This is a genomic window from Streptomyces sp. NPDC047453 (assembly GCF_040643155.1).
In the GTDB taxonomy this organism is placed as follows: Bacteria; Actinomycetota; Actinomycetes; order Streptomycetales; family Streptomycetaceae; genus Streptomyces.
On record NZ_JBEYTS010000003.1, the window covers coordinates 175,568 to 280,566 of the forward strand.

Genomic DNA, 104,999 nt, shown 5'->3' on the forward strand with positions numbered 1-104,999 from the left:
ACCCGCAGAAGGGTGTGGCCCACGCCGTCTACGAGGAGGCGCGCGCGCTGCTGGACTGGGGATTCGGCGCCGCCGGGCACGTCGATCCGGTGGGCTCGCTCGACGCCCTGCGGCCCGTCTCGCACGGCATGTCGACCGGAGCGAAGCCCGGGACGAAGCCGGGAGCGGCCGTCGTGGCATCCGCGGGGGCGCCCCGGCCGGCCGAGTCGGACTGGCCGGAAGCGGGTACCATCGCGGGCGCCGTCGGTCTGGGCGCGGGGGTCCTTCTTCTCGGCCTGCGGTTCAGGCACAAGCGGGCCTCACGCGTCTGACCGGCCGACGATCCGGGCACGGTCCGCACTTACGTCGTCGCAGGCGCCCCTCAGAACACCGACAGGCCGGTGAGGGTCGTGAAGCGGTCCAGGGCCGCCACGCCGGCCACCGAGTTGCCCCGCTCGTCCAGTCCGGGGCTCCACACGCACAGCGCGCACCGGCCCGGTACGACGGCGATGATGCCGCCGCCCACACCGCTCTTGCCGGGCAGGCCCACGCGGTAGGCGAAGTCGCCGGCCGCGTCGTACGTCCCGCAGGTCAGCATGACCGCGTTGACCTGCTTGGCCTGGCTGCTGGCGAGCAGCCGGGTGCCGTCCGCCCTTATGCCGTGCCGGGCGAGGAACGTGGTGGCCAGCGCCAGGTCGGCGCAGGAGGCCGCGATCGAGCACTGGCGGAAGTACTGGTCCAGCAGGACCGGCACCGGGTTGTCGACGTTGCCGTAGGACGCCATGAAGTGGGCGAGGGCGGCGTTGCGGTCGCCGTGCGCGGTCTCGGACGCGGCGACGTCCTCGTCGAAGTCCAGCTCGGGGTTGCCGCTCTCGGTGCGCAGGAAGCCGAGCAGCTCGCCCGCCGCGTCGCCGGTACGGGTCTGGAGCCGGTCGGTGACCACCAGGGCGCCGGCGTTGATGAACGGGTTGCGCGGGATGCCGTTCTCGTACTCCAGCTGCACCAGGGAGTTGAAGGGGTTGCCGGAGGGCTCGCGGCCCACGTGCTCCCACAGTTCGTCGCCCTCGCGCGACAGGTCGAGGGCGAGGGTGAACACCTTGGTGATGGACTGCGCGGAGAACGGCTCCTGCCAGTCCCCCACCCCGTACACCGTGCCGTCCAGCTCGGCGACGGCCATGCCGAAGGCGCGGGCGTCACGGGCCGCGAGCGCCGGGATGTAGTCGGCGGGGCGCCCGCGGCCGGGCGTGTGCTCGATCTCCTCGGCGATGCGCTCCAGGACCGGCAGGTAGGTCGGGGACGACGTCATGATCGCCATTCTGCCTTCCGGCTGGTGCCGGTACGTCACGTCGGTGGGTCGGGCGGCGGGCGCGTCAGGGCGGCGGGCCTCGCCCGCCACCCGGTGCTCAGCTGCTGAGGACACCCGTGCCGAGCAGGCCGAACAGCAGCAGGCCGATCAGGATCCGGTAGACGACGAACGCGTTGAAGGAGTGCTTGGCGACGAACTTCAGCAGCCAGGCGATGGAGGCGTAGGCGACCACGAAGGACACGACGGTGCCGACGGCCAGCGGGACGGCGCCCACGCTGGCGCCGAGTGCGTCCTTGAGCTCGTAGATGCCGGCGCCGGTCAGGGCCGGGAGGCCGAGGAAGAAGGACAGGCGGGTGGCGGCGACGCGGTCCAGGTCCAGGATGAGCGCGGTGGACATGGTGGCGCCGGAGCGGGAGAAGCCGGGGAAGAGCAGGGCCAGGATCTGCGAGCTGCCGACCAGCATCGCGTCCTTGAAGGAGGTGTCGTCCTCACCGCGCTTGTGCCGGCCCATCTGGTCCGCGCACCACATCACGACGCTGCCCGCGATCAGCGAGCCGGCGACCACCCACAGGGAGCCGAGCGGCCCTTCGATGAAGGGCTTGGCGGCCAGGCCCACCACGACGATCGGGATGGTCGCGAAGATGACCCACCAGGCGAACTTGTAGTCGTGGTGGTAGCGCTCCTCGCGGTTGGCCAGCCCGCGGAACCAGGCGGACATGATCCGCACGATGTCCTTGAAGAAGTACACCAGCACGGCGGCGATGGCACCGACCTGGATGACGGCGGAGAACGCGACGACCGACTTGTCGTCGACGGGGATGCCCATGAGCCCCTCGGTGATCTTCAGATGGCCGGTGGAGGACACGGGGAGGAACTCGGTCACCCCCTCGACGACTCCGAGGACGACGGCCTGACCGACGGAGATGGCGCTCATGGGATCCAGTTCTGGGGACGTTGGTCGACAGTGGTGTAGACACTCTTACGGTGCTGAGGTGACGGCCAGGTGACCGGCGTCGGAATCCGCGGCGACTGTCAGAGGCTTCCGGCGATCCACACTCCGGCGAAAGCCGCGCCGAGGCCCGCCGCGACACTGGCGACGACGTTGGCGAGGGCGTAGGAGCCCGCACCGGTCTCGGTGAGCCGCAGCGTCTCGTAGGAGAAGGTCGAGTACGTGGTCAGGGCACCGCACAGACCGGTGCCCAGGAGCAGTTGCAGGTGCGGTCCGGCGACGCCCGCGGCCGCCGCGCCGGTCAGCAGGCCGAGGATCAGGCAGCCGGTGACGTTCACCACGAAGGTGCCCCAGGGGAACACCGAGTCGTGCCGGGACTGCACCGCTCGGTCGGTGAGGTAGCGCAGGGGCGCCCCGACCGCGGCCCCGAGGACCACCAGCAGCCAGTTCACGAGGGCTTCCCGCCCTTCGCGCCCGCGCCGCCGGAGCCGGCCGCGCGGCCGACGTACCGGATCACCTCGCAGTCGTCGAGTATCACCAGCCCCTCGGCGACCAGTTCGTCCAGCTGCGGAAGGAACGCCCGCACCCGCTCCTCGGTGTCCACGATCACCACCGCCACCGGCAGGTCCTCGCTCATCGACAGCAGCCGCGAGGTGTGGATCAGGGAGGTCGCGCCGAACCCCTCGATACCGCGGAAGACGCTGGCGCCGGCGAGGCCCGCCGCATGGGCCCGGTGGACGATCTCGGAGTACAGGGGCCGGTGGTGCCAGGTGTCGTTCTCTCCGACGAAGACGGTCACGCGCAGCGCGCTGCCGGTGAGCCTGGTCATCGCTGCCTCCACTTCAGAACGCGGCGGGCCGCCGTCATGGCCAGCCACACCGCCGCGAGGGCCGCGCACGGGGTCGCGGCGAGGTACGCCAGCCCGGTGCGGGCGTGGCCGGAGTCCACCAGCCGCTGGATGTCGACGGCGTAGGTGGAGAAGGTGGTGAAGCCGCCGAGCACGCCGGTGCCGAAGAACGGGCGGACCAGGCGGTGGGCGCCCCACACGTCGGTGATGACCACCATGAAGACGCCGATCACCGCGCAGCCGAAGGCGTTGACCCAGAAGATCGCCCAGGGAAAGCCCCCGGCCGGCGTCGGCAGCCACTGCGAGACGGCGTACCGGGCGGTGGCCCCGAGCGCTCCGCCGAGTGCCACCACCGCGACCACCGGCGCCTGCGTCCGCCAGGCACGCCGCCGCGCGGGACTGCTCCGCACCCGAAGGCTGTCGGTTTCGGGGACTGTCATGCTCGTACGTCTCCTGCTCGCCCGCGCCCGGACATGCCGGAGCGCTCCTGTGATGCGAGTAGGGACCGTTGGCGGCAGCACTGCCACGGTTAGGTACGGCGGGCCCCACCGCCGCGCCGCGAACCCGTCGTGGCCGGGCTACAGGCTAACCCCACCGGATCCGCACCGCACGCGACGACGAGGGTGTGTACGGCGAGGCGGGTGACACTTCCCGGCAACCGGTCAGGATCGGAGAAGCCGCACGGCGCCTCCCCGACCTAGCGTGGAACCACCGACGCACACGTCGGCCCTTCCCACCGCGGAACGCGAAGCCGCATACCGCCGAATACCGAGGAGTACGCCATGGCCATGACTGCCGGCCTGCAGACGATCATCTACCCCGTCAAGGACCTCGACCGGGCGAAGGCCCTGTTCAGCGCGCTGCTGGAGGTCGAGCCGTACGCCGACGCGCCCTACTACGTCGGCTTCAAGGCCGCCGGGCAGGACGTCGGCCTCGACCCGAACGGGCACGCCAAGGGGATGACCGGACCGGTCCCGTACTGGCACGTCGACGACATCAGGGCCCGGCTGGCGGCGCTGGTGGCCGTGGGAGCCGAGGTGCTTCAGGACGTGCAGGACGTCGGCGGCGGCCGGCTGATCGCCTCCGCGAAGGACGCCGACGGCAACCTCATCGGCCTTCTCCAGGACGCCTGAGCCGACCGCCGCCGTGGTGCCGCCGACCGGCGGCCGGCCCGGCTGTTCCTCGCGGCGCCGCTCAGCCCTGCGGCCGGGCCAGCAGGTTGCGCACCCCCTCCGAGGTGAGCGTCAGACCGTGCGGCGAGCTGGCGTCTATGGTCAGCGACAGGTCGTCGGCCGGCCACTGGGAGGCGAGCGCACCGAGCGGCACGAGGCGGTAGCGGGAGACGAAGGGCAGCAGGTCGGACATCTCCAGTTCGGAGGTGAACACGGGCACCACCGGCTCGCCGCCCGGTTGTTCGAGGACGGGCAGAGCCACCGCCGTGGGGTTGGTGGCGTCCTCCTCGCTCGCGTCGTCGGGCACCGGGACCAGCACGTCGCTGCTCGCGAGCGTGTCCAGTGCCACCGTGTCCTCGGCGTTCTCGGCAAGCACGTCCAGCGCTTGCTGGGCGGGCGTCGGGGTGTTGTCGTTCGCTGGTGTCTGCATGGCGGTTTCCCTGGTCGCGGCAGTCGAGCGGCCCGCCCGGGAGGTGACCGGCCGGGCACGGGCCCTGCACGCGTACCCGATCGCACTCGGCGCAATCGCGAGGCGCCCGGGGATTCCACGAGCCGTCCGGCCGACCGCCGTGGCCGAGGACCGACGACGCACCGCGCGGTGTCACTGAACGAGGGGCCCTAAAAAGGGCCGCGGCGGATCGCGACGGCCGCGGCGTCGTCGCCCAGGTGGCCGCGGGTGTAGGCGACGAGGTCGTCGTGCAGTCGGCGCAGGACCAGCTCCGGCGGTTCGGCGACCCAGGCGGCGGCCCGGTCGGCGAGGGGGTAGAAGTCACCCCGCGCGTTGCGCGCCTCCAGGACGCCGTCCGTGTGCAGGAGCAGTGTGTCGCCGGGCAGGAACGGGAACGAGGCGACCATGTAGTCCAAGGCTTCGGACAGTTCGCCCAGGCCCAGCGGTGGTGCGACGACCTGCGCGGTCAGGGGGTCGGCGGTTTCCGCGCCGATGAGCAGCGGGGACGGGTGGCCGCAGTTGAGGAGGTGCAGCACGTGCTCGCTGTCGGGGATGTCCACGAGCAGGGCGGTGGCGAAGGACTCGTCGGTGTCGAGCATCTGCGCGGTCTGCCACTGCCGGAACTCCCAGCGCATGGCGCCGTCCAGGTGCACGGCCAGACGCGGCAGCGAGGGCCGGCGGTGCGCGGCCGCGCGGAAGGCGCCGAGCAGCAGTGCCGCATGGCTGATCGCGGGCAGTCCCTTGCCCCGCACGTCGGCGATGAGCAGCCGGGTGCTGTGTCCGGTGCGGGCGGCGGCGTAGAGGTCCCCGCCCATGGTGGCCTCGTCCTGGGCGGCGAGGTACAGGCAGGCGATCCGCAGCGGGCCGCTGCGCTCGGGCAGGGGCGGGAAGAGCACGTCCTGGACGGCCTGTGCCACGACCCGGCTCTGCTTCAGCTGGTGCTCGCGCCGGTCCCGGAACAGGCAGAACACCACGATCAGACTCGAGACGATGATCAGCGACGCGACCTGGGCCTGGAGGTTCTGGGTGCCGAGCGTGCCCTGGACGCCCCCGATGAAGAGTTCGGTCCCGGCCGCCAGCGCACCGATCAGGGCGGTGAGCCAGGGCCCGGAGAACGCGGCGGTGAACGCGGGAGCCGCGACCAGCAGCGGGCCGAGGTGCACGTCCGGCGGGGTCAGGGCGTCGACGACGCCCACCACAGCGATCAGTACCAGGGGGATGAAGACCAGTACCCGTCCCGATGGTGAACGCCGTAGGTCCATGAGCGACACACGTCATGTTCTCACCCCTGGCCCGGACCGGCGAGGGCGCTGCTTTCCGCGGGCCGGGGCTCGGGACGGTCGCCGCGGTGGACGGCGCCGGGGCGCGGGCCCTCCGCGACGCGCGAGGCGCGGAGGACCCCGAGGGGCTCACTTCCGAACCCCGGTGTCCGGGTAACCAGCCGCCCGGGGGCGATTCGCCGGGTCCGCCCCGCCGGTGGAACCCGCTCGGCCGCCGCGCCACCCGGGCTCCCGGATCCGCGCGGCCGGTTCCGGCCCAGGTCCGACGGGGCGCCCCCGGAGTGCCCGTCAGCCGGTTCCGGCGGGTGGTGCGGTCGTGCCGCGCACCTCCAGGACCGGGCTGGTCAGGTCCACCGTGCGGGGCAGGTCCGGGTCGTCGATGCGGTCGAGCAGCCGCTGGGCGGCGCGCCGGCCCACGTCGTGGCTGGCGTTGTCCACGGTGGTCAGCCACACGTGACGCAGGCGCGACAGGTAGGTGTTGTCGTAGCCGGCCAGGGAGAGGTCCCGCGGGACCCGGAGGCCGCTCTCCTCGGCGGCGGACAGCGCGCCGACGCAGGCCATGTCGTTGACCGCGAACACGGCGGTGGGCCGCGGGGTACGGCTGAGCAGCCGTACGGTCGCCCGGTAGCCACCCTCCTCGGTGAGGTCGCCCTGCTCGACGACCGCCGTACCGGCCCGCCCCTGTGCGCGCATGGCGGCCTCGAAGCCGCGGCGGCGCAAGTCGCCGACCGCGCCCCGGCCGGCGATGTGGGCGATGTGCCGGTGGCCGAGGGCGATGAGGTGCTCGGTGGCCAGCCGGGCGCCCTGCTCGTCGTCGCCCGCGACGACGTCCACCGCGGCCAGTTCGGGTTCGCGGGCACCGGCGACGACGGTGGGCACCCGGCCCGCAGCGACGCGCAACGCCCCCGGATCCCGCAGGGTGCCGACGGCGACCAGGCCGTCGACGCGCAGTTCGGTGAAGGTGCGGGTGAGGTCCTCCCCCAGGCGTCGGTTGAGGTGGCCGTCGGCGAGCAGCATGTGCAGACCGGAGTCGTAGAGGCGGGAGTTCAGCCCGTCGAGGAGTTCCACGAACCAGGGGTTGCGCATGTCGTTCAGCAGCACGCCGACGGTGCGGGTGCGGCGCTCGCTGAGGCTGCGGGCGGCGGCGTTGGGCCGGTAGCCGAGTTCCTCGACGGCGGCGAGCACCGCCTGCCGCTTCTCGGGGCGCACGCTGCCGGAGCCGCGCAGCACCAGCGAGACCAGGGACTTGGACACACCGGCGCGCGCGGCGACGTCACGGATGGTGGGCGGTCGCACGCTGTGGACCGTTCCATGAGGGAAGGCCCCTTGTAAAGAGGCCGGAAGGCGGTCCTGTGGTGCTCTCATCCGGTGGCTTGACACCTGACGGGAGGCGGCCTCATCGTGAGCCACCAGGTTTTGGATCGGTCCAAACGAGGGGCTTTCATGGTGCCTACGCTCGGCGTCGCCGTCGTCGGATTCGGCTGGATGGGACGGGTGCACACCCAGGCGTACGCCCGCGTGCCCCACCACTTCCCGGGGCTCGCGGTACGTCCGCACCTGGTCGCCGTCGCCGACGAGGTGCCCGGCCGGGCCGAGGAGGCGGCCGGGCGGTACGGCTTCGACTCCGCCACCCGCGACTGGCGGGAGATCGCCGCCGACCCCCGGGTGCGGGCGGTCAGCATCACCGCCCCGAACTTCCTGCACCGCGAGATCGGTCTCGCCATGGCCGAGGCGGGCAAGCACATCTGGATCGAGAAGCCGGTGGGCCTGAGCGCCGACGACGCCCGCGCGGTCGCCGACGCCGCCGACGGGGCCGGTGTGCGGGGCACGGTGGGCTTCAACTACCGCAACGCCCCCGCCGTCGCCGCCGCCCGCGAGATGATCGCGGCCGGTGAGATCGGCAGGGTCACCCATGTCCGCATCCGGCTGTTCAGCGACTACGCGGCCCACCCGGAGGGTGCCCTGACCTGGCGCTACGAGCGTGAACGCGGCGGCAGCGGGGTGCTGGGCGACCTGGCTTCGCACGGAATCGACCTGGCCCGCCATCTGCTCGGCGAGATCGAGTCGCTGGCCGCCGACACCGCCGTGTTCGTACCCGAGCGGGCCCGGCCCGCCGGCGCCACCGCCGGTCACACCCGGGCGGCGGGCGGTGAACTCGGTCCGGTCGAGAACGACGACTACGTCAGCTGCCTGCTGCGTTTCGCCTCCGGCGCGCGCGGCGTCCTGGAGGCGTGCCGGGTCTCGGTGGGCGAGCAGAACAACTACGGCTTCGAGATCCACGGCACCAGGGGCGCGCTCTGGTGGGACTTCCGGCGGATGGGCGAACTCGGCGTCAGCCGCGGCACCGCGTACCAGGACCAGCCCGTCAGCACGGTCTACGTGGGCCCCGGCCACGGCGAGTACGAGGCCTTCCAGCCGGGTGCGGCCAACGCCATGGGCTACGACGACCTCAAGGTCATCGAGGCGTACCACTTCCTGCGCTCGGTCACGGAGGGCGGGGTCCACGGCGCCACCCTCGACGACGCCGTGGCCGCCGCGGTGGCCCTGGACGCGATGGCCCGCTCCGCCGAGGAGCACGGGTGGGTGAGCCTCGACTGACCCGTGCCGCCTCACCCCGGCGTCAGGTCCGTGCGCGGGGTGATCGCCCAGTGGTTGGTGCGCAGCACCCGGCCGGCGAACACCACCTCGCGCTCGGCGACGAACCGGAAGCCGAGCGAGCGGCAGATGCCGTTCGAGGCCGCGTTGGTGGTGGCCGGGAAGGCGTGCACCACTCCCCAGCGGTCCTCCTCCCGCGCCCGTTCGAGCAGCGCGCGGGCAGCGCGCCCGCCGAGACCGCGGCCCTGGTACGGCGGCAGCACCATCCAGCCGATCTCCGACATCGGGCCGCCGTCGCCGTCGTGGGTCCAGATGGTCACCGTCCCGGCCACCTCCTCGGGGGTGCCCGGGTCAGGGACGATCATCTTGATCCAGGCGACGCCGGCCGCCGCCTGCCGGGCGTCCCGGCGTACCTTGTCCGCCATGCCGCCGTCCGGCAGGGGCCCGCCGAGCTCGGCCATCATGACCGGGTCGCAGCGCATCCGGACGTACGCGTCCACGTCGCCGGGGGTGACGTCACGCAAGAGCACGGGGCCTCCTGACGGCAGGTGGGTGTACGTGCCAAGTATGGGCTGGGTCATGATGGGGCTGCCCGGCCGATCTGGCGCGAGAGACCCGTGCCTGCTCGGCTTTCCTGTGAACAGCCCGAGGAAAAGCACCCGTTGAACATCGGCGCCCCGGTTCCCGACAGCTACTACGAGCGCATGGACGAGCACCGCTTCAAGCCCACCGCACACGCCGGTGGTGCCTGGGACGTACGCGAGCAGCACTTCAGCCCGCTGGGCGGGCTGGTCGTCCACGCGGTCGAGGACCACTTGGCCGCGCGTGGGGGCAGCGCCCTGATACCGGTCCGGATCAGCTACGACATCCTGGGCCGCCCGGCCCTCGACGAGTGCGAGATCGAGGTGGAGACCCTCCGCCCCGGCCGCACCATCGAACTCCTGGAGGCCGTCGTGCGCATCGCCGGCCGCCCGGTGGTCAGGGCCCGCGTCTGGCTGCTGTCGGCGCAGGACACCGCGGCCGTCGCCGGGGGTGCCGGCGACCGGCTCACCCCACCCGACCGGCTCGCACCCTGGGCGATGAGCGAGTCCTGGCCGGGCGGTTTCATCGCGTCCCTGGACGTGCGTCCGCTCGCCCCGCCGAGCCCCGGCCGCACCACCGCCTGGGTCTCCACCCCGCTCACCCTGGTCGCCGGCGAGCCCAGCAGCCCGCTCGCCTCCTACCTCTCCCTCGTCGACACGGCGAACGGCATCGCCGTACGCCAGTCGCCCACCGCGTGGATGTTTCCCAACGTCGACCTGACCGTGCACCTGCACCGCCGCCCGGAGGGCCCCTGGACCGGTCTGGACACCACCGTGGCCTTCGGCCCGACCGGCGTGGGCCTGACCAGCACCGTCCTGCACGATCTGCACGGCCCGGTCGGCCACGCCCAGCAGATCCTGACCGTGCGCCCCATGCCGGGCGGCTGACCGTGGCCGGGCCCTTCGCGGGCCCGGCGCCCGTCCCGTACCGCGCGCGCGATCGGCGCGGAGCTGATGTCCTGGTTGTGGGGGCCGTCGTACCCGCTTCCGGGAGAGACAGATGAGTACCTACACAGTCGCGCAGGTGATCACCGCCGGCGGTCCGTTCGAGATCGTCGAGCGTGAGGCGGCGGAGCCGGGCCGCGGTCAGGTCGCGATCACCGTGGAGGCGTGCGGAGTCTGCCACAGCGACAGCTTCTTCGTGGACGCCTTGGTGCCCGGGGTCACTTTCCCGGTCGTTGCCGGGCACGAGATCGCCGGGCGGATCGAGCAGCTCGGCGAGGGGACGCAGGACCAGGGCTGGCAGGTGGGCGACCGGGTGACGGTGGGCTGGTTCGGCGGCAGCTGCCACCACTGCACCCCGTGCCGGCAGGGCGACTTCATCGTGTGCCCGAATCTGAAGGTCCCCGGCTGGTCCTACGACGGCGGCTTCGCCGAGCGGGTGATCGCGCCGGTCGACGCGCTGGCCCGGATCCCCGACGCGCTGGCGGCGACCGACGCCGGGCCGATGGCGTGCGCGGGCGTGACCACGTTCAACGGACTGCGGCGCAGCTCCGCGCAGCCGGGTGATCTGGTGGCCGTGCTCGGCATCGGAGGGCTGGGGCATCTGGGGGTGCAGTACGCGGTGGCCATGGGCTTCGAGACGGTGGCGATCGCGCGCGGGGCCGACAAGGCCGACTTCGCCAAGCAGCTCGGCGCGCACCACTACGTCGACAGCACGACGGACACCCCAGTCGCCGACGCGTTGCAATCGCTGGGCGGCGCCAAGGTCGTGCTGGCCACGGCCGGCAGCTCCGAGGCGATCGCGGCGACCGCCGACGGACTGTCGCACCGCGGTGAGCTGGTGGTGATCGGGGCGGCGCCCGAGCCGCTGGGGATCAGCCCCCTCCAGCTGATCACGGGTGCCCGGATCATCCGCGGGCACCCGTCGGGCACCGCGCAGGACGTCCAGGACACGATGGCGTTCAGCGCCCTGCACGGGATCCGTCCGACGACCGAGGCGGTGCCGCTGGACCAGGCCGGCGAGGCGTACCGGAAGATGCTCGCCGGCGCCGCCCGGTTCCGCATGGTGCTCACGACCGGATGACCAACCGGCGCGGCACCACGGCCGGTTGTCCCGCACCGGGTGGAGCGCTCAGGCCTTCCGAGCCAGAAGGCAGGCGTGCTGCCGCGTCAGCCGCCCGGCGGGCTCCTGCACCAGGCGGGCCGTGACGACCAGCCCGGCCCGCTCCAGGAGTTCGGATACCCGCTCGACGGGGAGGAGGTACCACTCGTAGGACACGGGATGGCCGTATCCCCGGGCAGGCCGCCGGTGTTCGTCGCCGACATGGCATCCCCACAGCAGGAGTCCTCCCGGCGCGAGTGTGCGGTGGAACTCGGCGAAGACATCGGGCAGCAGCGCGGGGGGCGTGTGGTGCGTGGAGTACCAGGCGAGGATGCCGCCGAGCACGTCGTCGGCCAGGCCCAGCGCGGTCATCGAACTCTGGGCGAACGCCAGGTCCGGGTGGGCGTGCCGGGCCTGCCGCACCATGCCGGCCGACAGGTCGACGCCGATCGCGCGCACTCCCGACTCGCGCAGGTGGGCGGTGACATGGCCGGGCCCGCAGCCCAGATCCGCGACCGGTCCCAGTCCGGCGTGCCGCACCTGCTCGGCGAACGCCGCCAGCATCCCGCGCGACAGCGGGTCCAACTCGGCCGGTTTCGGGACTTGTTCGGCGTAGGCGGCGGCGACGGTGTCGTACGACTCGCGGATCGCCCTGAGCGTGAGGCTGGTGGGTTCGGTCACACGGGCAGACGCTAGCGAAAGGGCCGGCCCGTCGGGGCCCGGAGCGCCGGAGAGCACGTCAACCGCGACATGGAGAGAGGTTCATGTGTCGAGGAGACACGGTGATCTTCACATCCCCTCCACCTCTCCGTCACTCTGTTCTTACTTCTTGTGTATGCTCCTGAGGCTCCATTGGCACCACTGAGGGGGGAACCTCGTGCGTATACGCTCCGCGCTGGCCGTGGCCGCCACGGCCGGGACGGTCGCCGTCATCGCCGCCGCACCGGCGCAGGCCGCCGAATACTCGTCCGCGCTGAAGGTCAAGGGCGTCCAGTACGACGCGCCCGGACGGGACTCCAACAACTGCCGTACCGGCAACACCAAGGACGAGTACCTGACGATCAAGAACTACTCGCGCACCGCGACCGTCAACCTCAAGGGCTATGTGGTCAAGGACGCCTCCGGCAACCGGTTCACGTTCCGCGCCAACCACACACTCGAGCCCGGCGACTACGTGAAGCTGCGCGGGGGCAAGGGCACGGACTCCGACGCCAAGAACGTCGTCTACCGCCAGAACTGCAACTTCATCTGGAACAACGACAAGGACACCATTTACCTGCTCAAGCCCTCCGGTGCCCGCGCCGACGTCCACTCCTACACCAAGGCCCAGGACGACCGCGACGGCGACGGCTACATCAGCTACCACGGCTGAGCCCGCGCCGATCCGGCCGGCCGCCGGGAAGCTCACGGCGGCCGGGCCCTCGTACCGGACCCAGGGGGACCATGAACCAGTACCACCAGCCGCGACGACCGCGCGGCAGATCCGGCATCCGGCCGCCGCACCGGCGCGGACTCGTACGGGCGGTGGGCATCGCCCTGCTCGCGATGGGAGCCTTCGGCTGCGGCCAGTCCGCCGACGGCGCCGCGAAGCCGCAGCCCAGCGTGACCGTCACGGCCACGGCCACAGTCACGGCCACGGCGACCGAGACCGTCACACCCGAGCCAACCACGACGGTCACCGCGACCAAAACAGTCAAGACGCCCGGTCCGACGGTCACCGTCACCAAGGCGGCGGCCGCCGCCGGAACCGGCACCAGCCGCAGTGGTGGCGGCAGCGGCGGCAGCAACAGTGCGAGCGGCACATGCTCGATCGTCTCCAACGCGGGCAACTGCTACCAGGCGGGGCAGTTCTGCCGCAACAGCGACCACGGAGCCCGGACCACCACCGCGGGCGGCACGCCGATCACGTGTTCGTTCCGCTCCAACTCCTGGCGTTGGACGTACTCCTGACGGTATGTCAGCAGCGAGCCCGCCGCCGGGCGGCGGGCTTGCGCACTCGTCCGGCGACGGCGGCGGCTAGGGTCTTGGCATGATCCAAAACGAGAAGTCCTAGGTGTCGCTCTCCTCGGTCGGGCGGGTGCGTCCGGGCTCCGGGAGCTGGCCCTCCTGGGCCCGGATGTGCAGTACGTCGCCGACGAACAGGTCGTACACCAGGACGCCGACGACCCCGCCGACGAGCGGTCCGACGATCGGGATCCACCAGTAATGGCTGAACGACCCGGCCAGGCTGCCGGGCAGAGCCAGGTCTCCCCACCCGGCGAAGAACGTGAACAGGCGCGGACCGAAGTCACGGGCCGGGTTGATGGCGTACCCGGCGTTCGCTCCGTAGGAGATGCCGATGGCGGCCACCACGAAGCCGATGACCAGCGGCCCGAGGTTGGCCTTCACGGCGGTGTTGCGCAGGTCGAGCACCGCCACGATCAGCATGACCAGGAACGCGGTGCCGACGATCTGGTCCACGAGCGGCCCCCAGTAACCGCCGTGGAAGTAGGGCGCCGGGAAGGTGGCGAAGATCGAGAACGAGGCGACGGTGTGCCCGTGCGTCTTCGGTCCCTTCATCGCCTGGTCGAAGGTGTTGATCGCGTCGTGATAGACCGCGTACACCACCGCGGCGCCGACGAAGGCGCCCGCCACCTGTGAGATCCAGTACGGAACCACCTTCACCCGGGGGAACTTGCGGCGCACCGCGAACGCCAGCGTCACCGCCGGGTTGATGTGCGCCCCGCTGACGCCTCCGGCGACGTACACGCCGAAGGCCACCGCGAAGGCCCAGCCCCAGCCGACCAGCAGCCAGTCACCGGCGCTGATGAAGAACGTCGTGGGCCCCTCGGTGCGTCCCGAGCCGGGCAGCGCCGCCACCGCCATGGCCACCGAGCCGCATCCGAAGGCGATGAGGACCAGCGTCCCCAGGAACTCCGCCATGCATTCGCCCAAGAGCCCGCCACGGCGCCTGAGCCGTGAGGGACTCAGCAGGGGCGGGATTTCCACGGCCATATCGGCCCCCTCAACGAACGGTCCGGCGAACGGCCGGCACAGCCCTGAACAGGACGGCCTCGCGTTGCCGCCCAGCCCCGGGCGGCCCCGCCTCACTGCACAGTCTGCGCGCGGGGCCGGACCGAGGCCACTCGGCCCGGCCCGGGACACCGCCGGCCCACCGCCACGCGGTGCCGTTCCTTCCCCCCGTACCCGTGCGAACGCGCGTTCCACGCCCCGTCGGCCACCGCGCCGACACGCCCCCGCGGCGTGCCGGGGCCCTCCAGAAGGTGAACCCCCATACGGGTGAGATTACTCAGGCCGTCGCCGCGAAGAACCGAGGAATAGAGGCGCGTCGAACGTTCCGGTTCCCTCGGCGCGAGCGGATCCGAGTGGCATCCGAGCGACGACCGAACAAGACTGATCAGTGGTTTCGTGATCAGGCGAAAACGCACGGTCCCGGAGACCGGGCACCGTTGACCGATGGTTTTCGACCTTTCCTTCAGGGAGCTCGCATGGTGGAGAAGTCTGCCGACATCTTGATGCCCGGACCGGACGAACCCGTGATCGCCGGGCATGCAGGCACCCTCCCGACGGCGGCGGATACCGAGAGGGAGTTCGCCGGAATCCTGGCGGATGTCGTACACGCCGAACACGTTCCGCCCGAAAGTCATTTCTTCGACGACCTGGGTGCCAACTCCCTGGTCATGGCGCAATTCTGTGCGCGGGTCCGGAAGAGATCCGACCTGCCGCCGGTGTCCATGAAGGACATCTACCGCAACCCCACGGTCCGCAGCCTGGCGGAAGCCCTCGCGAGCCTCGCTCCACCACCCGCCGCCGCACCCGCGCCGGCGGCCCCGGCGGCACCCGCGGGCGGGACGCCGGCACCGGCCGGGGCGGCACCGAGCACGGCTCGCTACGTGCTGTGCGGAGCCGCCCAGTTGCTCATCTTCCTCGGATATTCGTTCGTCGCCGGAATGGCCACCGCACGGGCCTACGAGTGGATCGGCTCGGCCTCGGGCGTCGTCGACGTCTATCTCCGGTCCCTGGTGTTCGGGACCGGCGGTTTTCTCCTGCTGTGCGCCTTCCCGGTCGCGGCGAAGTGGATTCTCGTCGGCCGCTGGAAGCCGGGCGAGTTCCCGGTGTGGGGTGCGGCCTATCTCCGCTTCTGGATCGTCAAGGTGCTCCTGCACGCGAATCCGATGATCCTCTTCATCGGAAATCCTGTGTACGTGATGTATCTGCGGGCCCTGGGCGCGCGGATCGGCAAGGACGTCACGATCCTCTCCCACTCCGTGCCGGTCTGCACCGACCTGCTCACCATCGGCGCGGGCACGGTGATCCGCAAGGACGCGTTCTTCCAGTGCTACCGGGCGCACGCCGGGCACATCCAGACCGGCCGGATCGACATCGGCCGGGACGCCTTCGTCGGCGAGAAGTCGGTGCTCGACATCGACACCTCGATGGGCGACGGCTCTCAGCTCGGCCACGCCTCCGCCCTGTACCGGGGCCAGCACGTGCCGGCCGGCGAACGCCGGCACGGCTCCCCGGCACAGCCCACTTCGGTCGACCACATCAGGGTCGAGCCGACCCGGTGCGGCACGCTGCGGCGGGCCGTCTTCGGGGTGTCCTCCCTGCTCCAGCTCTTCCTGCTGTACCTGCCGCTCGCCGTCGGCGGCATCTACATGCTGTTCGCGGAGGTCCCGGCGCTGCGCGGCCGGCTGGACGCGGGGACGACCCTGTCCACGGTGCCGGAGTTCCTCACCGACACCCTGGCCGTGTCCGCCGTGCTGTTCTTCGGCGGGCTCGTCGTGGGCCTGGCCCTGATGTTCGCGGTGCCCCGGCTGCTGAGCCTGGCCGTCAAGCCCGACCGGGTCTACCCGCTCTACGGCTTCCAGTACGCGATGCACCGGGCCGTGGCCGGCCTGACGAACATCAAGTTCTTCCCCTGGCTCGTCGGCGACAGCTCCTACATCGTCCCCTATCTGCGCCGGCTCGGATACGACCTGTCCCAGGTGGAGCAGACCGGCTCGAACTTCGGCACCGAGGTGCAGCACGAGACGCCGTTCCTGGTGTCCGTCGGCAGCGGGACGATGGTGGCCGACGGGCTCTCCGTCATCAACGCCGACTACTCCAGCACCTCCTTCAAGGTGAGCCGGGCGACGATCGGCGCGCGCAACTTCCTCGGCAACAACATCGCCTATCCGGCGGGAGCCAGAACGGGCGACAACTGCCTGCTCGCGACGAAGGTGATGGTCCCCCTCGACGGCGAACTGCGCGAAGGGGTCGGGCTGCTCGGCTCACCGTGCTTCGAGATCCCCCGTTCGGTGGAGCGCGACACCCGCTTCGACCACCTCAGGACGGGCGACGCCCTGCGCCGCAACCTCGCCGCGAAGAATCGCTACAACCTGCGTTCCATGGCGCTCCACCTGCTGCTGCGCTGGGTGCTCGCCGCCGTGCTCACGGGAATCGCTCTGGCCTGCGTCGACCTGTACGGCACGCTGGGCCACGTGGTGATCGCCGGCTATCTGGCCCTCACCCTCGCCATCACGGCCGGCTACTTCATCCTGGTGGAGCGGGCCATCGCCGCCTTCCGCGCCCTGCGCCCCCGCCTGTGCTCCATCTACGACCCGTACTTCTGGTGGCACGAGCGGCTGTGGAAGGTGCCCGACGAATGGCTCGAGGTGTTCAACGGGACCCCGTTCAAGAGCCTGGTCTGGCGCCTGATGGGCGTACGCATCGGCCGCAGGGTCTTCGACGACGGCTGCTACATCACGGAGCGGACGCTCACCGTCATCGGGGACGACTGCACGCTGAACGCGGGCAGCAAGATCCAGTGCCACTCGCAGGAGGACGGCACCTTCAAGTCGGACCACACCACGCTCGGCTCCGACTGCACGCTCGGGGTCGGCGCGCACGTGCACTACGGCGTGACGGTGGGCGACGGGGCCGTACTGGCGCCCGATTCCTTCCTCATGAAGGGCGAGGAAGTCCCCGCGAAGGCGGAATGGGGCGGAAATCCCGCCGCGCCGACGGCGAAGTGAGGAAGGGCCATTCAATGGGAGCGCGCGTGGCAGCGGACAGGGAGTTCTGGAGCGAGGTGCTCACCGCCGGCGGCTTCACCGCCGTTCCGCGGTGGGCACCCGAGCCGGTGGCCGGTGACGCCGAGCACGAGGAGACCGTGCCGGCCGGGACGGCGCGGGCGGTACGCGCCCTCGCGGCGGAGCTGGGGGTGCCGTCCAGCGCGGTCCTGCTGGCCGCGCACGCCAAGGTGCTGGCCGCGCTGTCCGGTGAGCAGGACGTGGTGACGGGCTGGGACACGGGCCCCGACGCCGGCCCACTGCCCTGCCGGCCTGCCGTCGCGCCGGGGTCCTGGCGCCGGCTGGTGCTCGACGCCCACCGTGTCGCGGCGGACCTGATCGCGCACCGGGACTTCCCCGTGGACGAGCTGCGCCGGGAGCTGAAACTCCCGGAACCGTTGTTCGAGGCCGTCTTCGACCCGGCGGACACCGGGAGCGGCGCTCTGCCCGCCGATGCGGTGCTGCGGATGGCCTTCGGCGAGCGGGACGGGCTGCTGACGGCACGCTTGCGGTACCGCACGGACGCGCTGGACGCCGAGGCCGCGGCCCGGGTCTGCGGCTACCACCTGACCGCGCTGCGGCTGATGACCGCCGACGTGGACGCCGAGCACACCGGGCAGAGCCTGCTGTCGCCCGAGGAGACGCGCGACCAGCTGGAGGGGCTGGCCGGACCCCACCGGGAGCTGCCGTCCGCGCGGGCGCACGAACTCTTCGAGCAGCGGGTACGGGCCCACCCCGAGGCGGTGGCCGCGGTGCACGGCGACCGCTCGTGGACGTACGGGGAGCTGAACGCGCGGGCCAACCGGCTGGCCCGCGCGCTGCTGGCGCGCGGTCTGGGCCGGGAGGACGTGGTGGCCGTGGTCACCGAGCGCAACCTCGACTGGCTGGCGGCGGTGCTGGCGGTGTTCAAGGCCGGCGGTGCCTATCTGCCGATCGAGCCGCACTTCCCGGCCGAGCGCATCGGGGCGATGCTCGCCCGGGCCGGCTGCCGGCTGGTGCTGACCGAGCCGGGCAGCACCGCCACCCTGGACGAGGCGCCGGCCGCACTGCCGCCGGGGACCGAGAAGCTGCTGATCGAAACGGCGTACGCGGAGGAGCAGGCGGACGACGACCTCCGGGTGGAGGTCTCCCCGGGCCAGTTGGCGTACATCTACTTCACCTCCGGCTCCACCGGCGAGCCCAAGGGAGCGATGTGCGAGCACGCCGGCATGCTCAACCACCTGTACGCCAAGATCGACGATCTGGGGATCGGTCCCGGGCGGGTGGTGGCGCAGACGGCTCCGCAGTGCTTCGACATCTCGCTGTGGCAGCTGCTGGCCGCGCTGCTGGTGGGCGGGCGGACCCTGCTGGTCGAGCAGGAAGCCGTCGTGGACGTGGAGCGTTTCGTCGACACGCTGGTGCGCGGCCGGGTCGCCGTGGCGCAGGTCGTGCCCTCCTATCTGGAGGTGGTGGCCTCGTACCTGGAGCGGCACCCCCGCGAACTGCCCGACCTGGCCTGCGTGTCGGTGACCGGCGAGGCGCTGAAGCGGGAACTCGTCCAGCGCTGGTTCGCCCTCCAGCCCGGCATCAAGCTGGTCAACGCCTACGGGCTGACGGAGACTTCGGACGACACCAACCACGAGGTCATGGACGCGGTTCCGGAACGGGTGCTGCTGGGGCGCCCGGTCGGCAACGTGCGCGTCTACGTGGTCGACGAGCACCTTTCCCCGGTGCCGCTCGGCGCCCCCGGGCTGATCGCCTTCTCCGGCGTGTGCGTGGGACGCGGATACGTCAACGACCCCGAGCGGACCCGTGAGGCCTACCGCGAGGACCCGCACCGGCCGGGCGAGCGGCTGTATCTGGCGGGCGACTGGGGCCGCTGGCACCCCGGCGGGAAGCTGGAGTTCCTCGGCCGCCGGGACAGTCAGGTCAAGATCCGCGGGTTCCGCATCGAGATCGGGGAGATCGAGAACACCCTGCTGCGCGTTCCCGGGGTCCGGGACGGCGCGGTGGTCGTCGCCGAACTCGCGGGCCGCAGCACGCATCTGATCGCCTTCCACACCGGTCGGCGACTCGAACCCGAGGAGTTGCGCGACGCGCTCGGTGCGGTGCTCCCCGCGTACATGGTCCCGTCGGCCTTCCACTGGCAGGACGGGCTGCCGCTGACCGCCAACGGCAAGATCGACCGCAAGGCGCTGACCGCGCTGGCCGAACGCGGCACGCCGGCGGCGGACGAAGCCGGTTCCGGTGAGTCCCACGACGCCCCGCGCACCCCGGCCGAGCGGAGGCTGGCGGCCGCCTGGGCGGAACTGCTGGGCCTGCCCGGGCAGACGATCGGCCGGCGGGACCACTTCTTCGACCTCGGCGCGACCTCCCTGTCGGCGGTGAAGCTCACCATCGCCCTGAACCGCGCGGTGTCCCTCAAGGACATCACCCGGCACCCGGTACTCGCCGACCTCGCGGCGTGCCTCGACGGCACGGCCCGGCAGCGACCGGAGCTGCTCCAGCCGTTGTCGGCGGACGAGGATTCCTCCGAGTGCGCGCTGGTGTGCTTCCCGCACGCGGGCGGCAACGCGGTCAACTTCCAGCCGCTGGCGAGCGCCCTGGCCGGCAGCGGCGTCGTCGTCCACGCGGTGGACCTGCCCGGCCACGACCTGGCCGCCGGGGAGGAGCCGTTCGCGCCGTTGGAACAGGTGGTGGAGCGGGTCGCCGCGGAGATCGCCGGGCGCGGCCTGAAGCGGGTCATGCTCTGGGGCCACTCCTCCGGCACCGCGCCCGCTCTGCTGACTGCCCGGAGGCTCTCCGCGCTCGGAGTGGAGGTGACTCGGGTGTTCCTCGGCGCGCAGTTGCCCGGCACGGCCGCCGAACGGCGCGCCGCCGCCGCCGAGTTGACCGAGCGCAGCGATGCCGAGATCGCCGCTCGGCTCGGTGCGGACGGCGGCCACCTGGAGCTCGGCGAGCTGAACGCGGAGCACGCCGAGCGCGTCGGGGCCGCCTACCGGCACGACTGCGTGGCGGCGCACCGCTGCTTCGCCGACGCCCTCGACAGCCCGCCGGCGGTGAGACTGGCCGCGCCGGTCACCGTGATCGTCGCCGCCGACGACCCGAGCACCGCGGGCTTCCAGGACCACTGGCGGGACTGGGAGTTCCTCGCCGAACAGGTGGACCTGCGTGAACTGACAGACGGCGGCCACTACTTCCCACGCACCCGCCCGGCCGCGGTGGCGGCGGCCGTACTGGACGCCGCCGACCTGCTGGCCTCCTCCTGAACACCGCTGAGGCCCGCCCCGGCCTCGTTGGTGACGAACGAAAGGAAACCGAGATGTCGTTCTCGTCCCCGGCTTCGGTACTGGAGGTGGAGCTGCGACCGGGCAGACCGCCCGTCCTGCGTGTCGAGACCCCTGCGGACGCGACCGGATGGGCGGCCGAGCACCGCAAGGCACTGCGGGCCCGGGTCGCCGAGCACGGAGCCGTGCTCGTACGCGGCCTGGGGCTGCGGGAGCCCGAGCAGATCTCCGCCGTCTTCACGGAACTGGGCGGCCCGCTGATGCCGGAACGGGAGGCCTTCGCCCCCCGCGAGGCCTACGGCCGCGGTCTGTACTCCTCCACCGCCTGGCCCGCCAACCAGCCCATGTGCATGCACCACGAGCTGAGTTACGCGCTGAAGGTGCCCGGTCTGATGCTGTTCGCGTGCCCGACCGCGCCCACCGAGGGCGGGGCGACCGCGGTCGCCGACGCGGAGGAGGTGCTGAACGCGCTGCCCGCAGGGCTGACCGAGCGTTTCGAGCGCGAGGGCTGGCTGCTCACCCGCAGCTACAACGACGAGATCGGGGCGTCCCTGGCGGAGTCGTTCGGCACCGACGACCACGAGACCGTCGAGAACTACTGCCGCGCCCACGCCATCGAGTTCGCCTGGCAGCCCGACGGCGGCCTGCGCACCCGGCAGCGGCGCTGCGCCGTGGTGCGGCACCCGGACACCGGCCGGCGCTGCTGGTTCAACCAGATCGCCTTCCTCAACGAGTGGACGCTGGCCCCGGAGGTGCGCGAGTACCTGGTGGACGAGTACGGCGAGGACGGGCTGCCGTTCAACACCCGCTTCGGCGACGGCACACCGATCGGCGAGGAGGTCGTGCAGCTGCTCAACGAGACGTACGAGGCGCACACCCGACGCGAGCCCTGGCAGTCCGGCGACCTGATGCTGGTCGACAACATCCGCACGGCGCACAGCAGGGAGACCTTCACCGGTGACCGGCAGGTGCTCGTCGCCATGGCCGAGCCCCAGCGCCTTGCCGAGTACGGCCCGACCCCGAAGGGAAGCCGGCGATGACCTCGACCTCCCCCGCCACCGACCCGACCACCTCCCGGCCCGCCCCGGTGCCGACCTTCGCCGTGATCTCCGGCGCCCAGGTCCGGCAAGCGCTCGAAGGGCGCGAGAAGCAGCTCACGGAGCTGGTCGAGGCGACGTACCGGCTGCACGGCTCGGGCAGCACGGTGAACCCGCCGTCGTACTTCCTGCGCTTCCCCGACCGTCCCACGGCACGGATCATCGCGCTGCCGGCCTCCGTCGGCGGGTCGGTGGGCGTGGACGGACTGAAGTGGATCTCCAGCTTCCCGGCCAACGTCGGCGCCGGCCTGCCCCGGGCCTCGGCGGTCCTGGTCCTCAACGACCACGACACCGGCTACCCGTTCGCCTGCATGGAGAGCTCCATCATCAGCGCCACCAGGACCGCCGCGTCCGCGGCGCTGGCCGCCGACTGGCTCACCCGCAACCGGCCCCGCCCCACCCGGGTCGGCTTCTTCGGCACCGGCCTGATCGCACGCTACATCCACACCTTCCTGACCGGCACCGGCTTCGGCTTCGACAGCGTCGGCGTCTACGACGTGTCCGCCGACAGCTCCGCCGGGTTCTGCGGCTACCTGCGCCAGAGCGGTGCCGCCGGGCACGCCCCGGAGGTCACCGTCCATGAGAGCGCCGAGGACCTGATCCGCTCCAGCGACCTGGTGGTCTTCGCGACGATCGCCGGCGAGCCGCACGTCACCGACCCGGCCTGGTTCACCCACCATCCGGTCGTCCTGCACGTGTCGCTGCGCGACCTCGCCCCCCAGGTGCTGCTCTCCGCCGCCAACTTCGTCGACGACGTCGAGCACTGCCTGAAGGCCGGCACCTCGCCGCACCTGACCGAGCAGCTCACCGGCGGCCGGGACTTCCTGCACGGCACCCTCGACGACGTCATGACCGGGCGGGTGGATCCGCCAGCCGACCGGCCGGTGATCTTCTCGCCGTTCGGCCTGGGGGTCCTCGACCTCGCCGTCGGCAAGTACGTCTACGACGAGGTGGCCCGCGCCAAAAACCTGCACGTCATCGACGACTTCTTCCATGAGCTGCGCCGGTACGGCTGAACGTTCCTATCCTCGGCCCAGGCATCAGGAGGCCAGCGTGCCCGTCATCTCAGCCCCCCACGCCTTCAACGAAGGCCAACTCTATGTTGATCTCCGGCCGATATTCGGGCGCTCGCTCTACCTGAAGTGCGAGGGCTTCAACTTCGCCGGCTCGATCAAGATGAAGGCCGCGACGGAGATGGTGGAGGCCGCGGAACGGGACGGCCTCCTGACGCCCCGCTCGATCCTCATCGAGTCCTCGTCGGGCAACCTCGGTGTGGCGCTCAGTATGATCGCCGCCAGCAAGGGCTACCGGTTCCTCTGCGTGACGGACTCCCGCTGCAACCTGTCCGCCCGGCTGCTGATGGAGGCGCTGGGCAGCGAGGTGCACGTCATCGCCGACCTGGACGCCAACGGCGGCTTCCTCGGCGCGCGGATCGACTACGTCCGCGCGCTGTGCGCCTCCGACGAGCGGTACGTCTGGCTCAGCCAGTACACCAACCCGAACAACTGGGGGGCCCACTACCGCAGGACCGCACCGGAGATCGCCCGCCAGTTCCCCCGTCTCGACGTGCTGTTCGTCGGCTCGGGCACCACGGGCACGCTGATGGGCTGCGCCCGCTTCTTCCGCGAGTGGCACCGGCCGGTGCGGATCGTCGCGGTGGACACCGTCGGCTCGGTGGCCTTCGGCGGCAAGCCGGGCCGGCGGATGATCCCCGGACTGGGCATGAGCATGCGCCCGCCGCTGCTCGACGAGTCCTTCGTCGACGAGGTGGTCCGGGTCGAGGAGGCGGACACCATCCGCGCCTGCCATCGGCTGGCCCGGCGCGGCTTCCTGTTCGGCGGCTCCACCGGGACGGTGGTCAGCGGCGCGATGGACTGGCTGTCGCGCAACGACGCCCGCGACCTGACCGCCGTGGCCATCGCCCCGGACCTCGGGGAGCGCTACCTCGACACGATCTACCAGTCCTCCTGGCTCGAGGACCTGTACGGCGACGTGTTCCGCGGCGACCGGCACGGTCGGCAGGAACTCGGCCCCGAGGAAGTCACCGCGGGCTCCCTGGCCGTCGACCCCCGCTCGCACACGCGGCGCGCGCCCCGCGACCGGTAGCGCCCGCCGCACGGACGGGGACCGCGGGGCGAACGGCCGCCCCGCGGTCCCCGTCCGGGGATCGGACGCCGGTCAGCCCGCCGCGCCCCGGAGTTCGGACAACGTGGCCGCGGTCAGCGGCCGCGGCTCGCTGTCGGGGTCGACCAGGACCACGGTGCAGGTGGCGGTGTGGGTCAGGGCCGCGGTGAAACTGCCGTCGGCGAACTGGGCGAGCGGGCCACGCGGCGAACGGCCGACCGCCACGGCACGCGCGCCCACCTCGGCGGCGTGCCGGGCCAGGGCGCGGCCGGCCGCCGCGTGGTCGCCGACGCTGCCGAGGATCTGGCCCCGCGCGACGACGCCATGGGCGGCGAGGCGGTCGAGGTGGGCGGTGACGGTGGCGCGGGCCTGCGCGAAGTCCTCTGCGTCGGCCGCCTGTTCCTCGACGACGGCGGTGTGCTGGACGTGCACGACCTCCAGGGGGCTGCCGGTGTCCCGGGCGAGCCGTGCCGCGGCGTCGACGATCACGGCGGCACCATCGTGGGCGCCGACGGCGACGACCACGGGCGGCGTGCCGGTGGACGCCGCGGTGCCGACGGGCGTGAACGTCGGTGTGACGGGCTCCCCTTCACCGGTGCGCGTCTCGGCCTCCCGCAGCAGCCGGTGGCCGCAGGCCAGCACCGGAATGGCGAGGAGGAAGGTGGCGGCGCCCAGGTAGAAGGGGACGCTGAGGTCGGTGGCGTCGGCGAGCTTGCCGGCGAAGTAGGGTGCCAGGCCGCCGCCGATGAACCGCAGGAAGCCGTACGCGGAGGAGGCGACGGGCCGCTCGGCCGGGGAGACGAGCATGACGGCCTGGGTGGTCAGGGTGTTGTTGATGCCGATGAAGGCGCCGCTGGCGACGACCGCCACGATGACCACGGTGGGCGTGGCGACGCCGGCCGCGATGACGGCCATCACGATGCTCAGGCCGAGCAGGTTGGCGTAGAGCACGGGGGCGGTGCCGTAGCGGGCCTGAAGGCGCGGGGCGAAGAAGACGCTGAAGGCGGCCACGAGCAGGCCCCAGCCGGTGAAGACCAGCCCGAGCTGGTGGGCGCTGAGCTCCATCGGGTACGGCGCGTAGCCGAGCATGGTGAAGAAGCCCCAGTTGTACAGCAGGGCCATGATGCCCATGGTCAGCAGGCCGCGGTGGCGCAGGGCCCTGAGGGGGGCGAGGGGCGAGGTGCGGCGTTCGGGTTTCGGCAGGGTCGGGACGAAGGCCAGGGTGGCTATGAGGGCGACGGCCATGAGGACGGCGACGCCGAAGAAGGGGCCGCGCCAGCTGATCGCGCCCAGTTCGCCGCCGAGCAGCGGGCCGACGGCGATGCCGAGGCCGAGCGCGGTCTCGTAGAGGATGATCGCGCCGCCGAAGCCGCCGCTGGCCGAGGCGACGATGACGGCCAGCGAGGTGGCGATGAACAGGGCGTTGCCCAGCCCCCAGCCGGCGCGGAAGCCGACGATGCCGTTGATGGAGCCCGACGAGCCGGCCAGGGCGGCGAAGACGACGATGACGGCCAGGCCGGTGACGAGGGTGCGCTTGGCCCCGAAACGGCTGGAGAACCAGCCGACGATCAGCATCGCGACCGCGGTGACGATCAGGTAACTGCTGAACAGCAGGGAGACCTGGCTGGGCGTGGCGTGCAGGCTCTCGGCCAGGGCGGGCAGGATCGGGTCGACCAGGCCGATGCCCATGAACGAGATGACGCAGGCGAACGCGACGGCCCAGACGGCCTTGGGCTGCTTGAAAGGGCTGGCGGCCTTTCCGTGACCGGCGGTCTTTCCGTGCGGTGCACTCATGTGCGCCTCTCCTGTGAGGTGGGCTGAGGTGAGCGGTGGCGGCGCGGCGGATCAGGAGCGCGCCTGGCGGTCCTCGATGACGCGGGCCAGGGCCGGCAGCGCCACCCGCACCGCGCACTGCTCGGCCTCCGGCAGTTCCTCCACGAGCTGCTGAAGGGCCCGGGCGCGTTCGGCGCGGCGTCGCCGGAAGAGCTCGAGACCGGCGTCGGTGGCCTCCACCAGCACGCCCCGGCCGTCGCTGTGGTCGGCGGTGCGCCGTACCAGGCCCGCCCGCTCCAGCCGGGTCACGAGCTGGGTCATGTTGGGCTGGGACACGCTTTCCGCCCGCGCCAACTCGGTCAGCCGGTAGGGGCCCTCGCGGCCCAGCCGGGACAGTGCCGAGGAGGCGGCTGTGCTCAGTCCGCCGGCGGTGGCGCTGCGGCGTACGTAGCGGACCATCTGCTCGACGGCGATCATCAGGTCCTCGGGCGACGCCTCGGGGCCCACTGGGTCCATAACCCGCTTATGCATAAGCGCATTATGCACTTAGGTGTAGGACGAAACAAGATTCCGGGACACAGGGAGGCGGGAACACCTCGAGGCCGGCCGGAGCGGGCCGGCCGGCCTCGATGCCATGATCAGCCGTTGTCAGGCGTGATCAGCTGTGTTCGGTTGTGGTCATGCGCGATCAGGCGAGATCGAACCGGTCGAGGTTCATGACCTTGACCCACGCCGCGACGAAGTCCTCGACGAACTTCTCCTTCGCGTCGTCGCTCGCGTAGACCTCCGCGAGCGCGCGCAGCTCGGAGTTGGACCCGAAGACGAGGTCGGCACGGCTGCCCGTCCACTTGACCTCACCGGTAGCGGCGTCGCGGCCCTCGAAGGCAGCGGCGTCCTCGGACGTCGCCTTCCACGTCGTGCCCAGGTCGAGCAGGTTGACGAAGAAGTCGTTGGTCAGCACGCCGGGCGTCGCGGTGAGGACGCCGAGCTGCGAACCCTTGTACGTGGCGCCCAGGGCGCGCAGACCACCGACGAGGACCGTCATCTCGGGGGCGCTCAGGGTCAGCAGATTCGCCCGGTCGAGCAGCAGGTACTCGGCCGGCAGCCGGTTGCCCTTCCCGTAGTAGTTGCGGAACCCGTCGGCGGTGGGCTCCAGGGCGGCGAAGGACTCCGCGTCGGTCTGCTCCTGCGAGGCGTCCACGCGGCCCGGGGTGAAGGGCACCTCGACGTCGACGCCGGCCTCCTTGGCGGCCCGCTCGACGGCCGCACCACCGGCGAGCACGATCAGGTCGGCCAGCGAGACCCGCTTGCCGCCGCTCTGGGCGGCGTTGAAGGACTCCTGGACCTGCTCCAGGGTGCGCAGCACCGTCGCCAGCTCGTCGGGGTCGTTGACCTCCCAGCCGCTCTGCGGCTGAAGCCGGATGCGGGCGCCGTTGGCACCGCCCCGCTTGTCGCTGCCGCGGAAGGTAGAGGCCGACGCCCACGCGGTGGACACCAGCTGCGGCACGGACAGACCCGAGCCGAGGATCCTGGTCTTGAGCTCGGCGGCGTCCCCGGCGTCGATCTGCTCGTACTCCGCCTCGGGTAGCGGGTCCTGCCACAGCAGCGTCTCCGTCGGTACCTCCGGGCCGAGGTAGCGCACAACCGGGCCCATGTCGCGGTGGGTCAGCTTGAACCACGCGCGCGCGAAGGCGTCCGCGAACTCCTCCGGGTTCTCCATGAAGCGGCGCGAGATCGGCTCGTAGGCCGGGTCGACGCGCAGCGAGAGGTCCGTCGTCAGCATCGTGGGCGCGTGCCGCCTGGACGGGTCGTGGGCGTCGGGGACGGTGTCCGCGCCCGCGCCGTCCTTCGGCCGCCACTGGTAGGCGCCGGCCGGGCTCTTGAACAGCTCCCACTCGTAACCGAACAGGATCTGGAAGAAGCTGTTGTCCCAGGTGGTCGGCGTGTCCGTCCAGATGCCCTCCAGGCCGCTGGTGATCGCGTCGCCGCCCTTGCCGGTGCCGTAGGTGCTCCGCCAGCCCAGGCCCTGCTCCTCCATCGAGGCGCCCTCGGGGGCGGGGCCGACGTGGTCGGCGGGGCCCGCGCCGTGGGTCTTGCCGAAGGTGTGACCGCCCGCGATCAGGGCGACCGTCTCCTCGTCGTTCATCGCCATCCGGCGGAACGTCTCACGGACGTCGCGAGCCGCGGCGATCGGGTCCGGGTTGCCGTTCGGGCCCTCGGGATTGACGTAGATCAGACCCATCTGGACCGCGCCGAGCGGGTTCTCCAGCTCGCGGTCGCCGGTGTAGCGCTCGTCGCCGAGCCAGGTGGTCTCGGGACCCCAGTAGACGTCCTCCTCGGGCTCCCACACGTCCTCACGGCCGCCGGCGTACCCGAAGGTCTTGAAGCCCATCGACTCCAGGGCGACGTTGCCGGCGAGGATCATGAGGTCGGCCCACGAGAGGTTCCGGCCGTACTTCTTCTTCACCGGCCACAGCAGGCGGCGGGCCTTGTCCAGGTTCCCGTTGTCCGGCCAGCTGTTGAGCGGTGCGAAGCGCTGCTGGCCGGCGCCGGCGCCGCCCCGGCCGTCGCTGATCCGGTAGGTGCCGGCACTGTGCCACGCCATCCGGATGATGAAGGGACCGTAGTGGCCGAAGTCGGCGGGCCACCAGTCCTGCGAGGTGGTCAGCACCTCGGCGACGTCCCGCTTGACGGACGGGAGGTCAAGGCTCTTGAACGCCTCGGCGTAGTCGAAGTCCCCGCCGAGGGGGTTGGCCACCGCGGGGTTCTTGGCGAGGATCTTCAGGTTGAGGCGCTCCGGCCACCACTGGCGGTTTCCACCGCCCTGGGTGGGGTGCGCCGCACGACCGTGCGCGACCGGGCAGCCGCCTGTGCCCTCCGTCTTCGCGTCGGTCACGATTGCATCGGGGTTCTCGGACATTGTCTTCCTTCCGGACTGGGCGGATCGCGAGCTCAGGTACTGCCGGAGGTGGAACAGGCGGGGCACAGGCCCCAGTAGTTGACCTCGGCCTCGTGGATCGAGAAGCCGTGGTCCTCGGACGCGGCCAGACAGGGAGCGTCGCCGACGGCGCAGTCGACGTCGGCGAGGGCACCGCACGAGCGGCACACGACGTGGTGGTGGTTGTCCCCGACGCGCCCCTCGAACCGGGCCGGACTGCCGGCCGGTTCGATACGGCGCACGAGCCCCGCCGCGGTGAGCGCGCGCAGCGCCTCGTAGACGGCTTGCAGGGAGACGTGACCGACGCGTTCGCGCGCGCCGGAGGCGATCGCCTCGACATCGAGGTGATCACCTGCCCGTACGGTCTCGAGCAGCGCCACCCGCACGGCGGTCACGCGCAGGCCGGCGTCACGAAGCTCCCCGGCTGTGGACTCGGTCCGAGGTCCGGTCATGCGCCGAACCTACGCCGCAAACACGAACGACTCAAGAAAAGGAAGGGTGAAAGTCCGGTGTGTCGCCGCGCCCCGCGCATCACGCGGGACGCGCCCCTCCCCTCGCACGGGACCCGGCGACACAACACGTGGAACATGGTCACGAAACCGTGATTCCGTGACATCCATCACCTCATTCCCGTAACTAAGCGGGTGGCTTAGTAGATGCCGCCCTGGCGACATATGGGATTTGTCCGTCTTCGTGCGGGAGCGTGTCGCAGCGAGCTCGGCGGCGCCCCCCTCCCTCGTCACCTTCGCTCGTCCCGTGCGGCCGGGGCCTCCTGACGGTGCGCCAGGAATCCGGAGGCCGCGCCGGCCGAGGGCAGCACGCCCGCGTTCGCTTTCGCAAGGGTCTCGCGAACCTACGAGGTCAGGTAGTACTGAGGGCCTTTGCGCCCTTTGCGGAGCCGTCCAGAGAATGACGACCCCCCACCCCGAGCGAGGTCACGCAATGGGCACGCACCGCAAGAAGCAGCACTACCGGCGCATAGTCGTCGCCGCCGTCGCCACGGGCGCCGTCGCCATACCCACCACCGCGCTGGCCTGCAACGGCCGGCCGGCCGCCCCCGGAGAGCGTCCCTCCCACGGCGCCGGGAACCAGCAGGGCAACCCCGGCTGGCACCCGCAGGGCAACCCGGGCTGGAGCTGGCGGAAGGGCAACCCCGTCTCCCCGATCAACCCGCCGCAGGGGGCCCCGGCCGAGTCGGCCGCCCCCAGCCAACCGAGCGCGCCGGACGCCGGTGCGCCCGCCGAGCCGAGCGCGTCCAAGGACACCGGCACATCGTCCGGGCCCACGGCTCGCGTCGTGGAACTCGTCAACGCCGAGCGGTCCAAGGCCGGTTGCTCGGCGCTGACCGTGAACGCGAAGCTGACCAAGGCCGCCCAGGCGCACAGCGAGGACATGGCGGCCCACCGGAACATGTCGCACACCGGGTCCGACGGGTCCAACCCGGGCGACCGCATCACGCGTGCCGGCTACAGCTGGCAGAGCTACGGCGAGAACGTCGCCTACGGTTACGCCACTCCGGAGCAGGTCATGGCGGGCTGGATGTCCAGCTCCGGGCACAAGGCGAACATCCTCAACTGCTCCTTCAAGGAGATCGGCGTCGGTCTCGCCCAGCCCGGCAACTACTGGACCCAGGAGTTCGGAGCCGCCCGGTGACCTGCGGCGAGACGGCGCAAGCCGCGCTTCCGGCCGCCGCGGCCGGTCGGCGTTAGGCGCTGCCCTTCCGCCCCCTCGGTGGCCACGTCGGCCGGTGCGGTCCGGTACTCACGCCGGACCGCACCGACCGACCGCGTCGGGGGTGGTGCCGTCACCGCCCGCCGTGTGTGCGGGGGCGGCTCCTGCGGTCACGGTGGCTGGGCAGGAACTCCTGCACCTTGGACTTGAATCCCTGGCGGACCACGGCGGCACGGTCGCTGTCGCCCTTGAGCACGGAGGCCGCGGCGGCCTCGATCTGGTCGAGGGTGGCGTGCGGAGGAATGGGCGGCACGGCCGGATCGGTCACGAAGTCCAGCACGCAGGGCCGGTCCGCCGCGAGGGCGTGCTCCCAGGCGCCCGTCACCTCGCCGGGCTTCTCGATCCGCTTGCCGTCCAGGCCGAGCAAGCGCGCGAAGTCGGCGTAGGCGACGTCGGGGATCGACTGCGACGGCAGGAACTGCGGAGCGCCCTCCATGGCGCGCATCTCCCAGGTCACCTGGTTGAGGTCCTGGTTGTTGAAGACGGCGACGACCAGGCGCGGGTCGGCCCAGTCCTGCCAGTACTTGGCGATGGTGATCAGCTCGGCCATGCCGTTCATCTGCATCGCCCCGTCGCCCACGAGGGCGATCGCCGGCCGGTCGCCGTGCGCGAACTTCGCACCGATGGCGTACGGCACGCCGGGTCCCATGGTGGCGAGGGTGCCCGAGAGCGAGCCGCGCATGCCACCGCGCAGTTTGAGGTGGCGGGCGTACCAGTTGGCGGCGGAGCCGGAGTCCGCGGCCAGGACGGCGTTCTCGGGGAGCAGGTCGTTTAGTGCGTGGGCGACGTGCTCGGGGTTGACGGGGTCGGCCTCGACCGCGGCGCGCCGCCGCATGACCTCCCACCAGGCCGCGGTGTCCTGTTCGATCTTCCGGCGCCAGCCCTGCTCCGTGGCCACCTTGAGCGAAGGCAGGAGCCGGCGCAGCGTCAGGGCGGCGTCACCGACCAGGTTGACCTCGAAGGGGTAGCGCAGGCCGATCATGCGGGGATCGATGTCGATCTGCACGGCCCGCGCCTGGCCGAACTCGGGCAGGAACTGTGTGTACGGGAAGCTGGAGCCGACGACCAGGAGGGTGTCGCAGTCCCGCATCATCTCGTACGAGGGGCGGGTCCCCAGCAGTCCGATCGCGCCGGTGACGTAGGGCAGGTCGTCGTCGAGGGCGTCCTTGCCCAGCAGTGCCTTGGCCACGCCGGCGCCGAGGTGGTCGGCGACCCACATGACCTCCTGCCGTGCGCCGCGGGCGCCCTGGCCGACGAGGATCGCGGGTTTCCTCCCGGCGTTGAGGACCTCCGCGGCCCGGGCGAGATCTTCCTCGGAGGGCACCGGCGCGTAGTGGGGCATGCCCAGGCTGGAGGGCACCATCTTGAAGGCGTGCTCCGGCGGCGAGTAGTCGAGTTCCTGCACGTCGGCGGGGACGATGACGGCCGTCACCGAACGCCGGGCCATGGCGGTGCGCAGGGCGCGGTCGAGAACGTTGGGCAGTTGCTCGGGGACGGTGACCATCTCGCAGAAGTCGGAGGCGACGTCCTTGTAGAGGGTCAGCAGGTCGACCTCCTGCTGGTAGGAGCCGCCCATGGCGCTGCGGTTGGTCTGGCCGACGACGGCGACCACGGGCACGTGGTCCAGTTTGGCGTCGTACAGGCCGTTGAGCAGGTGGATGGCTCCGGGGCCCGAAGTGGCCGCGCACACGCCGACTTTGCTGGAGAACTTGGCGTAGCCGACGGCTTCGAAGGCGGCCATCTCCTCGTGGCGGGCCTGGATGAACCTCGGCTGGTTGTCGGCCCGGCCCCAGGCGGCGAGCAGGCCGTTGATGCCGTCGCCGGGGTAGGCGAAGACGTGCTCCACCTCCCACTCGCGCAGGCGCTGGAGGAGGTGGTCGGAGACCTTGATGGACATGCGGGGAGCCTTTCCGGTGGAGCGGAGAGGGTGCGGGGGCTAGGGGGTGCGGTACAGGCGGCGCACCGCGGCGCGGCCGGCCGCTGTCGCGGCGGTGGCCGCGAGGGCGCCGACGACGGCTGTGGCCGCCCGGCCGCCGGCCTGTGACGGCTTCGCGGGACGCTGCGCGAGGCGTTCGGGCAGGTGGCTGGGGAGTGGCCCGTCGAGTCCCAGGGCCAGTGCCTCGGCCAGATGCAGGGCCTCGCGGCCGGTGTCGGCCTGTTCGATCTGGGTGCGGCAGCTGAAGCCGTCCGCGAGGAGCAGGCTGGACGGGGGCGCCGCGCGGACGGCCGGAAGGACGCCCTGTTCGGCGACGGCCATGGACACCTCGTGGTGGCCGCGTTCGAAACCGAAGTTGCCGGCCAGGCCGCAGCAGCCCTCGTCGAGGACGTCGGCGTCGATGTGGGCGCGGCGCATCAGTTCGCGGTCGGCGTCGTCGTGCAGGATGGCGTGCTGGTGGCAGTGGGTCTGCACGGTGGCCTGCCGGGACAGGGCAGGCGGCTGCCAGTTGCCGGGCGCGTGGTGGACGAGGTGCTCGGCGAAGGTGCGGAACCGGCCGGCGAGGCGCCGCATGTCCTGGTCGTCGGGGAGGAGTTCGGGTCCGTCCGCCCGGAACACCGCCGTGCAGGAGGGTTCGAGGCCGATGACGGGAGTGCCTGCCTCGATCCAGGGGCGCAGGACGTCGAGCGAGTGCCGCAACACCTTCCCGGCCGTGCGCAGTTGCCCGGTGGAGATCCAGGTCAGTCCGCAGCACACGGGCCGGCCGGGGACGGCGACACGGAATCCGGCGTCCTCCAGGACCCGGACGGCCGACTGGGCGATCGCGGGGTGGAAGTAGGTGCTGAAGGTGTCGGGCCACAGCACCACGGCCCGGGGATCGCCGGGTTCCGGTTCCTCGCCGCCCCGGGCCCGCCACCACTGGAGGAATGGCTCCGGCGCGAACACCGGGGCCCGGCGTGCGCCGTCGACGCCGGCGAGCCGCTTGCCGGCGCCGGACAGGACGGGCGCGTGCAGCGCGGTGTTGGCCAGGGAGGGGGCGAGGCGGGAGAGGCGGGCCCAGAGCGGCAGCCAGCCCATCGAGTAGTGGGCGGCCGGGCGCGGCTTGCCCGCGTAGTGGTGGGCGAGGAACTCGGCCTTGTACGTGGCCATGTCGACGCCCACCGGGCAGTCCGACCGGCAGCCCTTGCAGGCCAGGCAGAGGTCCAGGGCGTCACGGACCTCGGTGGAGCGCCAGCCGTCCTGGACGGCGGAGTCCGCGTGGCCGTCGAGCATCTCGAACAGCAGCCGCGCACGGCCCCGAGTGGAGTGCTCCTCCTCCTTGGTGGCCCGGTAGGAAGGGCACATCACGCCGCCGTGGTGGCTGCGGCAGTTGCCGATGCCGACACAGCGCATCACGGCGCGGGTGAAGGAGTGCTCGTCCTCGGGGTAGCCGAAGTGGTGCCCTACGGTGGCGGGCCGCCAGGCGGGGCCCAGCCGCAGTTGTCCGTCGACCGGGTTCGGCTCGGCGACCTTCCCCGGATTCATACGGTTGCCGGGGTCGAAGAGGGCCTTCAACTCGCCGAGGGCGGCGACGAGGCGCTCGCCGAACATTCGGGTCAGCAGTTCGCCGCGCGCCTGTCCGTCCCCGTGCTCTCCGGAGAGGGATCCGCCGTAGGACGCCACGAGGTCGGCGGCGTGCTCCAGGAAGCGGCGGAATTCGGCCACGCCCTCGGCGGTCTTCAAGGCGAACGGGATACGGGTGTGCACACAGCCCTGCCCGAAGTGGCCGTAGAGCGACGGATGGTCATAGCCGAACTCGTCGAACAGCCCCTTCAGGTCGCGCAGATAGTCCCCCAGTCGGTCGGGCGGGACGGCGGAGTCCTCCCAGCCTTCCCAGGTCTCCCGGCCGTCCGGGGGACGGGCCGTCACCCCCAGCCCCGCCTCGCGGGCCTTGAGCATCTCCTGTTCGCGCTCCGGGTCGTCGGAGAAGGCCACGGCCGAGTCCTTCTCACCGCGGCCCACCGCCCGCAGCAGCGCCCGCGCCTGATCGTCCACGGCCTCTTGGCTGTCGCCGCCGAACTGCACCAGCAGCCAGCTGTTCCCCTCCGGCAGGGCGCGGAGGGAGTCGAGATAGGCGTGCTCCTCCCGCATCAACTGCGCCATCCGGTCGTCCAGGGCCTCCAGTTGACCGGGCTCGCTGTGCTCGAGGAGGCGCGGGACGTCGTCGGCGGCGGAGCAGATGTCGTCGTATCCGAGGACCAGCAGCGACTGGAACGGCGGCACGGGTACGAGGTCCAGCTCGGCGCGCAACACGGTCACGAGGGTGCCCTCGCTGCCCACCAGGGCCTTGGCGACGTCGAAGCCCTTCTCCGGCAGCAGGGAGTCCAGGTTGTAGCCGGAGACGCGGCGCGGGATGTCCGGGTAGCCGTGCCGCACGTCCGCGAGGTACTCGGTGACGATGCGGTCGAGACCGGCGTAGATCTCGGCCCCGCGGCCGCCTTCCGCCGCGATCCGCGTCCGCTCGGCCTTCGAGGTGGGCCCCACCCACATCCGTGCGCCGTCGTAGGTGAGGATCTCCAGTCGGCGTACGTTGTCCACGGTCTTGCCGTACGCCTGCGCGGACGCCCCGCAGGAGTTGTTGCCGATCATGCCGCCCAGCGCGCAGTGGGTGTGCGTCGACGGTTTGGGACCGAACTGGAGGCGATGGCCGGCCAGTTGCCGGTTGAGCTCGTCCAGGACGATCCCCGGCTCGGCGACGCAGGTGCGGCTGCCGGGGTCGACCGACAGCAGTGCGTGGCAGTACTTCGTCCAGTCGACGATCACGGCCGTGTTGGTCGCCTGACCGGCCAGGCTGGTCCCGCCGCCGCGGGACAGGACCGGAGCGCCGAACCGCGCGCACACCTCGACGGCCCGGGCACCGGCCTCGACGTCGCGCGGGACGACGACCCCGATCGGGACCTGCCGGTAGTTGGACCCGTCGGTGGCGTACGCGCCCTTGCTGCCCGCGTCGAAGCGGACCTCGGCGTCGGCCTCGGCGAGCAGGGCTGCTTCCAGGCCGGCCACGTTCAACTCGGCGGAGTGGGGCACAGGTGTGGGAGTCACTGGAGGGCGAGGGGACGTCGGCGGGCGAGCCGGCTGCGCGGGGTGCCGGTGACCTTGCCGGTCTCGGTGTCGCTCGTCATCACGCCCTCCTCCCGCCGCCGGAATCCGTGGGGCCGCCGGTTCCGTCAGTGATCGGTCACGGTTTCGTGGCGCGGTCGCTGGTCGCGGCCGTCCGCCCCTCGTATGACGAGGCCCGAGTGCCCAAGGCAGGCGAGGGGTATGCCACCCCCGGCCGCCCGCGGCGGCCTTCCGCGCGCCACCCGGACCCGTGCGATTCGCACCCACGGGTGAGGGGAACCCGCCCCGACATGATCGGGAGCATCGTGCGGGGTGGCGCGGCCGGTGCCGCCGGAACGACCGTGCTGAACGCCGTGACCTACGCCGACATGACGTGGCGGGGAAGGCCGGCCGGCGAGGCCCCCGCCCAGGTGGTGGACGAGATCGCGCGGGACCTGGGGCATCCGGTCCCCGGAACGGGAGGCAGCCGGGACAACCGGCTCTCCGGTCTCGGTGCGCTGGCCGGCATCGCCGTGGGCTGCGGTACGGGAGCGGCCGTCGCCCTGGCCCGCAGTGCGGGTGTCCGGATGCCCTGGTGGCTGGGAGGGGTGGTGACCGGCGCCCTGGCCATGGCCGCCGCGGACCTGCCCATGGCACGGCTGGGAGTGAGTGACCCGGCGAGTTGGTCGGCCAAGGACTGGGCGTCGGACGTGGTGCCGCACCTGCTGTACGGACTCGTCACCCACGGCCTGCTGAGTGCCGCGGAAGACCGGCCGTGAGCAGACGGCCCCGCGTCAGACTCGGGGTGGTGAACGCCGGCGGTGACGGAACGTGCTCGAGCAGGTGCAGGACGCCGCGCTCGTGCCGCGGTACGGCCGATATCCGGTGGTGGGACGGGCCGCCAGTGAAGAGGTCGCCGCCGACTGGGAGCGCGACCACGACACGGAGGGTGCTCGGGAACGCGTGCCCGGCGTGAGGCGCGGCGTCGCCGGTCTGGTCGCGGTGTCGACGATGCCTGTTCGGCGTACGATGGATGCCCGCGACGGCGATCCGCCGGGCACCTGCGGAACGCGCCGAGCGCGTCGGTGATGGGGCTCACCGGAACCGCGGCATGATGCCGCTGACGGTCCCTGGTCCAACGGATGTGACCAGGAGGAACGATGCCCACGCCGACCGACCCTCGCTCCCGGCCACGGCCCGGTCCGCCCATGCCCGCCCGGCACGTACGGCCGCACGCCCTGGTGCCGCACGGCGAGACGGCTTCCGCCACCAGGAGGACACCATGGAGTTCGACGTGATCGTGGAAATCCCCCAGGGGTCCCGGAACAAGTACGAGATGGATCACGAACTGCACCGCATCCGGCTGGACCGGATGCTGTTCACCTCCACCCAGTATCCGGCGGACTACGGCTACATCGACGGCACCCTGGGCCGCGACGGCGACCCGTTGGACGCGCTCGTGCTGACCGGCGAGCCGACGTTCCCCGGCTGCACCATCGAGTGCCGGGCGGTGGGCATGTTCGCCATGAAGGACGAACGCGGCCCCGACGAGAAGATCCTCTGCGTCCCCGCGCACGATCCGCGGTACGCGGACGTGCAGGACATCGACGACATCCCCCTCTTCGACCGGCTGGAGATCACCCACTTCTTCGAGGTGTACAAGGACCTGGAACCCGGCAAGTCCGTCGAGGGCTCGCACTGGGAGGGCCGCGAGCAGGCCTACGCGGAGATCGACGCCTCCCGCACCCGTGCCACCGGCGAGCAGGCGCCTGCCCGGGGTCCCACATAGGCTTTCGTACGGGCTCGGCACGCGTCACTGCCGGGCGGTGACCATGTCGTCCGGTTCCGTGTCCGGGTCGTACTCGTAGATCCAGCCGTTGGCGACGAGCGCGTCCTCCTGGGCGCAGGCCGTGTCGCGGGCACGCTGCTCGGCGCCGTCCGGGAGGTGACCGGCCGGGTGGGCCTACGGGCACTGCCCGGCAGGGACTTCCCGACTGGGCGGTGCGGCACGAGGTCGACAGGGCCTTCCGGGCGGCGTCCCTGGAACGCACCGTCACGTTCGAGGTGAACGACCTGCTCGCGGCCGCCGATCTCGTCCGGCACGGCCTCGGTGTGTGCGTCATGCCCCCGTCGCTCGCGGCCCGGTTCCCGGAACTCCCGGTCCGTCCCTTCGCCGCGCACGCGCCGGGCTGGACCGTCGGAGTCGTCCATCCGCGCGGCGACCTGTGTCCCGCGGTCGCCGCGTTCCTGCGCCACGTCAGACCGCGCCGTGCACCCGATGGGTGAGGTGGAGACCGGTGTGCGGCGCGGGTGCGCGCCGGATGGCGAGGATGGCGGCGTCGTCGCCGAGAGCCCCGTCGGTGTGGGCGAGAAGATCCTGTTCCACGCGCTGCACCAGTGTCCTCGGACCGCACTTGGCCCACTGGACGACCCGTTCCCGCAGCGGGTAGAAGATCTGGCTGCGGTCGCGGGCCTCCACCACACCGTCGGTGTAGAGGAGCAGCGTGTCACCGGGGTGGAACGAGAAGGCATGCGTGTCGTAGGCGTCCGGCCGCAGTCCCGCCATGCCCAGCGGAGGCGCCGGGCGTGTGCTCGTCACGGAGACGACGTGACCCTGCCGGATCAGGAAGGGCGGCGGGTGCCCGCAGTGGACGACACGGGCCACCGGGCTGTGCTCGGGGATCTCCAGCAGCAGTGCGGTGATGAAGTGCTCCTGGGCCTCCCCGTCCGCTTCCGGGAATTCGGCGAGGTAGCGGCAGACGCTGCGGTCCAGGGCCTCCGCGAGGGCGGGCAGCGTGGCGTGGTGGTGTGCGGCCTCCCGGAACGAGCCGAGCAACGTGGCCGCCTCCCCGATCGCGGCGAGTCCCTTGCCCCGCACATCGCCGACGATCACCCGTGTACGGTCCCCGGTGCGCGTCACCGCGTACAGGTCGCCGCCGATGCACGCCTCCTTCTCCGCCGCCAGGTACGAGGAGGCGATGTGCAGGTCGCCGAGGTGCTCGGGCAGCGGGCGCAGCAGGGCTCTCTGGGCGGCCTCGGAGACGGACCGCACCTGGGCCAGTTCCGCCTTGCTCCGGTCCCGGACGAAACACACGACCATGCAGAAGACCGAGAGGATCGCGAGCGCGCTGAGCTGCGAGATGTGGTTGGGGGCGCTCAGTCCGCCGTGGAGCACGGCGATGATCACCTGCGCTCCCAGTGCCAGGGCCCCGATCAGTCCGGTCAGCAGGTATCCGCCGAAGGAGGTGGTGATGGCGGGGGCCACCACGAGCAGTGGGCCGAGGTGGACGGATTCCGGCGTGTGGAGGTCCGCCAGGGTGATCGCGACGATCAGCACCAGCGGAATCGCCACCAGTGCGTGCCGCGACTGCCACGGCTGCCGCAGCCGGTGGAGGCGCTGCCGGATGTGCATGGTTCCAATGTGCCCCAGCCACGCGAAACCTGGCCCGGCGATCTCCCGTTCAGCGGGCGGGCCCGAGGCGTGACGGCGCGTTCACCCGTGGCGCCCGGCCGCGCCGACCATGGCGGCCGGGTCGACGACGCGGTCGAATTCCTCGGCGGTGACGTAGCCGGAGGCCAGTGCGGCCTCGCGCAGGGTGGTGCCCTCGTCGTCGGCTCTGTGGGCGATGGCCGAGGCCTTGTCGTAGCCGATGACCGGTGAGAGCGCGGTGACAAGCATCAGTGACCGGTCGACGTACCTGTCGATCTGGTCGCGGTTGAGGCGCGTGCCCTCGATGCAGTACTGGCGCAGCTTGGTGCAGGCGTCGGCGAGGATGGTGGCCGCGTGCAGGAAGTTGTTGATGATGACCGGGCGCATGGCGTTGAGCTCGAAGTTGCCCTGCGAGCCGGCGAAGGCGACGGCGGTGTCCTCGGCCAGCACCTGGATGCAGACCATGACCATCGCCTCGCACTGGGTCGGATTGACCTTGCCCGGCATGATCGAGGAGCCCGGCTCGTTCGCCGGGAGGCTCAGTTCGGCCAGGCCGCAGCGGGGTCCGGAGGCCAGCCAGCGGATATCGTTGGCGATCTTCATCAGCGGCACGGCCAGCGCCCTCAGCCCGGCCGAGGCGCCGACCATGGCGTCCAGGCCGCCCTGGGCCGCGAACTTGTTCTCGGCGGTGGTGAACGGGAGGCCGGTCGCGGAGGCGATCTCGGCGGCGACCCGCTCGCCGAATCCGGGCGGGGCGTTGAGCCCGGTCCCGACCGCGGTGCCGCCCATGGCCAGCTCGTACAGTCCCTCCGCGGATCCGGTGACCCGGCGGGCCGCCTGCTCGAGCTGGTGGGCGTAGCCGGACCACTCCTGTCCGGCGGTGAGCGGCACGGCGTCCTCCAGATGGGTGCGGCCGGTCTTGACCACGTCCTGCCACTGCTCCGCCTTGGCCTCGATCGCCCGCTGGAGTTCCCGCACGCTGGGCAGCAGGCGCTCGCGGACGACCTCGACCGCGGCGATGTGCATGGCGGTGGGGAAGGTGTCGTTGGAGGACTGCCCCATGTTGACGTGGTCGTTGGGGTGGACGGGTGTCTTGCTGCCCAGTTCGCCGCCGACGAGCTGGATGGCGCGGTTGCTGATCACCTCGTTGGTGTTCATGTTGGACTGCGTCCCGGACCCGGTCTGCCACACGTACAGCGGGAAGTGGTCGTCGAGTTCGCCGGCGATGACCTCGTCCGCCACCTTCTCGATCAGGCCCGCCTTCCAGGCCGGCAGTCGTCCGGCCCGCCCGTTGACGATCGCGGCGGCCTTCTTGACGTGGCCGTAGGCGTGGTAGACGGCCTTGGGCATCCGGTCGTCCCCGATGGAGAAGTGGATCAGCGAGCGCTGGGTCTGCGCGCCCCAGTACCGGTCGGCCGGGACGTCGACGGCGCCCATCGAGTCGGTCTCGCGCCGCGTGCCGGTCGCGTGCAGTCCGACGGGTAGATCGCGGATCTTCGGGACGCGGTCGTCCCGGGCATCGCCGTCCGGGGTCGCGCCGGGGCCGGGCGGCATCATGAATCCGCTCCGCCCGCGTAGACGGGCTGCCACATGGCCTGGCGGACCGCCCGGTCGGGATCGGCGGGTTCGCGGGCGGCGACGCCTTCGCCGACGGCCGCGCGGACCACGGCTGCCGCGGTGAGCGCCGACGACTCGCGCAGGTTCTCCACGGGCGGGAGCAGCGAGGCTCCCGGCGTGGAGACGTCGACCTGGTCGGCCACCGCCTGCGCGGCCGCGAGCAGCATGCCGGCGGTCACGTGCGAAGCGCGGGAGACGATCGTGCCCAGACCCAGGCCGGGATACAGCAGCGCGTTGTTGGCCTGGGCGATCCGGTAGGTCACTCCCCCGTGGTCCACGGGCGCGGTGGGGATGCCGACGGCGACCAGGGCCTTGCCGTTGGACCAGGCGATGACGTCGGCGGGCATGGCCTCGATGCGCGACGTGGGGTTGGAGATCGGGAAGATGATCGGCCGCTCGGTGCCTGCGGCCATGGCCTCGACGACCTCGCGGGTGAACGCCCCGTGCACGGTGGAGGTGCCCAGCAGGATGGTCGGTTCGACCCGGCGCACGGTCTCCACCAGGGAGATCGCGCCGCCGTCACCCGCCCAGCCGACGACCTCCGCAGGATCGCGCGCGTACGGCTGCTGGTAGTCGCGCAGATCGGCCATGTCACGGGTGAGCAGGCCCTGCTTGTCGATCAGCCACACCTGTGCGGTGGCCTGCTCGCGGCTCGCGCCGTCACGGATCATGGCGTCGCGCAACTGGTCGGCGATACCGACACCGGCGGTGCCGGCGCCGAAGACCACGAGCCTCTGCTCACGCATCGGCACACCGCTGACCTTGACGGCCGACAGCGCCGCGGCCAGGGTGATCGCCCCGGTGCCCTGCATGTCGTCGTTGAAGATCCGGTAGGTGCCGCCGTAGGTCTCCAGGATCCGCCGGGCGTTGCTGGGGCCGAAGTCCTCGAAGTGCAGCAGCGCGCCGGGGAACATCGACGACGCGATCCGCAGGTACCTCTCGATGAACGCGTCGTAGCCGGCGCCGCGCACCCGGTGGTGCCGGTTGCCCAGGTACAGCGGGTCCTCCAGCAGGGACGCGCGGTCCGTGCCCACGTCCAGCGACACGGGGATGACGCGGCGCGGGTCGATGCCGGCGGCCGCCGTGTACACGGCCAGCTTGCCGACCGAGATCTGGATCCCGCCCACACCCCAGTCGCCGATGCCCAGGATCTCCTCGGCGTCCGTGCACACGATCAGGTCCACGTCCTCGGGCCCGAGCCGAAGCGTGGCGAAGGCCTTCTCGATGTCCTCCGGGCGGTCGACGGACAGGAAGACACCCCGGGGGCGGCGGTACTCGTGGGAGTACTTCTCGATCGCCTCGCCGACCGTGGGGTCGTACACGATCGGCAACAGATCCACCAGGTGATCGGTGAGCACCCGGTAGTACAGGGTCTCGTTGCGGTCGTGGAGCTGCTCGAGGAACACGTTCTTGGCCAGGTCGCCGCCCTGGGCCTGCAATTGGTCGTAGGCGCGCCGCGACTGCTGCTCGAGTGTCAGCACCCCCGACGGCAGCCGCCCGGTCAGGCCCAGCTCGTCCCGCTCCGCCTCCGTGAACGCCACCCCGTGGTTCAGCAGCGGATCCGCCAGGGCGCTCGGAGGGCCGGAGGTCCGCACGGTGCTCTTGGTCATGATGCTTTCCCCATGTGCGTAACGATGCGCGCGCGAGGGACCCCGCACCAGGACAGCCGCCCGCCGCTTACCTCCACCGTGCGCACACGGCTGCCACCGGCGCTCGTCGATCTTGAGCGGGTCTCCCCTGCGGATGCCCGTTGGACACGCCAAGTCGGCTGCGCAGCGGACGAGTTCACGCGCCGGCCGGGCTCGGAGTCCGCTCGTTCTCCTGCTCCTCGGCGGCGGGGGTCCTCTTCGCCGTCACCGTCCGGGGGATGGCCAGGGCACACAGTGCGCCGACGAGCACCACGGCGACGCCGATCCAGATCGCCGGGCGCATGCCGTCGACGAAGTCCTGGGGGCCGCGGGGGCTGCCGTAGTGGACGAAGACGCTGCTCAGTACCGCGGTGCCGAGGGCGCCCCCGATCTCGCGGACGGTGTTGTTGGCGCCGGAGGCCTTGCCCCGGTGGTGCGCGTCCACCGAGCCGAGTACGACCGCCGCGGTCGGCGCGAAGACCAGGCCCATCCCCGTGCCCGCGATGATCATGGCGCCGACCACGTGCGAGTAGGGGGTGTCGGCGGTGGCGACCAGGTCGATCCAGGCCAGTCCGACGCCCTGGAGGAGCAGACCGAGGGCCATGAGCCGGCCGCCGCCCACCTTGTCGGTCAGGGCGCCCGCCACCGGTGCGACGAACATCGGCATCAGAGTCCAGGCCAGGGCCAGTACCCCGGCCTCCAGCGGGGTGCGCACGGGTGCGATCTCGAAGAACTGGGCGAGCAGGAAGATCGAGCCGAAGACGCCGAAGTACATGGCCGCGGAGACGATGTTGGAGAACACGAAGGCGCGGTCGCGGTAGAAGGACAGCGGCAGCAGCGGGTGTTCGGCGCGCCGCTCCCACAGCACGAACAGGGCCAGGAGCACCGCGCCGCCGATGAAGGCCGACAGAATCGTGGCCGAACTCCACCCCTCCGTATCGCCGTTGACGATCCCCCAGACGATCGCGACCAGTCCGGCGGTGGCGAGCAGCATGCCGAGCAGGTCCAGCCGGGTTCGGGGCAGGGAGCTCTCGCCCGCACTGCTCGCCATGGGCCGCCTCGCCCAGGAGGACAAGTCCGGGCGCCTGTTCCGGGCGGCCGCGGCCGGCCAGGAGGAGCACTCGGGGCCGGAACAGGGCGATCGGAAGAAGACGGCTCCGGAGGAGAAGAAGGGCGGCGCGGAGTCCGACTGACGGGCGTCGGCCGAGTCCGCTCAGGAGTTGGACTCTGCCCGGCCTGCGGACGAGGCGACCCTTGCCGATGGGACGGCGAAGAAGACCAGCGCCGCGAGGACCGCCACGGTCGCCGCGAGCGCCACAGCGCCGGGGAGGGACCAGTGCGCGGCCGGTCCGGCAACCGCCGCCCCCACGGCGAATCCGGTGATCTTGAAGCTGGCGCCGGTGGTGAAGATCTGGCCGCGGAGACGCTCTGGGGCCTCCCGGTGGCGGACCGCGAACAAGGCGGCCAGTTGGGGTCCTTCACCAGCCCCGAGGATGAGGACGGCCACGATGAGCACGGCCGGTCGACCCGACGTGCACAGGGCCAACCCGGCGGCCTGGACAAGGGCACTGGCCCAGATGACGGTGTCGGGGGCGACCGAGCGCGGAAACCGGGCGAGGACCGCGTTGGCCACCAGGGCGGAGATCGCAGCGCAGGAGAGCAGCACCGCGCCCCGGCCGGCCCCGCCCAGGGCACGTTCGCCCAGGAGCGGGACGCAGGCCGTCAGCATCCCCTGGGCGACACAGGTGACGATCGAGGTGAGGGTCGCTCGGGCCAGCGGCGGCCTTCCGGCGATGACCCGCGTTCCGGCGGCGAGGTCGCCGATCACCGAGGTGGCCCGAGCGTCCCGCGCCCGACCGTGGCGGGCGGGCAGCAGCCACGCTGCGGGCAGTGCCGAGACGATGAGCGCCGCGGAGACCACCACCGCCGACGGGGCTCCCAGCGCCTCCGCCCCGACGCCGGCGAGTGCCGGACCTGCCAGGCTCGCCGCGCTGAACGTCATGGCGTCGAGCGCGTTCGCCCGGGGCAGGCGGCCGCCCGGCACCACCCGAGGAAGTTGGGCCGTCCAACCGCCCGACAGGGCCGGCCCGAGCAGCCCCGTCACCACGGCGATCAGGACGGTGACGGCGAATGGCAACCGGCCGAGCCCCACGAGGATCAGGCCCAGGCCCGCCGCGTAAAGGACGAGGGCTCCGGCCACCAGGCGGCCCGGCCGTACGGCCCTGTCGAGGAGCACCCCGAGCACCGGCCCTCCTGCCGCGGCGGAGATCGTGACGCCCGCGAGCAGCGACGACGCGTCGGTGGTCGACCCGGCGAGGGCGAATCCCGCCAGCATCAGCGCCGGTCCCGACATCTCGTCCCCGGCACGGGCCGCCACCGCTCCGGCGAGATAGGAACCCATCGAGTAACGCTTCTTCACCGACATGACGTTACGGAGGTAACTCAAAACTTGGCAATATGCGTTACATTGCGCGGGTGTCCCCCACTCTCGACGCCCCCTGCACGCCCGACACCCCCGACGACTGGTCCACCCGGCACTCCGTTCTGACCACGGCTCGTCGAACCGCCGCCCTGATCAACGCTCTCGCCGACGACTCCCCCGACCCGGCCGACGTCGCCGACGTGCTCCGCGCATACGGTGAGGCGGAGCCCGTCGACCTCACCGCCGGGGATGTCAGCGGGATGCGCGTGGCTGCCGACCTGCTGCGGGAGGTCTTCGCCGCCGAGCACGCCGACGGCGCCGCCGCCGTCCTCAACCGCCTCCTGCGGGAACACACCGGACCGCTCCGCCTGACCTCGCACGGCGGCAGCACCCCCTGGCACCCCCACCTCGACCACGACGACAACGCACCCTGGGACGAGTGGCTCCTTGCCTCTTCCTGCATGGCCCTGGCCGTCCTGCTCTGGGACCGTCAGCGCCCGCCCGGCAGGGTCTGCGCCTCCCCCAGCTGCCGGAACGTCTTCATCACCCAGGGCAGCGGCCCCGAACGCCGCTACTGCTCCCGGCGGTGCGCGACCCGCGAACGGGTCGCGGCCCACCGACGCTCCCGCTCCGTGGAGCGGCCGCGCGACTGAGCGGGGCCTGCCGCGGCGCGTCCGTCGCCGGGACCGTCGTGAACGGCAGCACGAGCCGGGAGGAGCGCGCGGTGTCGCGGTGGGCCTTGTGGGTGACGGGGCGGCCCACCGGCAGGTGGAAGGTGTCCGGCGGCAGCAGCGCGTCGCGCGCGTCGGCCATGGTGGCCGGCCACATGTGCGCGACTGGGTGCCGGCCAGTTCCGCCCTGGTCAGCGGCCTGATGGCGAGGAATCCGGCGGACGGGAAGATCATCTGGTGGAGCCCGCAGGCGCGGCGGCTGTTCGCTCAGCGCAGCTGATCTCCCAGTCCCCGATCGGGCTGGCGGTCCTGGACACCGACCTGCGGTACATCGTGGTCAATCCGGCCCTGGAGCGCATACCCGCCCGGGACCATGTCGGCCGGACCGTCCGTCCGGTCCTCACCTTCCTGAACGTGGACCCCGTCGAGTCCGCCATGCGGCAGGTTCTGACCACTCCTTGAATCCAGCCTCTTCGCTTTCCTCGCCACCGACTTGAGGCCTCCGGCCGTCCCGTTGCACGGGGGACGGCCGGAGGCCTTTCGTGCCGTGCGCGCCTTCATTCGAGCCGCACGGCCGTCTCGGCTGTCGTAGTCCATCGTCAGGCAGGAGCTCGGGAGCCGGTGTCCTGCCGCCGGTAGGCGCCCGGACTGACGCCGAACTCGCGCTTGAAGGCACGGTTGAAGGCGAACTCGGAGCGGTACCCCACTCGTTCGGCGACGGTTTGGAGCGGCGCGTCGTCGTCGCGGAGGATCCGTCCGGCCGTGGTCATCCGCCACCAGGTCAGGTACGTCATCGGCGGGCGCCCGACGAGTTCGGTGAAGCGCCGGGAGAACGCGGCCCGGGACATGCCGGCCCGCCGGCTCAGCCGATCGACGGTCCAGGCCGTCGCGGGCTCGACATGCATGTGCTGGAGCGCGGAACCGACGGCCGGGTCGGCGAGTGCCGCGGCCCAGCCGCCGGAGCTGCGCGGGGCGTGGTCCTGGTACCAGGTCCGCAGGATGTAGAGCAGCATGGCGTCGAGCAGCGCGGGAATCGCCGCGTCGGTGCCGGGTCTGCGCTGATCGAGCTCGTCCCCGAGCAGGTCGACGACGGCGTTGAGCGCCTCGCGCCGCCCCACCCTCCGCGGAAGGTGGATGACGGCGGGGAGCTCGGCGAGCAACGGATGGGCGCCGGCCCGGTCGAGCTGGTACGAGCCGCACATCAGGACGGTGAGCTCGTCGGCGGCACCGACGGGGTCGGACGCCGGCATCCAGGAGTCGTCCATCTCCCGTGCCACGTCGACGAGTTCGCTGTCGGGCGAGTCGGCGATGGCGATCTCCTGGCCGTGCGGAACCAGTACGACGTCCCCCGCACCCAGCGGCACCGGATCGCGGCCCGCGAACATCAGCCAGCACCGCCCCTGCAGGACTACGTGGAAGCCGGTCCCGCGGGCGGCCGGGAACCGCAGCCCCCAGGGCGCCGTCCGGCGGGTGCGGGCCGCGTGCGGCCGCCCGGTACGGATGGTGGCGATCGCATCGCTGACTACATCCACGAACCGATCGTACACAGCTCCCTCACCATGAAGACGAACGGACAAATTCCAGGCTCTCTCAGTCATAGGCCGTCCACCATGATCTTCATAGGCTGCAAGCAGGCAAGGCCCAGTCCGACCGGCACGAAGGAAACCCATGTCAGCCGAAACGGCGGCAGCAAGCCCACCGTCTGCCCCATCGAGACCAACAGCAACACGAGCAGGAGAACAGATATGACAACCGCCGCGACCGCTCGCCCGATCATCCAGCGCTACTTCGAGCTCGCCCCCTCGCGGGACACCGAGGAGTACTTCGCCCTGTTCGCGGACGACGCCCTCGTCGAGGACGAAGGCAAGGAGTACAGGGGCATCGAGTCCATTCGAGCGTGGCGCACCGAGGTCCCCCTCGTCGTGTACACGATCACCAGCATCGAACCAGTCGGCGAAAACGTGATCGTGACCTGCACGGTCACCGGGGATTTCCCGGGCAGCCCCTTCGCCGGCCTGAAGTTCCACTTCGAACAGTTCGATGCGGACCAGGTGAAGGTTCTGCGGATCCGGACCTGACATGACAGACCGCGGTGACGACCCCCACCCGGCCCGCTGCACGCCGTGGTGGAGCGCACCGTCAGCGTTAGGGAGGACAGTCCTGTCGTGGCAGGTCCAGAGCGGGGAAGACGTATGGCATGGGCAAGGGCGAGGACGACAAAGCGCGGCTGGGCCGTCTGACGTTGCTGGCGGACGCCGAGGCGGCACTGGCCAGCACGCTGGACCTGCTGGACGGACTGCGGCGAGCATGCCGCGTGCTGACCGGGCGGCTGGGCGACTGGTGCGTGGTCGACCTGCTCGACGAATGCGGTCGGCTGGAGCGGGCCGTCGTCGTCCACCGCACGCCCGAGGCCCTGATTCCGGGTGGCTACGAAGGACTGCTTCCGCCGGTGCCCGAGGATGCGGAGGGGCCGCTGCCGCGGGTGCTGCGCGGGGCGGGTCCGCTGCTGATCGCCGACATGTGCCCGCCGAGCCGGGCGGTGAACCCGCTGCACGCGCGGCAGCTGGAACTGTTCGAGCAGCTGGGCGCGCACAGCGCCGTCATCACCCCGCTACGGGCGCGGCGGGAGGTCCTCGGCGCCCTGACCGTGTCGCGCACCGACCCCGACCACCCGTTCACCGAGGACGATCTCCCCCTCATCGAGGACCTGGTCCGCGGCCTGGCGGTGCAAGTGGACAACGCGCGGCTGTACCAGCAGACCCAGCGCATCGCCGAGCGGTTCCAGCGCGCCCTGCTGCCCGAGCTGCCGCAGGTCCGCAACCTACAGATCGCCGCCCGCTACGCCTCCGCGCAGGCCGTCGCGCAGGTCGGCGGTGACTGGTACGACGCCTTCGTCCTGCCGCAGGGAAGCACCGCCCTGGTCATCGGCGACGTCACCGGCCACGACCTGCAAGCGGCCATCGACATGAGCGCCCTGCGCAACATGCTGCGCGGTATCGCCGTGGACCGCCAAGAGCCCCCCGGCGACGTCCTGCGCCGCCTGGACATCGCCAGCCACACACTGCAGCACGAGACGACCGCCACGTGCATCTACGCCCTCGTCAGGGACCCCCCTGAGATGAGCGGCCCCTGGGGCCTGCATCACTCCTGCGCCGGGCACCTGCCACCGCTGCTGACCACCGCCGAGGGCGACACCCGCTATCTGGAGACGGGCGCGGGACTGCTGATCGGCCTCGACCCCGGGCACCAGCGCCCGACCGCCATCGACGAGCTGCCGCCGTACTCGACCGTGCTGCTCTACACCGACGGGCTGATCGAGCGCCGCGCCGAATCCCTCGACCGCGGGTTCGCCCGGCTGCGCCAGCACACCGCCGCACTGGCCCGCGAACCCCTGGACGTCTTCTGCGACGAGCTGCTCGGCGGACTGGCCGCCGACTGCACCGACGACGCCGCCCTGCTCGCCGTGCGCCCCGCCCCGGCCCACACCTGACCGAGACGACGCCCCGGACCGGACCGGCATCCCGGGCGTGCCACATCCAGCGCGGGCACGCCTCGCCGCGAAGGCCGACGCCTGGCCGCGGGCCATCAGTTCAGTCGGCAGAGGCTCCTACGGGACGCTCGGCCCGGACGTCGCGGACGCCGAGACGCAGGTCGTCGTACAGGGCGTCACCGACGTCCGTGCCGCTCTGCTCCCGCAGTACAAGGTGGGCACGGTACGGGAGACGGAACAGGCCGGCCGGAAGGTGCTGATGGTCGGCGACGGCGTCAACGACGCCGCGACCTGCGCCGAGCACTCCACGAGACAGCGACCGCGCATGGCGGTGCGTCAGGCGGTCTCGTCGCCCTTGGCCCTTTCGCGCCCCCATTTCCAGGCGACTCGCTGCCGCATGGGTGAGCGGGCGTCAGAGATCACCTCGAAGGCCTAGTCGATCACCGACCCGCCGAGCATCCAACGAGGATTGACGCGCCGTCAGCATCCGGAAAGCCGGACGTGCGGGCGCCCGGGGTCCCCCGTTCGGCTCCACAGCACCACCCCCTCCCAATGGCCCGAAATGACAGCCCGTGAGGCTTTCATTACGTTCATTCACATGCCGACTGCCAAAGCCGGCCACTTTGAGACAGGAGCAGAAGCGACATGATCAAGACCCGTTCCAGCGCCGTCACCGCGGCCGTCGCCGCCGCAGCAGCGCTCGTCGCGACCGGCATCACCTACGCCACGGCCGCCCCCGCACCCGAGGCGGCCCCGGCCGTCGTCCAGCAGGCGCCCGCTCCGGCCCAGGCGCCGATGGGCGGCGAGGGCGGACAGGGCAAGGGCAACGAGGGCGGCGGCCGCGGTGGCGAAGGCGGCGAAGGCGGCGAAGGCGGCGAGCGCGGCGAGGGCTTCAAGGGCAAGCGCCACCACGAGATCGGCCGGATCTTCATCAACGAGCGGTCGTTCTCCGCCCACCCCGACGGCTGCATCACCGTGGTGAGCGGCCTGGGCTCCAAGAGCTTCAACATCCGCAACGACAGCAAGCGGACCGTCGAGTTCTTCCGCGGGGCGACCTGCGACAACGGCGCCCCCGTCGCCACCGTCGGCCCTCACAGCGAAGCCAACGGCGTCAAGGTGCACCACACCAGGGGCGTCCACGTCAAGGACGGAGTGGTGGGCAGCTTCCGGGTGGTCAAGCGCCACCACGGTGAAGACTTCGACTTCTAAACCCAACCGCACCATGCGAACCCCGTAGAACCCCGGCCCGCCGTAATCGGGCCGGGGTTCCGGTCTCGGACCACCACGAAATCCGGGGTGGCCGCTGGAACATCCCTGCCGGCGCTGCCCGCCGGCACGCAAGCCGGACCCCGCGTCCGCGGCATGATCCGCCGGGCAGGCCTGGTCTCACCCGTGCCGAAGCTCCGCCAGCAACCGGCGCGTCGCTGAGGAAGGGCTCGCGCTGACCTCCTCCAGCGCGCGTCCGCATCGCCGGTAGTGGGTGATGACCTCGTCATACTGCCCGAGCGCCCCCGCGATCCGCATGAGCAGCCGCCACATCGACTCCCGGTAGGGATCGCCCTCCAGGGCCTGCTCGGCCAGGGCGAGCGCTGTCTGCGGTGTGTCGAGCCGCCAGGCGAGTTCCGCCGCGTCGGTGGTGACGTCGAGGACGAGCCGGGCCAGTTCCGCCCGCCGTTTCTCCGCCCACGCCGACGTGGCACGCGGCAGGTACGGTCCGTGCGCGGCCATGGCCAGCGCGGACGTGAGACGGGTCAGGCGCTGCTCGCCCCCGGTTTCGGCCGCGGTGGCGACCCAGCCGGTGAACTCCTCGGTGTACGTGGTGACCTGGGCCGCACCGGCCAGCGAGATCATGCCGTCCTCCAGCCGCAGCGCGTCCTCGTCGGGCAGGACGAGACGCAGATGGTGGACGGCCTGGCGGAGGTAGGCGCGCGCGGAGTTGTCGGACCGGCTGTCGAAGAGTGCGTCGAGCGCGGCCGTCCGGGTCACTGTGCGCTCGGGCGCGGCAAGCAGCAGGCCCATCAGCTCGTACGACTTGGCGATACGCGGTCGGCGCAGCTCGCCGTCGACGAGGAGGCGGGTGGGCCCGAGGTCGTGGAACTCCACCACGGCGGACGTCCGCTCGGCAGTTGGCAGCGGCTCCCGTACCTTCGCGAGCTGGGGTCGTGCGGACGTGGACAGGAGGGGGCGGCCGAGACTGTGCCAGGAGGAGTCGGTGTCGGTGAGCCCGTCCAGGCGGCGGGAGAGCACGCCGGGGAACGCGCGAAGCGCGCCGAGCAGGGCGTGCCGGGTGCCCAGACGGTAGGCCGTGGCGAGCGCCAGGTCGGCGGCGCGGTCGGCCGCGTCGGGATCGCCCGCCCGCCACTCGGCCTCCGCCAGGTACACCGCGGCGGCGCACAGCTCCAGGATCCGGTCGGCCTCGTGCATCGAGGCGACCGCCCGGCGCAGCCGGAGGAGGGCCTCCGCGTCGTCGGCGGGCGTGCCGCAACCGAGCAGGGCGAAACCGTAGAGTGCGTCGAGTTGTTCACCGGTGGACTGGTAGCTGCGCGCGTAGGGAAGGGCCTCCAGGTCGTCCAGGACCCGGCGGGCCCGGTGTGGGTTGCGGCACAGCCGTAGTTCGAGCTTCGCCTCGGCGAGCATCGAGAACATGTCCCATACCAGGCTGCCGTTGCGCCGGGCGATTTCGCGGCCCTCGGTGAGGAAGGCGCGGGCCCGCTCCTCCTGGCCCAGTTCGGCGGACAGCTCGACGCCGACGACCGCGCTCAGCCCGGCCGTCACCACACCGCGTTCGACGGCGGCGCGCAGCAGCCGGTCGGCCTCGTCGAGACGGCCCAGCGCCCGCAGTGCGGCGATCCGCCAGGGGCCGGACACCACGCCCGCCCAGCGGCTGTCGGTGCTGGCCAGGACGTCGTTCAGGCGGCCGCGCCAGTAGTGGGCGCGGGCGATCAGGCCCTCGGCGGGCACACCGACCGCGCTCGGCGGGGTCCGGCCGCGGTCCCGGGAGTCCACCAGGCTCGCGAGGTAGTGCACGGCCTCGATGTCGTCGCCGGGCGGGGCGAGCCGCAACAACCGTTCCAGGTCGTCGACGCGGCACGCGTGGTAGTACGACCACGCCATCATCGCGGCGGCCCGGGTGGACCGGGAGGCGATCGCGTCGCGCTCGCCGAGCTGGTGCAGCTGGTCGGCGATGCGCACCCCGCGCCGGTAGTCCTCGCGGCCCACGGCCAGCATCAGTTCGGCTGTGGTCAGCGGGGAGCTGCTCGCGGAGTCCGCGTAGGCGAGCTGATCCAGCCAGCGCTCGGCGACCTCGTGGTCGCCGCGCTCGATGACGTCCTCGATCGCCTCGACGGCGTGCGGCAACGCCGCCGCGGTGTCGCCGAGGCTGATGAAGGCCTCGGCGGCCTCCTCGTGCCGGCCTTCCGCGCCGAGGAGTTCGGCCGCGGTGAGCCGGGCGGTACGGGCGCGGACGGCGCCGTACTCGTCGAGCTGCTGCACCAGGCAGTCGCGGAAGCACAGGTGCAGCCGCATCGCGGCCGGGCGGGCCTCCCAGACGGCGGGCAGTTGGTGGGCGCGCAGGGCGGTGAGGGTGCGGGCCGCGTCGGGGAAGCCCAGGGCCTCGGCGCGCGGCACGGTCACCACGTCCAGCACCGATGTGCCGATGAGGAAATCCCGCTGATCCTCCGTCAACCCCCCCAGGAGCTGTTGCGATATGTACGCGGACAGCGGCTCCGTGTCGTGTGACGGCCAGGCGTCGTCGTCCGCAGCCGGCGTCTCGGCGAGGAAGCACACGCCCGTCACCCAGCCTCGGGTCACCCGCAGCAGCTGCTCCACATCGCGGGACGGGCCCGGCAGCCCCGCGATGACCTGGTCGGCCTCGGCGCGGGTGAGGGCGAGGTCGGCCTCGCCGATCACGGCGAGCGGCGCGCCCGGCCCCGTACGCGGTACCGGTGCCTGACCGAGGCGCACAGCACGCCGGCTGACCAGGAGGAACCGCAGACCCTCGGGTGCGTACCGGATCAGGCCGTCGAGGACGGCGAGGGCGGCGGGCGAGCCGCCGAGCCGCTCCACCTCGTCGAGGACGAGCACCAGTTCGACATCGGCGGCGCCGTTCGCAACGGAGTCGGTGGCGCCGTTTTCGGTACCGTTCTGCCAGGAGTCCGGGGTTCCCTTCACCAAGGCCGCCTGGTCCGTCGCCTCGGCCAGCAGCCCCGCGGTCTCCGCGTGCGGAATGCCCGCCGCCAGGGCCGAGGCGACCGTCCCCGCGACCTCCGGAACGGCCGAGGCCAGCGCCGCCTCCAGATACGTCAGCAGGCGGCCGGACGCGCAATCGGTGTCGTCGAGGGACAGCCAGGCGACGCGCCGGCCGGTCGCCGCGAGGTACTGGCGCACAGCCGTCGTCTTTCCGGAACCCGCCGTTCCGAGGATCTGCACCGTCTGGTGCCGGTGCAGCGCGTCGTCGAGCAGGGCGGTGAGACGGGGGCGGGCGACTGCGCGGTCGGGAAGGGGAGGCAATTGGATCTTGCGCCGGATGAGATGGACGTTCTCCCGGGTCATCCGTACCGCCTTCGCCTTGTCGTGCCGTCCGCTCCGACGGCTCAGTGCGGTCCGGCGTGGCGGAAATACAGGTGCTGAATGACGCAATCTACGTGGTCAGTGGCCGAAATGGCATCCCCCTCCGAGGACGGGCACCTGTCCCGGGCGCGGGGAAACGGGGTCCCCCGTGCTGGTTTCGCCGCCGTTAACGGGCTGCGCGGCAGCCTGTGGGGCGTGACGAGAGCGATGACGCAAGCCGGTCTCCAAGGCCGTGCGGACAGCAGGCGGCTGCCGGTACGTGAAGTACGGCGGCTGGCCGCGCTGTTGACGCGGGCCATGGAGTCGGGTGAGCCGATGGCCCCGCTCCACCTCGCCTTCCCGGAGGTGGACGGCGCCGAGGCCGAACGCATCCGTGCGGCCCTGCTGGACCGCACCGCCGACGACGGCCCGTGCTGGGCCGTCATCGCCGACCCCGCACCCGACGGTGAGCGCTCGCTCGCCTATGTCACGGCGGGCATGGTGCACCCCGGTGGCCGTGTCCTCGTCGAGCGACCGGACGCCGTGGTGCTGCGGGCGCGGCTGCTGCTGCGCGTCGCACCCGGCTCCCCCGGCCTGCTGCCGCCGCTCGCTCTGTGCTGGGAGCTGCGCCGCCAGGTCTACGGGGAGGGACCCGGCCCCGCCGACCTGGTCGCCGTCAACGCCGGCGTGCTGCTGGTCGTCCCCGGCGACATGCCCGCCGAGGCGGCAGGGGGCCGGGAGCCCGGCACGGTGTCGTGGAGCGTGAGCGCGGCCGGCGATCCCGCCGCGAGCGGTGTCATCACCGCCGACGACGTCCGCGATGACCTCGCGTGGGCGGCGGGACTCGCCGGCGACCCCTTCGGGTACGTGCTGTCCCGGCCGCTCGGCCCGCCGCTCGGCCCGGGCGTCACCTCGGCGACGCTGACCGCCGAGGCGGCCGGGCTCACCCGCTCGGTGACCGTGGCGCTGGAGGCGCCACCCGTCACCGGGTCCCGGACGGACCCGGGCCCGACCGGTCCGCGTCCGTCCGGGACCGCCCAGGGGCCGCGGTCCGAAGCCACTGACGCCGGACCGCGCCCCGGCCGGTGACGCCCGCGGGCCCGCGATACCCGTTCTCGCCCAAGTGCCCCGCACGGCCCTCCGCGCCCCACCCCGCACGGCTTCTCGCGCCGTACTCGTACGGCCCGCCGACCCGTACGGCCCCTTCGACCCTCCGCCCCAGTGCCCTCCTCGCCCCTGCGACAGGCCTTCATCCGCCCGAGGTGGTAGCGATGCAAACCGACGCCCCGAAGACCCCGTCCCCGCACGCGGAAGCGACCCCCAGCTGTAAGGAAGCCCAGACCCGGGCCGGTTCGACGGCGACCGTCGCCCCGCCGGGCCGCACGAAGAGCGCTGAGGACCGGCGCGCGTCCGGCGGCGCCGTGGACCTCTTCCAACGGTACGCGGTCCTGCTGGTCCTCGTGGCCCTGGTGGCCGTCTACTCGGTGCTCGCCCCCGACACGTTCCCCACCATGGACACGTTCCGCGTGATCACCTCCACGCAGGCGGTGCTGATCGTGGCCGTGCTGGGTCTCACCCTGCCCTTCGCCGCCGGCGAGTTCGACCTGTCCTTCGGCGCCGTCATCGTCTGGGCGTCGACGCTCACCGCCGTCCTGACGAAGCAGCAGGAGTGGCCGCTCGCGGCCGCCGTACCGGTGGTGCTGGTCAGCTGTCTGCTGTGGGGAGCGCTCAACGCGCTGTTCGTGGTCGGCTTCGGCATCAGCTCGATGGTGACCACGCTCGGCTCCAGCACCGTGATCATCGGTCTGACGCTCGCGGTCAGCCAGTCCCAGGTCATCGCGGGCCCGCCCGAACTGCTCGCCAACCTGACAACCGGGAAACTCCTCGGTCTGCCCTACCCGGTGTGGTTCAGCTTCGTCGTCGCCGTCGTGGTCTGGCTGGTCCTCGAGCACACCCCGCTCGGCCGCTACCTGTACTTCACCGGTGAGGGCCGCGAGGTGGCCCGTCTCAGCGGCCTTCCCGTGGACCGGCTGCGCACCGGCGCGCTCATCGCCAGCGCCCTGTTCTGCGGTGTCGCCGGGATGATCAGCTTCGGCCGGCTGGGCAGCGCCGACCCCAACCTCGGCTCGTCGTTCCTGCTGCCGGGTGCCGCCGCCGTGTTCCTCGGCGCCACCGTCGTCCGCCCCGGCCGGTTCAACGCCTGGGGCACCGTCATCGCCGTGTACCTGCTGGTCACCGGCGTTACCGGACTCCAGCTCCTCGGCGGGGCGGGCTGGCTGGAGAACGTCTTCAACGGCGGCGCGCTCGTACTCGCCGTCACCTTCGCCCACGTCGTCGCCCGCCGCCGCACCCGCGTCTGAGGCAGCGCGCACGCCGTCCCCGGCATGTCCCTCACTGGAGGGAACGCCACGTACGCCCCCGGCACCACCTGGCACTTCCCCCGGCCGGAACGGCCCCGCACCGCCCGTGCGCAGGCGAAGCGCACGCCCACGACTCCACCCGAACGCCGAAAGGAACCCCCGTGCGAATCCACAGCCTCCCCCGGAGCAGAGCCGCAGGTGCCGCACTCCTCGCCGCCGCGCTGATCGTGCCGCTCTCCGCGTGCAGCACCGCCCAGGGCACCACCGAGAAGGCCGCTGACAGCAAGACCGTCGCCGCCGCCCGGAAAAGCGCGCAGGCCCTGGTCGACAAGGCCTCCGGCCCCACCGTGTTCAGCAAGCCCGGCGACGCCTTCGACATCACCGCGGCCCGCGGCAAGACGATCTGGGTGGTCACCCTCGACAACAGCATCCCGTACGTCCGCGCCGTCCTGAACGGGATGACGGAGGCCGGCCGCCAGGCCGGAGTGAAGGTCCGCGTCTTCGACTCCAAGGGCTCCACCAGCACCGCGGGCAAGGGTGTCGAGCAGGCGCTCGCGACCGACCCCGCGGCCGTGGTCGCCTTCGGCATCAACCTCAGCGAGGTCAGCGGCGCCGTCCGCGCCGCGCAGCAGGCCAAGGTACCGGTGGTCTCCGCGTTCAACGTGGACGCCAACGCGCCGCTGGAGGAGGGCGCCGCCGGTGCCGTGAGCGTCGACTTCTACGACTCCGGCCGGATCCTCGCCGCCCACGCGGTCACCGCGACCGACGGCCCGGTGCACGCCTCGTACCAGCACCTGCCCTCGGTCGCGACGTTCACGGCGCTGAAGAAGGGCCTCCAGGACGGGTTCAAGGAGTTCTGCCGCAGTGGCTGCAGCCTCTCCGTCGACGATCTCAACCAGGCCGACTTCAAGCAGGGCGCCGAACGGGTCACCTCCTCGACGCTGATGCGCAACCGCAAGCTGAACTGGGTGTTCCCGGCGATCGACGGCATCGCCCAGTTCACCGTGCCCGCGATCGAGGCCGCGAACCGGCCCGAGGTGCACGCCTCCAGCATCAACGCGGTCACCGCCAACCTGGAGTTCGTCCGCAATGGGCGCGTCCAGAGCGCCGACGTCGGCAACAACAACTCCTGGCTGGGCTGGGCGATGATGGACCGCAGCCTGCGCGCGATCGCCGGGCAGAAGGCGGCCACGACCGTCGTCCCGCTGAAGCTGTTCGTCAAGGACAACCTGAAGGGCAAGGACCTCACCGACGAGGACGCCCTGTTCGACGGCGCCGACTACCGCGGCGGCTTCACCGCCCTGTGGAAGACGCGATGACCGCGCCCGGCACCCTCACGGAACAGGGCGACGAGCGGCCCGAGGACGTCGGGTCAGGTGCGCAGCACCGGGGCATCCGGCTGGAGAGCATCAGCAAGACCTTCGGTCCGACCCGCGTCCTGCACTCGGTCTCCCTCGACTTCCCGGCCGGTCGCACCACCGCGGTCCTCGGCGAGAACGGGGCCGGCAAGTCCACCCTGTTCAAGATCCTCTCGGGCTTCCACGTCCCCGACGCCGGTGGCCGTCTCATCGTCGACGGCACCGAGCACCGGCTGCCGCTCACCCCGACCTCCTCCGCCGACCTGGGCTTCGCCTTCGTCCACCAGGACCTGGCCCTCGCCCAGACCCTCAGCGTCGCCGAGAACGTGTGCGTCGGCGCCCTCGTCACCTCCCGCGCCGGACTCGTGCGCTGGCGGGAACAGGCGAGGCAGGTCAAGGAGTTGCTGGACGGCCTCGGCATGGATATCGACCCCGCGGCCCCCGTGCACCGGCTGCCGCAGGGCGAGCGGGCGGTCCTCGCCATCGCCCGTGCCCTGTACGCGCGCGGCCGACGCCACTCCAGTCTGCTGGTCCTCGACGAGCCGACGGCCAACCTCACCGAACGCGAGCGCACCAGCCTGTTCGACGCGATCCGCCGGGTCACCGCCCGCGGCACCGCCGTCGCCTTCTGCACCCACCGCCTCGAAGAGGTCGGCATGATCGCGGACCGCGTGGTCGTGCTGCGCGACGGGCACCTGGTGTCCGAGCACGAGGCGGGCGACATCGCAGGACCCGGTGAACTCGCCGCCGCCATCATCGGATCCGCGCCCCAGGCGGCAGCCGCCCGGACCGCGCGCACCGAACCCGGCGCGCCCGTCCTGCGCGCCGAGGGACTTCGTGGCCGCACCGGCAGCCCCATCGACCTGACCGTGCGCGCGGGCGAGATCGTCGGGGTCACCGGGCGCGCGGGCGCCGGGCACGACTCCCTGCCCACGCTGCTCCTCGGCTCCGACCGCACCGCGGGCACCCTCACCGTCGGCGAGCGCACCCTGCGGGCCTGGCGCCCCTCGGCCGCGCTCGCCGCGGGACTCGCCGTCCTGCCCGCCGACCGCAAACAGCACAGCGGAGTGCAGAGCTTCGGCATCCGCGAGAACCTCACCCTGGTCAGCCTGCGTCGCCACACCCGCCGCGGCTTCGTCGACCGAACCACCGAGCGCCGCACCGTCCAGGACGCGATGGAGCGCTACGACGTACGGCCCCGCACCGAACCCGACCGGCCGCTCGGCACCCTGAGCGGCGGCAACCAGCAGAAGGTGCTCCTCGCGAAGTGGCTCCAGCGGCCCGGGCTGCGCTGCCTGGTGCTGCACGAGCCGACGCAGGGCGTCGACGTGGGCGCCCGCCGTGCCCTGCTCGACACCGTCACCGCGCTCACCGAGGAGGGCCTCGGCGTCCTCGTCGTCGGCTCCGACCACGAGGAGCTGGCCCAGATCTGCGACCGCGTCCTCGTGATGTCCCGCGGCGCCGTCGTCGGCGAACTCGACCGCCCGGCCGCGGACGAGATCTCGGCGGCGTGCCTGGGCGCGACGACGCCCGCGGCAGCATCGGCGGCGACGGGAGCGGCACCGTGACGGCGTACGAGGGTTCCGGGAGCGCGGGTCCGGTCGCCGTGACGGCCGGCGCGCGCCCCGGCGTCACGGCGACGACGGCCCCTGCCCACGGCACCCGGCGCTCCGTCCTCGTCCTCAACCCCAACAGCTCCGCCGTGGCCACTGGCCGCATCCGCTCCGGCGCCGAACTCTGGGCAGGTCCGGGCATCGACGTCGACGTGCGGTCGCTGACGGACGGTCCGGCGGGGGTCGACACCGGCGAGGACATCGCACTCGCCGCCGCGCTGACCCTCCGGGAGGCACCTCGGCTCGCGGTCGGGCGGGACGCGGTGGTCATCGCCTGCGGCCACGACCCCGGCCTCGCCGAGGTCCGCGGGCTGCTGCCGGTGCCCGTCGTCGGCATCGCCGAGGCCGCCATGCTCCAGGCCTGCCTGTACGGCGGCCGGTTCGCCGTACCGGTGTTCTCACCGCACTCCGTGCCACTGGTGCGGGGCCTCGTGCACCGGTACGGGCTCGACGCGCGGCTCGCATCGATCGTGCCGATGGCGACGGACACCGCCGCCGCCGTACGCGACCCGGAGGCGCTGCTCGACCAGTACGTGCGGGCCGGGCGCACCGCACGGGACCGGGACGCCGCCGACAGCCTCGTCCTGATCGGCTCCGTCGTCGGCGCCCTCGCCCCAGCCCTCGAAGCCGAACTCGGCGTCCCGGTGGTCGCCGGACTGCCGGCCGCGCTCGCCCTCACCGGCGCTCTGCTCACCCACCGCACACCCCAGGAGTCGATCCGATGAGCACCACCACCCTCGTCCACGGCGGTCCCGTCCTCGATGTGCGCCGCGGCACCTGGCGCGAGGGCGCCGCCGTTGTCGTCGAGGACGGGCGCGTCACCGAGGTCGTCGGCCGTGACGCCGTACCGCACGAGACGGGCGCCGAGATCGTCGACACCGACGGAGGGCACATCCTGCCCGGCCTCATCGACGCGCACGCCCACCTGATGAGCCGGTCCGGCGTCGAGGCGGACGCCGACCTCATCACGCGCAGCGTCGTCGACGGCGTCATCACCGCCCGCCGGTTCATCGAGTCCGGCATCACCACCGTCCGCGACCCCGGCTGCAAGCACCGCGGCATCCACGCGCTGCGCGCCGAGCTCGCCGCGGGTCGGGTGCTGGGCCCCCGTGCCTTCACGGCCGGTCCGAACGTCGTCGGCAGCGGCGCTCCCGTCGACTGGCGCAACGTCTTCGCCGACGGTCCGGACGCCGTACGCCGCGCTGTCCGGTTGGAGCGACTGGCCGGCGCCGACTTCATCAAGCTCGTCCTCAGCCACACCACCGCCGACTCCGACTGGGCGCTGTGCCTGCGGTACCTCAACGACGAGGAGATCGCGACGGCCGTCAGCGAGGCCCATCTCCTCGGGGCCCGTGTCGGCTGTCACTGCGAGGGCATCGACGCAGCCCGCGGCGCCGTCGCCGCCGGTGTCGACGTCATCGACCACGGCCTGACGATCGACGCGCCCCTCGCCGCCCGGATGGCCGCGCAGGGCACCGTCTACGTGCCCACCCTGTGGGCGTTCCGCACCGAGACCCACCTCAATGTCGGCAAGACGATCACCGAGGACCAGGCGGCCGTGTACGAGGAGCGGATCGGCGCCGTCCACGAGCAGTCGGTCGGCTACGCCGTCGAGGCCGGCGTCACGATCGCAGCGGGCAGCGACCCGATCCACTGGATCCCCGCCCGCGACGTCCTGATCTGCGAGCTGGAGGCGCTGACGGAGGCCGGACTGAGCGCCGCGGACGCGCTGCGCGCCGCGACCCTCGGCAGCGCCACCGCGCTCGGCGAGCAGGACAACCTCGGCAGCCTGGAGCCCGGCTACCGCGCCGACGTCCTCGTCGTCGACGGCGACCCGCTCGCTGATCTGCGCGCCCTCGGCCGACCCCGGCTCGTGATGAAGGACGGCCGCGTCCTCGTCGACCTGCGCGACGACAAGGCGGCGGCCGAGACCCTGTGGGCCGACATCGCCACCGGAGAGCCCGCTTCCGAGCGCCAGCCGGAGATCTGGCTGCGCCGCGACTGAGCCGGCCCGGCCCGGAACCGAGCCGGGCCTTCCGCACCACCCCACGACCCCGAAGACCCTTCGCAAGAGGAGCACCCCATGACCGTCACCGCCCAGGAATGGCACGAGCGGGCCGAGCAACTGCGCTGGGAGAAGCGCGCGTTCATCGACGGCGCCCACACCCACGCGGCTTCCGGCGAACGCCTCGACACCGTCTCGCCCGTCGACGGCCGCACCGTCGCCTCCAGCCCCGCCATGGGCCCGGCGGACGTCGACCGGGCCGTCGCCGCCGCTCGCCGCGCCTTCGAGTCCGGCGTCTGGTCGCGGATGGCACCGATCGCCCGCCGCGCGGTGCTGCTGCGGTTCGCCGAGCTGATCCGCCGCGACCGCGAGCACCTCGCGCTGGTCATGACCCTCGACAGCGGCAAGCCGATCGGCTCCACGCTCGGCGAGGCCGACCATGCGGCCGACGTGCTGCGCTGGTTCGCCGAGGCCATCGACAAGGTCTACGGCGACGTCGCGCCGACCGCGGACAGCGCGCTCGCCCTCGTCACCCGCGAACCCCTCGGCGTCGTCGCCGCCGTCGTGCCGTGGAACTTCCCGATCGGCATGCCGATGTGGAAGATCGCCCCCGCCCTCGCCACCGGCAACTCCCTCGTCGTGAAGCCCGCCGAGCAGGCCCCGCACGTCGTCCTCGCGCTCGCCGCACTGGCGGCGGAGGCGGGCGTCCCCGAGGGTGTGTTCAACGTCGTCACCGGTCTCGGCGAATCCGTCGGCCGCGCCCTCGGTCTGCACCCGGACGTCGACAAGGTCGCCTTCACCGGCTCCACCCAGGTCGGCAAGTTCTTCCTGGAGTACGCGGCCCGGTCGAACATGAAGAGCGTGTCGCTGGAGTGCGGCGGCAAGTCCCCCAACATCGTCCTGGAGGACGCGCCCGACCTCGCCGCCGCGGCCGAGGGTGCCGCGCTCGGCGCGTTCGTCAACCAGGGCGAGATGTGCAGCGCCGGCTCCCGCGTCATCGTGCAGGAGTCCGTGCGCGAGGAGTTCACCGAGCGGCTCGTCGAGGCCGCGGGCGCCTGGCGGCCCGGCGACCCCCTCGACCCGGCGGTGAGGATGGGCGCGCTCGTCGACGAGACCCAGCTCTCCCGCGTCCTCGGCTACGTCGGCATCGGCCGTGAGGAAGGCGCACGCGTCGCCACCGGCGGCGAGCGCGGACGCCGGGACTCCGGCGGCTGCTACATGGAGCCCACCGTCCTCGCCGACGTCACCAACGACATGCGCGTCGCCCAGGAGGAGATCTTCGGACCCGTGCTGTCCCTGATCACCGCGAAGGACGCCGACGACGCCGTACGGATCGCCAACGATTCCCAGTACGGGCTCGCCGCCGCCGTCTGGACCCGTGACGTCACCACCGCGCACCGGGTCTCCCGCGCACTGCGCGCCGGCACGGTGTGGGTGAACTGCTACAACCACTCCGACGTGACCGTCCCCTTCGGCGGCTTCCGGCAGTCGGGCACCGGCCGTGACAAGTCCCTGCACGCGATGGAGCAGTACACGCTGCCGAAGACGGTCTGGGTGAACCTCGGTGTCTGAGTCCACCCGGGGGACGGCACCGCACTACGCCGCGTCCGGTGCGCCGACGCCCCCGGCCGCCGGCCGGGTACTGGTCTCCGGCGGCACCGTCATCGGCCCCGACACCACCGAGCCGGCGGACGTCCTCGTCGAGAACGGGGTCATCACGGCAGTCGCGAGCCCGGGAGTGCTGCATCACGCCGACGCGGACGAGACGATCGACGCGGGCGGCTGCTGGGTGCTGCCCGGCGGCATCGACCCGCACACCCACCTGGACACCCTGATCCGCGGTCACCGCACCTGCGACGACTTCCACCGGGGAACCGCCGCCGCGCTCGCCGGGGGCACCACGTCGGTCGTCGACTTCTGCTACCCGGAGCCCGGCGAGTCACCGCTCGCCGCGCTGCACGCCTGGCGGGCCCGGATGCTCGCCCAGCGGCCCGCGGCGGACGTCGGCGTCCACATGGTGCTCGTCCAGCCCGGCGAGGACGAACTTGCCGAGCTGCCCCGCCTGGTCGCCGAGGGCGTCACCAGCATCAAGGTGTACATGGCCTACCGGGGCCGCCGGATGACGGACGACCGCGGGCTGCTGCGGATCCTGCAGTGCGCGGCCCCGCTCGGCATCACCGTGCTGGTGCATGCGGAGAACGGCGACGCGATCGACCTGCTCACCGCGCAGGCGATCGACCGCGGCGAGACCGCGCCGCACCACCACTCGCACACCCGCCCCGACCTGCTGGAGGCCGAGGCCGTCAACCGGATCGCGCACCTGGCCCGGGTCGCAGGCGCCCGCGTCTACATCGTCCACGTATCCGGCGCCACCGCACTCGACCCGATCCGCAGGGCCCGCGCGGCGGGCTGGGACGTGCACGGCGAGACCTGCCCGCACTACCTGGTCCTCGACGAGCATGCCCTGGAGGGCGACCTCACCACCGCGGCACAGGCCGTGTGCTCACCGCCGCTGCGCCGGGCCGCCGACCAGGATGCCCTGTGGCAGGCACTCGCCGACGGCAGCCTCGCCACGGTCTCCAGCGACCACTGCGCGTTCCGGATCGCCGACCAGAAGATCATGGAGCCGCGGTTCGACTGCATCCTCAACGGGCTGCCCGGCATCGAGCAGCGCATCATGCTGCTCCACCACTTCGGGGTCCGCACCGGTCGCATCACCCCGCGCCGCTGGGCCGACGCCGTGTCCACGGCCCCGGCCCGCATGTTCGGGCTGCTGCCTCGCAAGGGCCTGATCGCCCCCGGCGCCGACGCCGATCTGCTCGTCTTCGACCCGGAGCGCCGGCACACCCTCACGGTCGCCGACCACCACTCGGCCGTCGACCACCTGCCGTACGAGGGCATCGAGGTCATCGGCGCGCCCCGCGCTGTCCTCGCCGGCGGACGGATCGCCGTGCGCGACGGGTGCCCCGTACCGGGCCTCGCGGGCGGCGGCCGCTTCCTCGCCCGCACGCCCGGCGTCCCGCACGCACAGGAGCCGCGGCCCGCGGCCCCGGTCCTCCAGACCACCTGACCGCACCCACCTCAGCCCACGACAGCCAGGAGAGAGCACATGACCACCACCCCCGACCGTCCCTACGCCCCGCCGACCACGGTGTCCGTCTCCCGTGGGCGCCGCACCGACGCGTACCACCTGCTCACTCCCGCCAACCAGTTCCCGAGCCGGCTGCCCGGCTTCGACGGAGTGATCGTGAAGAAGCTGGCCACGCCGCGGCTGCACCGCGCCCGGTTCGGCTGGTACCTGCTGGAGATCGAGCCCGGCGGCGGCACCTCGGCCGTCACCGGCGCCGAGCACGAGCACTTCCTGCTCGGCCTCGACGGCACGCCGCACGTCCTGGCCGGCGGCGCCAAGCACGACCTCGCCGACCAGGGGTTCGCATTCCTGCCCACCGGCACCGGCTTCCAGCTGCGCAACGACGCCGCGACCCCGGCCCGGCTGCTGTGGATCAAGCAGGAGCACCAGCCCTGGCCCGGCGTACCCGCCCCGCAGCCGGTCAGCGGACGGATCGGCGACGCCGAGTACCGGCCCGGCTCGGTCGCCGGGATCAGCCGCGCCGAACTGCTGCCCGTCGACGCGCCCTACGACTTCTCGATGAGCGTGCTGTCCTTCGAGCCGGGCGCCGTCTTCCCGAAGGTCGAGGTCCACGACGAGGAGCACGGCCTGTGGATGCTGAAGGGCTCCGGGCTGTACCACCTCGACGGCGACATCATGGAGGTGGAGACCGAGGACTTCATCTACATGGCCCCGTACTGCCCCCAGTACTTCTACCCGACGGGCCCCGGCACCGCCGCCTACCTGCTCTACAAGGACATCAACCGTGACGGCTTCTGAGCACACCACCGACGCGACAGGCCCGGTACCCACGGGGACCGCGCTGCGCGACGCGCTGTGGGCGAGGATCGACGAACGCGCCGACGAATTCCTGTGCTGGCTCGTCGAACTCGCCGCACAGCCCAGCGTCAGCGTCACCGGTGAGGGCGTACGCGAATGCGCGGCGCTCCTCACCGACATCCTCAAGCGGATCGGCGTCGACTCCGAGACTCTGGAGACCGGCGGCAACCCCATCGTCTGGGCGACCCTCGGCGAGCACAACGCCGAGGACACCCCCCACCTGCTGATCTACGGCCACTACGACGTCGTGCCCGCCGGCGACCCCGCCGACTGGCCGTTCCCGCCGTTCGAGCCCACCGTCCACGACGGGGCCCTGTGGGGCAGGGGGGTGGGCGACAGCAAGGGCCAGCTCCTCGCCCATCTGTGCGCCCTCGCCGTCTGGACCGACGTCACCGGCGCCGCGCCACCGTTGCGGCTCGACCTGATGCTCGACGGCGAGGACGAGACGGGCTCCCTGAACACCCGCCGCTTCATCGCCGAACACCCGGAACGGTTCACCGCCGACGCCCTCTACACCTCCGACGCCTCCACGCTGGGCCTGTGGCAGCCGGCACTCTTCCTCGGCGTACGGGGCGCGCTCTACCTGGAGTTCACCTGCGAGGGCAGCCCCCAGGAGTGGCACTCGGCGAGCTACGGCGGCATCCTGCCGAACCCGGCGGACCGCCTCACCCGGGCGCTCGCGTCCCTGACCGACGCGGACGGACGCATCCTCGTCGACGGCTTCCACGACGGCATCGAACCGGTCCCGGAGTCGGTCCGGACCGCCGCGGCAGCCCTCCCCGGCACCTTCCTCCCCCCGGCCCAGGACCTGGGCGTCCGCGCCTACACCACGTCCGACCCGGTGGACGCGATGTTCTTCTCGCCGCGCATCTGCGTCTGCGGCATCGAGGCCGGGTACACCGGCGAGGGCCTGAAGATGGCGGTGCCGACCCGGGCGACCGCCAAGGTCGACATCGCCCTCATGCCCGGCCAGAGCCCGGCGCGCATTGCCCAACTGATCCGCCGTCACCTGGACGACCACGGCTGGGACGACATCACCTTCACCGTCCTCGCCGACTGCCCGCCCTCGTCGATCCCCGACACCCACCCGCTCGTCACCACGGCCCGCGCCGCGCTCGGCGCCGTGTGGGGCCAGGAAGCGGCGGTGATCCCGTCGATCGGCGGAGGAGGCGTCTTCGGCGCGTTCGTCGAGCACGCCGGACTGCCCTGCCTCCTCGTCCCGTACGGCCAGCCCGACCTCCAGGAGCACTCCTCGCAGGAGCACTTCTCCCTGGAGTGGTTCAGGAACGGCATCAAGACCAGCGCGGAAGTGTTGCGCCGCCTGGCCGAGGGTGAGGCCGCGGGGTGGACGCGCCGCGTCCCGTCGAAGGGGGCCAGATGACCGTCGTCGACGTCCACGCCCACATGCTGCCCTCCCAGGTGCTGGCCGGCGACTGGCCGCCGGCGCTCGCGGCGGGCCTGCGCACCACTGAGGACGGCCGCCTGCTCTCCCCCACCGGCGAACGCCTGCCAGCCCACTACCCGGAACTCACCGACCCGGCCGCGGCCCTCGCCCGTATGGACCGGCAGGGCGTGGACCGCGCCGTGGTCTCCCTGACCCCCCACGCGTACGCCCTCGGTACGGGACCGGAAGCGACGCGGTACGCCCGCGCGGCGAACGACGCGCTCGCCGCGTACGTGGGCAGCGCGGCGGCGGCCGGCCGGCTGACCGGACTCGCGACCCTGCCCGTGGGCCGCCCCGAGGACGCGGCGGCCGAACTGGAGCGGGCGGTCACCCGCCTCGGTCTCGCGGGCGCGCAGATCACCACGGGCCCGGTCGCGGGCCGCCCGCTCGACCGCGCGGACCTCGACGCGCTGTTCACGATGTGCGAGACCCTGGACGTCCCGCTGTCCCTGCACCCGTCCTACTGCGGTCCCCTGCACGACCCGGACCTGTTCCTGCACAACTCGGTCGGAGCCCCCCTGGACACGGCCCTCGCCTACGCTCGCCTTGCCGCCTCCGGCACCCTGGACCGCCATCCACGCCTGCGCCTGGTACTGGCCCACGGCGGAGGCGTCCTCGCCCAGCTCCTGCCCCGCCTGGACAACAACTGGCACTACCGCGCCGACCTGCGCACCCGCGCCCACCACCCCCCGAGCGCCTATCTGGACCGAGTCTGGTGCGACACGGTGGTCCACACCGCCCCCGCCCTCCGCTACCTCGAAGAAACCTTCGGCGAAGCCCACCTCCTCCTGGGCACGGACGCCCCGTACGGCACGGGAGTGGCGGACCCGGTCCCAGCCCTGGAACAGGCAGGCCTGCACCCCCACGCACTGGGCGAGAACGCCGAACGCCTTTTCCGCACGGTCCAGTCCGGGCCGACCGCGACGGACGAAGCATCGGCCTTGGTGGATCTCCGCGAGGAGATCATCCGCCTCGAGTCTTCGCTCCTCAGTGCCGAGGCGCGCAATGACGTCGGCCGCCTCGAACAGCTGATCCATCATGACTTCTACGAGATCGGGCGCACCGGAAGGTATTGGGAGCGCGAGGAGGTGATCCGCGTCCTCAACACCATCCCGGACCAGGTGCAGGGCGTGACCTTCGACCGGGTCGTGGAGCTCGCCCCGGGCGTCGTGCACATTCGGTTCCGCACCGAGGACGCCGTCGGCGTGGTTCACCGCAGCTCCATCTGGATGCGCGAGGACGGTCGCTGGCAGCAGCGATACCACCAAGGCACGCCAGACACCCAGGCCGGCTGACCGAGGCAACCGCGCGGCCGGCAGTCGGCGACGCCTGCGTGACGGGAACGACGCACGAGTCACGCAGCTCATCCCCTGGTCCAGGCCCTCCCACCCGTACGCGGCCGGCGAGGCGGCCCCGGCAGCGACCCTGCTGAAGCCACCGGAAAGGGTGCCGGCACCCGCGTCGATGAAGGAGTCCTGGTGCAGCGACCCGGGCAGCACGAATCGGGGGTGGACACTCAAGTCGCTTGCCACTCGGATCCGCGTTCTTGAGTACTCCTTCCGCTTCTGCGACATAGGGTCCAGGGGTGGAGACAACGGCCCCGACACCCCGCGTCCTCGTCATCGGGCTGGATCCGTATCGGATTCCCGGGCCTTGGGACCCCAAGCCGGTAGCCGACGCGATCGAGGTGGGGATCGCTCGATTCGCCGAGCACGGCGTCGGCGTCGAGACTTGTCTGTTCGGCCTCGACGGCAGCGACAACGTGGAGGCGGTCGTCGGTGCTGCCTTGGCTGCCCGACCTTGGGAGTGCGTAGTCGTCGGCGGCGGTGTGCGGAAGCTCGAAGACCAAGTCGAGTTGTTCGAGCAGGTAATCAATCTGATTCGACGGCACGCTCCCGACGCGGCGATCGCGTTCAACAGCACCCCGGCGGACACCTTCGACGCGGCCGCCCGCTGGATTGACATTCCGGGAAGACCGACCAGCACCGGTTAGGACATTCGGCGGACCACACCGCACCCGCAGTGCCGGGGCAGGTCGGTCAGCAGCCGGATCAGTCCGTCGCGCAGCAACGTCAAGTCCTCGGCGACTAGACATGCGCCAACGATGGCGCGGCCGGGGTGCCGGTGTGCACCCCGGCGTCCCGGCCGCGCGCACAGTGCGTGTGGACCGTCAGAACAGCGAGTACAGCAGCTTGTTCGGTGACCCGGTGCGCGGGTTCTGTACCTTGCCGCTGGTCGCACCGTTCACCAGGGCGTCCCGCACCTGTTGCGGTGTCGCGGTCGGGTGGGTCGCCAGATACAGGGCCGTGACCCCCACGGTGTGCGGGGTCGCCATCGACGTACCGCTGATGGTGTTGGTCGCGGTGTCGCTCGTGCTCCACGACGAGGTGATGCTCACGCCCGGGGCGAAGAGGTCAAGGCAGGTGCCGTAGTTGGACCAGGAAGCCCGAGTGTCGGTGCTGTCGGTCGCGCCGACCGTGATGGCCTCGGGGACCCGGGCCGGCGAGGTGGTGCAGGCGTCCTGCGGCATGCCGAGGATGTTGCCGTTGCCCGCGGCGATCGAGTAGGCCACGCCCGAGGCGATGGACCTCTTCACCGCGTTGTCGAGCGTGGTGTCCGCGCCGCCGCCCAGGCTCATGTTCGCCACGGCGGGCTTCACGGCGTGCGCCGTGACCCAGTCGACGCCCGCTACGACACCGGCGGTCGTGCCGGAGCCCTTGCAGTCGAGCACCCGCACGGCGACCAGCGAGACGCCCTTGGCGACCCCGTAGCTCTTGCCGCCGACCGTGCCCGCGACATGGGTGCCGTGGCCGTTGCAGTCCTGCCCGTTCTGGCCGCCGCCGACGGTGTCCGTCCCCACACTGGCGCGCCCGCCGAACTCGCTGTGCGAGGTGCGGATGCCGGTGTCGATGATGTACGCGGTGACGTTCGACGCGGTCGTGTTGTACGTGTACGTCTGGTTCAGCGGCAGGTCACGCTGGTCGGTCCGGTCGAGACCCCAGGTCGCGTTCTGCTGGGTGTCGGTGATCCGGAGAGTCTGGTTCTGCTGGACGTACGCGACCCTCGGATCCCGGGCGAGCGAGGCGGCCTCGGAGCGCGACAGTTTCGCGGAGAAGCCCTTCAGGGCGCTGCGGTAGACGTGCCCGAGAGTCCCGTGGTGCTCCCGTGTGAGAGAACGGGCCGTGTCGGCGGGCTGGTTGGTGGCGCCGTCCTTCAGGACGACGATCCAGCTGTCGGAGATCGCGGTGGACTGCGGGGCGAGTCGCAGATCGGGTTGGGGGGAGCCGTGGGCCGGGGTACCGCCCAGTTGGAACCCGACCACGAGCAATGCGGCGGGTAGGAGGGCGCCTAGACGGCGGACGGTGGCGCGCATATGCGGTGCACCTGACCTTTCACTGTCCGGATCGCGGGCAATTGCGGGTTGCGCGGTGCGCGTGGGCACTCATGCGAGGCCCGTCCTATTCATGGCATGTTCAAGTCAACGTCAAACATGTGTGAAGGAAGCTGTCGCCTCAGGAGAGTTGAAGCAGGTCGGCTCGCGCAGGCCGAGGGCAGGGCGCGCCCCTTTTCGCGAGATGCCAGAGCGCCGAGGCGGTGCAGATGCGCGCTCCGGGCGGCGGCGACGGTGAGCGGGCCGATGCAGAATCCCTCGCCGACCGGTTGCGGGCGGAGCACGCCGTCCCGGCGGACGTTCTCGTCCAGGGCCTTCGCGAACACGGGAGCGCGCACTGCCTGGTCCGCGACGCCCTACAGGACGTCAGATCAGCGCGCTGCACAGCCGTTCCAGCCGGAAATGCGCAGCCGCAGCAAGAACCCGGCACGACGGCATGAACACGCAAGCAGGGTCGGCGGCCGCCAGGTGCAGTCCGCCGATTCCTGAGGCCTGCGGCCCCTGACGCCACGAGGGGCTCGGTCAGCCAGGCGCTCCTCCACCATGTGCACGGGCCCCTGGCTGCGGCGCCGGGTGGTCCTGCCGACGGGCATCGCTGAGACGGGGAGGGGCCGGCCCCGCGGGCACCCTTGCCTCGCCTGTGCCTGCCTCGCCTCGATGAGCGGACGTCAGCTGTCGAAGCCGAGGCCCAGCCGGTCGAGGGTCTTGAGCCAGAGGTTGCGCCGTCCGGCGTTCTCGTCCGCGCGGGCGAGGGACCGACTGGTGGCCTGGATTCCCGCCCAGCGGATCGGTTCCGGCGGGAACGGAAGGGGCTTGCGCCGCACCATCTCCAGTTCGGTCCGCTCCGTTCGCTCGCCGGCCAGCAGGTCGAGCATCACCTCGGCCGCGAAGCGGGTCGCACCCACGCCCAGGCCGGTGAATCCGGCCGTATGGGCGACCCGGCCCCGGTGAGTGGTGTCGAAGAACGCGCAGAAGCGGGTGCAGGTGTCGATCGCGCCGCCCCACGCGTGGGTGAAGCTCAGCCCCTCCAACTGCGGGAAGGTCCGGAAGAAGTGCCGAGCCAGGGTGGCGAAGGTTTCCGGCCGCTGGTCGTGCTCGGCGCGCACTCGGCCCCCGTAGTGGTACACGGCGTCGTAGCCGCCCCACAGGATGCGGTTGTCGGCGGAGAGCCGCACGTAGTGGAACCGGTTGGCGGCGTCGGAGAATCCCTGCCGGTTGTGCCAGCCGACGGCGGCGAGCTGTTCGTCCGTCAATGGCTCGGTCATCAGCGCGTAGTCGTACACGGGGACGGTGTAGAGGCGGTGCCGCTTGAGCATGGAGGGGAAGGCGTTGGTCGCAAAGGCGACCCGGTTCGCAAGGACGCGGCCGTAGGGGGTCCGCACCGCGATCCCCGGGCCGGCCTCCGCGACGGCTGTGGCCGAGGTGTGCTCGTGAATGCGTACGCCGAGGTCCAGACAAGCCTGCTTGAGGCCCCACGCGAGGTGCGCGGGGTTGACATCGCAGTGCCGTCCTTGTCCCAGAGCGCGCCCAGGAAGGTCGGTGAGTTGATCTCGGCGCGAACCTGGTCGGCGTCCAGTACGGTCTGCTCGCAGCCGTAGCGGGCGGCGAGCGCGGCGAACTCGTGCATGTCGTCGATCTGGTACGGCTCCGTCGCCACGTTGAGAGAGCCGGTGCGCCGCCAGTCGCAGTCGATGCCGTACTTCTTGATCGTGTCCTCGATCGCCTGAAGGTTCCGCATGCCGAGCCGCTCCAGCTTGGCGAGCTCGCCGGGCCAGCGATCCATGCCGTTGCTCAGACCGTGAGTGAGGCTGGACTCGCAGAAACCGCCGTTGCGACCGGAGGCAGCCCAGCCGATCTCCTCGCCTTCGATCAGGACCACGTCGCGGGAGGGGTCGCGTTCCTTGGCGATCAGGGCGGTCCACAAGCCGCTGTAGCCGCCGCCCACTACGAGCAGGTCGCAGCTTGTGTCGGCGACCAGGGCCGACGTGGCCTGCGGGCGGCCGGGGTCGTCCAGCCAGAACGGGGAGGGGCCGGCGTCCTTGAGCGCGCGGACGGGATCCATGGAGGACTCCTTGGGTGCAGGGAGGGGTTGGCCTCCGGGGTCCGGTCATCAGACCTCCCGCCCCAGAAAAGTGTCAACGGCGTTGACATAATCCTGTCCGCCCCCGGACCCAGGTCGACACCCCCGGTGTCTCGGCAGCGATCCGCCCAGCCCGGCCCCTTACAGGGCGCCTGGCGAGGGCGTGCGGGGCACCGAAGGGGCGCCGCAACCCGGGCCTCAGCCGGCCTCCGCGCCCCCGCCCGGAAGCCTGGCCGCGACGGCGTCGAGCAGCAGCTCCAGCGCGAAGGGATAGCCGCTGAGCGGCATCTCGGCGGCCAACAGGCGCACGGTGGCGGCGATGTTGGGGTGGGTGCCCGCGTCCAGGCCGCCGTAGCGGACCTGCCACACCTTGAGGTCGGCCGCCTGCGCGGGAGCCGGCATGGCCAGCGCGGCCGCGTCCAGGGCCGCGAAAGCGAGCGCCTGGTCCACGAAGGCGTGGTAGATCCGTACCGCTTCCGGGTCGCGGAAGCCCGCCGACCGCAGCACGCCGAGGATCGTCTCCACGGCCCGCATCTCGTTGTCCCGCCCCGTCGTACGGTGTGCCGCGAGCAAGGCGGCCTGCGGGTGCGCCTGGTACGAGGCATGGACGCGCAAGCCCAGCTCGCACAGGTCGGCACGCCAGTCGCCAGTGGGCTGCCAGCCGTGCTGGGCACGGCCGATGAGCTCGTCGGCGATCGCCAGCAGCAAGTCGTCGGTGTTGCGGAAGTACCGGTAGAGCGCGCTCGGATCGGCGCCCAGTGCGGCTCCCAGCCGCCGGACCGTCAGCGCCTCCGCGCCGTGCTGGCCGACCAGCCGAAGGGCCGTCTCCACGATGACCCGCTCGGACAGCACCGTGCCCTGTTTCGTCGGCTTTCTGCGCCGTCTAAGCGGCTCCGGAACCACACGCTCAGCCATGGCCGGAGCTTATGACAACGCCATTGACATGTGAAGAGGCCAAGGACTTCCATGGCCTGCCAGCAGGCCCGTTCGGCCGCGTTTCCCTACCAGCAAGGCGAAGATCATTGGCAGTACCAGTGAAGGACGCGGGCAGCACGCCGAAAAGCAGCCCCCAAGCCCCCAAGACCGCGATGCGGAAGTCCATAGGCGTCGTCGACGGCATCGTCCTAGCCGCGTCGAGCACCGCGGCCACCAGCAGCATCGGTATCGGACTCGGTCTGATGGCGAGCATCGTCGGCCTGCACCTGCCCGCGATCATGCTGCTGGCCTTCCTGCCCGTACTCGGCATCGCCGGCGGATACGGACGGCTCAACCGCGCCGAACCCAACGCCGGCAGCAGCTACAAGTGGGTCGGCCGCATCCTCAGCCCCTGGCTGGGCTTTCTGACCGGATGGGTCAACGTCGTCGGCACGATCGTGTTCATGGCGTACACCACCACGGTGACCGGCTCGGCGATCATCCAGCTCCTCGGACAGGCCACCGTCCACAGCGTCGCCGGCCTCTCCCTCGATCCGGACTCCACCCTCCAGTCCACCCTCCTCGGCATGGCCGTCCTGGTCGCCGCGGCGCTGGTCGCCGTCCGCGGGCTCGACCTCGCGGCCCGTCTCCAGAAATACCTGCTGATCTTCGAATACGGCGTGCTGCTCGCCTTCTGCGGCTACGGCCTGTTCGTCGGGGACCAGCCCTTCTCACTCCAGTGGTACAACCCCTTCGACATCCCCTCGGCCGAAGCCCTCGCCCAGGGCATGGTGCTCGCCGTCTTCTGCTACTGGGGCTTCGAGTCGGTCTTCAGCGTCGGCGAGGAGGTCGGTGACCCGCGGGACGCCTCCCGCGGCGGGTTCATGGCGCTGGCCCTCATGCTGCTCCTGTTCCTGCTCGCCGGCACCGCCTTCCAGCGGGTCCTGCCGCTGGGCGAACTGTCCGACAACGGCGCGCAAGGGCTCGCCCACTTCGGCACGAGGCTCGCCCACCAGCCGCTGGCCGCGCTGCCGCTCATCGCCCTCATGTTCTCCGCGGTGGCGTCGCTCCAGGCCTCCGTCATCCCCACCGCCCGCGGGATGTACGCGATGGGCCGCGACCGCGTTCTCGGCTCCGTCTGGACGCGCCTGCACCCCAGGCACGGGACCCCCGCCGCCGGCACCCTGCTGATCACCGCGATCGCCCTTGCCCTCGCCGTACTGGCGCTGGTCATCCCCACCGTGAACGACTTGATCTTCGCCGCGGTCAACGCGATCGGCATCGTCGTCGCCCTCTACTACGCCCTCACCGCAACGGCCGCCGCCGTGCACTTCCGCCACCTGCTGCGCACCTCGCCGACGGAGGCTCTGCGTGCGGTCGTCGGACCGGTGCTGGGCGCGCTCGCGCTGCTCGCCATCGGCGGCTACCTCGCCTGGACCTTCTACCGCTCCACCGATCACCTCGAACTCTCAGCCGACAACGGCTGGTTCGCGCTGCTCGCCCCGGTGCTGATGATCGGCTCCGGGCTCCTGGCCGCCGCGTGGGCCCGCTGGCGCCGCAGGTCGCCCTACTTCTCCCGTTCCCGCGATGCCGCCTCCGGCAACGACCCGATCAGCACCGGCTGACCAGCACCCCGCGGACACACGACGCGGACCGCGACACCTCATTTCCCTCCCACGGCCCGAGCGGGCCGCCGACCACCAGGAGCACCTCCCATGACCAAGGCCGATCTGGTCTTCACCCACGGCCCCGTGCACACCGGGGACCCCGCCCGCACCCGGGCGAGCAGCCTCGCCGTCACCGGCGAGCGGATCACGGCCGTCGGCCACGACGAGGTACGGGAGTTGATCGGCCCGCGGACCGAGGTGGTCGACCTCAGCGGCAAGTTGCTGCTTCCCGGCTTCCAGGACGCCCACATCCACGCCGTCTACGGTGGCATGGAGCTGGCCGAGTGCGACCTCACCGGCGCCGTGGAAGTCGACGAATACCTGCGCCGTATCCGCGAGTTCGCCGACGACCACCCCGAGAGCACTTGGATCACCGGCGGCGGCTGGTCCATGGAGAGCTTCGAGGGCGGCCTTCCGGACCGGCAGCTGCTCGACTCCGTGGTGCCGGACCGGCCGGTGTATCTGGTCAACCGCGACCACCACGGTGCCTGGGCCAACACCCGTGCGCTGGAACTGGCGGGCGTCACCCGGGACACCCCGGACCCCGCCGACGGCCGGATCGAACGGGAGGCCGACGGTACACCGAGCGGCGTCCTGCAGGAAGGCGCCACCGGCCTGGTGGCCCGGCTGGTGCCCGCGAAGACCGCCGCCGACCGTCTCGACGGCCTGCTGCGCGCTCAGCGGCTGCTGCACTCACTCGGTATCACCGGCTGGCAGGACGCCCTGCTCGGCGAGTTCAACGGCCAGCCCGACCCCTCGGACGCCTACCTCGCCGCCGCCCGCGAGGGAACCCTCACCGCCCGGGTCAACGGCGCGCTCTGGTGGGACCGCGGCCGGGGCCCGGACCAGATCCCGGAGCTGGTCTCCCGCCGCGCGGAACTGAACCACGGCAGGTTCCGGGCCGGCTCGGTGAAGATCATGCAGGACGGCATCGCGGAGAACTTCACCGCCGCGATGACCAGCCCCTACCTGGACGCCTGCGGCTGCGCCACCGCCAACAGCGGCCTGAGCTTCGTCGACCCGGTCGCGCTGCGCTCGCACGTCACCGAACTCGACGCGCTCGACTTCCAGGTGCACTTCCACGCCCTCGGCGACCGCGCGGTGCGCGAAGCACTGGACGCGATCGAGGCGGCCCGCGCCGCCAACGGCCGACGTGCCACCCGGCACCACCTCGCCCACCTGCAGGTGGTCCACCCGGACGACATCCCGCGCTTCGCGCAGCTCGGCGCGATCGCCAACATCCAGCCGCTCTGGGCCGCCCACGAGCCGCAGATGGACGAGCTGACCATTCCCTTCCTGGGGCCCGAACGCGCCGCCTGGCAGTACCCCTTCGGCTCCCTGCTGCGGGCCGGCGCGACCCTGGCGGCGGGCAGCGACTGGTCCGTGAGCAGCCCCGACCCGCTTGCCGGGATCCATGTCGCCGTCAACCGGATGGAGCCCGGCGCGGCCGACGGCCGGGTCTTCCTGCCCGAACAGCGCCTCGACCTCGCCACCGCGGTCGCGGCCTACACGGCGGGGTCGGCCCATGTCAACGGCCTGGACGACACCGGCACCCTGCGGCCCGGCCACCTCGCCGACCTGGTGGTCCTCGACCGGGACATCTTCACCGCGCCGGCCGAGGAGATCCACACGGCCCGGGTTCTGCGGACCTACGTGAGTGGAGTGCTGGTGCACTCCTCCTCGTGACGGCCGCGCCGTCGAAGCGCGGCCGCGGCCGTGGAATCGCCCCCGCGCTCCGATGACGCCCTGATCTCCAGCTTCGCCTGTACCAAGGTGCCTGTCGGCTCCTGGCTCCCGCTCTCCAGCGCCGCGACGAGTTGCTCGATGCCCGCTGCGGCGACACATTCCGGCTGGAGGCTCAGGGTTGTGACGGGTGGGTCGGCATGCGCGGCCGAGGAGTCCTCGCTCGCGCACACCAGCAGCAGGTCGCCGGGTACCGACAGGCCCAGGCGGCGCGCGGCGTCGAGCACCAGCGGCGGATTGGCCTCGGTCAGCACGAGCAGGGCGTCGGGCCGATCGGGAGCGCCGAGGGCCCGCTCGACCGCTTCGACGGCAGGGCCGTTGCCCGGCCGCACCGAAAGCGTGATCCGAGGTGTGGCACCCTGCCTGGCGCACCAGCGCCGGTAGAGGTCCAGGGCCTCCGTGTTGAAGCGGGTCGGGGTGTCGGGTGCGACGACCGCGATGCGCTGCGCGCCCTGGGCGTGCAGGTGGTCCAGTACCTCGCGCATGGCGGCGTCGGTGTCGATGTCCACCCAGTGCGTGCCGGGACGACCCTCGACCGAGCGGTCGGTGGACAGCGGGATACGGGCGGCGACGAAGTCCTCGATCAGGGGATCGTCCTCGAGCGGGTCCGCGACGATCGCGGCGTCCAGCGGCAGATCGGCCCACTCGCTGGGCGAAGAACTGGTGGGCAGCAGCACCAGGGCGTAGCCGTGGTGCAGGGCTGCGGTCGCGATGGCGCTGGTCAACTGGGCGAAGTAGGGGGAGTCCATGTAGGACCCGGGGGTTGTCGGGTACTCCCCGACGGCGTAGCCGATCAGCCTGGCGTGCCCGGCGCGCAGCAGCCGCGCGGTCGCGTTGGGCCGGTAGCCGAGGCGCCGTGCGGTCTCGCGGGCGCGTTCGCGTACGGCCGGCGAAAGGCGTCCGGTGCCGTTGAGCGCGGCGGAGACGGTGGTCTTGGACAGGCCCGCCTCGCGGGCGACGTCGACGAGGCGGACCCGGGGCACAGCGGCCGGGACGCCGTGTCCGCTGCGGCGCGGAGTTTCGGTCATGCGCTGAATGGTGCCAGCCCCGCGTGCCGTCGTCACCCGCCTCTGACCTCAAAAAAACCGTTCCCGCAAACCCTTGTGAAGGAACGTTCCCGCATCAATACTCGCTGCCATCCACAGCACCCCCACTACCCTCGAAAGGGGTGGGTTCCTTGCGTGCCTCCAGACCCACCGCCCTGCTCGCCGGAGCGGTCGCCCTGGCTGCGACCGTCTCCGGCTGCTCCGGCGCCTCGTCCACCGGCGCCAGATCCGCCCAGGGCAGCACCACCTACCAGGTCTCCGCGGACACACCCGCGGCCAAGGGCTCGATCCCGTCGTTCTCCTGGTCGCTCTACGCCGAGCCCTACTCCCTCGACTACACGCAGGCCTGGGACTACCCGCCCAACACCGTCCTGGCGAACGTCTGCGAGCAACTGTTCCGCATCACACCCGACATGAGGATCGCGCCGGGCCTGGCCCTGAAGTCGGCCCATCCCAACCCGCTGACCTGGGTGTACACCCTCCGCAGCGGCGTGAAGTTCCACTCCGGTTCGACCATGACCGCGGACGACGTCGTCGCCTCCCTCAAGCGCCATCTCGACCCGGCCGTGGGCTCGGCGTGGGGCAGCGCGTTCAAGAACGTCGCCTCGATCACCAAGACCGGCCCGCTCGAAGTGACGATCAAGCTCAACAAGCCCGACGTCCTGCTCAACGAACTGATGGCGGCCTCCCCCGGCACCATCGAGAGCGCCGCGTTCCTGGCCAGGGCCGGCCGGGACTACGGCAACCCGAAGGCCGGCGTCGACTGCACGGGCCCCTACGCGCTCGGCACCTGGGCCCAGGGCGACAGCATCACCCTGAAGAAGAACGCCGCGTACTGGGATCGCACGCTGACTCCCAAGGCCAGCGTCAAGTTCGTCTTCATCCAGGACCCGGCCGCGCGCACCAGCGCCTGGCTCTCCGGATCGGTCGACGGCGGGTACCTGGTGCCGGCCACCTCGATCGGTCAGCTCAAGTCGACCTCTCGGGGCAAGCTGTACTTCGGCCCGAACACCGCCGCCTCCGACCTCGCCGTGTTCAACCTCAAGGGCACGCTCGGCGATCTGAAGGTGCGTAAGGCCCTGTCCATGGCGCTGGACCGGCAGAGCATCATCAAGGCCGCCGTCGCGGGAGTGGCCGTGCCGGCCAAGGCCCCGGCCGCGCGGGGCGCCTGGCTCACCGCCCCGGACCGGACGTCCGGCTACTTCTCCGCCCTTCCCGACCTGGTGTACGACATCGACGGCGCCAAGAAGCTGATCAGGGAGGCCGGTGCGACCGGCAAGAAGGTCGTCATCGCGAGCAGCACGCTCACTCCTGAGATCACCGTCGTCGCCAACGCCGTGCAGGCGGCCGGCAAGAAGATCGGTCTCGACGTGCAGATCAAGCCGATCGCACCCGACGCGTACACGGCGCTCTTCACCGACCCGCACGCCCGTGCCGGCATCGACCTGGTCTTCACCAACGGCTACATCAACTCGCCCGACCCGCTCGAGTTCTACCAGTCGTTCCGCACCGGCGACTTCGGCAATTACGGCAACTACTCGAACCCCGAGTTCGACGCGCTCTACAACCGGGCGTCGGCGGTCGCCGACCCGGCCGCCCGTGCCGACCTGACCGCCGAGCTGCAGAAGATCGCGCTGCGCGACCTGCCCGCCATCCCGCTGTACGAAGCTCCCCACTCGGTGTTCCTGGGCAGCCGGATCACCGGTGCTCCGGCCGGCATCGCCCAGCTGTACTACCCGTGGGCCGCGAAGATCGGCTCGGCGAACTGATGGCCCGTTACCTCCTCGGCCGGCTCCTGGGGCTGGTGACCGTGCTGCTGATCACCTCCTTCCTGGTCTTCAGCGCGGTGCACCTGGCCCCGGGGGACCCGGTGTCCTTCCTCCTCAAGGGCCACCCGGTCTCGCCGGAGACCAAGGCCGCGATCCGCGCCCAGTACCACCTCGACGACCCGTTCTTCACCCAGTACCTGAAGTGGGTCGGCAATGTGCTGCACGGCGACTTCGGGCGCTCCGTCCAGTTCCGGCACGACGTCGGATCCCTGATCGGCTCGCGCCTGCCGAGCACGGCCCTCCTCATCGGGTACTCGGCCGTGCTCGCCTGCCTCGGCGGCGTGCTCGCCGGCATCGTCGCCGCGTCGCGCCCCGGCGTGGTCGACCGCATGGTGCTCGTGTGCACCGGCGTGGCCACGGCGACCCCGCCGTTCGTCAGCGCCATCGTGCTGGTCTCGCTGTTCTCGGTGCAGCTGGGCTGGTTCCCCGGGCCCGGCGCCGCCGGCACCGGTTTCGCGGACCGGCTCTACCACCTGACCCTGCCCGCCTTCGCCCTCGCTGTGACCCTCGCCGGGCTGCTGGCCCGGGTGACCCGCTCTTCGATGCTCGACGAGCTGAGGCGCGAGCACGTGGAGGTCGCGCGCTCCCGCGGCGTCGCCGAGGGCACCGTGGTGCGGCGGCACGTGCTGCGCAACGCGCTGGGCCCGATCGTCACCGTCGGCGGCACGATGCTTGCCGGACTCCTGGTGAGCACCTCGATCGTGGAGACCGCCTTCAACGTGTCCGGCATCGGCTCACTGCTCGTGCAGTCGGTGACGGTCAAGGACTTCCCTGTCGTACAGGCGATCACGCTGATCACCGTGGCGGCGTTCGTCCTGGTGAACCTGGTCGTGGACCTCCTCGCGCCGCTCATCGACCCCCGGCTGACCCTGACCCGGCGAGGTGCCTCATGACCACCGCTGTCCCCGTCACCGAACTGCGCAGGCGGCCCGGTCTGCGCCGCCTGCGGGTGCTCGGGCAGGGACCGCTGTTCACCGCGGCCGTCCTGCTGCTGGGTGTGCTGGTGGCCGTCGCCGTGTTCGCACCGTTGCTCGCGCCGTACGACCCCGACGCCCTCGACCTGCCGGCCACCCTGGCCGGGAGCAGCGTCGACCACCTCCTGGGCGCCGACCAGTCGGGCCGTGACGTGCTGTCGCGCCTGCTGTACGGCACGCGCTCCGGGCTGCTCGGACCGCTCCTGGTCGTCGGGGTGTCGACCCTGCTGGGCATCCTGGTGGGCGTCGTGGCCGCCTGGCGCGGCGGTTGGGTCGACGCGGTCCTCTCACGGTCGATGGACCTGGTGTTCTCCTTCCCCGGACTGCTTGTGGCGATCATGTTCGTGGCGGTCACCGGCCCGGGCATGACCGCGCCCGTCGTCGCCATGGCAGTCGCGTACACGCCGTACGTGGGGCGCCTGGTGCGCAGCATCGCCCGGCAGGAGAAGGCACGTTCCTACATCGAGTCCTACCTCGTGCAGGGCTGGTCGGGCTGGACGATCTGCGTCCGGCACCTGCTGCCCAACATCGCGCCGACGGTGCTCGCCCAGTCGGCGATCAACTTCGGGTACGCCCTGATGGACCTCGCGGCGCTCTCCTTCCTCGGCTTCGGGGTGCAACCGCCGACCGCCGACTGGGGCGCGATGATCAACGAGGGTGAGGGCGCGATGCTGCAGGGCGCGATGCTTCCCGCGCTCGCGCCGTCCGTGTGCATCGTGCTCGCCGTCGTGGCGTTCAGCATCGTCGGCGAGGGCATCGCCGACCGGGTCGCGAAGCGGGAGTGGTGAGGTGGATGACTGTGCATCAGTCTCTTCTGGAGATCGACAACCTCTCCGTGCGGCTGCCCGAGGGGCGCGCGGCCCGGCCGATCCTGGACGGCGTGTCCCTGCATGTCGCGGCGGGTGAGACCGTCGGCCTGGTCGGTGAATCCGGTTCCGGAAAATCGGTCGCCTGCCGCAGTGTGCTCGGGCTGCTGCCCGAAACGGCGCGGACGGACGGCGAGGTCCGAGTGGCGGGCCGCGACGTACTGACGATGGACCGGAACGGACTGACGGAACTGAGGACCCGTCAGGTCTCGATGATCTTCCAGGACCCACGTGCCTCGGTCAACCCGATGCGACGCGTCGGCGACTTCCTCACCGAGCAAATGCGTGCCGCCGGCGTACCCGCGGCGGCGGCGACGAGCCAGGCCGAGGAACTTCTCGCTGCCGTGGGCATCCGCGACCCGCGCGGCGCGCTGCGGCGCTACCCGCACCAGTTCTCCGGCGGCATGCTCCAGCGCGTCGTCATCGCGGCGGCACTGGCAAGCCGGCCCTCACTGCTCGTCGCCGACGAGCCGACGACCGCACTGGACGTCACGACCCAGGCCGAGGTCATCGCGATCCTCACCCGTCTGCAGGCCGAGCGCGGCACGGGGCTGCTCTTCGTCACCCACGACCTGGAACTGGCCTCGGCCATCTGCGACCGCGTCTACGTCATGTACGCGGGGCGCATCGTCGAGACGCAGGCCGCCGGTGACCTGTTCGAGCGCCCGCGCCACCCGTACACGGCCGGCCTCCTCGCGTGCACACCCCACATCGAACCCGACGCCGCTCCACCACGGTCCATTCCCGGCCGCCCGGTCTCGCTCGCCGAGTCGCCGGCCGGATGCGCATTCGCCGCGCGCTGCGCGCACGCGCAGGAGCGCTGCGCGGTCGACAAGCCCGTCCTGCGGCAGTACGGCGGCGAGGGCCTGGCCGCCTGCCTGCGCGCCGAAGAAGGGATCCTGCTGTGAGTACCGCGACGGAGAAGACCGGCGCGTCAGCTCTCGTGGTGGACGGACTGCGGAAGGAGTTCGGCGGCCACGCTGCGGTCGACGGCGTCTCCTTCACCCTGCGACCGGGCGGCTCACTCGGCATCGTCGGCGAGTCCGGATGCGGCAAGACCACCACGGCGCGCATGCTCGTCGGCCTCGAGACACCCGATGCCGGCAGCATCCAGCTGAACGGACGCGACCGTCTCGCGCGTGCTCGCGGCCGCGCCGAGCGTCTGGCCCGCGCCCGCGAGATCCAGATGGTGTTCCAGGACCCGTACCTCTCCCTCGACCCGCGCATCAGCGTGAGGGCGTGCCTCGAGGAGGTCCTGCGCCTGCACTTCCCGCTGGACGCGCCGGCGCGGCGCAGGCGGGTCGCCGAACTCCTCGACCAGGTGGGGCTGGGAAAGCGTGAGGCCACGGCCCTGCCCCGCCGGCTGTCCGGAGGGCAGCGTCAACGCGTGGCGATCGCCCGGGCGTTGGCGGCCCGACCACAGGTGCTCATCCTCGACGAGGCGGTCGCCGCGCTCGACGTATCCATCCAGGCGCAGATCCTCGACCTGCTCACCGGCATCCGCCGCGACGAGGGCATCGGCTTCCTCTTCGTCAGCCACGACCTCGCGGTCGTCCGGCACATCAGTGACGAGGTGGTCGTGCTCAGTGCCGGAAGGATCGTCGAATCCGGCCCCACGATGTCCGTCCTGACCAGCCCCCAGCACCCCTACACCCGCCTCCTGCTCGACTCCGTCCCACGGCCCGGATGGGATCCGGCCCGCATCTCCGCGGGCCGCCGCGCGCTCACCTGACCCTTTCGCCTCACCTCGAAGGACCATCACATGACCGATCTCACCGACCTCGCCCATCTCCCGGCCACCGAGGCCCTGCGCCGGTTCCGCGACCGCTCCCTGTCACCGGTCGAGCTGATGACCGCGGTCATCGCGCGCGCCGAAGCCGTCGAGCCGAAGGTCAACGCCCTTGCCGAGCGGACCTTCGAGGAGGCCCTCGCCGCCGCCCGCGAAGCCGAGGCACGGTACGCGGGCAAGGGCGAGGCGCCCCGCGCCCTGGAGGGTCTCGCCGTCGCGACGAAGGAGGAGCAGCCCATCGCGGGCCGCCGCAGTACGGACGGATCCCTGGCGTTCCAGGACCAGATCGCCGAGCAGACACACCCGGTCATCGAGCGGATCCAGGCCGCCGGCGGCATCGTGCACGCCCGGACCACGACCCCCGAGTTCAGCTGTGCGGGGTACACGCAGTCACGGCTGTGGGGCGTCACCCGCAACCCGTGGAACCTGGAGTTCACTCCGGGCGGCTCCTCGGGCGGCGCGGGCGCCGCGCTCGCGGCGGGTGAGACGACGCTCGCGACCGGCTCCGACATCGGCGGCTCGATCCGCATCCCCGCCTCGTATACGGGCACGGTCGGCTTCAAGCCGCCGTACGGGCGTGTGCCGGCGATGACGCCGTTCAATCTCGACACGTACTGCCACGACGGTCCGATGGCGCGCACCGTCGGCGACTGCGCCCTGCTGGAGAACGTCATCGCGGGGCCCCATCCGCTCGACGCGGTCTCGCTGCGGCCCAAACTCGTCCTGCCCGAGCGGTACGAGGGCGCCGAAGGCCTGCGGGTGGCGCTTTCGGTCACCCTCGGGGACTGGCCGGTCGACCCCGAGGTCGAGGCCAACACCCGCGCGGTCGCGGAGGCGCTGCGCGCGGCCGGGGCCGTCGTCGAGGAGGTCGAGGTCCCCATCATGCGGGCGGACGTGATGCGGGCAGCGATGATCCACTTCGGTTCCGTCTTCGGCCCCTACATCGGATCGGTGGCCGCCGAGCACGGCGACCAGTTCACCACGTACGCGCTCGACTTCGCCCAACGGGCCGCCGAGGCCGTCCGCGAGCCCGGCAGCTTCCTACTGGGCCTTGAGATCGAGGCCGCGGTGCAGACGACGCTCGGTGCCCTGCTGGACCGCTACGACGTGCTGCTGTGCCCGACCACGGCCATCCCGGCGCTCAAGGCGGACGACGACCACCTCTCGACCAAGGTCGTGGTCAATGGCGTCGAGCTGGACTTCTACCTGGAAGCCGCGATGACCACGGCGTTCAACATCGCCAGCCGCTGCCCGGTGCTGAGCGTGCCGTCCGGTTTCGCCTCGACCGGAGTGCCGACGGGGGTGCAGGTAGTCGGGCGCACCTACGACGACATCACGGTGTTCCGCGTGGCGGCGGCGATCGAGGCCGCCAGACCCTGGTCCAGCGTCCCGGTGCTCTGACTCGAGGGCACGGAATGGAGTGGTCGGATCCACGAACCTTGATCCATTTTCGCAACAGGCCCCAACGGCACCTCGTCAAGCAGAAGGTGACCGCGGCCATCAGCCGGGAGACCCTGCGCCGGATCCTGCGCGCCGGCAAGGTCTCCTGGAAGACCACCACCACGTGGAAGGCGTCCACCGACCCGGAGTTCATCGCCAAGATGCACCGCGTCCTGGCGCTGTATGACACCCCGCCCGCCGACGGACGGGTGATATGCGTCGATGAGTTCGGGCCGCTGAACTTGATGCCCCGCAAGGGCAAGGCGTGGGGGCCGGTGAGGCGTCCGCGCAGGCTGCGGGCCACCTACAACCGTTACGGCGGCGTGCGGCAGATGCTCGCTGCCCTCGATCTGGCTACCGGCAAGCTGTACTACCGCATTCGCCCGCGCAAGCGGTGGCGCGAGTTCCTCGATCTCCTCAAGGCCCTGCGCGCCCGCTGGCCCAGGGAGAAGTTGTATGTGGTGCTGGACAACTTCTCCCCGCACAAGCACGCCAAGGTCCGCACCTGGGCGGCCGGCAACGACATCGAACTCGTCTTCCTGCCGACCTACGGCTCCTGGCCGAACTGGATCGAGGCCGAGTTCGCGGCCCTGCGCTACTTCGCACTCAACGGCACTGACCACCGCAGCCACGACGAACAGAACGCCGCCATTGCCGCCTACGTCCGCTGGCGCAACACCCGCGCGGAACCGAAGACGAACTTCGCGCCCGACTCACCGATCCGATCATGGACCGATTACCCGGCCAAGGCTGCGTGACGAGCCACTAGCACCGGCCGCATGCCTGAACTGATTGCACCCACAAGCCAGTTGCAATCCTCATGGCTCGCAGCGCGACGAGTGGCCTCCAGGTGCCCACCAGGACGGGACAGGCCTCGGCCTGCGGCGCCCTCCCCGCTTGAGCCACGCGCCGCTCGCCTGCGCCGCTCGAAAAGTTGCCGTCGCTGCTCCTCCTGCGCCACGAGAACGCGGTGCTGCGCCGGCAGCTGGCCGGCCCGGTCCGCTACGAGCAAGTCGATCGGTTCTGGTTCGCTGCTCTCTCCGGTCTGACACCTCGATGTCGCCGGCGCGAGGTCTTCCCGGTCACTCCGGGCACCCTGCTCGGCCGGCATCGCCGATACTTCGCGTGAGTGCCTCACCGCCCAGGCCGAGGGCATCATCGCGGCGGACTTCTTCCACATCGACACCGCGCTCGGCAGGCGGCTCCATGCGCTGGCCTTCCTCGAGCACGGCACCCGGCACCCGGCACCCGCACATCACCGGCGTCACCGCCCATCCGACGCGGGAGTTGTCGGTGCAGCAGGCGAGGATCCCTTCCGCGCAGGAGATGGCTGCGCACCCGGATCCTCGGCGGCCTCATCAGCGAGTACAGATACGCCGCGTGACCTGCGGCGACGACCATTCGAGCGGCGCAGGACTTCGCCATTGACAGGGCTGGCTAATGCAGTTAGCTTTTAGCTAACAGAGTTAGCCAGGATCTGAGGGATGTCATGACCGAGTACCTTGCCGTCGACGGCGGCACGATCGCTTACGAGGTGGCGGGGTCCGGCCCGCTGATCGTTCTCGCACACGGCATGGGCGACAGCCGCGCTGCGTACCGTGCTGTGATCCCGCCTCTGGTGGCGGCGGGCCACCGGGTTGCCGCGGTCGATCTGCGCGGCTGCGGCGAGTCCAGCGCCGGCTGGCCGGCCTGGAGCCGCACCGCCATCGCCGGCGACCTGCTCGCCGTGATCCGCCACCTGGGCGGCCCGGCCGTGCTCGTCGGCCACTCGATCTCCGGCGGCGCCGCCACCATCGCCGCGGCCGAGGAGCCCTCGCTGATCACCGCGGTTGTCGAGTTGGCGCCGTTCACCCGCAAGCAGTCGATCCGCCTCGGCGACCTGCGGGTGAGGCGCTTCCGGCAGGGCATGCTGCGGCTGCTCGGCACGGGCGCGTTCGGCAGCGTGCCGCTCTGGCGCTCGTACCTCGACGTGGCCTACCCCGGCGTGAAGCCGGCCGACTGGGCAGAGCGGCTCGGCCGTATCGCCGCCCTGCTGCGCGAGCCGGGCCGGATGAAGGCCCTGCAGGGCATGGGCCGCAGCACCCCGACCGACGCCGGCGCGCAGCTCAGTAACGTCCGCTGCCCGGTCCTGGTCGTGATGGGCACGCTCGACCCCGACTGGGCCGACCCGCACGCCGAGGGTTCGGCGATCGTCGACGCCCTGCCGTCCGGCCTCGGCCTCCTTGAGATGATCGAGGGCGCCGGGCACTACCCGCACGACCAGTTCCCCGACCAGGTGGTTTCGCTCATGCTCGCCTTCCTCCGATCGGACGCCGCCCGTGCCTAGGGCCGGCCTGGACCCGGCGGCCGTGGTCGCGGCCGGTGCCGCCCTCGCCGACGAGGTGGGGCTCGCCAACCTGACGATGGGTTTGCTGGCCGAGCGGGTGGGCGTGCGCACCCCGTCCCTGTACAAGCACGTGGGCGGCCAGGAAGACCTCAACCGGCGCATCGCGGTCCTGGCATTGAACGAGGCCGCCGACGCCGTCGGCGGCGCGGTCCAGGGGTACGCGGGCCGCGACGCCCTGGCGGCCGCGGCGCGCGCCTTCCGCGCCTTCGTCCTGGAGCACCCCGGCCGGTACGCCGCAACGATCGGCGTGGAACCGTCCGGCCCGGACGATCCCCTGGCCACCGCGGGTCAGCGGCTGCTCAGCACTTTCACGTCGGTCCTGCGCGGCTACGAGATCGCTGAGCCCGACGTGGACCACGCCCTGCGCACGCTCCGTAGCCTCTGCCACGGCTTCGCCACGATGCAGGCGGCCAACGCCTTCCAGTGGAGCGCCGACATCGACGAGAGCTTCGAGTGGCTGATCGCCTTCGCCGACCGCGGCCTGCGCGCCATGTGAGAATGCCGCCGTCGACCGCTTCGACATCTGGGGTCCTTGGCGGCTGTTTCTGATCCCTGGCGGTTTTCCGAGCCCCGACGGACCGGGTCAGGCGTGGTGCGAGAGAGCGCCAGAAGTCTGCAGCCGTCTGCGGACCGGTCACCGGGTATGTGCCGTCAAGGTGCTGCTGCTCGCGATGGCATCGGGCCTCGCCGGCCCGCGCTCTCGTCGTGTTCCTGCGCCTGCGGTACCGATCGGGAGGGTGTAAGGAGAAAATATGCGCCTGCGGCAGCGGTTTGGACATCGCCCTCGCTCACGGCAGGCCGGTGACGCTCTGCTGGCACTGCCGCTGGGTTTGATCGTGGCGATCGTGCTGGTCGACGTGCTGACTCCGGACGGTCTGCCGCTGGGCCCGTCGCTGCTGATCGTGGCGCCCGCGCTCACCGCGTCCTTCGCCTCCACTCGCATGACCGGGGCGGTGGCCGCCCTGACGGTGGTGGGCATGGTGGTCATCGGTCTTCAAAGCGGCCACCTGCTGGGCGGCACGATGTCGTTCGGCTCGCAGCTCATCGCCCTGCTGGTGGTGTCGGTGATCGTGACGGTCTTCCGCTATCTGCGGGAGCGGCATGCCCGTGAGCTGGCTCTGGTGCGGACGGTGTCGGAGGCGACGCAGCGGGTGGTGCTGCGGCCGCTGCCGCGGCGGATCGGTCCGCTGCGGGTGGGATCGGTGTATCTGGCGGCGCAGGAGGAGTCCTTGATCGGCGGCGACCTGTACGCGGCCGTCCGCACTCCCACGGGTACCCGGCTGATCATTGGCGATGTGATGGGCAAGGGGCTGACCGCGATCAGTGACGCCGCCCTGCTGCTGGGCGCCTTCCGGGAAGGCGCGCACCGCCAGGCCACGCTGCCCGACCTCGCGGCCTACCTGGACCACAGCGTGTGCTGGAACCTGGCCGATCCCGCCGAGGCGGAGAAGGCCGGGGAGTGCTTCATCACGGCTGCGCTCCTCGACATTCCCGACGTGTCGTCGCTCATCCACGTGGTCAGCTGTGGACATCCGCCCCCGTTGCTACTGCGCGGCACGAAGGTCTCCGCACTGCTCGCCGCCCGCCCCGCCCCACCGTTGGGCCTGGGCGAACTGACCGCCGCCGCCTACCACGTCGACACCTTCACGCTCGAGCCCGGGGACATGCTGCTGCTGCACACCGACGGGGTCATCGAAGCCCGGGACGCTCGGGGCGCCTTCTACCCACTGGCCGAACGCGCTGCCTGCTGGGGCCACCACAGCCCCGCCGCGCTGGTCCACCACCTGCGCACCGACCTGCTCGCCCATGCGGGCGGTCACCTGGCCGACGACGCCGCCATGATTGCCGTCCAGCGCAGTCGTAGGCCGGCGCCTACTGAGGCAGCTGACCGGCCACCTGCTCGGCCCGATATGGAAGGCGACCACGCACCCGACTCGGCGATGTGAGCGTATGTCTGATCCCGGCGCTCACCAGGGCAGCACCATTTCCAACCAGCTGGCGGTGTCCGGAGGCAGCCGGGGCGAGCTGCTCGTCCCGGCGGAAGGCCGCCCGGGGGCCCGGTCGCTGCTGGAGCGGATCGCCGCCGGCCGTGTCACGACGGGGCCGTGCACGGCGCGGCACCGGGACGGGCACCTGGTGGAGCTCGCGGTGCGGACCATCCCGGTCCCGGAACCGCCCGGTGGTGACGGCGGCGTGCTCGCGTTCCTCATGGATGTTTCCGCGGTGCTGGAGGTGCGGGTGTCCCGCGCCGTTCTGGACGGGCTGTTCGGCCATTCGCCGATCGGGCTGTCCGCCTTTGACGGCGAGCTGCGCCATCTGCGGGTCGACACCGCCCTGGAGAGCCGTAGGGCCAGCCGGGCTGCCGAAAGGGGACGGCAGCCCGAAAGGAGCCGCAGCCGGTGCTGGCCCTCGGGCTTGCGCTCTCTGCTCGCCGGCAGCCGAGCAGCCGTTCCGGGATGCCGGTGACCCGTGAAGGCGAGTTGAATGGAAAGCAGTACACCACTACGTCCGGGGGTGAGACAGACGAGTGCGGACCCTGTGTCCGACGTCGTCGGGCGACTGCCGAGCGACGGAGCGGTCATGGTGCTGGACAACCGCGGGACCATGCTGGCGTGCACGCCCGCGGTCAGGGAGTTGCTCGGCGTAGGGGGCAGGGAGCTGATCGGCAGGCCGTTCGCCGACCTGGTCGCGGAGCCCGGCGAGGGGCTGCTCCCGCCCGGCGGCCCGGCGACGCTGCGCCACCGCCGCGGCCAGACCGTGCAGGTCCAGCTGGAGGTGCTGCCGCTGAACGGCGGTTCCGAGGCCCAGTGCCTGGTGCGGGCGGTACCGGTGACGACGGCCGCGGACCGGGAGCAGGCCGACGCCCTGGTGCGCGCGCTGTTCGGGCAGACCGAGATCGGGCTGGTGCTGCACGACACCGATCTGCGGATCGTGCGGACCAACCAGCCGTCGGACGCCATCGGTCTGCTGGCCGGTACCGGGGCCGGGCCGGGCGGGGTGGCCCTCGACGAGGTGCTGGTGGTGGCGGACGCCCAGGCCGTCGCGGAGCGGCTGCGCCGGGTCGCGGAGACCGGGAAGCCGGTAACCAACCAGGTGGTCCGGGTGCACCGCCGGGAGGCGCCCGAGCAGGAGCGCGTCGTCTCCCTGTCGGCGCTCCGGCTGGAGGACCGGGAGGGCCGATGTACCGGGGTGGCGGTCGTCTTCAGCGACATCACCGAGCGGAAGCAGGCGGAGCGCGGACTGGCTCTGGTCAACGGGGCGGAGAAGCTGCTGCTGGGTTCGCTGGACATCGTCCGCACCGCTGAGGGCCTGGCCGGGGTGCTGGTGCCCGAGTACGCCGATCTGGCGGCGGTGGATCTCGCGGAGGCGGCGCTGGTGGGCGAGGAGCCCGGTGACTTCTCCCTCGGGGCTCCGCTGCGGCGGGTAGCGGTGGCTGCCAGGAGCGGCGTCTGGCCGGCCGAGCTGCTCACGGTCGGGGCCTCGCTGCGAGTCCGGGAGCCGGAGCAGGAGTTCGTCTACCGACGCTCGGCACTGACCGTGCCGGACCTGTCCGAGCTGCGAATCGCGCTCGCCGCCGACGTCGAGGGGCGCCGCCAGGTACTACCCGACGCCGCGACATCTCTGCTGATGATGCCGTTGCAGGCCCGCGGGCTGCTGCTGGGAGCGGCGGTGCTGTGGCGCTTCGGTGACCGGCCCCGTTTCGACCCGGACGACGCGGAGCTGGGTGCGCGAATCGGCTCCCGGGCCGCGATCAGCCTGGACAACGCACGGCGATACGCCCGCGAGCACCGCACCGCGGAGGCCCTGCAGCGCAGCCTGCTGCCGCAGGCGGTCGTCCGGGTGAGCGCGGCGGACACGGCCGGCTCCTACCTACCGGCCGGTATCACGACGGGGATCGGCGGAACGTGGTTCGACGTGATCCCGCTGTCCTCCTGCCGGGTCGCCTTCGTCGTGGGCGACGTGGCGGGGCACGGCGTGGAGGCCGCCGCCGCGATGGGACGGCTGCGGACGGCGGTGCAGACCCTCTCCGACATGGACCTGCCTCCCGAGGAACTGCTGACCCACCTCGACGACCTGGTCGTCCGGCTGTCGGCGGCGGAGGCCGCCGCTCCGGGGCCGACTCGTGGGCAGGGCACCGTCCTGGGCTCCACATGTGTCTACGCCGTGTACGACCCGATCACCGGGTTGTGCACGATCGCCAGTGCGGGCCACCCGCCGCCGGTGCTGTCCGTCCCCGGGCGGCCGGGGGCCGGCTTCGCGGCGGTCAGGCCGGGGCCGCCGCTCGGGGTGGGCGGTCTGCCCTTCGAGCCGGCGGAGCTGGCGATGGAACCGGGGGCACTGCTCGCCTTCTGCACCGGCAAGCTGCTGGCCCACGGTGAGGACGGCGCCGAAAAGCGGCTGCGACAGCTCCGCGAGCAGGTGGACGCCGCCGTGCAGGAGGACCGGACGCCGACGGAGACCGGACGCACCGTGCTCCGGCATCTGCTGCCCGAGGCGCCCGACCATGACGTGGCGCTGCTGATGGCCCGGCTGCACGTCCTGCCCCCGGACTCCACCGCCGTCTGGGAGTTCCCGGCCGATCCGGAGGCGGTGGGCCGGGCCCGGGAGATGGTGACGGCGCAGCTGAACGCTTGGGACCTGGAGGAGCTGGCGTTCACCACCGAGCTGATCGCCAGTGAGCTGGTGACCAACTCCATCCGGTACGCGGGCGGCCCCGTGGTCCTGAGGCTGATCAGGGACCAGGTGCTGATCTGCGAGGTCTCCGACCCGAGCCAGACCCAGCCGCGGCTGCGCCGGGCCCGGCTGACCGACGAGGGCGGCCGCGGGCTGTTCCTGATCGCCCAGTTGTCGCAACGCTGGGGCAGCCGCTACGCCCACCGCGGTAAGACCATCTGGACCGAGCAGCCGCTGCCCGTCAACTGACGCGCCGAAGATGGGCGAAGATCCCGCCCGTGATGTCGGCCGCGCTGTTCTGGTCAATGAGCAGAGTAGGGATCACTGTCAGGACCGCCGACGGGCCGGCCGCCTTCTGGCGGGCGACGCCTGGGGCGGCGCGGCGCCAGAAGGCGGCTGTGTCTCACGCTCACACACGGGTCCGGTGGCAGCCGGAGTGGAGGTCCTGCTTCTGCAGGGTCCGGGGGCTGCCACCGGAGCGGGGTGCTGCGGCTCTTACTTGAGGTAGACGATGCCGTCCGTGGTGACGGCGGGGCGTCCGGCGGTGCCGACGACCACGATCTCGATGGTGTGCTTCGCGCTGGTGGGCCAGGTCTTGGTCCAGATCGCGTCGCGGTACTTGGTCGTCGCCGACTTCAGGTCGACCGTGGCGGTCTTGGTGCCGTCGATGTAGATGTCCGCCTGTCCGGAGGTGGAGGCGCGGGATACCAGCCAGGCCACGGAGCGGCCGGTGAAGGTCCAGCTCAGCCGCGGGGGCGTCGGTGCAGGTGTAGTTGTTGCTCTCGGCGGTGTGGTGGACCACCACTGCCTTGATCTTTCCGCCGGGCAGGTAGTCGGGGTCGTCCGCGGCATCTACGCGTACCACGTCGAGCAGTTGGGCTGGAAAGACCTCGGCGTCCAGGAAACGGCCGCGGCCAAGACCGGCACCTGGACGAGCAAGTCCTCCACCAGTTACCTGGGGTGGACTCGGCAGGGGTCTCGGACTCGGCCGGCTCCGTGGTGGGATCGTCGCCGGCCGGTGTCTCCTGCGGGGACGGGTCCTCCGGCTCCACCACGTCCGTGGAATCGGGAGAGGGGGACGGGTCATCGGGCGCGTCGACGTCGTAGGCCGCCGGTTCCATCGCTCCGGTGCCGCTACCGCCGCCCTTACCCGAATCGATCATGTCCAGGCGCAACCCGGCAGGCAGCCTGTTGGAGGTACCTCCGCCCGCGGTGACCCGCACTTCCACCCCGTCGGAGGGTCCTACCCAGGCCGGTTCCGTACCGCCTCGCCGGGCGGCGGCCTCGCCCTGACCGCCACCACCGTCCAGCCGCAGCCAGTCCGACCACTGACCGGATCCCGCGGCACGGGTCCGGGCCTCGATCGTGCCCTCGATCCGCGACGAGGGATCGCTCCAGGTGATGCCGAGCATGCTGAACGGCTCGGTCTCCTGCTGCTTCAGGGTGGCCTTGGTGCCGTGCTCGGTCGTCGGCAGCTCGGCGGTGAGGGCCTGGCTCCTCACCGGACCCGGCTTGCCGTCACCACTGGTGTCGTTGCCCGACTGGTCGGAGCCTGTGCTCAGTAAGAGCCCTCCGACAATGCCTGCCGTGACCACGGCAGCCGTACCCCAGATATAGCGAGGTCTACCCATGATTGATCTGCGATGTCCTTCGTGAGGGGTGAGAAAAAGGGTCACATTTCGCACCAGCAGGGCGGGGCGACCCACCCAGCAGACCTTCAAGATCCGCTAAGGGTTGCGTCATCACACCCCAAGCCGCCAAGTGATTCAGACCACAGCTCTGATTCTCCGGCTCAAGATCCTTTCACCTCTCGCTGCCACCGCACCGGTCGGCACGGTTCTTCTTCCGACCAGCCAGGCAATCAGCCGCCCGCTGACTACCTACGGTAACTAAACGTGTTCGAAAAGATTCGTACGGTGATAAAGATCACGATCTCGGTTCGACGGAACAGGATCCTTTTTGCCTCCCACTTGCCAGGTTTGATCTCTTTTTGCTTCAGCTAGCTTCGTGAATGCCTCACAGGTGTGAGGCATTCACGAAGTGAAAATGGAGAATCAGGATGATTCGCAACCATGCGTCCTATCGACGCAGACGGCTGCGAGCCGGGGGGAGTACCCGCTGGATAGCGGGAAGCCTGTCTCTTGCCCTAGCTGTCACGCTCCTTGACGGGACGTACTCGGCGGCCCTCGCCGCACCGCAGGCGGCCAAGGAGGCGGAACACGCCGCCGCGACCCAGGCGGCGGACATCCCGTCGGCGCGCGTGGCCGCTCGTCTGTCCGGCAAGCGGGTCGAGGCGCTGTCCGAGCGCACCGAGACCTCGACGACCTGGGTGAACAAGGACGGCTCGCTCACCACGGAACTCGCTGCCGGGCCCGTTCGGTTCACGGACGAGGCCACGGGAGAGTGGCGTGAGGTCGACCTGGACCTCGTCCAGGGTGCCGACGGGGCTGTCAAGCCCAAGGCCCACCCGAGCGGGTTACGCCTGTCCGGCAAGTCCGGGACCCCGGCGAAATCGCTGAAGGCCGCTCAGCAGGCCGAAGCCACCGACCTGGTGACCCTGGGCGAGGGCGATCAGCAGATCACCCTGCAGTGGAAGGGCGGGCTGCCGCAGCCGAAGCTGGACGGTACGCGGGCGGAGTACGTCAACGCCGTACCGGGCGCGGACGTGGTCGTGGAGGCCACCCGGACCGGCTTCGAGCAGTTCGTCGAGCTCAAGCAGCGCCCCGAGGCAGGTGACTACTCCTACACCCTGCCGCTGAAGGCCAAGGGCCTGAAGGCGAAGCAACTGGCCGACGGCAGTGTGCTGTTCACCGACAAGAAGAACAAGAAGCGGGCTGTCATGCCCGCGCCAGTGATGTGGGACGCCGCCGTCGACGAGCGCTCCGGTGAGCACACCCGCAAGGCCAGGGTCGGCCTGAAGGTGGTCCAGAAGGGCGCCTCCGTCGACCTGGTGATCACCCCGGACGCCGACTTCCTCGCCGACCCGGACACCAAGTACCCGGTCACCATCGACCCGTCCACCTCCTCGCTGTCCAACGTCTTCGACACCTACGTGCAGCAGGGCGAGACCGTCGACTGGTCGGCCGACACCGAGCTGGACTTCGGCAACCCCGGCACCAAGAACGCCGACGGCACCCCGCGCACCGCGCAGACCTTCATCTCCTGGAACACCACACCCGTCCAGGACGCGCTGGTGCTGGACGCGAAGCTGTCGCTGTACAACTTCCACTCGGGCAACACCGACTGCAAGGCGTACCCGTGGGAGGTGTGGTCCTCCCCCGCCGCCTCCACCTCCAGCCGGTGGACCAACCGCCCGACGATGACGGCGAAGAAGGCCACCTCCACTGAGACCCGCGGCAACCCCTCGTGCACCAGCACCCAGCCCAAGGGCTGGATCAACGCCGACATCACCACACTGGTGCAGGAGTGGGCCTCCGCGAAGGCCACCCGCGGCCACATGGGCATCCGCGCCACCGACGAGTCGGTCGTGGCCCAGTGGAAGCGCGTCAACTCCGCCAACGCGGCCTCCAACCCGCCGAAGCTGGTGGTCAACTACAACTACCGGCCGCGCACGGGCACCAAGCAGGAGGCCGGCCCGCCGTACTTCTCCTACGGCGGCGACTACGTCGTCAACACCACCACGCCCACCCTGCGGGACACCTTCGTCGATCCCGACGGCGACAAGGTCAACGGCACCTTCCAGATCTTCGACTCCGCCACCAACGCCCAGGTCGGCAACGTCCTGGTGTCGAAGTACGTGGCATCGGGTCAGCCCGCCTCGGTGACCGTCCCTGCCGGGCTGCTCGCGGACGGGAAGACGTACAAGTTCCGCACCAGCCCGTACGACGGCACGCACTACAACACCGGCTGGTCGGCGTGGAAGACGTTCACCGTCGACACCAAGGCCCCGTCCGCCCCGACGAAGATCGTCTCCACGGACTACCCGTCGGACAAGTGGGTCAAGGGCACCGGCCAGGCCGGCACCTTCACCGTCACCCCGCCCGCCGGCACCGACCACAACTGGCTCGAGTGGTCGCTGGACGGCGTCACCTGGACCAAGGTCACCACGAGCGGCTCCAGCGCGAACAATGCCATCTCCATCGCCCCGCCCAAGGACGGCACCCACACCCTGCAGGTGCGGGCCGTGGACAAGGCCGACAACAAGTCCGAGGCGGCCGAGTACACCTTCCACGCGGGCCCCGGCGGCTTCGTCCAGCCCAACGACGGCGAACGCACCGCCCGCCGGCTCCCGCTCGTCGCAGAGGCCGAAGGCACCAAGTACAACGCGGTGTCCTTCTCCTGGCGGCGCTCCGAAGCCGACAAGTGGGTGGAGATCCCCAGCGGTCACGTGACCTCCGGCGGCACCCCGCTGACCGCCTGGCCCGTTTCGCTGACCAACGGCAAGAACGCCCCACTCGTCTGGAACGCCACCGACACCGTCGACCCCGACGGCTCGGTGCAGATCAAGGCCGACTTCACCGGACCGGGCAACGCCTCCGGCAGCACCGAGGCGCTGACCGTCGTCGTCGACCGCAACGCTGACGGCGCCGCCAGCCAGGGCGTGGGTCCTGGCACGGTGAACATGCTGACCGGCGACTTCGGCCTGTCGGCCACGGATGCCTCTGCGTTCGACATGTCCGTCACGCGTACCGCCTCGTCCCGTACGCCGGACAAGGGCGCCACGCAGGAGGGACAGGCGCCGATCTTCGGCAAGGAATGGGTGTCGGGTGCGACCGCCGAGCTGACGGACTCCGACTACTCCCACATCCGCAGGATCTCCGACACGGCCGTGGCCGTGGTCGACTCCGAAGGTGAGGAGACCCACTTCACCGCGAACGCGGCCCAGTCGGGCTGGATTCCGGAGCCGGGTTCGGAGGACCTGACCCTCAAGGGCAGCGTGAGCGGCAGCTTCACGCTCTCCGACACCGAGGGCACGGTCACGGAGTTCACCAAGCCCGATCCGACCGTGCCGACCTGGCAGGTCTCCAGCACCCTGCTGGACGGGCTGACCAACTCCACCACCACGGTGATCTCGCAGAAGACCACCTACAACGGCAAGGCCGTCGCCCGGCCCAAGTGGGTCATCGCACCCACCTCGGCCGCGACCGCCGCGGACTGCGCAGCCGATCCGGCCACCAAGGGCTGCCGGGTCCTGGAATACCTGTACCCGCTGACCACCACCGCCACGGACACCGCGTTCGGTGATGTGGTGGGCCGGGTCAAGTCCATCCGCCTGTGGGCCACCGAGCCCGGCGCGGCCAGCTCCAAGGTCCTCTCCATCCAGTCGTACGCCTACGACTCACAGGGGCGGCTGCGCGAGACCTGGAACCCGCGCATCTCTCCCGCACTCAAGACCACGTACGAGTACGACAGCGCGGGCCGCGTCATCCAGTTCGCCCCGCCCGGCGAACTGCCCTGGACCTTCACCTACGGCAAGGCGGGCAACGCCGCCACCGCCGGTGACGGCATGCTGCTCAAGGCCACCCGCGCCGGGCTGAAGCAGGGCACCGCCGATGTCGAGGAGGGCACGGCCGGCACCAGCATCGTCTACGACGTGCCGCTCACCGGCACCGCCGCCCCGAACAAGATGGGCGCCTCGGATGTGAAGGCATGGGGCCAGCTCGACGTGCCGACGGACGCGACCGCGGTCTTCCCGGCCGACGCCGTGCCGTCGTCGCACTCCGGCAGCTCGCTGACCGCAGCCGCCTACGAGCGGGCCGAGGTGCACTACCTGGGCGTATCCGGCCGTGAGGTCAACTCCGCCACCCCCGGCGGGCACATCTCCACCACCGAATACGACCGCTTCGGTAACACCGTCCGTGAACTGACCGCCGCCAACCGGGCCGTCGCCCTGGGACTGACCGCCGACGACAAGGCCACCCAGGCCGACCTCGGCATCACCCAGCTCACCGGCGCCGAGCGCGGCGACCTGCTGGCGACGCGCTCCGTCTACAACGAGAACGGAACCCGCGTACTGGAGGAGTTCGGCCCGCTGCGCAGGATCGACCTCACCGCCGATCTGAAGCAGGACACCACCTCGCTGGTCTCCGCGGGCACTTCGGCCACCGCCCGTACGTGGACGGTCAACGAGTACGACGAGGGCCGGCCCACGGACGGCACGGCCAAGGTCAAGGACCAGATCACCAAGGTCACCGTCGGCGCCCAGGTGCGCGAACACCCCTCCGTCCAGGGCGAGACCCGCATCACCCAGACCGTCTACGACTGGGTCAAGGGCCTGCCGACCAAGACGATCAAGGATCCGGGTGGTCTGGCGATCACCGAGACCACGGAGTACGACGCCCAGGGCCGCACCGTCAAACAGCTCCTGCCCGGCGCGACGGGCACGGACGCGGCGACCCGCGTGACCACGTACTGGTCCGCGACCGGAACCGGCGCCTGCACCGGCCGCCCGGAGTGGGCCGACCTGGTCTGCTCGGTCGGGCCCGCCGGCGCGATCACCGGTGGCGGCTCCAACCCGACGGAACTGCCGACCACCACCACCGAGTACGACTGGTGGGGCAACACGGCCAAGGTCACCGAGACAGCCAACGGCGTCACCCGTACGACGACCACGACGTACGACGCCGCGGCCCGGCCGATCAAGACGACCGTCACCGGCGGGCTCGGCCAGGCCGTACCGGAGGCCACCACCGAGTACGACCCGGACAACGGCAAGGTGGCCAAGACCACCTCGCCCACCGGCGGCACGATCACCAAGGCGTACGACAAGCTCGGCCGCCAGATCGCCTACACCGACGCGGACGGCGGCAGGACCACGACCGAGTACGACCTGCTCGACCGGCCGGTCAAGGCGACGGACACGGTGCCGTCGACGGTCACGTACACCTATGACACGGCTGTCGAGCCGCGTGGTCTGGCCACGAAGACCACCGACTCGATCGCCGGAACGTTCCAGGCGACGTACGACGCCGCCGGGGCCGTGGTGTCGGAGAAGCTGCCCGGCGGCTACACCGTCAAGCAGACGAAGGACCCCTCGGGTTCCGCCGTCGACCGTACGTACACCCGTGACAGCGATGGCACCATCGTCTACGCCGACACGGTGACCGAGTCCATCCACGGTCAGGTCACCAGCCACGCCGGCTGGTCCGACCAGACTTACGGCTACGACGTCACGGGCCGCCTCACCACGGTCGAGGACACCACCGAGACGGTCTGCACGCGTCGCAGCTACGCCTTCGACGCGCGCACCAACCGCAAGTCCCTGACCACGGCGACGGGCACGCCCGGCGCTGACTGCCCCACCAGTGGAGGCACCGCCGCCAATTCCACGTACGACAGCGCCGACCGGCTGGTGAACTCCGGGTACACCTACGACGCGTTCGGCCGTACGACCGCCCTGCCGGGCAGCACCATCGGCTACTACGCCAACGACCTGGCGTACCAGCAGGTCTCTGGCGGAAAGCGCCAGACCTGGCAGCTCGACGCGGCCCTGCGCTTCCGCTCGTGGAAGGTGGAGACAGGCAGCGGCTCGACGTGGACACAGACCGCGTCCAAGCTCAACCACTACGACGGCGACGGCGACAACCCGCGCTGGATCATGGAGGACACCGCCACGGGAGCCCTGACCCGCAACGTCGACGGGGCCTCCGGTGACCTGGCCGCGACCACCAGCAAGACCGGCGACACGGTGCTGCAGCTCACCACCATCCACGGCGATGTGGCACTCCAGCTCCCGCTGGACGCGGGCAAGGCCCCGATCGCCCTGGACGCGGACGAGTACGGCAACCCGCGGAGCGGCCAGGAACCCACCCGCTACAACTGGCTCGGCGCCAAGCAACGCTCGTCGGAGACCCTGACCGGCCTGGTCCTGATGGGCGTACGCCTCTACAACCCCGCCACCGGCCGCTTCCTCTCCCCCGACCCGGTCTACGGCGGCAACGCCAACGCCTACGACTACGTCCACGCCGATCCGCTCAACCGCTACGATCTCGACGGCAAGTGGAGCTGGAAAAAGGCATGGCGTAAGACCAAGAGCTTCGTCAAGCGCCACCGGGTGGGAATCGCTGCCGGCCTCGCTGGAGTCGGCTGCGGCGTGATCTCCATGGGAGTGGCCGGCGCGTTCTGTGCCGTGGCCGCCGGCGCGATCGCCGGTGGGGCCGCCAAGAAGCTGGGCAATCGCAGGGCCTCATGGGGTTCGGTCGGACGCGCGGCCATTTACGGCGCCGGAGTCGGATCGGCCGGATGGGGGCTCAGTGCGGGAGTGCGGTACGGGGCCGGCCGGGCCCTGGTCCGATGGGCCCCGCGCGGCGGCCGACACGCCCTGAGCCGCGTTTCGCACCGCAAATCACGGTCGTGGCGTTGGTGACCACCCACTGATGTAGAAGATTTACGCTGGCAGAACTGGCCGCCCGTTCGGGCGGCCAGTTCTGGGAACAGGAATTTACATGGCAAATCAAAAAAAGCGTACATCGCGGGCGCTTTTCGGGTCCGGCGTCATCGTTTTCGCACTGGGCATCACGGCAGCCGCTCTGTACGGACACAAGGACGGCGAGCGACTGTTTTTCTGCTCGGCAATCATCCTGGCCGTTGCCTGGCTGGTTGAGCGGGGGTCGGATGACTGATCACATGGGGCGCTTGGGCAAGACATTTCGGGCGATCGACCGCGCTCTAGGGGGTACACAACCCCCGGACAGGCCACAGCGGTTCGCCGCACGACATCCTCTGGTGGTCGGCCTCCTCGCCGGTCTTGCCTCTTTCCTGTTCGGCCTGGTCGTTTCCGACCACGACAGCGGGGTGTCCCTGCTCCCGATTTCACTCTTCGGGATCGCGATGGGAAGTATTTTCGCAGCGACCGGCTACGCGGAGCGGAAGCGCCAAGCCCGGCTGGAGCGAGCGCAGCCATGACGACCATCATCGACGTCGGCCCTCTCTGAACGGAGAATCCCAGATCATCCGAGCAGGCGACAGCGTCCGTTCGGCGTCAGCCGGGCGGACGGGCTTGGAGCGGTTGTGGGGCTCAGCCCACAGGTTCCACGGGGGTGAGGGTGATCTGGTGGCCGAGGGCCCGGAGTTGGCGGACGAAGGCCTGGGTCGTCGGGCCCGAGGTCTTCGAAGCGGGCGGCGGGATCGTTGACGATGAGGTGCGAACCTGGACGGATCGGCAGCCCGCTCACATAGGCGACCGCCGTCGCCCGCGGCTCCGACCGCTCGAAACACCCAGCGATCCGCAGCCCCAGACCTGCCAGCTCCACACCCCACAGCGCCGCCTGATACGAAGCCACCGCACGACGATCACTGCAGGCAGGATGACCCACGTGGCAAGTGCCGCCGCAGCACCAGGGAGACCCCACATGGCTGGCTGTTATCCGTACCGCATCGCGGCCAGGAGAGGGGACCTGACGCTGATCTGGCGGCCCGGAGGGGACGATGCCGCCGATGAGCTCGTCGTTGACGAAGCCGGAAGGCTCCTTGCGTTCCATGACCTCAAGACGCTGCAGGAATACTGTGATCGCAACGGCTGTGAGCTCGTCCGGGAGGGCGAAGGCACTCTCGATCTGGGCGTCGTACGGCGGTGGGTCGAGCACCCTGGCCTTGGCCCGGTCCCGGCAGGACTGCTGCTGGACGCGTGGAACTTCTTCGAAGACCTCTCCCACAGCCTGAAGGCCGACCCACCCCTTCCCTCCCAAGGACCGATCCACGACAGCGCCTACGAAAAGATCTTCGGCGTCGGAGCTCTCGAACCGACCGCCGGCGAGGGAGCCTGGACGGCTGAGGAGACCGCGGCCGTGCGCGAACTCCTCCGCGCGGGGCTGGACCTCTGGGAACAGGCCGTGCACAGGTCCAGCACCGGCTGATCGACTCTACGAGCCAGGAGTGAGCGACGCTCAACGGGGCCTCCACAGGTCGGCGCTCGGACCCTGCGGAAGGACGGCAACCCAGAACGCCGGGGGCGGGCTCGAATTCTTGGACACTTCCGGCTGGATTCACAGGCGCACGATGACCAGGGCGGTGTCGTCGGTGGCGTCACCGGGTGGAAGTAGGTCGTTGAGCACGGCGTCGGCGAGCGCTTCGGGGTCGTCCGCCTGGTGGCGGGCCAGGGAGTCGGCGAGCCGGGCGAGGCCGGTGTCGATGTCTTCGCCGCGGCGTTCGATCAGGCCGTCGGTGTAGAGCACGAGAACGGCGCCCTCGCGGAAGGCCGCGGCAGCCTGGATCCGGGGGGCGTGTTCAGGGCGGGCGGCCAGAGGCGGGTCGGTGGCCTGGTCCAGGAACTCGACGGTCCCGTCCCTCTGCAGGAGCCCGGGTGGGGGGTGGCCGGCGCTGCTGTAGGTGATGGTGCGGGTCTCCCAGTCGATGACTGCCGTGGCCACGGTGGTGTTCTCGGCACCGTCCACGGTGCGGGCGTACAACCCGAGGGCTTCCAGGGCGCGGGCGGGGCCTTCGGCGACGAGGGAGGTGGCGCTGAGGGCGCTGCGCAGTTGTCCCATGACACCGGCGGCGAGCAGGCCGTGGCCGACGACGTCGCCGACGGCAACGGCGATGCGATCGCCGGGCAGGTCGACCAGGTCGTACCAGTCGCCGGCCACGTTCAGTGCTTCGGCGGCGGGCCGGTAGCGTACGGCCGCCGGATGCCGACCGACCGGGCGAGGAGCGGGCAGCATGGCTTCTTGCAAGGTCAGCGCGACTTCACGGGCGCGGATGAGTTCGGTGACGTCCTCCACCCGGTGCAGCAGCAGCGCCACCCGTCCATCAGATCCGAACACGGGGACGTTGGTCATGCTCAAGTACCGCTCGTGCCACACTCCGGGCTGGTCGGGGTCCTCCCTGTCGTACCGCTGCAACGCCACGATGCTGCGCTCACCGGTGCCCGCCGCCTGGCGCAGTGACGCCAGGACTCTGAGCAGGAGAGGCTCGGCGGGGTCCTTTTCGGGGTGGTCCTCGGGCACGAAGCGACCGACCACCTGTTCGTGGGCAAGGCCCCGGATGCGCAAGAACTCCGCGTTGGCGTCCGCGTAGATCAGCTCCGGGGTCACCAGCGCCACCGCCCCGGGAAGGGCCTGGAACACCGCCGCGTAGTCGACCGCCGGTACCTTCATGACTTCCCTGCCTTGCCCCGCGGCTCCGTCTCTTTTCACGATACGAGCGGGGAGTCACAGCTCGCTCATGATGGTGCAGGCCCAAGGGCGGCTACAGACGAACCGTGATCGATTGGCATGCCCGGAGATCCTCGCCGACGACCTCGCCGAGGCGTGCGCCGCGGTCTGAGCACCGAACCACATTCGGCACGGGCAGGGCTCAGGCGATGCAGGACTCGCCGACCGGCGCAGAGACGGTGAGCCCGGCCGTCAGCAGGGGGAGAAATGCTCCTCCACCTCCTTCGTTGAGCTGGCTGCGCGGGCCATCGGCACGGACTGCAATTGCTGCCGACCACCCTCGGACGGCGCGGATACGCCCCGGCTCTGGCCGGCCAGTCGGGCTCCGCCCACGCCCTCCGACCTGCGGTTTTTCTGGCAGCTAGCGCCGCCGATGGACGCCTGGGGGAACAGGAGGGTGGAGCCGTCCTGAGATTCAGGACCCGGGACCCTACGCATTACGAGTTGTCCGATCTCGGTCCGGGCGCGGATGCCGTCGCCTCGCAGATCTGGACATCCCAGACCTGCGACGAACCCACGAACCTGTACAACACTTCCCGAGGCTGGTTCAACTGGAGTCCACTCGGCCCGTGATCGGATTCACCGGCGTGACATCGTGACGACGTGTGTCACACGCGAGTGGTGTGCTGGTCCAGGATGGCCCGAAGCCGGTCGAGGCCCCCGGCCTCATGCACGCCCCGCTTGGGCAGGACACCGAGGTACATGATGTTGGGGTCCCGGCTGAGCAGGACGAAGTGGCCGGCCGTCTCCCGGTAGCCCTGGAAGACGGACCACTTCTGGACCAACGTGCTGTGGTCGCTGCGGCAGGTGATCCCGGCCGCAGACACGGAGACGCGGTACTCGCCCTGCCATCCGATCAGCCGCTGCACGTGAGCGGCCTGTAGCCGTGGGTACCCCCACACCACCAGGACAACGAACAAGAACAGAACGGTCGAGACCACGTCGATACGCCCACGGCCCACGGCGGAGACCAGCCACTGCCCCACCCACAGTGCGAGGAACACGCTCCGCAGCAGCAGCCCCGTCCGCTTGATCCGCTCGCGGACCCGCAGGCCGGCCCGAGTGTCGGCAGGCTCGGGCCGGTACACCAACTGAACTGCGGTCTGCTCGTCCACGACATCGTCGGAGGCTTCCGCGCTGTTGTCAGTGCCTTCGGCCCCACGTCCTTCGGCCCTACGTCCTTCGGCCATGATCCCTCCCCGCTACGAAGATCCGCGGGATCTTACCGAACCTCAGTGCGGGAGCGGACGGCCACCGTGGCGGGGCACGGCTCGCACTCGACAGCGGTGACTGTCCCTGCGGTCCGCGCCGTCCGGCAGTTCCAACGTCCCCGCCGGTGGCCAAAGCGCGCAGGGATTGCTGCGAACCGATGTTGGCGTGGTACGCGCACAGGGCCTGCGGTACGGGCTGGCCGGCTCCGCCGTGGGCACGCCGGACCTGCAGATCCTCAACGGCACCGCCCGGTCCACGGCACCGACGTGGGCATCCGGCTCAGAACCCGTATGGGAGCTGCTCCGCGCCATCCCGCCTCGCAAAAAGGCTGCAAAGCCATCGATAGGGCCATAAGAAACGGCCGGCCGGCTTGGGCGTTCAACCTGACATGGCGCCCGGGTCTTCCGCCCGTCGATTGCCGGCTCAGCTCCGTGACTACGGCATCGCGCCGGCCGAGGCTCTCACGTCAGACCTCCACGGCCGTCCACCATCAGCCTCGTGAGCGCCACTCCTGTCGGTATTCGGGATGCCGGGCATGTGGCTGTGCGAGCACGGACAGCGCGCGGCTCAGGGCGGTGGCCTGGCCTTCCAGCCGGGCAGCGTCGACGAGCTCGGCCGTCGGCACAGTGACGCCCGCCGTCGTCATGTCCGTGATCTTCCGTGTGGCGCCAGCGGCCAGGATGGTCGCCCTTTCGCATGCGTCCACGATGGCCTGCTTGGCATTGACGTCGGCGACAACCGCCTGCCAGTTCTGCATGCGGAGTTCCATGGCTGTCCGGCGTCCTTCGGCGTATCGGGCCCGCAGAAAGTGGATGAGGTCGTCGATCAAGGCAGGTCCTTCGGCCCTACGTCCTTCGGCCATGATCCCTCCCCGCTACGAAGATCCGCGGGATCTTACCGAACCTCAGTGCGGGAGCGGACGGCCACCGTGGCGGGGCACGGCTCGCACTCGACAGCGGTGACTGTCCCTGCGGTCCGCGCCGTCCGGCAGTTCCAACGTCCCCGCCGGTGGCCAAAGCGCGCAGGGATTGCTGCGAACCGATGTTGGCGTGGTACGCGCACAGGGCCTGCGGTACGGGCTGGCCGGCTCCGCCGTGGGCACGCCGGACCTGCAGATCCTCAACGGCACCGCCCGGTCCACGGCACCGACGTGGGCATCCGGCTCAGAACCCGTATGGGAGCTGCTCCGCGCCATCCCGCCTCGCAAAAAGGCTGCAAAGCCATCGATAGGGCCATAAGAAACGGCCGGCCGGCTTGGGCGTTCAACCTGACATGGCGCCCGGGTCTTCCGCCCGTCGATTGCCGGCTCAGCTCCGTGACTACGGCATCGCGCCGGCCGAGGCTCTCACGTCAGACCTCCACGGCCGTCCACCATCAGCCTCGTGAGCGCCACTCCTGTCGGTATTCGGGATGCCGGGCATGTGGCTGTGCGAGCACGGACAGCGCGCGGCTCAGGGCGGTGGCCTGGCCTTCCAGCCGGGCAGCGTCGACGAGCTCGGCCGTCGGCACAGTGACGCCCGCCGTCGTCATGTCCGTGATCTTCCGTGTGGCGCCAGCGGCCAGGATGGTCGCCCTTTCGCATGCGTCCACGATGGCCTGCTTGGCATTGACGTCGGCGACAACCGCCTGCCAGTTCTGCATGCGGAGTTCCATGGCTGTCCGGCGTCCTTCGGCGTATCGGGCCCGCAGAAAGTGGATGAGGTCGTCGATCAAGGCAGTCCTTCGTGGCATGGCAAGCGGCGTGGCCAAGGATGGGCGGTACTGCCCTCGAGCCGCGCGCAGAGAGCCGGGGTACTGGGGTGCCCCGGCCTGCGGGGGCCGTGGTTCGGAACGACCCTGTCCAATTTTGCGCTATGGGGACAAGGCGTGTCACACAGGGACAATGAGCTCCTCGGCCGGCGCAGGAAGCTCGCGATTGCCGGGCACAGCGGAGGACGTGCTGATCAGGACGAACGAGAGGACGCAACCGGAGTAATGGAGCGCGAGTAGTTACGCGAGTGTCCCTCCGGCCGAGATCTCGACGACGGCCGAACGCTGACCCTCTGACGGCGGATCAAAAGTGACCCACTTGGTGATCTTCGTCTGACTCTGGCCTTGGTGATCAAGGTCAGGAGGGAAGGTGATCCTCGTGGAGGACTGGGCAG

General features: G+C 71.3%; 83 protein-coding genes and 4 pseudogenes (1 of these 87 cut by a window edge). 54 read left to right on the top strand and 33 right to left on the bottom strand.

What is annotated here, in order from left to right:
* A protein-coding gene (locus ABZ818_RS05070) for a D-alanyl-D-alanine carboxypeptidase (protein WP_361410950.1) crosses the window boundary here: on the top strand, window positions 1-311 show its 3' portion. It extends 892 nt beyond the left edge of the window; only the last 311 of its 1,203 coding nucleotides appear in the window; its start codon lies off the left edge, out of view; its stop codon occupies window positions 309-311.
* A 50-nt stretch (window positions 312-361) separates the two neighbouring features.
* Here the strand turns inward: ABZ818_RS05070 and ABZ818_RS05075 are convergent, their stop codons facing one another.
* From ABZ818_RS05075 to crcB (ABZ818_RS05095), 5 genes are all read right to left on the bottom strand, one after another.
* Window positions 362-1,294 (bottom strand): glutaminase, encoded by a 933-nt coding sequence (locus tag ABZ818_RS05075; RefSeq protein WP_361411188.1) that lies wholly within the window; start codon window positions 1,292-1,294, stop codon window positions 362-364.
* An 88-nt stretch (window positions 1,295-1,382) separates the two neighbouring features.
* Window positions 1,383-2,219 (bottom strand): undecaprenyl-diphosphate phosphatase, encoded by an 837-nt coding sequence (locus ABZ818_RS05080; RefSeq protein WP_361410953.1) that lies wholly within the window; start codon window positions 2,217-2,219, stop codon window positions 1,383-1,385.
* Between the two features lie 98 nt (window positions 2,220-2,317).
* Window positions 2,318-2,686 carry a fluoride efflux transporter CrcB gene (crcB, locus tag ABZ818_RS05085; protein WP_141364143.1) on the bottom strand — a complete coding sequence of 123 codons (369 nt, stop codon included), beginning with the start codon at window positions 2,684-2,686 and terminating at the stop codon, window positions 2,318-2,320.
* Window positions 2,683-3,063: a DUF190 domain-containing protein gene (locus ABZ818_RS05090; protein WP_361410956.1), complete on the bottom strand. Its 381-nt coding sequence runs from the start codon at window positions 3,061-3,063 to the stop codon at window positions 2,683-2,685. Before ABZ818_RS05090 ends, crcB (ABZ818_RS05085) begins: the two co-directional genes overlap by 4 nt.
* On the bottom strand, window positions 3,060-3,521 hold the full coding sequence (crcB, locus tag ABZ818_RS05095; protein WP_361410959.1) for a fluoride efflux transporter CrcB: 462 nt from the start codon (window positions 3,519-3,521) through the stop codon (window positions 3,060-3,062). Before crcB (ABZ818_RS05095) ends, ABZ818_RS05090 begins: the two co-directional genes overlap by 4 nt.
* A gap of 348 nt (window positions 3,522-3,869) precedes the next feature.
* On the opposite strand from crcB (ABZ818_RS05095), the gene ABZ818_RS05100 reads away from it, so the two are divergent.
* Window positions 3,870-4,214: a VOC family protein gene (locus ABZ818_RS05100; protein ID WP_361411190.1), complete on the top strand. Its 345-nt coding sequence runs from the start codon at window positions 3,870-3,872 to the stop codon at window positions 4,212-4,214.
* A 61-nt stretch (window positions 4,215-4,275) separates the two neighbouring features.
* On the opposite strand, the gene ABZ818_RS05105 is transcribed toward ABZ818_RS05100, so the two are convergent.
* The 3 genes from ABZ818_RS05105 to ABZ818_RS05115 form a co-directional block, all read right to left on the bottom strand.
* Complete coding sequence (locus ABZ818_RS05105) at window positions 4,276-4,683, bottom strand: SseB family protein (protein ID WP_141364137.1); 408 nt, start codon at window positions 4,681-4,683, stop codon at window positions 4,276-4,278.
* A 188-nt stretch (window positions 4,684-4,871) separates the two neighbouring features.
* Window positions 4,872-5,963: a PP2C family protein-serine/threonine phosphatase gene (locus tag ABZ818_RS05110; RefSeq protein WP_361410962.1), complete on the bottom strand. Its 1,092-nt coding sequence runs from the start codon at window positions 5,961-5,963 to the stop codon at window positions 4,872-4,874.
* Between the two features lie 306 nt (window positions 5,964-6,269).
* Window positions 6,270-7,277 (bottom strand): LacI family DNA-binding transcriptional regulator, encoded by a 1,008-nt coding sequence (locus ABZ818_RS05115; protein WP_361410965.1) that lies wholly within the window; start codon window positions 7,275-7,277, stop codon window positions 6,270-6,272.
* 147 nt (window positions 7,278-7,424) lie between these two features.
* Between ABZ818_RS05115 and ABZ818_RS05120 the strand changes: the two genes are divergently transcribed.
* Window positions 7,425-8,579 (top strand): Gfo/Idh/MocA family oxidoreductase, encoded by a 1,155-nt coding sequence (locus tag ABZ818_RS05120; protein WP_361410968.1) that lies wholly within the window; start codon window positions 7,425-7,427, stop codon window positions 8,577-8,579.
* 11 nt (window positions 8,580-8,590) lie between these two features.
* Here ABZ818_RS05120 and ABZ818_RS05125 read toward each other — a convergent pair whose 3' ends face one another.
* A complete protein-coding gene (locus tag ABZ818_RS05125) occupies window positions 8,591-9,106 on the bottom strand; it encodes a GNAT family N-acetyltransferase (RefSeq protein ID WP_361410971.1) in 516 nt (171 codons plus the stop codon).
* A gap of 174 nt (window positions 9,107-9,280) precedes the next feature.
* On the opposite strand from ABZ818_RS05125, the gene ABZ818_RS05130 reads away from it, so the two are divergent.
* Both ABZ818_RS05130 and ABZ818_RS05135 read left to right on the top strand, forming a co-directional pair.
* Complete coding sequence (locus ABZ818_RS05130; protein WP_361411192.1) at window positions 9,281-10,045, top strand: thioesterase family protein; 765 nt, start codon at window positions 9,281-9,283, stop codon at window positions 10,043-10,045.
* A gap of 112 nt (window positions 10,046-10,157) precedes the next feature.
* Window positions 10,158-11,183 carry an alcohol dehydrogenase gene (locus ABZ818_RS05135; RefSeq protein ID WP_361410973.1) on the top strand — a complete coding sequence of 342 codons (1,026 nt, stop codon included), beginning with the start codon at window positions 10,158-10,160 and terminating at the stop codon, window positions 11,181-11,183.
* A gap of 48 nt (window positions 11,184-11,231) precedes the next feature.
* Here the strand turns inward: ABZ818_RS05135 and ABZ818_RS05140 are convergent, their stop codons facing one another.
* A complete protein-coding gene (locus ABZ818_RS05140; RefSeq protein ID WP_361410975.1) occupies window positions 11,232-11,882 on the bottom strand; it encodes a class I SAM-dependent methyltransferase in 651 nt (216 codons plus the stop codon).
* Window positions 11,883-12,078: 196 nt separating this feature from the next.
* On the opposite strand from ABZ818_RS05140, the gene ABZ818_RS05145 reads away from it, so the two are divergent.
* Both ABZ818_RS05145 and ABZ818_RS05150 read left to right on the top strand, forming a co-directional pair.
* Window positions 12,079-12,573 carry a lamin tail domain-containing protein gene (locus ABZ818_RS05145; RefSeq protein WP_361410978.1) on the top strand — a complete coding sequence of 165 codons (495 nt, stop codon included), beginning with the start codon at window positions 12,079-12,081 and terminating at the stop codon, window positions 12,571-12,573.
* Window positions 12,574-12,644: 71 nt separating this feature from the next.
* The gene (locus ABZ818_RS05150) at window positions 12,645-13,151 is read left to right on the top strand and encodes a hypothetical protein (protein WP_361410981.1); all 507 of its coding nucleotides are present in this window, start codon (window positions 12,645-12,647) and stop codon (window positions 13,149-13,151) included.
* 99 nt (window positions 13,152-13,250) lie between these two features.
* Here the strand turns inward: ABZ818_RS05150 and ABZ818_RS05155 are convergent, their stop codons facing one another.
* Complete coding sequence (locus ABZ818_RS05155; RefSeq protein WP_361410984.1) at window positions 13,251-14,195, bottom strand: MIP/aquaporin family protein; 945 nt, start codon at window positions 14,193-14,195, stop codon at window positions 13,251-13,253.
* A 494-nt stretch (window positions 14,196-14,689) separates the two neighbouring features.
* Here ABZ818_RS05155 and ABZ818_RS05160 point away from each other — a divergent pair, with 494 nt between their 5' ends.
* The 5 genes from ABZ818_RS05160 to sbnA are packed head-to-tail and all read left to right on the top strand — an operon-like array spanning window position 14,690 to window position 23,723.
* Window positions 14,690-17,218, top strand: a complete 2,529-nt coding sequence (locus ABZ818_RS05160; RefSeq protein WP_361410987.1) for a Pls/PosA family non-ribosomal peptide synthetase — start codon at window positions 14,690-14,692, stop codon at window positions 17,216-17,218.
* A gap of 14 nt (window positions 17,219-17,232) precedes the next feature.
* Entirely contained in the window at window positions 17,233-20,502 is a 3,270-nt protein-coding gene (locus tag ABZ818_RS05165) for an amino acid adenylation domain-containing protein (protein WP_361410990.1), read from the top strand.
* Between the two features lie 53 nt (window positions 20,503-20,555).
* Window positions 20,556-21,560: a TauD/TfdA family dioxygenase gene (locus tag ABZ818_RS05170; protein WP_361410993.1), complete on the top strand. Its 1,005-nt coding sequence runs from the start codon at window positions 20,556-20,558 to the stop codon at window positions 21,558-21,560.
* Complete coding sequence (gene sbnB, locus ABZ818_RS05175) at window positions 21,557-22,633, top strand: 2,3-diaminopropionate biosynthesis protein SbnB (protein ID WP_361410997.1); 1,077 nt, start codon at window positions 21,557-21,559, stop codon at window positions 22,631-22,633. Before ABZ818_RS05170 ends, sbnB begins: the two co-directional genes overlap by 4 nt.
* Before the next feature lie 37 nt (window positions 22,634-22,670).
* On the top strand, window positions 22,671-23,723 hold the full coding sequence (sbnA, locus tag ABZ818_RS05180) for a 2,3-diaminopropionate biosynthesis protein SbnA (RefSeq protein ID WP_361411000.1): 1,053 nt from the start codon (window positions 22,671-22,673) through the stop codon (window positions 23,721-23,723).
* A 72-nt stretch (window positions 23,724-23,795) separates the two neighbouring features.
* Here sbnA and ABZ818_RS05185 read toward each other — a convergent pair whose 3' ends face one another.
* The 4 genes from ABZ818_RS05185 to ABZ818_RS05200 form a co-directional block, all read right to left on the bottom strand.
* Window positions 23,796-25,535 carry an MFS transporter gene (locus ABZ818_RS05185; RefSeq protein WP_361411003.1) on the bottom strand — a complete coding sequence of 580 codons (1,740 nt, stop codon included), beginning with the start codon at window positions 25,533-25,535 and terminating at the stop codon, window positions 23,796-23,798.
* Between the two features lie 51 nt (window positions 25,536-25,586).
* Complete coding sequence (locus ABZ818_RS05190; RefSeq protein WP_361411006.1) at window positions 25,587-26,045, bottom strand: MarR family transcriptional regulator; 459 nt, start codon at window positions 26,043-26,045, stop codon at window positions 25,587-25,589.
* Between the two features lie 157 nt (window positions 26,046-26,202).
* Window positions 26,203-28,434 (bottom strand): catalase/peroxidase HPI, encoded by a 2,232-nt coding sequence (katG, locus tag ABZ818_RS05195; RefSeq protein ID WP_361411009.1) that lies wholly within the window; start codon window positions 28,432-28,434, stop codon window positions 26,203-26,205.
* A gap of 32 nt (window positions 28,435-28,466) precedes the next feature.
* Entirely contained in the window at window positions 28,467-28,904 is a 438-nt protein-coding gene (locus ABZ818_RS05200) for a Fur family transcriptional regulator (RefSeq protein ID WP_361411012.1), read from the bottom strand.
* A 490-nt stretch (window positions 28,905-29,394) separates the two neighbouring features.
* Between ABZ818_RS05200 and ABZ818_RS05205 the strand changes: the two genes are divergently transcribed.
* On the top strand, window positions 29,395-30,105 hold the full coding sequence (locus ABZ818_RS05205) for a CAP domain-containing protein (RefSeq protein WP_361411015.1): 711 nt from the start codon (window positions 29,395-29,397) through the stop codon (window positions 30,103-30,105).
* A 151-nt stretch (window positions 30,106-30,256) separates the two neighbouring features.
* On the opposite strand, the gene ABZ818_RS05210 is transcribed toward ABZ818_RS05205, so the two are convergent.
* Both ABZ818_RS05210 and ABZ818_RS05215 read right to left on the bottom strand, forming a co-directional pair.
* Window positions 30,257-32,080, bottom strand: coding sequence for a thiamine pyrophosphate-requiring protein (locus ABZ818_RS05210; RefSeq protein ID WP_361411018.1), 1,824 nt, complete (start codon window positions 32,078-32,080; stop codon window positions 30,257-30,259).
* 39 nt (window positions 32,081-32,119) lie between these two features.
* Window positions 32,120-35,185 (bottom strand): FAD-linked oxidase C-terminal domain-containing protein, encoded by a 3,066-nt coding sequence (locus tag ABZ818_RS05215; RefSeq protein ID WP_361411021.1) that lies wholly within the window; start codon window positions 35,183-35,185, stop codon window positions 32,120-32,122.
* A gap of 323 nt (window positions 35,186-35,508) precedes the next feature.
* On the opposite strand from ABZ818_RS05215, the gene ABZ818_RS05220 reads away from it, so the two are divergent.
* The 4 genes from ABZ818_RS05220 (at window position 35,509) to ABZ818_RS05235 (ending at window position 37,483) form a co-directional block, all read left to right on the top strand.
* Entirely contained in the window at window positions 35,509-35,976 is a 468-nt protein-coding gene (locus ABZ818_RS05220) for a hypothetical protein (protein ID WP_361411024.1), read from the top strand.
* A gap of 52 nt (window positions 35,977-36,028) precedes the next feature.
* Window positions 36,029-36,286, top strand: coding sequence for a hypothetical protein (locus ABZ818_RS05225; protein ID WP_361411027.1), 258 nt, complete (start codon window positions 36,029-36,031; stop codon window positions 36,284-36,286).
* 193 nt (window positions 36,287-36,479) lie between these two features.
* The gene (locus ABZ818_RS05230; protein ID WP_361411030.1) at window positions 36,480-36,986 is read left to right on the top strand and encodes an inorganic diphosphatase; all 507 of its coding nucleotides are present in this window, start codon (window positions 36,480-36,482) and stop codon (window positions 36,984-36,986) included.
* A gap of 212 nt (window positions 36,987-37,198) precedes the next feature.
* Window positions 37,199-37,483: a LysR substrate-binding domain-containing protein gene (locus ABZ818_RS05235; protein ID WP_361411033.1), complete on the top strand. Its 285-nt coding sequence runs from the start codon at window positions 37,199-37,201 to the stop codon at window positions 37,481-37,483.
* Here the strand turns inward: ABZ818_RS05235 and ABZ818_RS05240 are convergent.
* From ABZ818_RS05240 to ABZ818_RS05255, 4 genes are all read right to left on the bottom strand, one after another.
* Window positions 37,455-38,609 (bottom strand): PP2C family protein-serine/threonine phosphatase, encoded by a 1,155-nt coding sequence (locus ABZ818_RS05240; RefSeq protein WP_361411036.1) that lies wholly within the window; start codon window positions 38,607-38,609, stop codon window positions 37,455-37,457. The two genes, ABZ818_RS05235 and ABZ818_RS05240, sit on opposite strands and share 29 nt — an antisense overlap.
* 81 nt (window positions 38,610-38,690) lie before the next feature.
* Entirely contained in the window at window positions 38,691-40,184 is a 1,494-nt protein-coding gene (gene fumC, locus ABZ818_RS05245; RefSeq protein ID WP_361411039.1) for a class II fumarate hydratase, read from the bottom strand.
* Complete coding sequence (locus tag ABZ818_RS05250; protein ID WP_361411042.1) at window positions 40,181-41,854, bottom strand: NAD-dependent malic enzyme; 1,674 nt, start codon at window positions 41,852-41,854, stop codon at window positions 40,181-40,183. The genes fumC and ABZ818_RS05250 overlap by 4 nt, the downstream gene beginning before the upstream one ends.
* Before the next feature lie 175 nt (window positions 41,855-42,029).
* Complete coding sequence (locus tag ABZ818_RS05255) at window positions 42,030-42,923, bottom strand: MFS transporter (RefSeq protein WP_361411045.1); 894 nt, start codon at window positions 42,921-42,923, stop codon at window positions 42,030-42,032.
* Between ABZ818_RS05255 and ABZ818_RS05260 the strand changes: the two genes are divergently transcribed.
* A complete protein-coding gene (locus ABZ818_RS05260; RefSeq protein WP_361411048.1) occupies window positions 42,922-43,065 on the top strand; it encodes a hypothetical protein in 144 nt (47 codons plus the stop codon). The two genes, ABZ818_RS05255 and ABZ818_RS05260, sit on opposite strands and share 2 nt — an antisense overlap.
* Window positions 43,066-43,085: 20 nt before the next feature.
* Here the strand turns inward: ABZ818_RS05260 and ABZ818_RS05265 are convergent, their stop codons facing one another.
* A complete protein-coding gene (locus ABZ818_RS05265; RefSeq protein ID WP_361411051.1) occupies window positions 43,086-44,297 on the bottom strand; it encodes an MFS transporter in 1,212 nt (403 codons plus the stop codon).
* Window positions 44,298-44,329: 32 nt separating this feature from the next.
* Here ABZ818_RS05265 and ABZ818_RS05270 point away from each other — a divergent pair, with 32 nt between their 5' ends.
* Both ABZ818_RS05270 and ABZ818_RS05275 read left to right on the top strand, forming a co-directional pair.
* Complete coding sequence (locus ABZ818_RS05270) at window positions 44,330-44,947, top strand: CGNR zinc finger domain-containing protein (RefSeq protein ID WP_361411055.1); 618 nt, start codon at window positions 44,330-44,332, stop codon at window positions 44,945-44,947.
* A gap of 285 nt (window positions 44,948-45,232) precedes the next feature.
* Window positions 45,233-45,421, top strand: a pseudogene (locus ABZ818_RS05275) (PAS domain-containing protein); the annotation flags it as partial.
* Between the two features lie 143 nt (window positions 45,422-45,564).
* Here the strand turns inward: ABZ818_RS05275 and ABZ818_RS05280 are convergent.
* The gene (locus ABZ818_RS05280) at window positions 45,565-46,497 is read right to left on the bottom strand and encodes an AraC family transcriptional regulator (protein WP_361411058.1); all 933 of its coding nucleotides are present in this window, start codon (window positions 46,495-46,497) and stop codon (window positions 45,565-45,567) included.
* 27 nt (window positions 46,498-46,524) lie between these two features.
* Between ABZ818_RS05280 and ABZ818_RS05285 the strand changes: the two genes are divergently transcribed.
* From ABZ818_RS05285 to ABZ818_RS05300, 4 genes are all read left to right on the top strand, one after another.
* Window positions 46,525-47,043 carry a nuclear transport factor 2 family protein gene (locus ABZ818_RS05285; RefSeq protein ID WP_361411061.1) on the top strand — a complete coding sequence of 173 codons (519 nt, stop codon included), beginning with the start codon at window positions 46,525-46,527 and terminating at the stop codon, window positions 47,041-47,043.
* Between the two features lie 119 nt (window positions 47,044-47,162).
* Window positions 47,163-48,455 carry a GAF domain-containing SpoIIE family protein phosphatase gene (locus ABZ818_RS05290; RefSeq protein WP_361411064.1) on the top strand — a complete coding sequence of 431 codons (1,293 nt, stop codon included), beginning with the start codon at window positions 47,163-47,165 and terminating at the stop codon, window positions 48,453-48,455.
* A 37-nt stretch (window positions 48,456-48,492) separates the two neighbouring features.
* The gene (locus ABZ818_RS05295; protein WP_361411200.1) at window positions 48,493-48,891 is read left to right on the top strand and encodes a hypothetical protein; all 399 of its coding nucleotides are present in this window, start codon (window positions 48,493-48,495) and stop codon (window positions 48,889-48,891) included.
* Between the two features lie 209 nt (window positions 48,892-49,100).
* Complete coding sequence (locus ABZ818_RS05300) at window positions 49,101-49,664, top strand: hypothetical protein (RefSeq protein ID WP_361411067.1); 564 nt, start codon at window positions 49,101-49,103, stop codon at window positions 49,662-49,664.
* A gap of 177 nt (window positions 49,665-49,841) precedes the next feature.
* On the opposite strand, the gene ABZ818_RS05305 is transcribed toward ABZ818_RS05300, so the two are convergent.
* Window positions 49,842-53,006, bottom strand: coding sequence for a BTAD domain-containing putative transcriptional regulator (locus tag ABZ818_RS05305; RefSeq protein WP_361411070.1), 3,165 nt, complete (start codon window positions 53,004-53,006; stop codon window positions 49,842-49,844).
* 213 nt (window positions 53,007-53,219) lie between these two features.
* Here ABZ818_RS05305 and ABZ818_RS05310 point away from each other — a divergent pair, with 213 nt between their 5' ends.
* The 12 genes from ABZ818_RS05310 (at window position 53,220) to ABZ818_RS05365 (ending at window position 67,725) form a co-directional block, all read left to right on the top strand.
* Window positions 53,220-54,092, top strand: a complete 873-nt coding sequence (locus tag ABZ818_RS05310; RefSeq protein WP_361411073.1) for a hypothetical protein — start codon at window positions 53,220-53,222, stop codon at window positions 54,090-54,092.
* A gap of 182 nt (window positions 54,093-54,274) precedes the next feature.
* Window positions 54,275-55,363: an ABC transporter permease gene (locus ABZ818_RS05315; protein WP_361411076.1), complete on the top strand. Its 1,089-nt coding sequence runs from the start codon at window positions 54,275-54,277 to the stop codon at window positions 55,361-55,363.
* A gap of 161 nt (window positions 55,364-55,524) precedes the next feature.
* Entirely contained in the window at window positions 55,525-56,682 is a 1,158-nt protein-coding gene (locus tag ABZ818_RS05320; protein WP_361411079.1) for a substrate-binding domain-containing protein, read from the top strand.
* Window positions 56,679-58,289 (top strand): sugar ABC transporter ATP-binding protein, encoded by a 1,611-nt coding sequence (locus tag ABZ818_RS05325; protein WP_361411082.1) that lies wholly within the window; start codon window positions 56,679-56,681, stop codon window positions 58,287-58,289. Before ABZ818_RS05320 ends, ABZ818_RS05325 begins: the two co-directional genes overlap by 4 nt.
* Complete coding sequence (locus ABZ818_RS05330; protein WP_361411085.1) at window positions 58,286-59,059, top strand: aspartate/glutamate racemase family protein; 774 nt, start codon at window positions 58,286-58,288, stop codon at window positions 59,057-59,059. Before ABZ818_RS05325 ends, ABZ818_RS05330 begins: the two co-directional genes overlap by 4 nt.
* Window positions 59,056-60,339, top strand: a complete 1,284-nt coding sequence (locus ABZ818_RS05335; protein ID WP_361411088.1) for an amidohydrolase family protein — start codon at window positions 59,056-59,058, stop codon at window positions 60,337-60,339. Before ABZ818_RS05330 ends, ABZ818_RS05335 begins: the two co-directional genes overlap by 4 nt.
* Before the next feature lie 78 nt (window positions 60,340-60,417).
* A complete protein-coding gene (locus ABZ818_RS05340; protein ID WP_361411091.1) occupies window positions 60,418-61,911 on the top strand; it encodes an aldehyde dehydrogenase in 1,494 nt (497 codons plus the stop codon).
* Window positions 61,904-63,409, top strand: a complete 1,506-nt coding sequence (gene hydA, locus ABZ818_RS05345; RefSeq protein WP_361411094.1) for a dihydropyrimidinase — start codon at window positions 61,904-61,906, stop codon at window positions 63,407-63,409. The genes ABZ818_RS05340 and hydA overlap by 8 nt, the downstream gene beginning before the upstream one ends.
* A 39-nt stretch (window positions 63,410-63,448) precedes the next feature.
* Window positions 63,449-64,228 carry a (S)-ureidoglycine aminohydrolase gene (allE, locus tag ABZ818_RS05350; RefSeq protein WP_361411097.1) on the top strand — a complete coding sequence of 260 codons (780 nt, stop codon included), beginning with the start codon at window positions 63,449-63,451 and terminating at the stop codon, window positions 64,226-64,228.
* On the top strand, window positions 64,215-65,669 hold the full coding sequence (locus tag ABZ818_RS05355; RefSeq protein ID WP_361411100.1) for a M20/M25/M40 family metallo-hydrolase: 1,455 nt from the start codon (window positions 64,215-64,217) through the stop codon (window positions 65,667-65,669). Before allE ends, ABZ818_RS05355 begins: the two co-directional genes overlap by 14 nt.
* Entirely contained in the window at window positions 65,666-67,027 is a 1,362-nt protein-coding gene (locus tag ABZ818_RS05360; protein WP_361411103.1) for an amidohydrolase family protein, read from the top strand. Before ABZ818_RS05355 ends, ABZ818_RS05360 begins: the two co-directional genes overlap by 4 nt.
* 290 nt (window positions 67,028-67,317) lie before the next feature.
* Window positions 67,318-67,725 (top strand): hypothetical protein, encoded by a 408-nt coding sequence (locus ABZ818_RS05365; protein WP_361411106.1) that lies wholly within the window; start codon window positions 67,318-67,320, stop codon window positions 67,723-67,725.
* A 177-nt stretch (window positions 67,726-67,902) separates the two neighbouring features.
* Here the strand turns inward: ABZ818_RS05365 and ABZ818_RS05370 are convergent, their stop codons facing one another.
* From ABZ818_RS05370 to ABZ818_RS05380, 3 genes and pseudogenes are all read right to left on the bottom strand, one after another.
* Window positions 67,903-69,105, bottom strand: a complete 1,203-nt coding sequence (locus ABZ818_RS05370; RefSeq protein ID WP_361411109.1) for a S8 family peptidase — start codon at window positions 69,103-69,105, stop codon at window positions 67,903-67,905.
* Between the two features lie 686 nt (window positions 69,106-69,791).
* Window positions 69,792-71,185: pseudogene (locus ABZ818_RS05375) on the bottom strand (FAD-dependent oxidoreductase).
* 216 nt (window positions 71,186-71,401) lie between these two features.
* Window positions 71,402-72,118: a TetR/AcrR family transcriptional regulator gene (locus tag ABZ818_RS05380; RefSeq protein ID WP_361411112.1), complete on the bottom strand. Its 717-nt coding sequence runs from the start codon at window positions 72,116-72,118 to the stop codon at window positions 71,402-71,404.
* A gap of 173 nt (window positions 72,119-72,291) precedes the next feature.
* Here ABZ818_RS05380 and ABZ818_RS05385 point away from each other — a divergent pair, with 173 nt between their 5' ends.
* Together ABZ818_RS05385 and ABZ818_RS05390 are read left to right on the top strand one after the other, a co-directional pair.
* Complete coding sequence (locus ABZ818_RS05385; protein WP_361411194.1) at window positions 72,292-73,743, top strand: APC family permease; 1,452 nt, start codon at window positions 72,292-72,294, stop codon at window positions 73,741-73,743.
* A gap of 90 nt (window positions 73,744-73,833) precedes the next feature.
* Entirely contained in the window at window positions 73,834-75,471 is a 1,638-nt protein-coding gene (locus tag ABZ818_RS05390) for an amidohydrolase family protein (protein ID WP_361411115.1), read from the top strand.
* On the opposite strand, the gene ABZ818_RS05395 is transcribed toward ABZ818_RS05390, so the two are convergent.
* Complete coding sequence (locus tag ABZ818_RS05395) at window positions 75,435-76,556, bottom strand: LacI family DNA-binding transcriptional regulator (protein ID WP_361411118.1); 1,122 nt, start codon at window positions 76,554-76,556, stop codon at window positions 75,435-75,437. The genes ABZ818_RS05390 and ABZ818_RS05395 overlap by 37 nt on opposite strands.
* A gap of 149 nt (window positions 76,557-76,705) precedes the next feature.
* On the opposite strand from ABZ818_RS05395, the gene ABZ818_RS05400 reads away from it, so the two are divergent.
* From ABZ818_RS05400 to ABZ818_RS05460, 13 genes and pseudogenes are all read left to right on the top strand, one after another.
* Window positions 76,706-78,343, top strand: coding sequence for an ABC transporter substrate-binding protein (locus tag ABZ818_RS05400; RefSeq protein WP_361411121.1), 1,638 nt, complete (start codon window positions 76,706-76,708; stop codon window positions 78,341-78,343).
* A complete protein-coding gene (locus ABZ818_RS05405) occupies window positions 78,343-79,296 on the top strand; it encodes an ABC transporter permease (protein WP_361411196.1) in 954 nt (317 codons plus the stop codon). The genes ABZ818_RS05400 and ABZ818_RS05405 overlap by 1 nt, the downstream gene beginning before the upstream one ends.
* Window positions 79,293-80,165 carry an ABC transporter permease gene (locus ABZ818_RS05410; RefSeq protein ID WP_361411124.1) on the top strand — a complete coding sequence of 291 codons (873 nt, stop codon included), beginning with the start codon at window positions 79,293-79,295 and terminating at the stop codon, window positions 80,163-80,165. The genes ABZ818_RS05405 and ABZ818_RS05410 overlap by 4 nt, the downstream gene beginning before the upstream one ends.
* Before the next feature lie 5 nt (window positions 80,166-80,170).
* Window positions 80,171-81,151 carry an ABC transporter ATP-binding protein gene (locus ABZ818_RS05415; protein WP_361411126.1) on the top strand — a complete coding sequence of 327 codons (981 nt, stop codon included), beginning with the start codon at window positions 80,171-80,173 and terminating at the stop codon, window positions 81,149-81,151.
* Entirely contained in the window at window positions 81,148-81,975 is an 828-nt protein-coding gene (locus tag ABZ818_RS05420; protein ID WP_361411129.1) for an ATP-binding cassette domain-containing protein, read from the top strand. The genes ABZ818_RS05415 and ABZ818_RS05420 overlap by 4 nt, the downstream gene beginning before the upstream one ends.
* 30 nt (window positions 81,976-82,005) lie before the next feature.
* Window positions 82,006-83,433, top strand: a complete 1,428-nt coding sequence (locus tag ABZ818_RS05425) for an amidase (protein WP_361411132.1) — start codon at window positions 82,006-82,008, stop codon at window positions 83,431-83,433.
* A gap of 38 nt (window positions 83,434-83,471) precedes the next feature.
* Window positions 83,472-84,230 carry an IS630 family transposase gene (locus ABZ818_RS05430; protein ID WP_361411135.1) on the top strand — a complete coding sequence of 253 codons (759 nt, stop codon included), beginning with the start codon at window positions 83,472-83,474 and terminating at the stop codon, window positions 84,228-84,230.
* Between the two features lie 185 nt (window positions 84,231-84,415).
* Window positions 84,416-84,780 (top strand): annotated as a pseudogene (locus ABZ818_RS05435) (integrase); the annotation flags it as partial.
* Between the two features lie 181 nt (window positions 84,781-84,961).
* Window positions 84,962-85,798: an alpha/beta hydrolase gene (locus tag ABZ818_RS05440; protein WP_361411138.1), complete on the top strand. Its 837-nt coding sequence runs from the start codon at window positions 84,962-84,964 to the stop codon at window positions 85,796-85,798.
* Between the two features lie 22 nt (window positions 85,799-85,820).
* The gene (locus tag ABZ818_RS05445; RefSeq protein WP_361411198.1) at window positions 85,821-86,354 is read left to right on the top strand and encodes a TetR/AcrR family transcriptional regulator; all 534 of its coding nucleotides are present in this window, start codon (window positions 85,821-85,823) and stop codon (window positions 86,352-86,354) included.
* 256 nt (window positions 86,355-86,610) lie between these two features.
* Window positions 86,611-87,804: a PP2C family protein-serine/threonine phosphatase gene (locus ABZ818_RS05450; protein ID WP_361411141.1), complete on the top strand. Its 1,194-nt coding sequence runs from the start codon at window positions 86,611-86,613 to the stop codon at window positions 87,802-87,804.
* Window positions 87,805-87,808: 4 nt separating this feature from the next.
* A complete protein-coding gene (locus tag ABZ818_RS05455) occupies window positions 87,809-88,324 on the top strand; it encodes a hypothetical protein (protein WP_361411144.1) in 516 nt (171 codons plus the stop codon).
* Between the two features lie 72 nt (window positions 88,325-88,396).
* A complete protein-coding gene (locus tag ABZ818_RS05460; protein WP_361411147.1) occupies window positions 88,397-90,781 on the top strand; it encodes a SpoIIE family protein phosphatase in 2,385 nt (794 codons plus the stop codon).
* A 246-nt stretch (window positions 90,782-91,027) separates the two neighbouring features.
* On the opposite strand, the pseudogene ABZ818_RS05465 reads toward ABZ818_RS05460, so the two are convergent.
* Window positions 91,028-91,279 (bottom strand): annotated as a pseudogene (locus tag ABZ818_RS05465) (N-acetylmuramoyl-L-alanine amidase); the annotation flags it as partial.
* A gap of 1,312 nt (window positions 91,280-92,591) precedes the next feature.
* Between ABZ818_RS05465 and ABZ818_RS05470 the strand changes: the two are divergent.
* From ABZ818_RS05470 to ABZ818_RS05480, 3 genes are all read left to right on the top strand, one after another.
* A complete protein-coding gene (locus tag ABZ818_RS05470; RefSeq protein WP_361411150.1) occupies window positions 92,592-98,858 on the top strand; it encodes a DNRLRE domain-containing protein in 6,267 nt (2,088 codons plus the stop codon).
* Window positions 98,859-98,937: 79 nt separating this feature from the next.
* Window positions 98,938-99,114, top strand: coding sequence for a hypothetical protein (locus ABZ818_RS05475; RefSeq protein WP_361411153.1), 177 nt, complete (start codon window positions 98,938-98,940; stop codon window positions 99,112-99,114).
* Window positions 99,115-99,807: 693 nt separating this feature from the next.
* Window positions 99,808-100,347 carry a hypothetical protein gene (locus tag ABZ818_RS05480; protein ID WP_361411156.1) on the top strand — a complete coding sequence of 180 codons (540 nt, stop codon included), beginning with the start codon at window positions 99,808-99,810 and terminating at the stop codon, window positions 100,345-100,347.
* Between the two features lie 129 nt (window positions 100,348-100,476).
* Here the strand turns inward: ABZ818_RS05480 and ABZ818_RS05485 are convergent, their stop codons facing one another.
* From ABZ818_RS05485 to ABZ818_RS05500, 4 genes are all read right to left on the bottom strand, one after another.
* Window positions 100,477-101,586, bottom strand: a complete 1,110-nt coding sequence (locus tag ABZ818_RS05485) for a SpoIIE family protein phosphatase (protein ID WP_361411159.1) — start codon at window positions 101,584-101,586, stop codon at window positions 100,477-100,479.
* Between the two features lie 665 nt (window positions 101,587-102,251).
* Window positions 102,252-102,833, bottom strand: coding sequence for a YcxB family protein (locus ABZ818_RS05490; protein WP_361411162.1), 582 nt, complete (start codon window positions 102,831-102,833; stop codon window positions 102,252-102,254).
* A 512-nt stretch (window positions 102,834-103,345) separates the two neighbouring features.
* Window positions 103,346-103,684 carry a DUF6221 family protein gene (locus ABZ818_RS05495; RefSeq protein ID WP_361411165.1) on the bottom strand — a complete coding sequence of 113 codons (339 nt, stop codon included), beginning with the start codon at window positions 103,682-103,684 and terminating at the stop codon, window positions 103,346-103,348.
* Window positions 103,685-104,229: 545 nt separating this feature from the next.
* Entirely contained in the window at window positions 104,230-104,568 is a 339-nt protein-coding gene (locus ABZ818_RS05500) for a DUF6221 family protein (protein WP_361411165.1), read from the bottom strand.
* Window positions 104,569-104,999 lie beyond the last annotated feature (431 nt).

Excerpts from the sequence above, each read along its gene's own strand:
- ABZ818_RS05075 (WP_361411188.1), bottom strand. The coding sequence starts at position 1,294 with ATGGCGATCATGACGTCGTCCCCGACCTACCTGCCGGTCCTGGAGCGC.
- ABZ818_RS05080 (WP_361410953.1), bottom strand. The coding sequence starts at position 2,219 with ATGAGCGCCATCTCCGTCGGTCAGGCCGTCGTCCTCGGAGTCGTCGAG.
- ABZ818_RS05090 (WP_361410956.1), bottom strand. The coding sequence starts at position 3,063 with ATGACCAGGCTCACCGGCAGCGCGCTGCGCGTGACCGTCTTCGTCGGA.
- crcB (WP_361410959.1), bottom strand. The coding sequence starts at position 3,521 with ATGACAGTCCCCGAAACCGACAGCCTTCGGGTGCGGAGCAGTCCCGCG.
- ABZ818_RS05100 (WP_361411190.1), top strand. The coding sequence starts at position 3,870 with ATGACTGCCGGCCTGCAGACGATCATCTACCCCGTCAAGGACCTCGAC.
- ABZ818_RS05105 (WP_141364137.1), bottom strand. The coding sequence starts at position 4,683 with ATGCAGACACCAGCGAACGACAACACCCCGACGCCCGCCCAGCAAGCG.
- ABZ818_RS05110 (WP_361410962.1), bottom strand. The coding sequence starts at position 5,963 with ATGGACCTACGGCGTTCACCATCGGGACGGGTACTGGTCTTCATCCCC.
- ABZ818_RS05120 (WP_361410968.1), top strand. The coding sequence starts at position 7,425 with ATGGTGCCTACGCTCGGCGTCGCCGTCGTCGGATTCGGCTGGATGGGA.
- ABZ818_RS05130 (WP_361411192.1), top strand. The coding sequence starts at position 9,281 with ATGGACGAGCACCGCTTCAAGCCCACCGCACACGCCGGTGGTGCCTGG.
- ABZ818_RS05135 (WP_361410973.1), top strand. The coding sequence starts at position 10,158 with ATGAGTACCTACACAGTCGCGCAGGTGATCACCGCCGGCGGTCCGTTC.
- ABZ818_RS05150 (WP_361410981.1), top strand. The coding sequence starts at position 12,645 with ATGAACCAGTACCACCAGCCGCGACGACCGCGCGGCAGATCCGGCATC.
- ABZ818_RS05155 (WP_361410984.1), bottom strand. The coding sequence starts at position 14,195 with ATGGCCGTGGAAATCCCGCCCCTGCTGAGTCCCTCACGGCTCAGGCGC.
- ABZ818_RS05160 (WP_361410987.1), top strand. The coding sequence starts at position 14,690 with ATGGTGGAGAAGTCTGCCGACATCTTGATGCCCGGACCGGACGAACCC.
- ABZ818_RS05165 (WP_361410990.1), top strand. The coding sequence starts at position 17,233 with ATGGGAGCGCGCGTGGCAGCGGACAGGGAGTTCTGGAGCGAGGTGCTC.
- ABZ818_RS05170 (WP_361410993.1), top strand. The coding sequence starts at position 20,556 with ATGTCGTTCTCGTCCCCGGCTTCGGTACTGGAGGTGGAGCTGCGACCG.
- sbnB (WP_361410997.1), top strand. The coding sequence starts at position 21,557 with ATGACCTCGACCTCCCCCGCCACCGACCCGACCACCTCCCGGCCCGCC.
- ABZ818_RS05185 (WP_361411003.1), bottom strand. The coding sequence starts at position 25,535 with ATGAGTGCACCGCACGGAAAGACCGCCGGTCACGGAAAGGCCGCCAGC.
- ABZ818_RS05190 (WP_361411006.1), bottom strand. The coding sequence starts at position 26,045 with ATGCATAAGCGGGTTATGGACCCAGTGGGCCCCGAGGCGTCGCCCGAG.
- katG (WP_361411009.1), bottom strand. The coding sequence starts at position 28,434 with ATGTCCGAGAACCCCGATGCAATCGTGACCGACGCGAAGACGGAGGGC.
- ABZ818_RS05200 (WP_361411012.1), bottom strand. The coding sequence starts at position 28,904 with ATGACCGGACCTCGGACCGAGTCCACAGCCGGGGAGCTTCGTGACGCC.
- ABZ818_RS05205 (WP_361411015.1), top strand. The coding sequence starts at position 29,395 with ATGGGCACGCACCGCAAGAAGCAGCACTACCGGCGCATAGTCGTCGCC.
- ABZ818_RS05210 (WP_361411018.1), bottom strand. The coding sequence starts at position 32,080 with ATGTCCATCAAGGTCTCCGACCACCTCCTCCAGCGCCTGCGCGAGTGG.
- ABZ818_RS05220 (WP_361411024.1), top strand. The coding sequence starts at position 35,509 with ATGATCGGGAGCATCGTGCGGGGTGGCGCGGCCGGTGCCGCCGGAACG.
- ABZ818_RS05230 (WP_361411030.1), top strand. The coding sequence starts at position 36,480 with ATGGAGTTCGACGTGATCGTGGAAATCCCCCAGGGGTCCCGGAACAAG.
- ABZ818_RS05240 (WP_361411036.1), bottom strand. The coding sequence starts at position 38,609 with ATGCACATCCGGCAGCGCCTCCACCGGCTGCGGCAGCCGTGGCAGTCG.
- fumC (WP_361411039.1), bottom strand. The coding sequence starts at position 40,184 with ATGATGCCGCCCGGCCCCGGCGCGACCCCGGACGGCGATGCCCGGGAC.
- ABZ818_RS05250 (WP_361411042.1), bottom strand. The coding sequence starts at position 41,854 with ATGACCAAGAGCACCGTGCGGACCTCCGGCCCTCCGAGCGCCCTGGCG.
- ABZ818_RS05260 (WP_361411048.1), top strand. The coding sequence starts at position 42,922 with ATGGGCCGCCTCGCCCAGGAGGACAAGTCCGGGCGCCTGTTCCGGGCG.
- ABZ818_RS05255 (WP_361411045.1), bottom strand. The coding sequence starts at position 42,923 with ATGGCGAGCAGTGCGGGCGAGAGCTCCCTGCCCCGAACCCGGCTGGAC.
- ABZ818_RS05265 (WP_361411051.1), bottom strand. The coding sequence starts at position 44,297 with ATGTCGGTGAAGAAGCGTTACTCGATGGGTTCCTATCTCGCCGGAGCG.
- ABZ818_RS05270 (WP_361411055.1), top strand. The coding sequence starts at position 44,330 with ATGCGTTACATTGCGCGGGTGTCCCCCACTCTCGACGCCCCCTGCACG.
- ABZ818_RS05285 (WP_361411061.1), top strand. The coding sequence starts at position 46,525 with ATGAAGACGAACGGACAAATTCCAGGCTCTCTCAGTCATAGGCCGTCC.
- ABZ818_RS05290 (WP_361411064.1), top strand. The coding sequence starts at position 47,163 with ATGGGCAAGGGCGAGGACGACAAAGCGCGGCTGGGCCGTCTGACGTTG.
- ABZ818_RS05300 (WP_361411067.1), top strand. The coding sequence starts at position 49,101 with ATGATCAAGACCCGTTCCAGCGCCGTCACCGCGGCCGTCGCCGCCGCA.
- ABZ818_RS05305 (WP_361411070.1), bottom strand. The coding sequence starts at position 53,006 with ATGACCCGGGAGAACGTCCATCTCATCCGGCGCAAGATCCAATTGCCT.
- ABZ818_RS05315 (WP_361411076.1), top strand. The coding sequence starts at position 54,275 with ATGCAAACCGACGCCCCGAAGACCCCGTCCCCGCACGCGGAAGCGACC.
- ABZ818_RS05325 (WP_361411082.1), top strand. The coding sequence starts at position 56,679 with ATGACCGCGCCCGGCACCCTCACGGAACAGGGCGACGAGCGGCCCGAG.
- ABZ818_RS05335 (WP_361411088.1), top strand. The coding sequence starts at position 59,056 with ATGAGCACCACCACCCTCGTCCACGGCGGTCCCGTCCTCGATGTGCGC.
- ABZ818_RS05340 (WP_361411091.1), top strand. The coding sequence starts at position 60,418 with ATGACCGTCACCGCCCAGGAATGGCACGAGCGGGCCGAGCAACTGCGC.
- allE (WP_361411097.1), top strand. The coding sequence starts at position 63,449 with ATGACCACCACCCCCGACCGTCCCTACGCCCCGCCGACCACGGTGTCC.
- ABZ818_RS05360 (WP_361411103.1), top strand. The coding sequence starts at position 65,666 with ATGACCGTCGTCGACGTCCACGCCCACATGCTGCCCTCCCAGGTGCTG.
- ABZ818_RS05370 (WP_361411109.1), bottom strand. The coding sequence starts at position 69,105 with ATGCGCGCCACCGTCCGCCGTCTAGGCGCCCTCCTACCCGCCGCATTG.
- ABZ818_RS05380 (WP_361411112.1), bottom strand. The coding sequence starts at position 72,118 with ATGGCTGAGCGTGTGGTTCCGGAGCCGCTTAGACGGCGCAGAAAGCCG.
- ABZ818_RS05385 (WP_361411194.1), top strand. The coding sequence starts at position 72,292 with ATGCGGAAGTCCATAGGCGTCGTCGACGGCATCGTCCTAGCCGCGTCG.
- ABZ818_RS05390 (WP_361411115.1), top strand. The coding sequence starts at position 73,834 with ATGACCAAGGCCGATCTGGTCTTCACCCACGGCCCCGTGCACACCGGG.
- ABZ818_RS05395 (WP_361411118.1), bottom strand. The coding sequence starts at position 76,556 with ATGACCGAAACTCCGCGCCGCAGCGGACACGGCGTCCCGGCCGCTGTG.
- ABZ818_RS05405 (WP_361411196.1), top strand. The coding sequence starts at position 78,343 with ATGGCCCGTTACCTCCTCGGCCGGCTCCTGGGGCTGGTGACCGTGCTG.
- ABZ818_RS05410 (WP_361411124.1), top strand. The coding sequence starts at position 79,293 with ATGACCACCGCTGTCCCCGTCACCGAACTGCGCAGGCGGCCCGGTCTG.
- ABZ818_RS05415 (WP_361411126.1), top strand. The coding sequence starts at position 80,171 with ATGACTGTGCATCAGTCTCTTCTGGAGATCGACAACCTCTCCGTGCGG.
- ABZ818_RS05425 (WP_361411132.1), top strand. The coding sequence starts at position 82,006 with ATGACCGATCTCACCGACCTCGCCCATCTCCCGGCCACCGAGGCCCTG.
- ABZ818_RS05440 (WP_361411138.1), top strand. The coding sequence starts at position 84,962 with ATGACCGAGTACCTTGCCGTCGACGGCGGCACGATCGCTTACGAGGTG.
- ABZ818_RS05450 (WP_361411141.1), top strand. The coding sequence starts at position 86,611 with ATGCGCCTGCGGCAGCGGTTTGGACATCGCCCTCGCTCACGGCAGGCC.
- ABZ818_RS05455 (WP_361411144.1), top strand. The coding sequence starts at position 87,809 with ATGTCTGATCCCGGCGCTCACCAGGGCAGCACCATTTCCAACCAGCTG.
- ABZ818_RS05470 (WP_361411150.1), top strand. The coding sequence starts at position 92,592 with ATGATTCGCAACCATGCGTCCTATCGACGCAGACGGCTGCGAGCCGGG.
- ABZ818_RS05475 (WP_361411153.1), top strand. The coding sequence starts at position 98,938 with ATGGCAAATCAAAAAAAGCGTACATCGCGGGCGCTTTTCGGGTCCGGC.
- ABZ818_RS05485 (WP_361411159.1), bottom strand. The coding sequence starts at position 101,586 with ATGAAGGTACCGGCGGTCGACTACGCGGCGGTGTTCCAGGCCCTTCCC.
- ABZ818_RS05490 (WP_361411162.1), bottom strand. The coding sequence starts at position 102,833 with ATGGCCGAAGGACGTAGGGCCGAAGGACGTGGGGCCGAAGGCACTGAC.